This is a genomic window from Pseudomonas sp. JE3303 (genome assembly GCF_056312565.1).
Genome location: NZ_JBWGIF010000003.1, coordinates 197,223 through 311,527 on the forward strand (window position 1 = coordinate 197,223; position 114,305 = coordinate 311,527).

The window sequence follows — 114,305 nt, forward strand, 5'->3', positions numbered from 1 at the left end:
CGGTCATTCGAGCACTGTGGGCTGGCCAGGAGGTGTCCCATGACGGGTTGATCAAAGTCGATCAGGCGCGGCTATACACGCAGCCAGCCGTGTCGCCTTCCATCTACGCTGCAGCGCTGTCCCCGGAGACAGCCCGCTGGGCAGGCGGTTGGGCCGATGGGCTGATAACGGTCAGCGCCCAGCCCGAGGCCCAGCAGCGCATCATTGACGCTTTTCGAGAGGGTGGTGGCGAGGGTAAGCCGATGTTCCTGCAGGTCAAGCTGTCCTACGCCGAGAACGCCGAAGAAGCACTTCGCGGTGCGCACGAGCAATGGCGTGCCAACGTGCTCCCAAGCCCGTTGCCCCACACACTCCGGACCCCCGGGGACTTCGCGGCAGCTGCAAGCCTGGTGCGTCCCGAAGACCTGTACGACCAGGTGCGCATCGGCAACGACCTGGGCCGGCACACAGCAATGCTGCAGGCAGACCTTGAGCAAGGCTTCGACCGCCTCTACCTGCATAACGTCAATCGCCAGCAGGAAACGTTCATCAAAGCCTTCGGACGGTCAGTACTGCCTCAGCTGGGCTAGCCGCTCATGATCGATGAAGGTGGGACTAAGCAGTCTGTAAATTTCGGAAACCACATGATTCGTTGCGCCTTCGCAGACGACCTTCCTGGATCATGGTCTCCGAAGTACTCAGCCTGTTGAGCATTACGTCATGAGGTATAGACCTTCCCGACGAACCTGCTCATTGAGCTAGCTTCGTCTGAGCTTGCTCTCGAGAGCGCAGCCCCTGAATGATTGTTGCGGTAGAGAGCACCAGCCGCAATGGGTGCGATATACACATTGAGGGCTGGGTGCACTTCGCAATCGAATACAGCGCGATCAATCGACTTGTCGAAGTCGATGGTGATGAAATCCATCCAAAGCCCTTAACGTAGCGCGAGGAGGTTGCGGAGCGCTTCATTAGGCTCTGGAGGGTTGTCGAGCAGACGATAGGCGACATCAGCATCGAGCACCGTCATCCCCTCCATGTCGAATGAATGCGCCTGACGCTCCTGCGCGACCGAGCGCACGGCTAGCGCCTCAACAACCTTTCAACTCGCTCAGCTCGCGCTCGACCGTCGACAGGTGCGGTGCACGAGCTGTGCGCACCTTCACGGATGTCTGGCGCAAGGCATTACCGGAAAGAGCTTTGGTAGCCACGCGTTCAACAACATCATCAGCATGGGACAGGAACGCAGTAGCCTTGCCATCACCAGGGTGAATGACAATCCTGGTCTTCTTACCCTCGGGTGAGAATAGTTTCGGGTGGGCTTGCTATACGGTTTGCGTACGAACTGTCAAAGCAATCGACAGATCTCGGATACCACCTGCTTCGTCGCGTCTTCGATCGTTCCTTCATTGCGGCATAAAAACCATCCGTGATCCTCGAACGCCTGCTCGAACGCCCTGGTACAGGCGACCTGCTCCTCCAGGTCAAGGAGCAGCGTACTGCCTAGCCCACGTGGGCGGGCCGCTGCCCTTTCCCAGGAAATATCAGGAGCGGTGACGATCCCGACATGCAAGTCTGGCACTCGCACGTTTCGATCGATGTTCAACCGCAGGATCTCTGCAAACGGGACCATCCGGCGAAACGCGGCATCGGACGGGTACCAGCGATCGATCAGGATGATGCTGTCCGCTGGCTGTCTGGGGAGCACATGCTGGGAAATCCAGGTACGGCTATCGGCAAGGCGCTCACACACGCCCAGCTCCAGATCCCGGGTGGGGTTTCTGACGAATTTGTTGACCAGGGCCATGGTTTCACCCCGGGAGGGATCGCTTTTTTTCTCGCACAGCCGGATCACTTTCCTGCCGTCTGCCCTCAATGCTTTCGTAACGGCTTCCAGCAGTGTGGTCTTGCCGGTGCCCTTGGGCCCATCCAGAGAGACAAACAGCGGACGATTCATTTTCAAACAACGAGTGATAGGCGGTTGAACAGTCTACCCAGCTTTTCGCCGGCCTGCCGGTGTTGATCGGTGGATGCTGCCGTGGCCAAGGCAGCTCTGCCCCTTCTTCCATGCCCGGCACCCCCCTTGCTTGAGGCTTGTCAAAGAGTGCCAGTAATCCGCCAGCCGCAAAAAATCCCTTGCCGACGCCCACGGCCAGAGTTAGATTGGGTATGGCAATATTTTTGGACACCCCAATAACCTTGGAGGTTGCTATGTCGCTCACCGCCGATACCATCGAAATCATCCGAGAGCCTCGACGGGTACAAGCCAGCGAATCGAGCCATGGCTCCGATACCCATCCGCAGCGCTTGGTCATCACGGTTGACTTGAACTCCCAAGCCATTACCGATGCCTACGTCTGCTCCGTTGAGATGCTCACCCGCGCCTTTCAGGCGCAACTGGAGCCGGTGCGCGAGGAAACCATTTCCACAATCGTCGCTATGTGGGTACCGAAGAAGCCAGTGCCCTCTACCCTTCTGCGCGAAGCAAAGATGCTGGCGACAGCCAAAACGGAAATCCTCCAAAGTAATGATTGGGTAACTGCGAGCGAAATTTCAGACCTTGCTCAGTTCAAATCCAGCAATCCAAGCTCCCAGCCTAACAAGTGGAAGCTCGCCGGCAGGATTTTCGCTCTGCGTCATGAAGCGGTCGATTACTTCCCTATGTACGGGTTAGACCCTTCTCATGGCTACCGTCCATTTGCGGGGCTGGAGCCCGTAATCTCTACCTTGGCTTGCAAAAAAGACGGTTGGGGCATGGCATTCTGGTTTGCCTCTCCAAATAGCTACCTTGGAGGAAAGCGCCCCAAAGACATTCTTCAGTTGAGCCCTGACAGGGTGCTTGATGCTGCGCGGGATAGTGTCGCCGGGGTAATGCATGGCTGAGGTACTGCCCAAGTTGCCACCCGTACCTGGCGAGACAATTCATCTTCGGTTCAAGACACTCAGAGCAGGAAGCACACTACATCGATTTCACCTCAGCGACTTCCATGGCATTGCCTTCAATGGTACGCACCTGGGAAATGCCCGTTTCAGCCCTATAAGGAACCTTGCTGGCGCAATCATCCCGACGATCTATGGCGGCAGCACATTCGACTGCGCCGCCATGGAGACGATTTTTCGAGATGTGCCTTACACGCCCCCACCCAAGTACCTCTCCAAAGGTGATCTTGCGGGGAGCACCTACTCCCTGCTCACGGTCGATCAAGATCTCAAACTGATCGATCTGTCGTCCAAGTCTCTGCGCACCTTGAACATTCAGCGTAAGGAGCTGATCGATACAGAGCGGGATCAGTACCCGACGACACGCAAGTGGGCTGAAGCTTTTCATGCTTACGCGCCGGACGCCCAGGGTATCACTTGGGTGTCCAGGCAAGATGACACCGCCGAGGTGGTAGTTCTTTTTGGCGACCGGGTGCAAGAGTCAGCGCTCTCATTGGTAGGTCTGAGTCGGGACGCCTTTGAGGAAGAGACGGTATATAACGCGCTGCTGGACCTGGCCGATACGATCGGGGTGCGATTCGTGCCATGAGCCGCGCGAGCGATTACGCTGGATTGCCGCATGCAGTAGTTCCGCCAGTTCCTTGCGTATAGCACCTGACTCTGGGATCACAAGCGGTTTTCAGCGCCCTCCTGACCGCCCCTCCCGAGCGCCCCCCATATGCTCCTCAAGCCTGCCTCTCAGCCAGCGTTCAGCAGGGTCACTGTCCGTCGTGCTCAGCCACACCATGGCGAGCTCCAGGGGAACGGTCTCGAAAGGGAGCGGTTCAGCCTGCAGATTGCCCCAGCCAGCCATGGCGTGGGCGGCATAGTCCGGGCAGCAGGCAAGCAGGTCGGTATCCGCAAGGATCGCAGGCAGTGAACTGAATTGGGGTATCGACAAGACAACGTTCCGCGAACGCCCGATGTCCTTGAGCCAGTCATCGGCAATGCCGTGAATGTTCGCGGTGGGCGAGACCTGCACATGCGGCCGTTCGCAGAACTCGTCCAGGGTGAGTGGCCTGGAGGATTTATCCGCCCTGAGCACGCGTGCCTGCATGGTACGCAGTACCTTGCGCTTCGCGTTGGCCGGCAGGCCTTTCGTCTGGCTGATGCCTACGGTGACATCTCCCGATGCCAGCAGATCTGGAATCCGCCAGTAGTCGACATGCTGAACGACAACCACCACATGGGGCGCCTCGATGCGTAGCGCCCGAAGGAGCGGAGGCAATAGCCCCGACTCGACATCGTCAGACAAGCCGATCCTGAAGGTCATCTTGCTCGTGGGCGGATCGAAATCATGGGTCAGGCTAAGAGCGGTCGACATGGCATCCAGCGCGGGCGTGAGGTACTTGATGACCTCTTCGGCCCGGGCCGAGGGCTCCATGCGGTGGCCTACCCGAATCAACAGCGGGTCATTGAATATTGTCCTGAGTCTTGCGAGTGCAGCGCTCACGGTCGATTGCGTGATGAACAGCTTCTCGGCAGCGCGCGTCAGATTGCGTTCCTGCATCAAAGCCTCGAAGACGACCATGAGATTGATGTCGGCCTTGCGCAGTTCGTTTCGATTCATTCCCTTTCCTTACCCCTTGAATGTTCAAAGTCAGCGACCGCATCGGTGAAGCCTTGTGATCCCCGTTCACAGACGCTATGAAGTCCAGCGTCTTTTTCTCCCGGCAGGTGCACTTTAGCCTTGTACCCAGCGCCCGAGATCACACTCGGCCTGCGTACACTTACCGGAGCTACTGAACATGACCGTCGCCGCCAAGCCCGATGAACTGGCAATTCCTTATCAGCTACCCCAAGTCCCTTTCATGTCGCCAGACATGGTTCACCCGGGCGTCCTGAGCGAGTGGCTCAATGATGACAAACTGTGGGTGCCGGTGACCGCTACAGTGTCATTCAAACCGTTGCTGCTCAGCGTCACGGGCGGTTACTACATCAACCTGCTGCGCGTTCGCCAGGCAGGCGTGCTCTCTCGGCACCGTCACAGCGGCGGCGTGCACGCGATCGTGCTCAAAGGCCGCTGGTACTACCTGGAACATGACTGGGTCGCCAGTGAGGGTTCTTTTGCCTTCGAGCCGCCTGGCGAGACCCACACGCTGTATGTCCCGGAAGACGTCGAGGAGATGATTACCTGGTTCCACGTTCAGGGCGGTTACACCTACGTCGATCCGCAAGGCGTCGCCGTCGGTTACGAGGACGTATTCACCAAGCTGGAAGCGGCGCGCAAACATTATCAGGCACTGGGCTTGCCCGCTGACTATATCGAACAGTTCATCCGCTGACCCCTGATAACCCAATCGGCGCGCCTCGGGCGCGCTTGTTGTTTCGGCTTCACAAAGATGACACGCTGCATCGAACGTGGGGGCGCACAAGGTACCTAGATGGACAACTATTCGCAGATGCTCGCGTTCATGTGGGCAACGGAGCACGGCAACTTCTCCGCCGCAGCACGCGCCAACAGCATGACCCCTTCCGCTATCAGCAAGCTCATCACCCGCCTTGAAAATCGTCTGCAGGTCAGGCTTTTTCAGCGTGGTACGCGCACGCTGACGCTCACCGAAGAAGGCACCGCCTACCTGGTCAGCGCGCGGGAGGTGATCAATGCCATGGCCGAAGCCGACTCACTGGCCGAGGCATTCCCCAATCGGGTCAGCGGCACCCTGCGGATCCATACCATGGCGACCTTCGCCAAGCACCAGATCCTCCCGTGGCTGGCGGAGTTCCTGTCCCGCTACCCTGCCCTGAGCGTGGATATCCAGGTCGGCCCCCAATACGTCGACCACTTTGACCAAGGACTGGATATCGCCATTCATAGCGGCATGCTGCCGGATTCCTCACGTATTGCCAGGAAGATGGGCGAAAGTGCGTGGATCATCTGCGCCTCTCCCGACTACCTGGCGCGGCGCGGCGTACCCGCCACCCCCGGCGAGCTGGCGCATCACGACTGCTTCAACTTCAGCTTCAAGAGTGCCTGGAACAACTGGGAGTTCCTGCTCGACAACCAGCGCACGCGGGTACCGGTCAGCGCCAAGGCCTCGTTCGCCCAGGGTGACCTGCTGCGGCAGATGGCGCTGTCGGGCGCCGGTATCGTCAAGCTGGCCCGCTTTCACATAGGCCAGGACATCGAATGCGGGGATCTTGTACCGTTGCTGGAAGACTATGCACTGGATGAGAAAGAGCCCATCTACATGGTCTACCCCAACCGCAAGCACCTGAGCCCACGCATCCGGGTATTTCGCGATTTCCTTGAGCAAAAGCTTGCCGAGCGGCCTTGGTAGTGTCCGCTCAGCCGTTGATGATCACGCTGTAGCGGTACCGAGGATCAAGTCGGCAGCGCGTTCAGCTACCGCCATCACTGCGCCCTGGATGTTTCCTGACACCATCGATGGGATGACCGAAGCATCGACGATTCGCAGCCCCTGCAGCCCATGCACACGCAGGCTCGAGTCGACCACTGCCTCGTCGTCCTCACCCATGCGGCACGTGCCCAGCGGGTGATAGATGGTTTGCCCGGTTGCGCGGGCGAATGCCAGCCACTGCTCATCAGTCCGCGCATCCGCGCCGGGGCTCGTTTCGGCTTCGACGAAAGCCTGCATCGCCGGCTGCTGCATGATCCTGCGGGCAATTTTCATCCCCTCGATCAGGCTTTTGCAGTCCTGCTCCTCGGTCAGGAAGTTGGGCCGGATGGCGGGCATGACCTGCGGATCGCTTGACTGTATATGAATGCTGCCCTTGGATCTTGGGCGCAATTGGCTGACGCCGATGGTGAACCCGGGGTGCCGGTCCAGGATGCGATCGGCGGCGTTGGCGTAGCTGGCGTGCACCACGAAGTACTGCACATCCGGCGTGGCCATCTCGGGCTCGGTCTTGACGAAACCATGCACCAGGCCGGTACCCAGCGTGAGGATGCCGGTACGTCGAGTGAAGTATTCGGCTACGGCCAGTCCAAGGCGCCAACCACGCGCCATCTCGTTGAGGGTCAGGGTGTTCTTCAGCCGCCAGTTCATCCGCGTGGCGAAATGGTCGATGTAGTTTTCGCCGACACCCTCGAGGCGGTGCCTGACTTCAATGCCGACACGGCCCAGCACATCAGGCCGGCCGATCCCCGAGAGCTCGAGAATCTGTGGCGACTGGATGGCGCCTGCGCAGAGGATCACCTCTATGCGGGCGGTCACGCTCCGTTGTTGGTTGCCTACGCGGTACGTCAAGCCCGTGCAACGCTTGTCCTTCAGTTCAAGGCGCAGCACGTGGGCACCGGTCTGAATGTGCAGGTTGGCTCGGGCGCGCGCAGGCTTCAGGTAGCCATCGACTGCACTCCAGCGCCGTCCCTTGTGCTGGGCAACCTGGTAGTAACCAAAGCCGGTCTGGGTCTCACCGTTGTAGTCGGGGTTGTGCAGGTGGCCGTCCTCGACGCTGGCCTGGAGAAACGCATCGGCGATCGGGTATCGCTCGGTGACCTGGTGGATGTGCATCGGGCCTTGATCACCGCGGCTGCTGTCACCCTGGGTGTAAGTCTCGAGCTTCTTGAAGTACGGCTTGAGGGTGGCGAAGTTCCACTCCCTGGCCCCTGCGGCTTCCCAGGCATCGTAGTCGGCTGGCTGGCCGCGCACGTAGATCATGCCGTTGATCAATGTCGAGCCACCGAGCCCCTTGCCACGCGGCACGCTGATTTCACGGCCTTGGGTATTGTCTTCAGCCTGGGTCTTGAAGCGCCAGTTGTAGCGCTTGTCGACCATCAGCTTGCTGAAACCGGCCGGAATCGGAATCCAGAAGCCCTTGGGCTCTCCCCCCGCCTCAAGCACCAATACGCTGTGTTTGCCAGAGGCCGTGAGGCGATTGGCGAGGATGCAGCCAGCGGTGCCGCCGCCGACGATGACGTAATCAAATGTGCTCATGATTCGACTCATCCTCGTTCGCGGCCATGGCGGCGGCCATCAGTTCGATCTGGCCGAGCAGCATCGGCATGCCATCCTGGATCCGGCAGCCCTTTTCCAGCGCGGCCGTCAACAAAGGCGTCATCGCCGGCTGCATGATGATTTCTGCAACAATCTGCGAAGGGTTGAGCGCGCTGGCGTCGAATGGCAATTCATCACCCTCGCGCAGCCCCAGCGAAGTGCTGTTGACTACCAGATCATGGCCTGAAGGATCGTCGCTGCCGACACACAGCTCGACCCCGGCAAATTCCTCGGCCAGGCGCTTGATCAGCATCTGCGCCTTGTCTGCGGTGCGGTTGAAAATCGTCAGCTTCGCCACGCCCGCTTCGGCCAGCGCGAACGCGATCGCCTTGGCCGCGCCGCCTGCCCCTGCCAGGTAAACCGACATACACGCCGGATCGATCTGGCGCTGACGCAGGCCCGCGACAAAGCCCGCTCCATCCAGGATGTCGCCATGCAGCCTGCCATGCTGGTCACGCCGGATGACGTTGACGGCACCGACCATGCGCGCAGCTGCGGATAACGAATCGCACAGCTCGAGCATCGCAGTCTTGTGCGGTACCGTGACGATAAAGCCATCCAGGCTCTGGATACCGCGCAGCCCATCGACCACGCCTGGCAGGTCGGCGGCGCGGATATGAAACGGCACCATCACTCGATCGTCACCACGCTCGACGAACAGGCGATTGATGGCCTCGGGCGTCTGCACGTGGTGAATGGGGTCAGCAATGATGGCGTAGACCCGGGTGCTGCCACTGATCTGCTTAACCTTGTTCATTTCATCAGGCCACTGTGTAGGAGGTTTTGACAGAGGTGTAGAACTCTTTGGCGTAGGCACCCTGCTCACGCGAGCCGTAGCTCGAGTTCCTGCGGCCACCGAAGGGGGCGTGATAATCGACGCCCGCCGTCGCCACGTTGACCATCACCATGCCGGCAGTGGAACGTTGCTTGAAGTCACTGCTGTACTTGAGCGACGTGGTGCAGATGCCGGACGACAAGCCAAACTCGGTGTCGTTGGCCAGCGTCAGTGCCTCCTCGTAGTCGCCGACCCGTATGACGCTGGCCACCGGCCCGAAGACCTCCTCGCGGTTGATGCGCATCTGGTTGGAGGTTTCGCTGATCAGCGCAGGCGACAGGTAATAGCCGGGCGTAGCCCGCTGCAGCCGCTCACCGCCAAACACCAGTCGCCCGCCTTCCTGCTGTGCGGCCTGGATGTAGTCGCAATCCTGCTGCAGCTGGGCCTCGGAGACCACCGGGCCCATTTCGCAACCGTCGGCCAAGGCATGGTCGACCTTGAGCGAGCGCAGCCGCTGCGTAACCGCCTCGACAAAGCGGTCGTGAATGCCGGCCTGGACAATCAACCGGCTTGACGCCGTGCAACGCTGCCCGGTCGAGAAGAACGAGCCGCTCACCGCCACCTCGACCGCGTGTTGCAGGTCGGCATCGTCGAGAATGATCAGTGGGTTCTTGCCGCCCATTTCCAGCTGCACCTTGGCGCCGCGCGCCATGCAGGCCATGCCGATACTGCGGCCGGTCGCGGTCGAACCGGTGAAGCTCAGCGCACGTACCTTGGCGGATGTGGCCAGGACATCGCCGACCTTCGAGCCCGGACCCATGACCAGGTTGAACACACCGGCCGGCAGCGCGCCGGCACGGGCAATGATTTCGGCCAATGCCCAGGCGCTGCCCGGGACCAGATCAGCCGGCTTGAACACCACTGCGTTACCAAAGGCCAGCGCTGGGGCGATTTTCCAGGCCGGGATGGCAATCGGGAAGTTCCACGGGGTAATAATGCCCACCACCCCTTCAGGCTCGCGCCGCACATCGACTTCGACGCCCGGGCGGATCGACGCAAGCCGCTCGCCGGACAGGCGCAGTGCTTCGCCGGCAAAGAACTTGAACACACGCCCGGCACGCACTACCTCGCCGACCGCCTCAGGCAGGGTCTTGCCCTCCTCCCGGGCCAGCAGGCAGCCGAGTTCTTCCCGGCGGTTCAAGATCTCGCTGCCGATACGGTCCAGCGCGTCACTGCGCACTTCGGCACTTGCCCGGCCCCACGCGCCTGCCGCCGCCGACGCCGCCTCGACGGCCATCAGCGCGTGGGCTGCATCCGCCCGGGCATACTCGCCGACAATGTCATTGGTATCGGAAGGGTTGATATTCACATTGATATCGACACCTTCGATCCACTCTCCAGCGATAAAATTTTTCTTCATGTTCGCTCCCGAGATTCACTTTTTCTATTTCTTGAGCGCGAGCGTGTCCGCCCGGCATGACTACTTGGCCGATGACGTATTGCCAGCTACTTGTCCGCCATGACGGCCGGAAATGGGTTCCGAGCTAGCGCATCAGCCAGCCGCCCGCCACATCGAGCACTTGTCCGGTGACAAACTCGCTTTCATTCGAGGTCAGGAAGCAGGCCGCGCGTGCCACCTCCATGGGCGTGCCCAGCCGGCGCAAGGGCGTCTGCTCGACCACCGCCTGGTTTGCTTCAGCCGATACGCTCATCAGCAGCGGCGTTTCGATGCGGCCGGGCGCAAGCGCGTTGGCGGTTATGCCGTAAGGTCCCAGCTCACCGGCGAGGTGCCGGGTAAACCCGATCACCGCCGCCTTGGTCGCGCTGTAGTGCGCCGCCACGATCGGCAGGAACGCGCTGCCCGCTACCGAGGACATGTTGACGATGCGGCCAAAACGCCGCTGCACCATGGACGGGGTCAAGGCGCGTACCAGGTTGAACGGCCCGCTGAGGTTGATCCCGACCACGCGCTGCCACTCCTGCGGATCCATCTCCCAGATGGCGGCAGGTGCCCCGTCATGCTTGGGCGATACCCCGGCATTGTTGATCAGCGTGTCGATCGGGCCAAGTGCAGCGGTCAAGCGCTCACAGGCGTGCAGGCACTGGGCATGATCAGCGACGTCGGCAGTGGCCCAGGCGACGTCGTGGCCGGCGGCGCGCAGCCGCTCGCCCTGCTCCTGGAGCTTCTGTTGATCGAAATCGAGCAGTGCGACGCGCGCGCCTTCCTCGCAATACAGCTGTGCGATCGCCGCACCAATACCACCGCCCGCGCCCGTGATCAGGACAACGCGGTCAGCATGCCGAAGTGTGTTCATGGTTACCTCTGAGGTGAGCTGTCGAGCTGAAAGTCCGGGCACGGCTAGAGCCCCAGGTAGGCACGTTTGACGTGCGGATTGTCGAGCAGCTCCTGTCCGGTGCCACTGAGCACCACCTCTCCGTTCTCCAACACATAGCCACGGTTGGCGATACGCAAGGTATGGACAATGTTCTGTTCGACGATCAGCACCGTGGTGCCCAGCGCGAGGATCTTGTTGATGATCTCGAATACCTGGGACACCAGCAGCGGTGACAGGCCCAACGATGGCTCGTCGAACATCAGCAGCTTGGGCTCGGCCATCAGCCCGCGGGCGATGGCGACCATCTGCTGCTCACCCCCCGACAAGGTCCCGGCGTTCTGCTCCAGGCGCTCGCGCACCCGTGGAAACAGATCCAGAATGTCATCCAGGCGTTTCTTGTAGTGTCGGCGGGCGCTGCGCTTGTAGGCACCCATCAGCAAGTTGTCGCGCACACTCAGGAACGGGAACAGCTGGCGCCCCTCTGGAATCAGGGTCATGCCGGCGGCGACGATTTCGTCCGGCCGGCTGCCATCGATACGCCGGCCTTCGAACTCGATTGTCCCTTGGGACGGTTCGACGATGCCGCACAGGCTGCGCAGCGTCGTGGTCTTGCCGGCGCCATTGGCGCCGACGATGGTAATCACCTCGCCTGCATTCACTTCGAACGAGACGCCGCGCAGGATCTCCGTGCCGCCGTATCCGGCATGCACATTGTTCAGCTTAAGCATGGCTGTACTCCTTGCCCAGGTAGGCCTCGATGACTTGCGGATCGCTGATGACATCCTGCGGGGCCCCTTGCATCAGCAGCGAGCCCGAGCTGATGACGATGATCCGGTCCGACAGGCTCATGGTGGCTTGCATCAAGTGCTCGATCATCAGCACGCTGACGCCCGAGTCGCGCACCCGGCGGATTACCTCGATGGCCTTGACCACGTCGGTAGGGTTGAGTCCGGCCATGACCTCATCCAGCAACAGGATCCGCGGCCGGGTTGCCAACGCACGTGCCATCTCCAGGCGCTTCATGCCTCCCACCGTGAGGTTGCGCGCGCGGGTATCGAGCAGTGCCGTGAGCTCGGTCAGCTCTGCTACCTGAGCCGCAATCGCCCGTGCTTGCTGGGCATCGGCGGTGTGCATGAACGCCCCGAGCATGATGTTCTCGCTCACGCTGAGATCAGCAAACGGTTGAACGATCTGGAAGGTGCGGCCAATGCCAGCCTTGGCGAATTCGGCCGGGCTGCGCGGAGTGACCCACTCACCGTCAGGCAAGCGCACTTTCACCCGCCCCTTGGACGGCACCAGGAAACCGGAGAGCTGGTTGAACACGGTCGTCTTGCCCGCCCCGTTGGGACCAATGACGCCCACGATTTCGCCCTCGGCCAGGCTCAGCGAGACATCGTTGGTCGCGTGCAGGCCACCGAAGAACTTATGCAGGTTTTCGGCAACCAGAACAGGTTCGCCTCTGGTAGCCGAGACCACGGGTTGCACCTGGGCCGTGCTCGGCGGCGTGGGTTTGGCCAGTGGCTTGCTGCCGCCTGGCAAAGCATCGATCCAGCCGAACACGCGTCCGCCAAAGCGCCCCACCAGCCCCTGTGGGATGGTCAGCACCACGGCCACCAGTACGATGCCGTAGACCAGGCCATGCACGCCGCTGCCCATGTCACCGAGCCAGCCCCGGGCAAGCTCGGCCAGCGGCAGTACCAGAATGGTCCCGATCAATGGGCCCGATACCGTGCCCAAACCACCGATCAAGGCAAACATGGCGATCTGGATCGACAGGTCGAGCGAGAACACCGAGCCTGGCTCGATGAAGGTCAGGTACATCGCGTGGAAACTGCCCACCAGGCTGGTGAGGAACGCCGACAACACCACGGCGATCAGCTTCACTTTCACCGAATTGACGCCTACCGCATGCGCAGCATCTTCGCGCTCACGGACCGCGATCAGGTAGTAGCCCAGGCGGGAAGTCTTGATCTTCCAGGACACCGCCAGAGTGATGATCAGAAAACCGAAGGCGATCAGCAGGTAGGGCCAGCGTGGGCGGAACAGCATCCACTCGAAGCCCAGCTTCAACGGCACGCCAATGCCGGCCGCACCGCCCGTGATGTCGTGCTGGTTGATGGTGACCAGACGCACCACTTCCAGCACGGCGATGGTCGCCAGCGCAAAGAACGGCCCGCGCAGACGGAAGCACGGCCAGCTGATCACCACGGCCACCAGCGAAGACAGCGCCGCTCCGATGAACATGCCAAACCATGGGCTCAAGCCGAAATTGATCATCAGCAAGGTGGTGGTGTAGGCGCCTACGCCATAGAACACCGCGTGACCCAGCGACAACTGGCCGGCGAAACCGCCAACGATGTTCCAGGCGCTCGCCAGTGCGGCGTAGCTGCAGATCAGAATGAACAGGTGATACACAAAGGGTGAGCCGACGCTGATCGGGATCAGCAGCAGCGATGCGAGGATGACCAGGCTTACGTAAACGCGTGGATGCAAGATATTCATGACCATTTATCCTTATTCAGACCCGCGGCCGGCACCGAACAAGCCGGTCGGACGGAACACCAAGATGGCCAGGAAGATCACGAAGTAGACGACTTCCTTCAGGTCTGGAGCGATGTAGTAGCCCGCCAGGCTGTCGACGATGCCGATGACCATCGAGCCCAGCAGCGCACCGGATAAGCTGCCCAGCCCGCCGAGCACGACGATGACAAAGGCCGTCAGCACAAAGAACGTCCCCACGGTGGGGAATACCGGGTACTGCGGGGCGATCAGGCCTGACGCAACCCCAAGGCAGGCGCAGCCCAGGCCAAAGGCGAAGATGTAGATCTTCTTCACATCGACGCCCATCAGCTGCGCGGCATTGCGGTGCTGGGCGGTAGCGCGCACGGCGCGGCCGAGGAAAGTGCTCTGCAGGAACCAGTGCAAGCCTGCGACCATCGCCAATGACACGGCAAAGGTGATCAACTGCCCGCTGCTGGCACGAAACGGCCCCAGGGCCACCGACGTGGTGCCCAAGGTGATGCCCTGGACAGTCTTGACGTCAGCGCCGAACAGCAGCAACGCGCCGTTCATCAAGGCGATCGAGACACCGACGGTGGCGAAGATCTGGATGTGCCCTTCAGCGCTGAGCAGCGGCTGGATGATGAAACGCTGCATCACCGCTCCGGCGGCGAACAGCAGCAGCGTAGCGGGGATGATTGCGATGTAGGGGTGAATGCCGAACGAGCTGTTCATCAGGTAGACCGCATACAAGCCGATCATCAGGAACTCGCCATGGGCAAAGTTGACCACCCGCACAATGCCGAAGATCAGTGTCAGACCGATACTGATGATCGCCAATGTGCCGCCCAGCAGCAGGCCGTTCAGAACAAGCTGAATAAAAATTTCCACAATGCGCCCTCTTGACGAGCAAACGGGTTCGCGAGGCTGATGGGACAGCCCCGAACGAACCAACAGTTCAAGGGTGATCGGTAAAGCGCGCTTGGGTAACGGCCGCCGATTCGGGATAGATGGTTTTCAACACGCCGTCCTGCCATTGCATGACCGAGGTATGGGCACGCTCGTTCTGGCCATTGGCGGCAAACTTGGCACCGATGCCGGCAGCGGTCTGGCCAGACGGAATATCGATGCGGGCAACCGCTTCGCGCAGCGCATCCGCCTCCAGCGAGCTGGCGGTGTCCATGGCATCGAGGAAGATCTTCGCCCCGACGTAGTTGATCAGGCTGTGCCCGGAGCGCGGCTCGGTGCCGTAGCGCTGCTTGTAGGCCTTGGCAAAGTCACTGATGCCCGGGGCCCCTGCCTCGTTGGTCTGGAACTGCGGGAAATCAACGTCCAGGACGCCTTCCATGTGTTGCGCGCCTACCACCTTCAGCGTGTCCTGCATCGAATAGCCACCACCTGCGCCAATGAGGGCCTTGGGCTTGAAGCCCGCCTCGCGGATCTGGCGGAAGAACAGCGTCGTATCGTTCTGGTAGCTGGTCTGCAGCACCACGTCAGCCTGCGCGCCCTTGAGCCGCAGGATCAGCGAAGACAGGTCAACCGCCTTGGCGGAATACGGCAGGACTTCAACTACATTGAGGCCCTGCTCCTGGGCCAGCTTTTTCTGGAACCCGGCAATGGTGGTGCCGTAAAGCGCGTCCTCATGGATGATGGCAACTTTCAGCTGCTTGGGGTCGAGCTTGAGCGAGGGCGCGACGATCTTGGTAATCGCGGTGATGGTCCCTTCGGCAAAGTTTTTAGCGGTCGGGTTGCTGCGCATCACGTATTTCAGGTCACGCTCGGTGATTTCATCCGACACAGCCCCGAGCTCGAAGAAAGGCACCCCGGCCATTTCGGTCACTTGCGTCGCGGCGAACGATAACGCTGAGGAGTAACTGCCGAAGACGGCTGTGACATTCTGCACTGAAGTCAGTTTACGGGCAGCGCCTACGGCCTGGCCGGCGTCAACTGCGTCAGCCTTGAGCAGCTCGATTTTCTCGCCCTTCAAACCACCGGCAGCGTTGCGCTCGGCCACCGCGATTTCCAAACCGCGAAAACTTTCATCGCCCAACAGCGCCAGTGCACCGCTGAAAGGATACAGCGCACCCAGTTTCACATCTGCATGAGATGCCATGGATACGCTCAAGGTCAGGACGGCGCAGAAGGATGAAGCCCAGTGCTTCTTTATCATTGTTATCTCCTGGTTTGGCGCGCGGCGTAGAGTGCGCCATGAATCGATATCGAATCTGTCCGGATGAAATACATTCAACGGAACAAGCAGTTTTTCGACGATTCAATTATTGGATTTGTAATTAACCAGCGGTTCAAGCAAGCATGTGAACACGGTTAGAGACTACGGCTGCCGTGAGCGCATTCATACCGTTAACGTTTCACACCTGCTGTGACCTGTCGTCATAGGTGCGCGTGGCCAGATTTCAAACGGACACTGGAAGTCCATGCTCGCTGAAGTACCGGCTCAACACTGCCGTCGTCCCCTGGGGTTGTGCCAGGGCGACGTAGGTATCAGGGCGCAAAAGATAGACAGCATTCCTGGCCAGCCCGGCGTCATGGTGTTCCTGCTGCCAAGCGAAGATGTGCAGGGCCACGCCCTGTTGCATGCACCACGCTGCCAAGTCGGGTTGTGCTTCGCCATAGACGTGAACCTGCCAGCCAAGTGCAGTGAGCGGCTCATAGTTATCGACGCCGGACACCGACACCCATGGCAAGCGGTCACCCCCTCGCACCTCACCCGCCTTGCCTTCGCTCAACGGACTGTCGTGGTAATTGAGCGTGGTTTGGGAAACTATCCGGAACAGGTATTCGCGGACGCTTTCACTCTTGTAGGCAACGCTTGCAAAGACAGGGGCTATGCGCGTGCGCACAAAATTGGCAAAGCTGCCCTGAGCGGTCGCGAAGGTGAACAGCTTGTCGGTGGTTTCTACAAGTTTGTGGGCAAATGCCTGGCGTTCAGCCTGGTAACTGTCTAGCAAGGTGTCGGACGCCGCGCCTTTCACGACCGCCGCGAGCTTCCACGCCAGGTTGATGGCGTCCAGGATCCCAGTGTTCATACCCTGCCCACCCGCCGGGCTATGGACGTGGGCAGCGTCTCCTAGCAGGAACGCTCTGCCACGCCGGAAGTGATCCGTGACCCGGTGATGGACTCGATAGGTGGAAAACCAGTTCACGTTGCGGATCTTGATGTTCAAGCCATTGATCGCTTCATGGCCGACATCCGCGAACGTCAGCGTCTCTGGATGCTCCGAGCGCTCATCACGAACCGTGCCGATCAGGCGATATTGGTCAGCCTCACCGTAAGAGAGCATCAGCACGAAGTCGGACTCGTCAAAAGCGATATGCCCTTCTCCAGCCGGCTCGACGCCGCTGGCGCTGACATCCGCAACGTAGAAAAGCTGCTTGTAGGTTCCGCCCTCGAATCCGCCTCCAATCTGATGCCGGACAAGCGAGCGGGCACCATCGCATCCGGCAACGTAGGACGCTGTGAATGTCTCCTCGTGGCCGTCCGCATGTTTCAAGACGGCGGAAATCTGGGTGCCATCGTCCTTGAACGACAGGAGCTCGGTCTGGCGTTCAACCTCGACCCCAAGGGACTGTAGCTGCCGCTCCAACAGCCGTTCATGCCGATCCTGGGGATATATCAGCACGTAAGGATAGGGAGAGATCCCCCCGCCTGCGTCAATCAAGGGAATGCGCGCTTTACGCTTTCCAAGTGCCCACATGTTCATGGCCGGGGTTTTGTACCCTGCCTCGATCACCGCATCGGCCATGCCGAGCTGGCGATAAAGCTCCAAGGTGCGTGCCTGGAGAGCCATGGCGCGCGAGGTTTCCCCCGGGCCGCTACTCTTGTCCACGATCCGTGCCTTGATTCCTTGCCGGGTGAGCCAGAGAGCAAGGATCAGTCCGGTAGGACCAGCTCCTGCAACAAGAACGTCTGCTTGCGGCATCGTCGTGCCTCCTCACCAGGTCTGGAGCCATTTGCCAGCGTACGCCTGCTCCGCTAGGCTGACCCAACCAGCCTGCCCAAGACGCTTTATTCTCGATGCGGTAGGAGCTAAAGGATTACATGAGACTACACGACTTCATTCTTACCAACCTAGAGTCAATCCTGCAGGCGTGGGAGGACTTCGCGAGGTCGGTGGAAACCCCTTTGCCAGCGATGACTGCCAAGCAGCTGCGCAACCATGCCGAATTCATGTTAAGAGCAGTCGCGGCGGATATGGGCACCTTTCAGAGTGAGCAGCAGCAGATAACGAAGTCTCACGGCCATGGGCCTGTGAGCAATCACGATACCGCCGCGCAGACTCACGCAACCGGGCGCCTGGTGTCAGGCTTCACAATGGATCAGATGGTTTCGGAATATCGCGCGCTAAGGTCTAGCGTGCTCAGACTATGGCTCGCCGAAGAGTTCGATGGCGACCTTCATCAACTTCAGGACATGATCCGTTTCAATGAGGCGATAGATCAGGCCCTGGTAGAGTCCGTGGCGGCCTACGGCCAGGCCGTTCAGGAGACGCGGAAGACTGTTCTGGCGGTGCTGGGCCATGACCTGCGCTCTCCACTCGGTGCAGTGCTGATGGCCGGAGAGCTGCTCCAGAAGAACCACAGCCTTGGTCAGCGCGAAAGACATCTCGCCGATCAGATCTGCGCGAGCGCCAATCGTGCCAATCGTATGGTGCTCGATCTCCTTGACCTTGCGCGCTGTAACCTGGGGACAGGCATCCCGGTGCATCTGGAACCTACGGACTTGGGCGCGGTGTGCGACTCCACTCTTGAAGAACTTCGTACGGCACATCCGACAGTACAAATCATTGCCCAGGAAATCAGGGCTATCACCGGACAGTTCGACTCATCGCGCATGGCGCAGGTATTTTCGAACCTGATTGTGAACGCGATACGTCATGGGGGCTCCAGACAACCCATCATGGTTTCCCTGATTGCTGGCGCAGGCGAAGCTCAATTCATCGTGCAGAATCAAGGTGAACCTATTCCGGCCAGCGCCATGCCCTATCTCTTCAATCCTGAAGGTCGTTTTTCCACCTACGCCGCTGGGGAAAAGGGAGCATCTGCCGGACTGGGGCTGGGGTTGTTCATCGCCTCCCAGATCGTCGAGAGCCATGGTGGCAGGATCACAGTGGAGTCGGGGTTGGAAAAGGGCACGATTTTCCGTGTGTGTGTACCGCTTCGATAACAACACCGTTTTGCTGAGTGGGCCCTCCCAGGTCGCCGCTATCGTTGCGCAAGCATGAACGTGTCATATTCCAGGTCCTCCAGCGTTCTCGACAACCTCACCAAGCCCAGCATCACGCAAGCCAGCAACGAAAACGTAAACCCATAGCCAAAGAAACTCGGCCCCAGATACAGGCTCAGTACCGTGAGTGCCGCATTGAGCACCACGAACATCCCACACAATTCGAGCACGATCACGCGTTTATCGAGATAGAAAAATACGTTCAGAATGGCCATGAATACTACCTGGATACTCACGCCGATCAGGTCGATGTAGAACAAGGGCAAGTAGTAGCTGGAGATTCCCAGCCAACCTAAAAGACGCGGCGCAAAAAGAAACAACAGCACAACGGTGAGCCCCTGCACCTTGCAGATTTCCAGAAGGCCCTGGCGAATCGCGAGTGTCATCTCGCCCTTGAGCTGGGTGATGTGCTGCAGTGGTTCGCCTTCACGCACGGCACGGTACAACCGGTCGTACCACTCGGCGAAGTCGGTTTCGATCCTTACCAGGAACACCGCCATACCGGGAATGATCGCCAGGTAGGCCAGAAAGATCGGCAGGTCATACAGCACCGAGGCCCGCAGTGGGCCTATCACCTGGCTGGACGTCAGCGGGTTGAACCAGAAGATGAATTTGTCGACCCAGATACCCAGGTTGTAGCTCAGGCCGGTGAAGAGCAGGCTGATGAATACCTTGCGCCGGTCGAGAAAGTCGAACGCTACCATTTTCTCGGCGCGATACTCGCGCAGGATCTCGAACAGGAACATGAACAGCAGCGCGCTGTGGCCTAGCAGCAGAGCCAATAGCAACCCTTCCATCCGCAGGAAATGCAGGACAAAGGCGCTGCCCACCATGACTGAATAGCCCAGCACCATCACCAGCAGGATGCGGTTGTAGGCCTTCATGCCGGACAGGAAGATGAGTACCAGCCACAGATTGCACAGCACCACGAAGTTGGCCAATACCAATAGACGGTAGATCAGTGGCTGATCGAAAAGCGCTGCGAGCAGTACGATACCCAGCAACCCGGCGCCCAAGGTGACCAGAAGCAGGATGCCCACGAGGTTGGGCAACACTTCGTCGTGCTTGCCTTCAAACAGGCGGTCGGACACGAAGCGCGTGAAGAACAACTGCAAGCCACCCGTAAGAATCAGCGAACTGGCCATCAGGTAGGTTACGGTGATGAAAAACTGGCGGATCAACATCTCGGGTACGACCAGGCTCAGGCTGATCACCCCCACCAGCATCACGCTGAGGATCGAAAGCACCCACGGTCCGGAACTGATCAGGCCTGCGTAGACGTAGGCATGCAACGTCGCTGTGTAGGAGTCGCGGGAGAGGATCTTGCGCAGTTCGAAGCCGATGCCGGCCATTCAGGCAGCCCCCATGGCGTTGTGATAGAGGCGGCGATAACGCTCGATCATCAAGTCTTCGGTGTAGTACCGGTGAACGCGCGCCAGGCCGACGGCCTGCGCCGCTTGCCAGCGGTCGGGGTCGCGCATCAGGTCAACGATGGCCTGGGCGGTAGCCTGAGGATCGGCGATCGCGACCACTTCACCGGCATGACCGAGGTCGCGGTCGGCGGCATTGCCACCCTCGATCATCTCGCGGCACGAGCCGACATCACTGCTGACCACCGGTGTACCGGCAGCCCATGCCTCGAGGATGACCAGCGGCTGCGCTTCGCTGATCGAGGTAAGCACCATCAGCCCCATTTGCGGCAGGACGTCCTGAATGCGCTGGAAACCCTTGAATTGCACCTTCTCTTCCAGGCCCAGGCTGGCAACCAGGCTGCGGCACTCGGCAACATAGTCCGGGTCTTCTTCCTCCGGCCCGACAATCCAGCCCTGCACCTCGGGCATGGCCGTGACCACCCCGCGCATGGCCCGCAGGAAGGTCTTTACGTCCTTTATCGGCACCACCCGTCCGATCAACCCGACTACCGGAGCGATGCCTGCTGCGCGCGCGCCAAGCGCCTGGGTCCACTGCGCCGGGTCAATGCCATTGGGTATCACCTCGGTGCGCTCGGCGGGGGCTCCCTCCTTGATCTGGCGCTGACGGTTGTCGTCATAGAGCGCGATGATGCGGTTCGCACTCTCGTAGACGAGGTAGCCGATTCGCTCGAAAAAACGTACCCACAACTGACGGATGTGTCCGGTGCCGCGGTCCAGGCTGTCGTTCAGCGCATGTCGGCTGGACTCGTCGATCCAGCTGGCCTGGGCCAGGTCGATCTTGCGCTCCTTGGTGTAGATGCCGTGCTCGCTGAGCAGGAAGCTGCACTTCCAGCGCTGCTTGAGCAGACTGCCGAGCAAACCGGCATAGCCGGTGGAGATCGAATGCAGCAGGCGCGCCCGCGGCAGCCGGCGTGCCACGTCCGCGAGCATCAGCAAGGGTGACTGCGCGGTACGCAGTGTCCAGAAATAGTTGATGAACGAGGGGTCGGCGCAGTACTGGCGATAGCCATCGGTCAAGGCCGCCCAGCTGGCACGACTGTAGAGCACATCGTCCAGGCGGATTCGTCCGCTGGCCAAGGCATCGATCACCCGCTTGCCCGCGTCCCGCGTGGGGGTGTCTGGATGATGCAGGTAGCGGAACAACTCGCTCAGCTCGTCCAGCGAGGCCTTGTGCTCGGCGTACTTGAGCTGGGGCTGGTGCCAGGCATCCGCGAGAAAGACTTCCTCTATGTGCACGACATTGTCCGGGACCTCGTAGCGCCGCTGCTCGTAGGCCTCGCGCTGGCCACCGATGAACAGCACGGAGAACGTCACCCCGGGCAAGCCGAGGATCATCTGGTGAATCCAGCTGGAGACGCCCCCCCGCACATAGGGCCAGGTGCCCTCGAGCAACAGGCAGACATCGGCGATAGGCGATTCATTGTCGATAGCGTTCATGTCCAGCTCCTTACAAGCAAGGCAAAGGGAGGGCGTTGCTGCATGTCGCCAGGCAGCTGGCGCAGCAACCGCGGAATATCCTGGTACCGGCGGTCTTCGAAAGCGATCTCGGCATGGAAAGGCAGCAGCTTCTCGGCTGCGAGACCATCATGCTCTGCCGCCAGGAGATGCATGCGAGCGCGTTGTACATCGCCCTGGCTGAGGGCGATGCGCCCGGCGAGCAGCAGCAGCTCTCCCCGCTCGCCCGCCTGCAGGCCTCGCTCGGCGTGGTCCGCCGCCTGGCTCAGGATATGCACCAGGACGCTGCCTTGAGCGAGACCCAGGTACGCCAGTTCCCAGTACCAGCGCGCCAGGCTGGCGTGCAGCGGCCCAATGGCAGATTCGGTGGCTTGGCTCAACTGGACCAGCGCGGTTTCGATCCGCTGGTTGATATCGTTTTCCTGCTTGTCGAGCATCGAGTACGCCAGCAGGCGCACATCATCGACCGGGTCGCTCAACGCCAGCTTGAGGATACCCACCGCTTCCCGCCCCGACATGCGTCGGGTTGCCAGCAGCGCGGACAACCGCCGCTCGGGATCCACGGCATGGCGCAGGACATCCTGCAGACCAGCGTCGGCAAACGACGGAGAATGCAGCTGATCCTGGGGCCGGTAGGGCAAGTCGGGGATGCCCAGCGCCTGCCAGGTCTGCCGCTCGCGCTTGCGCGGCAGGCACAGGGCCGGGAACACCGCCGCGATGACACCGAGACTGCCCAACAGCGGCACGAAGAACGCCAGGCTGAAGATAAACAAGGGACTCCACGGCAGCGGCTGACGGTAACGCGCCGGCAGCAGGCGCCAGATTGCCCCAGACAGCAACAGACACCCCAGCAGGTGGCTGGCGCCATACATCAGCGCGTTCCGCAGGTCTGGGAGGTCCAGGGCCAGCGCCGCCCAACTGCCGGCCTCGAAGACCAGCGCACCGCTAAACAGCCACTTGCTGGTCATTGAGGCCACACTCGTTGTAGAGAAAGTCACGGAGTCCCAGGCGCTGCGGAGCCGATTCCAAGTCATAGGCCAGCACTCTGACTGCCAGGCTCTGCAGGTCTGTCTTGCTACCGAACTGTTCATGGATAAGCCGCCCCAGGCGCGTCAGGTAACCCTTGCCACCTTCGCTGGGGGTCAGTGGCAGCAGTACCAGCAGGCAATCGTGCTGACGCGCGTTGCGCAGCGGCAAGTGCAGATCGAGGCCGCGCTGGCTGTACTCGAACAGTCGGACAAGCTCGACGTTGGGCCGGGTGATTTCGAAGCTGTACAGGCAGGCAGGCAAGCCGTGCTGCTCGTTATCGACCAGCGAGCGCTTGAGCTGGCGAGAGAAGTCCCGGGCCTGCGCGCAGTGCAGTTGCAGTACCTCGGCGTCGTGCGTCAGCAGGTCAGCGATGTGGCCGGCCAGAAGCAGCAACAGGCTGAGCGTACGTTCATGGAAGGCGAAGAACGGCATCTGCCGTACGGCCACGATGGCCAGCACATGGCCTGCGGTGTCGACCAGCGGGATGCACGCCTGCAACGAAGACACAGCCGACTGCTCGCCCGCCTCGATCACCTCTTCCAGGACACTGACCAGCTCACGGCGCTCAAGGCACAGCGTCACGAGCAGGTCGTTGCCGTCCGGTTCATCCATCGTTCCCATGGCGGCCAGCAGGGTCAGTTGCGCCGGTGGCCTGGCCTGCGGAACAACCTGGTACAGGCCCGCGACCCGCAGCGAGCCATACTGGCCCAGCAAGGCAAGGATCGGCTCGGCGAGCAACGCCAGGTTGTCGTCGGCGTCCGGGCGAGCGCGCAAGCGCTCGTTCAAGCCCAGCAGCGCACTGCGCAAGCTCTGGTCGCTACCAGCAAGGCGCTGTTCCAGCCGGTCGTGGGAAACCCGCAGGATCTGGTGAGCGCGGGTAAAGTCGTCGAGCCGGTACTGGCGGTAGTTGTTGGCCATCTGCAGCCGCTGCAGGCGGCGCTCCCACAGGTCGCGCACCTCCCCCACCAGCATGCCGCAGACCAGCACGCCAACGATAAAGCCAGGGGAGATCGACGCGTAGGCCGGCAAACCGTCCCGTTGCAGCACAAAGAAGGTCGCCACCAGCAGGCTGGCGCTGAGCAGCCCGCGGACGAAGCCGTAGCGCACACCGATCAGGATCGGCGCGAGTACCGACCAGGGGAATTCCGTGTGCACCTGTAGCGGATCTTCAGGCGCTAGCCAGAGCCCGGCGCAGATGACCAGGGCGGTGACCAACAGGGTTTCCAGCCAGGAAATCCAGCCCTTCGCACGTGGCGCGAGGCTGTAGTCCATATAGGGAGATTTCATCGCGTTCACTCGAATTCAAGGTCACCAACAAGGGCGTCGAGCACCTTTTGCGCACTGCCGGCCAGGCTTTCCCGGGACCAGCCGGCACGGGCACCGCTGTTGCTCCATAGCACCTTGCCGCTGCTCGGCTGCACCACTCGCAAGCTGATGCCTACAGCCGGCTCGCCGTCCAAGCCATTCTTGTATTGCCATTCCTCGACGCTGCCGGTGATCACATAATCGAGTTTTTGCGCCCGTGCCCATTCCAGGCCAGCGGCCTGCCGCTCAACGTCTTCGATCAGGGCCAGCTCGCCTTGGCCTGGGACGATGTACAGGCGGGGCTGCAGGCCGCGGCTGCTCAAGACGCTGAGCAGTATCTGTTCGCTGCGCTCTGCGGCCTGGGGTGTTTGCGAATAGTTGACCAGGGGCACCACGGCCCATTGGGCGCCGCTGGACAACACTTCGCTGGTCTTGCCGGTAAAACTGCTGCAACCGCTGACGAGCAATGCCGTCAAGGCCAGGCTCAGGCTAGGGATGGCTCGCATGGTGGTTCTCCTGATGCTTTGCATGTGATCAGCGCCCGAACCGCAGCGCGTAACTAAGGCTCACGGTGCCGCCGGATTGACCGGCTCCGCCTTCCGGAGCCGACTGATAGCCAAGGGTCAGTGCCAGTTCGTCATCACCGATCACCTCCATGCCGATCCCGGTGCTGATGCCGTAATTGAAGGTGTTGTCGATCCATTGCCAGCCGGCGTTCAGATCCACCAGCCACGTGTACTGGCCGCGGGTACGGTTGAGTGCCCCGGGAAAACCGCGCCTCCAGGCGCTGCCAACGTAGAACTGCCCATAGCGTTCCGGCAGCAAGTCCGCAGCCGTGAGTTGCGCCGGGCTTTCCAAGCCCAGTCCGTCGAGTTCGATGGCACCACCCTGGCTGGTCGCCAGGTGATCAAGCGAAGAGTTCTCGAGGCGGTTGTGCTGATAATCGATGCCGCTGCGCAGCTCCCAGTTGGGCCCGGCGAACTGCAACGTATGCAGGTACTCCAGCTTGACCTGCTGGCCGCTACCCAGGTCGTCCCCGGCACGGGTGTCGAACCAGCGCTGGGCCAGCTTCCAGGACAGCTGGTCGCGTGGCGAGAAGCGGTGACGCCCTCCTAGCCACAGATCGCTCTGTTGACCCAGGGCGAGCATCAGCCCGGTGTCTTCATTCTTGCGCTGCCAGCCGGCGCCGGCTTCAAGCACATCGCCCGGGGTGACCCGCCAACTGCGGCTGAGGCCCAGCCCGGCGCGGTCGTCGTCATCGCGCGCGCTGGCGTCAAGCATCAGGTCGAGCGCGCCATCTGCAAGCTGCCGCTTCAGCGTGAGCCTGGCGTTTCGCTCGGTACCCAAGGCAGAACGGTCGAGCACGTCACCGCTGTACCTGCCCTGCTCCATGTCCAGGTGGGCATACCAATCCTCCCCCAGGTAATGGGCCAGGCTGGCACGCGGCCCCTCGAAGATCAGGCCGCCGTAGTCCTGGCGTCGCCAGCCGCCCCTGAGCCCTTGTGGCGTGGCCTCGGTCAGGTTGATAGCTTGCTGGCGCAGCTGGTTGCGCCGGACTTGGGGTTGTTCGTCCCCAAGCTCCCCGAGACTCCTGGCCAGCGCCTCGGACGGGCGGCCAAGAACAGTCAATGCCTCGATCTGCAACCCGGCATCCAGCTCGCCCCCGGCGACGAGGGTTTCCAAGGCCTTGCGGTCTCGACCTCGCAGGATTTCCTGAATCCGCTCGAACCGCTCGACGTGCAGACCGCGGCTGCGCGCCCAGGCTAGCCATGGGTCTTTCTGTTTCGACTGACCGAGGGTGTCCAGTCGAACAAGCATCTGCTGCAACCAGAGCTGCAGCATGGATTGCGAGCCGTCCTGCCACTGCATTGCCTGGGCTTGAGCCCTGCGCGAGGAATAGCTGCTGGCCAGCAGGCGCAACCATGTTGCGTATCCGTGAGGCGTGGCGTCGAGGCGCTGCGGGGTCATGTCGTGAATCAAACGCAGCCGCAAGCGCTGGGCGCGGTCTGCATAGCCGCCGGCGTCGAGGGCATCGGCATAGGCCGCCAGTACGAGCCAATCGGCGCTATTGCCTTTCAGGTAGCGGCCATACCAGGCCAAGGCCTCGCGACTCCTGCCCAACTGCTGGTTGGCAGCGGCAAACGGCAACCAGAGAGTGCTGGTGACACGTGCCTGGGCGCGCCATTGCTGCAACACTGGCTTGAAGTCATCGCGGCGGCCCAGATCGATGTAAAGCCACAGCAAGCGCTCTCGAAAAAGGGTGTTGTCGGGATAGCGCTGCAGACCCAAGCGATACAGACGCTCGGCCTCCTCGGGTTGCTTGCGCTGCAGTGCAAGTGCACCGCCAGCCGCAAGCACCGCTGCATGGTCGGCGACCTTGGGCGCGGCGTTGGCCTCCTGCAGCAAGATGGCCACTTGCTCCCAGTCCTGCATCTCCTGGGCCAGCTGCAAGGCGTAGACCAGGCGCTCCGGCTCACCCGTGCGGTGCCAACTGTCGGTGGCCAGTCGAAGGGCTTTTTCTGGATCGCTGCGGCGGTACAGATTGATCAGGGCGCTTTCATCACCGCTGTCGAGATTTCCCTGGAGGACCATCCGTTCCAGGCTGAGGCGCAGCTCATCATCCAGTCCGAGCTCCCAGGCCAGACTCGAGCGCGCACGCCAATAATCGAGGTCATCGACGGTCCGGCTATCGACTCCATTGATCACCTGCCAGGCCGCTTGATGGTCAGAGCGCCTGACGTGGCTGCTGGCCCAATCCAGCCGCTCGCGCATCGTCAGGGGGAACTTCCCGGCGAAGGCATTCCACACCTGCAGGCGCTTGTCGACTTGGCCGGAGTCTTCCAGGTTCTGCAGCAGCCGCACCCAGGCCAGCCGATGACCGGAGTATTGCCGTGCATAGTCCTGAAGCCACTGCTCGGTGTTCTGCGGCGTACCGCGGGCTTGTTCGGCATACACCAGGGCATCCAGCTCGGTGTCGGTCAATGCACGGGTTTCGCGGAGGTTCGTCAGTAGCGCGATTCCCTGGTCGTAGTGCAGGCTCTGCAGGGCCAGCCGCCAGACATGCTCGTACTGCGCCGGCTCATCATGCAGGTTGAGCGAGGCAACCCAGTAGGTCAGCGCCCCCGGGTAGTCGTGCTGCCACTCGGCGATCAGAGCCACTTGCTCGAGCAGTTCGATGTCGTGCGGAGCCAGCGCAAGCAGCTGTTCACCGGCGCTGCGTGCCCCGGCCAGGTCGCCAAAGGCGAGGCGCTGCTGCAGTTCCTTGCGCAAGACTTCAACGCTGTCTGGTTGCTGGCTGCGCCACAGGTCGAAAAACTGCTCGGCCAGTTCCGGCCGCCGGTGGCCGATCGCAGCGCCGACCGCCTGGTCCAGCATCGACGGCTCGAACCGCATCTGGGGCTGAGCCTCGATTTCAGCAGCCAGCAACTCGATGGCCAGCTCGCCCTGGTCCGCCGCGACCAGGCTGCTGAAGGCCCGGGCCAGGTAGTGCAGGCGCTGGGGGCGATCACTGCTCTGCTCGAGCAGATGGACATACAACTGCGCGGCTTGGGCTGGCTGCTGGCTCGCCAGGTACCAGCGCGCCGCCTCTTCCGACCATTGTTGCGCGCGTTGTGGCTCGCGGCGGGCCAGCTCCAGGTAACTGTCGGCGGCCACGCCCGGGACTTGGGCGCCCAGGGCCAAGGTCCCCAGCTGCTGCAATTGGAGCGTCGGCAAGCTCTTGTAGTCGAGCGCGCGAAAGCGCATGACCAAGTCCTGCGGGGTGACACTGCCGGCCGTCTCGCTCGTGCTGCTGAGCAGTCGCGCGTCGTGGGCCAGTTGATAGAAGGCCTGCAGGTTGCTGTCCGGGTCTGGCCAGTTGTCCAGGTGCTGCCGTACCCGGTCGAAGTCACCAAGCTGCAGCAGCAGGTCGAGCAACTGCATGCGCAGCGTCTGGTTGTTCGGGTACGCCCCCAGCAAGACCTCGGCGTAGCCGGCCGACACTTCGTCAGCGCCTTGGCCGTTGGGTGCAAAGACGTCTTCGTTTTGCAGGGTTGCCCAGAGGACTACACCGGCCACCACCGCTACCACAAGCAGTGCCCAGGGATTGAGCAGGCGCGGATTACCGGCTGAGGATGAGTCGCGCATCACTCACCTGCCTGCAGGGAAGTTGGGACTGTCTTGATTCCCGCGCAGCTTTCCCGCTGGCGCGGTTGCGCTGGCAGCTGCAAGGCCTTGCGCAGGAAGGCGAAGGGGTCGAGCACCCATCGACTGCGCCCGGCATCGGTATTCATTACGTAGGGGGCCAAGGCCATGCCGCCCCACTTCGCCGTGAGCACCGGCGTATAGCGGCCACCGTTGGCATCGGCTACCACGAGTGCCGGCCGCGCTCCGCCGGGCAGCGTCGAAACTCGGGCCAAGCCACGACTGCGCGGCTTCAGCGGCGCATCGAACCGCCCGATCAGCGAAGGCTCCTGGGTGAGAATCCGCACACGGCCCGTCTTGCCCGGGGCCGCCAGGCTCAAGCCGAGGCGCTGCAGCAGCTGCGCGTCCAGGATGGGCAGCCCACTCATGATCGCCAAAGGCACTTTTTCATCCAGGCGCTGATTCAGCCAGGCATTGAAGGCGTTGCTGTCGTCCGGCGCGCCACGGGTCATCCACAGGATCACCCCGCCATACAGGCCGGTGAAGCGGTGCCGCGGCAGGTCATCGGCGGGCAGATAATCAATGCGGTAGCCGAGGTCTTCCACTATGCCGCCTAGCACCTGATGGCTGGGTTGCCGGGCCGGGGTACCTTCACGCGGGTCATGCACCACGGCGATCCGGCATGGCTGGATTTCCACGGTACTGAGCCCGATCGCATCCAGCTCCGGGCTGGTGACCACCGGCACGAAACCTTCCGCGCTCAGTTGCCTGGCCAGCTTGCGGGCCTTGGCGCGTTGCTCCATGGGCAGGTAGTCAATGGCCACCAAGGGAATCTGGCGTTGGCGCAAGGGATCGAGCTGGGTCTGGAGCCACTTGCGGTCACCGGCGGAAACCGGCCGATAGCGCTTTTTCACGGCGTCCCAGCCGGCATGGACTGATTCGACCGCCACCGCTGCGGCAATCGTGTCCAGCTCACCCAGCACTTCAAATCCGCGGTTGAAAAACAGCTGCAGTTCCGGCTGACGGGCATGCAGTTCGCGCAGCAGGCTGACCAAGGCCTGACGCTGGCCGTCTTGGTCGGACTCCTGCAGCAACTTGAAGCTGTCGAGGGTATCCAGGAACAGGCCGGCATAGCCCTCGGCCTGCAACTGGGCGGCCCGCTTGAACAGATAGTTGCGCCAGACTTCCGTGGTCAGGTCCATTACCTGACTGTTCCAGGCATTGTTGCGGATATCGCTGCTCGCCTGGCTCACGGCGTGAACTTCGAGCAACTGGCGATCACCGTGGAATTCACCGATCGACAGATACGCGAAGGGCTTGGTGCCGAGTACACGCAAGGTCGAGACATCCCGCGTCGACAGGTGCCCCGGTTCAACCACTACCCAATCGAATTGGGCAAGCTCGGCCAAGGGCGGGTGGTCGGCATACCAGAACGCCACGCTGGCTGGTCCGTGTTCACGGGCCTGCGCGGCAAATCCTGCTGCGCACAGAGCCAGGGCTGACCACCCGAGCCGGGCTGCCGAGCAATCAGCTTTGCTTGCCATGTTTCACCCGAGCGATCGCACTGAGTGCGAGCCGATGAAACCGCCCCTCACAGGAAATAAGACTGCGTACAGCGAGCATGAAACCGCCTCCGATACAAATCAGACAAATATGATCAAGTCAGATTAGTTACAGGTAAGTGATATCATTGCTGACGCAGCATCCAGGACGCTGGAATCCAGGCGCGAAGGCCAGATAACGAGCAAACATCGAAGCACTTTCTAAACAGCAACGCTTGATTGATGATGACCACTGCAATAGTGGTTCGGCGCTGGCTGCGAGGAGAATATGGCACGATTAAAAAAAAGCTGTCAATGCGAAATCATAATATGAGGCAGGTCGGAGCTGGCATGTTATTTGACCGCATGTAAGATCTTCAATACGGTGCCACCTTATTGATATCAAATGGCAGGGAAAATTTCGGCAGGACTGTTCCAGTAGTGATACAGATGTAAGGTACATGAAACGTTTTTTGATTAATTGGGCTTGTCAGGCGTATCAGATAAGTTACACATACCGTTCAGCTATTTTACATATGTTGAGCTTATGGAATTGGCGCTGATTGGGGCTGCTGTGCAGCCCATCGCGAGGAAGCCCGTTCCCTACACAGACCGCACACCTGTAGGAGCGGGCTTGCCCGGGATTGGGCACAAAGCGTCAAATGGCTTGACTGGCTGCTCGCTGGTCAGTTTCGCGGAGCTTCTGGCTTGACCCCCTCGGGTTGAGGGCTGGTCGGTACGAATTGCTTGGCTTCATCGGCGGCTGCTTTCTTGGCCGCCTCGTTGTCCTTGGCTGCCTTGTCTCGCTCTTTCATGGCGGAGCCAGGTCTGCCTTCGCTGAATCGATCTTCTCCTGGGCTTGCTCGTTATGCGCTTGAGCGTCCTGGGCTTTGTCGACAGACTTCTTTTCACAGGCTGCCATGCCCAGTGCAGCGGCCAGAATCAGGGAAGTGGACAGCAGCTTTTTCATGGATCCTCCATTCGAATGAGTGGGCTTTAGGGCCCGCTCTCCAGTCGTTAGTTCCCTCTGATGCCGGTCATATCCAGGTCCTGCTACGGGAGGGTCCCGATCTTCGGTGTCACTATCAGCTGCTCGACCTACGGATTTTCATGACGGTTGATACGTCGCCCCACCTATACGATAAGTCGAGCAGACTTGTTTACCTGTCGACGGTTTCTCCTCATGTTGCTCATGTCCGGCCGCGGCAATGGGCAAGTACATATCACGCTGTGCCCATACCGCTTCACGCGGTTTGGTGTCACAGCGGCGCTCTCCCCTGGCTGATTTGTCGAAGGTCTTGAGCTCGCTCAATTTCATGGGCGTCTCCCCTGCCAATACAAAAACCGGCAAGTTCGCCTTCGGCTGTGCGTCCCAGCGCTCACCCGTAGGCCCAAACCAGATCGTGCAGCGCGGATGCGGCGCGATGTTCTTGTGCTTCACAAGGATGTCTGTGTCGTCCAGGTGCACAATCATCTTCAGGTCGAGATATTCGGGTGTCTGCTGAACCGGAATATGTTCGCTCTCGGATCGAGCCTGCGCTGCGGCAGTCAATTTTTCGCGGATCTTCGCGACGGCAATTCGCTCGTTACTTGTTGTATGTCCTGCCCAGGTGAAGGACATACGCCGTGGCGCTCCGTCAAATACATGCAGTGTCCGCTGCAGCTGCTTTGTGCTGAACGTGGCCGCCCCCAGAGCCCTGCGCATTACCCGGGGACGCATTTCGGGGGTGAGGTTCTGGGCGATACGCTCCGCTTCGATCGCTGCCATGAGTTGAAGCTTGGCGTTATTCATATCCAGGGCAAGTGGCAACACGGATGCGCTCAACTGGAAGTAGCCTGGCAAACGCATGACCGTGCCGGGGGCCTGTCCGACATCGCGCTCGAAGGTGCCGATCGCATCGACTGTTGCATCGATCGCCTGCTGGCCAGCCAAGGCTTTTACTTCGATCACATCGGGTGTGCGCTGTTCATGCAGCAAGGGTAGTTGCCAGACCTTGCCATCGATAACAAGTGAAGGCCATGTTGTATTGAACTCGCGCACTGCATCGATGAGTTGCTTGTAGGATCGCTTTATATCGTCATACATGTGAACCCCCTTTTGAATTAATTATACCACCCTTATATTTTTGGTCGAATAAAATGCTGTTGATTCTTTGGAAATCTGCTTTCTGGTCATCAACTTCCCCCTGCCCAGCAAGCTCAGTGGTTAAACCTATGCGTATTGATCAACTTTGATTTTAGTCTCGCCACGCAATTTGATTGAGCAGGCAATCAGTAGCACCGTATATTTTAGCGATACCGTGGATGGTGGAGATGTCGAGGGGAGCGCCCTATTTTAAACGCGCTGTACAGGGGTGGTATAAAGCAGCTACCGAGCTGCCTTGGCGCCCGATTGGTGGATGTGGCAGCATTGATCTCGCGCCGTGGGCGGGCTGAATTGATTTGCAACAACTGTCCTGCGCAGCGGTTTCGATTTGCCTGCATATTGGCCAATTTTCCTAAGGTGATGACTTGATGCGCTGGCTTAAACGCTCCATTGGTATCCTCAGTCTGGGCTTGATCGCCGCAGCCGCGATGTGCTTCCACTACTATCTTCCCCGCCACGACGTTGTCCTCGTCACCGGTGTCGAGGTGAAGCGTATGGATGCGGACGGAGTGATCAGCGCTGAAAACCCTGCAGACGGGCCTACACGGGATGTCTATTTCATCAACTCCGTTTCACCCGCAAGCAAGGAAGTAACGGTCTACCGAAACGAGGACACGGGTTGGGGCTTCCCTTGGTATTTCAAGTTCGACTCTGCAGACATCCAGGCCAAAGCACAGGACTACTCCAGGGATCCGAACCAACTGGCCGTGATTCGCTATTACGGGTGGCGCTTCCAGATGTTCTCGATGTTTCCCAACATCACTGACATCAAGGCGACCACCAGCCGCAGCGAGCCCTTCCCTGTCTTCAACACGATCTTCTTCAGTGTCCTGTTGATCATCCTGGTCGCCGCTGGCCTCGTTGTTCGCCGTACGGTACGTCGCAGGTCCCGGCCGATGGCGCCGAGCAACCCTCCTCGCTCCTGACACTGACCGCTAGCACAATCCGGCGGTAGCAGGTCATGCCAGGGCAAATGCCCTGGCAGCATGAAGCACGCCCTGTCTGGAACAGCACAAGGACGCACATCGATGGCGCAGGCGCGATGAAGGACATTGCTTCGAGCCGCTTTGTCATCAACGGCCCTGGTAATCGCCACGCGGCAACCTGTGCGTTCTCCGGGAGTACATTCCCACCCCCCGTCCAGGCAACCGTTTCTCTCGAGAAAAAGATAGCCGCTGCGGCTCCGGCGCTGATCAGCCTTGCCAAGAAAGCGCAAATCAGCCCCGAAAAGAACAACCTGGCGCAGGTCAGGGCGGGCGACTACAAAACTGATGACAGAAGCTGCCGGCCAGCCTTTCTTCTGGCAGTTCGTGGGCCTGGGTGGTTCCGGCTACGGGATCCTGGAAAAGCTGGACAACATGACCGGCCGGATTGTCTATAACTGCAGCTTTTTCGCAATGGATGACCTGCACGACTTCTCCGAGGAGGACCTGTACGACAGGCTTATGGAAGAGTTCCCCTCCTGGCTTGAAGAAGCCAAGGCCAAGGGCATCATCGCCTGAGTCGTGGGCACTGAACAAAAAAAGCCCCTGCTGAGCAGGGGCTTTTTCATCACAGCGCCATGGGTCAGCCGATGCTGACGCCATGCTCCTCGGCCAGCGGTTTCAAACCGCCGGCAAAGCCCTGGCCGATAGCCTTGAACTTGAACTCGTCGCCATGGCGATACAGCTCACCGAAGATCATCGCGGTCTCGGTCGAAGCGTCTTCGCTCAGGTCGTAGCGCGCCAGTTCTTTACCGTCGGCCTTGTTCTGGACGCGGATGTAGGCGTTGCTCACCTGGCCAAAACTCTGCTTGCGAGCATCGGCATCGTGAATGGTCACTGCGAAGACCAGCTTCTTCACGTCAGCAGCCAGGCCGTTCAGCTTGACGTTGACTTGCTCGTCATCGCCAGCACCTTGACCGGAACGGTTGTCGCCCAGGTGCTCGACGGACCCATCGGCCGACTTCTTGTTGTTGTAGAAGATGAAGCTGGCGTCGGTCAGCACCTTGCCGTTTTCACCGGTGATGAAAACCGAGGCATCGAGGTCGAACTCGGTGCCATCGGTGACGCGCGGATCCCAACCCAGGCCCACGATGACCTCGGTCAGGCCCGGCGCTTCCTTGGACAGACTTACGTTACCGCCTTTCGACAGACTTACAGCCATGAGTCAATTCCTTCTTCAGTGAATGAGTGGTTAGAAGTTCAAGCCGTAGCCGTTGGCTACCGCCTTCAGGCCACCGGCATAACCTTGGCCGATGGCGCGGAATTTCCATTCGCCGTTATTGCGGTACAGCTCCGCAAAGATCATGGCGGTTTCGGTCGACGCGTCTTCGGCCAGGTCGTAGCGAACGACCTCCGCACCGGTGACTTCGTTGAGAATGCGGATGAAGGCACCGCCGACTTGACCAAAGTTCTGGCGGCGGGTGTCTGCATCGTGAATGGTAACGGTGAACACTACCTTGTCGACGTCGGCCGGGACGCGGCTCAGGTCGACCTTGACGATTTCGTCGTCGCCATCGCCGGCGCCCGTACGGTTGTCGCCCATGTGCTCGACAGAACCGTCAGTGCTTTTTAGCTGGTTGTAGAAGATGAAGTCGGTGTCACCGCGGACCTTGCCGCTCGCGTTCAACAGAAACGCACTGGCGTCGAGGTCGAATTCAGTGCCGTCGGTGGCACGTGGATCCCAGCCCAGGCCTACGATGATCCTGGTCAGCGAAGGGTCGGTCTTGGTCAGGGAAAGATTGCCGCCCTTTTGCAGAGACAATGCCATTGTTCAAACTCCTTGTTAAGTTACTGATGTTTCAGTTGGATTCTGCCTGGGGCTCTTCCTTTGCGGGAAAGATCACGCTGGCAAGGATACCGATGACCAGTACCACCATCACGATTAGCAGGCTGGTGTTTGGGTCGATGTTGTATCCATGGTGGAACATGTGGTTCGTGGCGTTGAGGCCAAGTTTGATCGCGATGAAGAACAGCAATGCGATCACTGCCTTCTCCAGGTGCACCAGGTAGCGTTTCAGTGCTTCGAGAACAAAGTACATGGTGCGCAGGCCAAGAATCGCGAACAGCATCGCCGAGTAGACAATAAGAGGCTCACGGCTCACCGCGATGACTGCTGGAACCGAGTCGAAGGCGAACAGAACGTCGGAGACCTCCGCAACTACCAGGCACAGGAACAGAGGCGTGGCGAACAGGCCGCCCTTCGCCGCCAGGCTCATTCCTTTGTTCTCAGGTTTGAGCAGCTCGACTTCCAGCTCCTTGCGGCGGACAAAGAACTTGTTGCCGTGCAGCTTCGGCCACACCGGGAACAGTTTTTTCGCAAAACGATAGGCCATGTGTTTGGAATAGTCTTCCTCTTCCTCCTCATCGCCGCCGCTTCTGAGCATCATGACGGCGGTCCAGGCGACTATCACGGCGAACACGATCTCGACCCATGGACCGAAGGCCAGCAGGCCGGTACCGATCGCGACAAAGACGCCCCGGAAGACGATCGCGCCGATGATGCCCCAGTAAAGCACGCGGTGACGCAGGCCTTCCGGCACTTTGAACCAGGCAAAGATGGCCATGAACACAAACAGGTTGTCGACACTCAGCACCTTTTCGAGGGCATAGCCGGTCACGAACAGGCTGGCCACATGGGCACCGTGCTCAACGTACAGGAAGCCGGCGAAAGCAAGGGAAATCGCGATCCAGAATATCGACCAGATGGACGCTTTCATCAGCGAAACCGGCTTGTTGCCCCGGTGGGTTACCATGTCCAACAGCAGGGCGCCTACAGCGATGCCGACGAAAACCGCCATGGTCAGCGGGGGAAAACCAAGTTGGGTAACTTCCACAGTGCAATACCTTAGAGTTCGAAATCAGCCGGGGGCAGGCCCAGCTCCGTGCAGATCAGACGGCAGGCCGCCTTCTCCTTCTCGTCGAAATCACCATCCGACGCGCCAATCGCGCAGGCCACGCGCACCAGCAGGCGAGCCGCGCCGTCGTCGCCTTTGATCTTGCTGATCGTCTTCAGCGCTTCCGCCTGGCCGATGTGGAAATCGAACTCGAACTTGCTGACCGAATCGTTGAACGATGCAATGACATCGCCAAGATTGAAGACCTTCAGCTCCGGCGACTGGGAGATGAAACCTGTCATCTTCTGTTTTTCTTCCGACGTCACTCCACCGCTTGCAGCAGCGACCATCGCGCAGGATGCGGTCGTGGCATCCATGAACCTGCGATTCTTGTGCTTCGCCACTTCGGTGGTAAGCGTTTCACGCGCTTTCGCAGCGTTGGTTTTAAGCCATGCCAACATCGGTAATACCTCGAATGGCGGGGCCGGAGCCCCGCGGAAAAGTGGGTTACTTGGAGCCCGCGCCCCAGCGCATGCCCCAGCGATAGGCTTGGTCCATGGGGGCTTGAGACTTGTGGAAGTCCACTCTGCGAGTCACCTTGACGGCGCCGTTGTCGTTTTCGAGCAGCGCAATGGCGCAGCAGCCCAGACGGCCGCCCTCCTCGTTCAGACGAACCTCGATCTCCGGTTGCCCGGGCACGAAGATGGTCACCACACCGTCGGTTTCGGCCCAGTTGGGCGCGCCTTCGTAGATGAACGCGTACACCAGGATCCGGCGGATCTGGCTCCACTTGTTGCCATTGATGTGTAGCCACTCGCCACCGGACACCGCGCCAGTGCGGTCATCGCCCTTCAGCTGAACGAACGGCTCGTGCTCAAGGTCGCCAAAAGCATTGCCCAGGGCCTGCACAACGCCCTTGTGGCCATCCTGCAACTCAAAGAGGCAGCCGACATCCAGGTCGATGGATTTGCTACGGCCGAAGAAGCCAGCCTTGCCCCGGTTCCAGTTCAGGTTGACCCGAATTTCACCAAAGCCGGCGGCGGTTTTTTCAAGGCTGATTGATGACCGGGTCTTGTCCAGGGTCACCTTGCTCAGGCTGATGGACGGCCTGGGCGGTGGCGGCGGAACAGGAGCCGGCGTCGCAGCAGGGCTCGGAGCAGGCCCGGGGGCCGCGACCTCCACGCCAAAATGAGTGGCCAGGGGTGCCAGCCCGCCAGCGAAGCCCTGCCCGACACAGCGGAATTTCCACTCCCCTTGCCGACGATAGAACTCGCCGAGAATAAGCGCGGTTTCCTTCATGCCCGACGTCGGGATACGAGCCTCGATACCGCCGGTGAGGGTAACAGCCAGGCTGGATACACGATCAAAGCTGGCCTTGTTCTCATGGATCGTCGCCGTCAGGGCAATCTTCTCGACTGCAGCCTCCACACGGCCCAGATCCAGGGCAAATGCAGCGCGGCCGTTCGCTGAATCGACCATCTGCACCGCCCCGCCCAGTACGCTTGGCTGGCCATAGAAGCACATGTCGTCGTCGCCCCGTACCTTGCCACTGGCGGCCAGGGCAAAGGCAGAGACATCGATGTCGGCACCGGGGATGGGCGAGTAGCCCACCTCCACGCGAAGGCTGCTGGTCGCTACCGGCGCGTTGCCCCCAGGGGCCAAGGTTGTCATCCGCGCACCGCCTGGGCAGCCAGGTTGACCAGGTCGTCGGCGGTACGGCCATTGGTGGTCTGCCCGATGGCCTTGAAGTCCCAGCCTGAAGGTCCGCGCGTCAGATTGGCCATCACGACACCCGTGTGCTTGCCCTGCTCGGAGAGGTTGAAGCGCGCCAACTCGTCATTCCTTGACGGGTTGATGACTCGGCAATATGCGTTCTGGATGCGCTCGAAGGTTTGCCCGGTGAACGAGTTGACCGTGAAGACCAGGTGAACTACCGAGGACGGCAGCGCGGTCAGGTCCACCGAGATGGACTCATCATCGCCATCACCTTCGCCGGTACGATTGTCGCCAGAATGGCGTATGGAGCCATCACGCGATTCGAGCTGACGGAACCACACGACGTCCACAGCCTTGAGATTGGCATCGAACAGAATGCAGGAGGCGTCCAGGTCGATACTGCCGCCACTGCCAAACAACTTCCCCAACAGCCCGCTTTTCTCAGGGTCCCAGCCCAGGCCCAGTCTTACTTGAGTCAGACCCGCGCCAGCCGTTTTCTCCAATGAAATCGTCTGATTCTTCGACAGAGTAAGTGCCATCGTTACGCTCCTTGTTGATCATCATGGGTCCGGCGGTCGCCTGCGACCCCTGTTACTGAATTCTTGACCGCCTCGCCCTCACGGACACGCGCTCCAATCTTTTCGATGCTCATGCGCCCTCGCTGCCAGCGTGGGTGGAAATGCCGCCAATGAGGTTCATGGGCCGCCGCGAGCAGTTCGTGATCCCCTCGGGTATCGCCCCATGCACGAAGCCGGTACTGGTCGAGCGGGCCGTACACGGCTTCCAGGCGCAAGACTTTCGCCTCGCACCTGCAGTTGCTGCCGGTGATGTTTCCCGTCAGCTTTCCGTCGACCACCTCGAGTTCGGTGGCTATCAGCTTGATGCCCAACTGTTCTGCGAAGGGCTGGAGGACAAGGCGGGGCGAGGCCGAGCAGAGGGTTACCTGCGCGCCGCTCGCGATTTCGGCGGCGACAGAGCGCAGACCGGCCGGACGCATGAGCCGTTTCCAGAAAGCCTTGCGGAATTCAGCGGCTTTGCGCTCAACCCACTGCGCCTCCACGCCCGCCAGAAACGATGCGATCAGAACAGCCTTCAACTCGTCACGGCTCATGCCCTTGGCGGCATAGCGGATACAGGCAGGGAGCATGCGCGCGATGCGTAGCACGAATGCCCTCTTGCCGAACGCGAACATCAGAAACGGAACGAAGCTGTCGCGACGCGTCAGCGTGCCGTCGAAATCGAATACCGACAGCACGTCCCCGCCTGGCGGTCCCGCCTCGAGCATTTCTTGTGTCATCGGCACACCTCGGCCAGCCGGACGGGCTCTATCGTTCCGTTGTCGGCCGGCTTGACCCCATGCCACCGGGCTCGCTCGATGATGTTCACCGCCCAGTTGTAGTGAGTCGCCGGTTCAACCATCGCATCGTTGTGCTTGAACACCGCCGGGGCTGCGTCGTTCACGATCATCCTGGCGCAGTTCAGATCCTCGATCGAAACGCGGAAACCCTCGTGTATCTGGGCAATCTGGCTCGGGTGGATCGCGGTCTTGCCGACCAGGCCGTGTGCGATGTCGAGCTCCAGTTCCTGCGCCAGCACGCCTGGGGTCGCAAGTTGCTCGAAGACCGGCGCGGTAAGGGCAAAGCCTTGCGCCCCCAGGACCCCGGCGAGCATCGGAATCACATAGCCCATCGGCGTCTGGTACAGGGTGGTGGACGGATTGCGCCGCAATCCCAGGCAGCCCATCAGGTCATTACCCCCGATGCGTAAGGCGAGAATCCGCTCGCCCAATTCGCTGCGCAGTGCCGAACCGAGCTCCACCATTGCCCCCGGACTGAAGACATCACTGGTTTCAAGGGTGGGCATCAGGAGCAGTTCAGGCCTGGATATGGCCCGGCCCCACTGGCACAGTGTGGCAAGCGACAGCTTGGGTACGACGAATCCATCCACGCAGGCCATTTGCGGCCAGTCATTCAATGCCGCCGCCATCTCGGCGTCGCGGGGTCGCACGAAGACCAGCGGCCCAGCCCCAGGCCGGGCACCGGGCTGGCCGATGGCGGTAAGCACCGTACGTAACGAACGCAGCCCGTGTTCCACATCCGTGGCGGCAACAGCATCCTCCAGGCAGATCACCAGCGACCGCAGCCCAGGCAGCTTTTCACCGCGAATGACTTCAAGAATATCGGCCCGGGTGGCGGGCATGTAGAGCGTGGCACCCAGCGCGTATGGTGAAATCCTGCCCATCAGCTGACCTCCCGGATAATGGTCACCGCGCGGTAGGGGCCAAGTTCGCCGCCAGCTTCCTGGACCTCGATCCCGGCTCGATCAGTCAGGTGGATCAGCAACTGCACGTCGGCGTCGGTACGGTCACGCACCAGGACCTGGTCCGGAACGCGGCGCAGTACTGCGCGGGTAGCCTCGGCGATACCCGGCTTGACGCGATTGAGATTCGTCACCCCGAACCGTTCGGCCAAGCGGTGCACCACCTCGAGGGCGCTTCCTTGCAGAACGGCGGCTTGCTCAGCAGTCCATGGAACGGCCGGACTCACCTGGACCGCCGTCCGGGCGGCCTCGATACGGTCGATGAACGCGCGGGTCACGTCATGGGCTTGAAGGTGGTCATAGACGACACATCCATGCAGGCCACCGTCACTTGGCCAAATAGACCGGGAAACAAGGCCCGAAACCGTCGCGCCGAGAATCCCGGAGGGAATGATCCAGTCCTCGGCGGAGGCGGCCAGCCACGCTCGGCCACACGGGTCCGCGAGTACCACCAGGCGCGGCTCCTGCGGGAAGCGAGTGTCGCCAGCCAGACACCGCTGGACTTCGCCAGAGATAGCCCCCTTGCCGGTCCAGCCATCGACGAACACGATATTCTCGGCACCGTGCGCAGCAATGATGGCCTCCAGCGCCTGCCTATCGATGCCCCGGTCGCGGACGATGCTGATCCCGTAATGGTGCGCGTCCCGCCCAAGACCAATGAGTGCGCGCCGCAACAGGACGCCAAGCGGCAGCCCTGCGCGCACGAAGGACACCAGCGCGATGGTCGGGCCCTGGCAGCGGTCCTCGAGTGCGAGCGCCAGGGACTGGACGTCAGCGGCCATGCGCAAGCCGTTCTGGCGCATGGCCTGCTCGAACAGCGCCACATGGGTGCTGGTCGGGGCGTCTTCCTGGCTGATCATTTCCGAATAATGCTTCTGCTGCGTCTGGATCAGCCGTTCTTTTTCCAGAACATCCGTGAGCTCGATGCTGACCGGGCGCAAGAGGAAATGAACGTCCTCAGGCAAATAGCTCCCGCTGCCGACAGTAAGTGAAGCGAGAGTAGGATCAAGCATCCGGACCGCCCTTCACCAGCGCCGCGAGCTGGCTGCTGGCAGGCGTCGACCAGAAATGGCACAGGTTCATGAAGCCCAGGTCGGTGATGCTGTCCCCAAACCCAAGAACAGGGCGTTCGCCATGGAGCTCGCGGTCAAGTTTCAGATAATGCTCGACGGCCACACGCTTGGAGAGCCCGGCTGGCAGCAGCGCGAGATTGTTACCGTTGGAATGCGTGTGCATGCCTTCCAGCAAGCCCGCCTCACGCAGCTTGCCGAGGACAAAGGCCAGGTCGGCATCGGAGCCATTGTTGTGCTTGACCACGACATAGTGGCGCTGGTCGACTTCTTCAACGACCCACCCGCGCAGGGACATGCCGTGGTCAGCGCCGATCTGCAGCGCCGTGTCACACAGCGTCGGCAGGCGGTCATGGAAGCCGGCGAGGACGCTCGTCATTACCCCATGCCACTGCTCGTTCACACTGCGGTCGGGGTTCAGGATAAGTCCGCCATGGGAGCAGACGGCACCTCCGGTGAAGTCCAGTCGCACGCGACTGAAGGCTTCAGCGCTGCGGGCAGTGACCGGCACTACGTCCGTAGTGCGCAGCAGCCACTCGACAAATGTCTTCTGGACCTCGGTCTGGTAGCCACTCACCTCGCCGTTGACGTCGAATGAGGCGGGATAGCGCACGGCGCCTTCGGCCATCTTTCGAGCGGTCTGAAACAGCGTGTCGTCCAGGTCGACCAGCGCCAGGGGGCGATTACTTGCCATCGACGATGACCTCCGCATTCAAAGTTTCGATCAATGTCCGCGGCACTGCCCGCGCGTCGGTTTCACTGCAGATGAGCACGCGATCGAACTGCCCGGGGGCGACGTTGTAGAGGAAGTTGATGATTCCCAGCCCGTAGTTGTCCGAAAAGCTCAAGGCATGCTCGATCGAATGACCGATCGCGATCGGAGAACGAGTGGTGGAGCTGAAGTGCACCACGGCTCCCGCGCGTTCCAGACGCTCAGCCAGGAGAAACGGCTTCCAGACAAACTCGCCGGTGCCGAGAACGATGATACGTTCACCAGGTTTCACTTCGATGTCCCGGCCCAGGGTATCGGCAACCGCGCGGACGCCAAGGCGCCCCCAGTCGTTCGCAGGATCGACCGGCCACTCACCCACAGCGACGGCACCCGTGTCCGGCATCTCGGGCAGCGGTGCGTCGGGATTCTCGATGAACTGGTAGGCACCGCGCAGCAGCGATACCTGGTCTGCGGTGTGGCCGATGCAGGTCGATACAGCGCCAGCAGACCAATCCGTCAGGACACAGGTCACGACGCGCTCGATCTGGCTCAGCCCGGCGTCGATCAACGCGCGATGAAGATTGATGAACGTCTTGCCGGTGGAGGCCTCATCGTCAACCAGCACCAGGGACCTGGCGCTGCGCATCATCTCCGACAGCTGCGCGCTGGCGGGTTCGTGGATCAGGTGAGCGCTCGCGTGGCTATGTTCCTCCTCGAATCGGGCGAAGATGTCTTCCCCCACTGGATGACGGGTGCTGACGATGTAGAGCGTGTCCGCGCGGCTGGCACTGTAGGCGCGATGGACGCCGGCGCCGAGGCCTACAGCCGTCTCTGCCATGCCAACGACCAGAACCGGCCCGGGCAGGTCGGCCGGAATCTTCGCCGCCAGGGTTTCGTAGGCGGATTGCATCACTGAGGGTCTGACCGGGATATGCTTGCCGAGCACTCGTGAAACAAAAAGAAATGCCCGCTTGGGATTGCGCCGCTCGGCGAAGCCGAACAGAGACTCCGGCGGGACCGAGCTCCGATGGACGTCGACCTCAAGCACGCCCCTCATCAGGGATGCACTGAGTTTTGTCGAGCTTTGATCCACTACACTGTGTTCCATGTGTTCCGGTTCCTGTGGCCGTTGGTTGTCAACCTGACGTGCGCACGTAATGTTTCGATGATCAAAAGTGTTGCGGGCGATCGGGATATGGCACCGTTCGAGACTTGCATCTGGCACTAGCCGCGCGAAGACAGGACGCCTTCGAACGCAGTGCTCTGGACAGACACGGCAACCGTGATTGGCTTGACCCGTACACCGTCGACCCAGTCGTTCGGTGGCGCGGGGAGGCCAAGGCGCCGGGTCGCGAAGGTGCCGGCCAGGTTCACGCCCGTGGCTCGGGTGTACCCGATGCCGCCGGAGTAGCGCGGATTGATCTCGAGCAGGTGCGGTTTGCCTGCAGCGTCATCGCGCGTCTGCACGTTGACGATGCCGTCGCAGCCAAAATGCTCGGCTGCGGCGATCGCTAGGTGCGCTGCAGCCGTCCCACGCTCGAAGGTCTGGTGGATACCGGTTTTTCGACGGCCGACGTACTCCACCACCTTGCCTCCTTCGCAGACCATGTCCACGGAGCACTCCGGCCCGGGAAGGTAAGGCATCACCAGCATGGGCTCACGGGCAGCGCCTGCGGCGTAGAGCTGGTGATAGGTCCCGAAGTCGACCTCCCGGGCATCGGGGTTTGCAAGGCAGCGGAATGGGTCGACGCCTGCCTTGAACCGCCAGAAGCCTTGCCCATAGATCCCAACGACCGGCTTGATACACACCTCCCCCATGGACTTGAAGGTTTCGTACGCGCCTAGCAGCTCATCCTCGTCGACGACCGTGATGGCCGGAATACAAGCCAGCCCCGCCCGCTCGGCTTGCGCCGTGAACTTGCTTTTGTCGTCCACCAGTTCGAACGTCCTGGCGTTGACGCCGCCGGTCACGAGCGTGATCCCCACCGCCTCGAACTGCGCGCGATGCGCCTCGTATGCGCCGCCGGCGCGACCTGCCACGACCACGCGGATGGAGTGGTCCAGGGCAGTCCGGATCACCCAGTCGATTCTCTCGGCGTGCGCCTCGGGTTCCCTGAAACCAATGTGCGCGACACCCGTGATCTCTGGCCGGTCATGCCGGTGCGATGCAAACACGCGCAGACCCGGCGGCAGCGCATCCAGGGCACCCATGATGATGTCGCGCTGAGAGGCTTGCCCTTCTAGAAACCAGATCATGTGAAACACCTTGAAAGATGGGCGACTGAGGGATGAATCTTCGAACCTGGGGCCCTGCCAACGGCGTGAAGCACGGTTTCAAGGGGGGCCATTATGGGGCGTGGATACGGCTCAAAGCACTACGCTTGCCGGGGATGAGCGGACTATAAAGTGTTGCGGCATATGAAAATGACGGCCACCAGCCACGTCTGCATGTCGCCCTGGAAAGCGCGTTCCAGAAACCTGAATCGCCTGCTGACTGCCAGATTTGCACCGGAATACAGATGCGCTTCGAGGAGTGCATGTGCGTTCTGCTAGTCTGAGGTCGCACACATTGCCTGCCCTGAGGGATGAGCCATGTCTACCGCTTCCCGCCCCGCCGTCCTCGAACTTATCGGCAACACTCCCCTGGTCCGCGTCAGCCGCATCGACACCGGCCTGTGCACCCTCTTCCTCAAGCTCGAATCGCAAAACCCCGGCGGCTCGATCAAGGATCGCATTGGCCTGGCCATGATCGACGCCGCCGAACGCGACGGCCGCCTCTCCCCCGGTGGCACCATCGTGGAAGCCACCGCCGGCAACACCGGCCTGGGCCTGGCGCTGGTCGGCCGTGCCAAGGGATACCGGGTGGTCCTGGTGGTCCCCGACAAGATGTCCACCGAGAAAGTCCTGCACCTCAAGGCCATGGGCGCGGAGGTGCATATCACCCGCTCGGACGTCGGCAAGGGCCATCCCGACTATTACCAGGACGTGGCGGCGCGGCTGGCTGCAGAGATCCCGGATGCATTCTTCGCGGACCAGTTCAACAACCCCGCCAATCCCCTGGCCCATGAATGCAGCACTGCGCCGGAAATCTGGGCGCAGACGCAACATGACGTGGATGCCATCGTGGTCGGGGTAGGCTCGGCGGGTACGCTCACGGGCCTCACCCGCTTCTTCAAGCGTGTTCAGCCGGAGCTCGAGATGGTGCTCGCCGATCCGATCGGCTCGGTCGTCGCCGAGTACAGCCGAAGCGGCACGCTGCCCACGCCTGGCTCGTGGGCGGTCGAAGGGATCGGCGAGGATTTCATACCCTCCTTCGCCGACCTTTCGACCGTGCGCCACGCCTATTCGATCAGCGATGAAGAAAGCTTCGACCACGCTCGCATGCTGTTGAAGGCCGAGGGCATTCTCGGCGGCTCCTCTACCGGCACGCTGCTGGCAGCGGCGCTGCGTTTCTGCCGTGAGCAAACCGAGCCAAAGCGGGTGGTGAGCTTTGTCTGCGACACCGGTACCCGGTATTTGTCGAAGGTCTACAATGACCAGTGGATGACAGACCAGGGGCTGCTGCAACGCACCCACTACGGCGACCTGCGTGATTTGATCGCCCGGCGCTTCGAAGACGGCCGGGTAATCAGCGTGGCGCCCGATGACACCCTGCTCACGGCCTTCCAGCGCATGCGTCTTGCGGATGTGTCGCAGTTGCCCGTGCTGGTCGATGGTAACCGGCTGGTCGGCGTCGTCGACGAATCCGACATCCTGTTCGGCCTGCACCAGGACGCCTCGCACTTTCGTACCACCGTCGATACCGTGATGACCGTCAAACTGGAAACCCTGCCGCCTGACACCGGCCTGGCGGAGCTTCAGGCGGAACTCGACCGCGGGTTGGTGGCGATCATTGCCGATGCATCGGGTTTCCATGGCTTGATCACCCGGATGGACCTGCTCAATCACCTGCGGAGATCCCTTGCATGAGTCAGCACGACAAAACGAGCCATTCCCTCGCGTTTTCGACCCGCGTGATTCATGCCGGACAGGCGCCGGACCCATCCACCGGTGCGCTCATGCCACCCATCTACGCCAACTCCACGTACCTGCAGCAAAGCCCGGGCGTGCATAAAGGCCTGGATTACGGCCGCTCGCACAATCCGACCCGCTGGGCGCTTGAGCGTTGCGTCGCGGACCTGGAAGGTGGCACCCAGGCGTTCGCCTTCGCCTCCGGGCTGGCGGCCATTTCGTCAGTGCTCGAGCTCCTTGATGCAGGTTCGTACGTACTGTCCGGAGATGACCTGTACGGTGGTACGTACAGACTGTTCGAGCGTGTACGCCGGCGCAGTGCAGGCCTGCGCTTCAGCTACGTCGACATGACCGATATCTCGGCGTTCGAGTCCGCGCTGCAGGACGACACGCGAATGGTATGGGTCGAGACACCGAGCAATCCCCTCCTCCGCTTGACTGACCTGGCAGTGATCGCCCGCCTTTGTCGCGAACGCGGGATCATCAGCGTGGCGGACAACACCTTCGCCAGTCCGTGGATTCAGCACCCGCTCGCGCTGGGTTTCGACATCGTGGTGCATTCGTCGACCAAGTACCTCAATGGGCATTCCGATGTGATCGGCGGGATCGCGGTCGTCGGCCAGGACACCGAGCTGGCCGAGCGACTGGGCTTTCTGCAGAACTCCGTCGGCGCCATCGCCGGGCCGTTCGATGCCTTCCTCACCCTGCGCGGCGTGAAGACCCTGGCGCTACGCATGGAGCGGCACTGCAGCAACGCGCTTGAGCTTGCCCAATGGCTGGAGCGCCAGCCGCAAGTGGCGCGAGTGTACTACCCGGGGCTGCCCTCTCATCCCCAGCATGCGTTGGCGTGCAGGCAGATGCGTGGATTTGGCGGGATGATTTCGCTGGATCTCGCCACCGACCTGGATGGCGCGCGGCGCTTCCTCGAGCAGGTGCAGCTGTTTGCGCTCGCGGAAAGCCTGGGCGGGGTCGAGAGCCTGATCGAGCATCCCGCGATCATGACCCACGCGAGCATTCCGGCGGAAAACCGCGCGAGGCTGGGGATTGGGGATGGGTTGGTGCGGCTTTCGGTGGGAGTCGAGGATGTGGAAGACCTGCGGGCGGATCTAGCGCAGGCGTTGGCGGCGATCTGAATCGGACACTTTGTAGGAGCGGCCTCGTGCCGGGACGCCGGACCGCGCGAAAGGGGCGCGAAGCGGCCCTAAAATCGTATAACCGCTACAAACGCAACTTACTGGATGCGGTATTCCCTGCCACCACCGCGGAAGTCGCAAGCCCTGCGCCCCGGCGAAGGCTTCGCCCTCGTTTCGCGACACGAGGCCGCTCCTACAACCGCCCGCTGCGCTGGGCGGGACGGATAGCCAATAGCCGAGGCCCTGCGCCGACCGCAGGTTCGGCCCCACTCTCTTGCATTGAATGGGTGGCGACTACGTGCGGGTCTGCAAGACCGGGACAGAGGAATGAAAACCCGGCAGGCGGGCTTGCAAGTCCGGTCGTTGAAACCTCAACGACTGGTCGAGACTAGTACCCTCGCGAGCCAGCTGCAACGAGTTAGAGAGGGGATGGTATCTTGGGAAATGGACTACAAGGAAGAGGGGAAGTCTGAAGGTTCAAGGCTTTTCAGGGTTGTTTGTACGGCGCATGCTGGCAGCCTGATCGCCTGGGCTATACACAAAAATCAAGGAAGGGACATCATAGCCCTACTGCATATGCAGGGGTGGTATAGTTATCCAGGAGCACATCCATACTCCCATGATCAGATGCGGCTCCGGGTACCTCTACGCTCCCGCCCCCTCCTCTCCGACGCCCCTGGCGGTCGCCTCGCGCATCTCGGCGGAATCATGGCTGCAGAACACTTCGATCGCATTGCCTTGACCTGCTATCAGACTTCGCAACCTGTCCTGGTTATGCCGCCGTGCAGATCCGTCGGTGTCCATCATCCGCTGATACAAACGCATGCCTGGCGGGCATTTGCGCTCGGGCAGGTGTACTTCGCCGTGATAGAAATAAGCATCGCCCGCATGCAGCTTCCAGCCTTGGCCAGTGCGAACGGCGATGCCCGCATGGCCAGCGGTATGGCCGTGCAGCGGTACCAGCAGCAGGTCCTCGGAACCCGCGCCCAGCACCGCACGAACCGAATCGAAGCCAAACCAGCTTTCTCCTTCCGGGGTATAGAGCTGCCAATTGTCGACACCGCGCCACTGCGGCGCGCAGAACCTGCGGTTGCCGATCCAGCCGGAGGCGCCCTGGGCATGGTTCATCTCCGCCTCCATCAAGTGGACAGTGGCCTGAGGGAAATCCTGGAGACCACCGGCATGGTCGAAATCCAGGTGGGTCAGCAGGATATGGCGTACATCACTGGCGGCGAATCCCAGCCGCTTGATCTGATCCAGGGCCGTGAAGCGCTGCTCGAGCTTGATATTGTTGAACACCCGGAAAAACAGGCTCAGCCGCTCTGGATGCCGCACGTCCCCTTGGCCAAAGCCTGTATCCACCAGCACCAGGCCATCACGCTCGGTTTCGATCAGCAGGCAATGACAAGGAACCGAAGCGGTCAAGCCGTGGCTGTGGCCGTCGAACAAGGCCCCGCCCAAGGGACACATGCAGCCGCAGTTCAGGTGATGCACGCGCATGGCGATCTCCGGCGCGCAGAGCGCGCGTAAGAAAAGTCGATTGCTGCCTCTTGTGCCGCGGCTACCGACTCTGGGGCAAGGGCATGGCGTTGTCCTTGATGCAATCGCGCCGGTGCTCGCGCAGCGATGCTTCGGTCTGCTCGTATGCCGCATCGGCGGCGGCCTTGAGCAGTTGCCAGTCCTCCAGGCTCAGCTGGCCACCCGACCTGAGCTCATCGGCGCGTTCGATCAGGGTCTTGTAATAGTCCTCGAGGTGGTCCAGCCGATAGGCGTCGTCCTCGTAAAGCAGCCGCCAGGCCGTCAGCGCGGTCTTGAGATGCTCGTCGCTCATCGCTTTTCCTCGGTCTGATCGAGACATGCTGATTAGAGACGAGCATTTCGCATGTGTTGTGCCGAACATCCCACGGCACGACGACCGGCTGTAGGGATGCGCCGGGCGAGGAAGGCGTTCAGGGCCACAAGCCGATGGAAGCCATCCATGAAATCCCGCTGATGCTCTTGTGTTCCCTGAGTACATCGCATACACCGGCACTTCTGCGCCCCGGCGAGGGCTTCGCCATCGTTTCGCGCGGTCCGGCGTCCCGGCACGAGGCCGCTCCTACAGGCCTAAGGAATGCGTACCGTCACTCATCATCCGCCGTTACGCCCGCGCCGGGCCGACCAACACCTGAGGTCGTGTCCCGCCCCTCACCCGCTGACGTATGCTCGGCCTCCAGCTGTTCGCGTGCCTGGAGCCAGTGTTCCCGCTCGGTACCTTCGGGTCTGCCGGCCTGTTCCCACAAGGCATAGGCCCGTTCACGCGTCTTCGCTTCATCGATCATGGTGTTTCCTCTGGCTGATAGGAGGTTGATGAAGCGTAGCCGGGAGAACCGTAGTCCGGGCCCGGCTACTCAGCCGTTGGTCCAATGATGGGCATATCCAATCAAGGACATCAGCCCCGCGCAGGCATCGCCTTGATCGCATAACGCCGGGCCAGCCCATACAGCACTCCGCCCACCGCGAGCAACGCGCAGGCCCTGAGCCAGTTGCCGGCCGGCTGCTGGGCGAGCAGGATCAGGCAGGAAATGACAGCCAGTACGGGGACCACCGGATGAATCCGGAAATGCTCGGCCTCGACCCGTTCCCGTTTCAACACCAGGACAGCCACGTTGGTGCTCAGGAACACCAGCAGAAGGAGCAGCACCACGGTTTCAGCCAGCACCTCCAGGGTACCCGTGAACGTCAACAAGGCCGCGGCTGCGGTCGTGGCGAGGATGGCCAGGGCCGGCGTCCGGCGATTGGGCAGCACGCGTCCCAGTGCGCTGGGCAACAAACCTTCCCGTGCCATCCCCAGCGTAAGACGGCTGGCCATGATCATGGTCAGCAACGCGCCGTTGGCCACGGCGACCAGCGCGATGACCGCGAACCCAGTGGGCCCGATGCCCAGGCCCGAGGAGGAGACGATCTCCATGAGCGGCGCCTTCGCGGCGATGAGCTGGTCCACCGGCATCACCAGGGCAACACCGGCACCGACGGCCATGTAGACCAGGCCGGCGATCAACAACGCCAGGAACAGCGCCTTGGGATAGGTGCGCCGCACATCCTTCACCTCTTCGGCGAGATTGGCGGAGGTCTCGAAGCCCACATAGGAATAAAACGCCAGCAACGCCCCCGCCAGCACTGCGCTAGCCGGAGCATGCCCGCCGAAATCCAGTAGGCGGGCCGGCTCGCCCTGCCCTTGTCCGCACAAGACCGCCACGGCAACGACCACCAGCACCAGGCCGGTGAGCTCGACCAGCGTCATGATCAGGTTCGCGCTCAGGGATTCCTTGATACCGCGCAGGTTCAGCGCGGCAATCAGTACCAGGAACAGCGGTGCCAGCACCTGGGCGGGCCAATCAAGGAATACCCGCAGGTACTCGCCGCCAAACGCCAGCGCCAATCCCGCCGCGCTGGTGATGCCAGCGGCAAGCATGGCGAAGCCCACCAGAAACGACAGTACTGGCGAACCAAAGGCCCGCTGGGCGAAAACGGCAGCGCCACCGGCGCGGGGATACTTGCTCACCAATTCGGCATAGGAGGCCGCCGTGAGCATGGCGAAGACCAGGCCCAGGCACAGCGGCGCCCAGATAGCCCCGCCCGCACGGTCGGCAATGGCACCGGCCAACGCGTAGACGCCGGCACCGAGTACGTCACCCAGGATGAAGAAAACCAGCAACGGAGTGGTAATCACGCGCTTCAATGCGTGCGGGTCGGCGTTTGTCATGGGCGATTCCAAGGGGCAGGATAAAAAGAGCGCCGCGCACCCTGGGGGTGCCGACGCTTTCATGTACTGACCCACCCCTTGGCCCAGGGGTTCAAGCACTGTCACTAATCGGTGAAAGTGCCTGCTTTCACCACCGGTCGCGGTCAGCCCGCGGCGACGACGGTGATTTCTACCAGCAGGTCCGGCGCGGCCAGGCGTGACTCGACGGTTGCCCGTGCAGGCGCATGGCCTTCTGGCGCCCAGGCATCCCACACCTCGTTCATGCCGGCGAAGTTGGCTTCGATGTCAGACAGCCAGACTTGCGCGCTGAGGATACGGGTCTTGTCCAGGCCGGCCTTGGCCAGGAAGTTGTCGATCTTCTCCAGCACCTGGGCGGTCTGCCCCTTGATGTCCAGCGTGCGGTCGGTAGCGGTCTGGCCGCCGAGGAAGGTGAAGCCGTTGCATTGGACGACACGGCTCATGCGCTGATTGGTTTCGATACGGGTGATATCCAGCATGTGAAACTCCTTAATGTCGAGCGAGGGTTGTAGCGGTTTGAACGGATGACGGCCCTGGGGCCGTCGCGTTGAATCGATTGATGGCAAATGCGTCCAGGCAAATGTCCGAAGACTCGCCCAGTATGAGCTGCGCCAGGCGTTTGCCGGTGCCGGGTCCCATCTGGAAGCCGCTTCCGCAAAAACCGAATGAATAGCTCAGCTTGCTGGCCTTGCGGCTGGCGCCAATCACCGGCAGATCATCGGCCGTGAAGGCCTCGACGCCCGCCCAGACGCGGTTGACCGCCAAGTGCTTCAAGTGTGGAAACAGGTCGGTGACCGTGCGGGCGCTGGCGGCCAGCCGGTTCATCTCGACCTCGCCGTGGCGTGAGGGAAAATCCACCGACCCCACGAGCTTGCCGCCGATCACCAGGGTCCCGTTGGCAAATTGCTTGAACGACAGCGCCCTGCCGGTGGCGCCCAGTACCGGCACGCAGAACGGCGCGACGCGGTGGGTGACCATCAGCATCAGCCCTTCGGGATGCACCGGCACGGGTTCGCCGACTTGCGCCGCCAGCTCCGCGGCCCAGGCGCCTGCCGTGACCACCAGGTGGTCGGCGTAGTAGTGCCCCGCCGGGGTCGTTACTCGCCACTGGGTGCCTGTCTGCTCGATGCGCTGCGCGGGCGTCTGCTCATGGATGCATACCCCAAGCCGTTGCGCCGCCAGGCGGAACGCGGTGACCGTCTTGAACGGTTGCGCGTAGCCGTCGCCCTTGACCCAGATGCCGCCCACCACGTGGCGTGCCACGGACGGTACAAGCTCGAAGACCTGCTGCTGATCGATCAAGGTTTCATGGGTGAACCCCAAGGCCTGCAGCTGCCGTACCCGTTGCCGGCATTCCTCCAGCTCGGCCATGTTCTCGGCCAGCTTGAGCTGGCCGCTGGGGACGAAACTACCGTCTTCACCCAGGATTCCGGGGAGGTCATGCCACAGTGCGCTCGATGACAGCGCCAAGGGTATCTCCGCAGCGTGGCGGCCCAGGGTGCGCACGCCACCGGCATTCACGCCAGAGGCATGCCGGCCGCAGTACTCCGCCTCCAGCAGCGTGACCTTGACCCCGGCCCGCGCCAGGTGCAGGGCCGTACTGAGGCCATGGATACCCCCACCGATCACCAGCACGTCGGCGTGGCGTGCGCTTGACTCAATCACCGGCCAGTTCTCCCAGGGTGATGGGCTTGATCGGTGAGCGGATGCGGTAGTAACCCACTTCCTGCGCCGAAACGCCCCGGGCCTTGGCGATGACTTCGGTGACGGTCAGCCCGCACATGCGCCCCTGGCAAGGCCCCATGCCACATCTTCCGAAGGACTTGGCCTGGTTCGGCCCCGTGCAGCCGAGGGCAACGAACTGGCGCAACTCCCCCGCCGTCACTTCTTCGCAGCGACAGACCATCACCTCATCGGCGGGTATGCGGTTGGCTTCCTTGGGCTGATAGAGCGCGTCGAGAAACGGCCGGATCCGCAGGTTGGCTTCGAGCCTCGCGCGCAGAAGCGCGGCCTTCTCATCACGGGCAGCGGCGTTGATCGCTTTCAACCGCTCGGCGATCCCCAGCGCCGCCAGCTCCCCCTGCACCGCTGCCGCCTGGGCTCCGCCGATACCGGCGCCGTCGCCTGCGACGTAGACACCCGGCACATCGAGCTCGCCCCAGGCATCGGTGACTGGACGGAAACACAGCTGGTCAAGGTCCCATTCATGGCGTGCCCGCAGTGACTGGCTGAACTGGATATTCGGCACCACCCCTTGATGCAACAGGACACAGCGGGTAGCGATACGCTGCGCCTTGCCCGAGATGCTGAAGGTCAGGGCCTGAGCTGCTTCCTGCCCTTCGACCGCCAGCTGCTCGGCACCGCTGTAGTGGGCGATACCGGCGCTGCGCAGGCTGCGCATCAGCTCAAGTCCCTTGCGCAGGTAGGGCCAGGCACGCACTGCGGCAAACAGGTGACGGCGGGCACGCCAATAGTCCTCGGGCCGGGTGGTGTCGACCAGGGCCTTGATCTGCACGCCCGCGCGCAGGTACTGCCAACCCAGCAGATACAACAGCGGACCGCAGCCGGCCAGGACCACCGGCTCGCTCGGGGCGAGGCCCGAGCTCTTGAGCAGGATCTGCGCAGCCCCGGCGCTCATGACCCCAGGCAAGGTCCAGCCGGTTATCGGGAACGGTCGTTCCATGGCACCGGTCGCGAGCAGCACCGCCTTGGCCTCCAGCGTCTGCAGGCGGCCTTCGCGCAGGTAGCTGACCTGATGATCGCGAGTCACCTGCCACACCGAAGCGCCTTTTTCATAGCGCACGCTCGAGGTCGCCAGGGCCTGGGCGAGTTGCTGACCGTGGGCATAATCCGGTCCCAGCAGGTCCCGGCGCGACAGCGGTGCCAGGGTAATGCCCCGGTAGATCTGCCCGCCCGGGCTGCCCTGTTCGTCCAGCAGCACCACTTGCATGCCCAGGCCCGCCATCGCCGTCGCCGCGGCCATGCCCGCCGCGCCCGCGCCGATCACCACCACATCGACCCTTTCACGGTTCATGAGCGCACCTCCAGGGCCTGGACATCAGACGGTTGATAAACCAGGTCACGGGCGCCCTCTTGCGAGCGAATACACATGCCGTCCGCCACTTCAACCAGGCAGCTCTGGCGGTTGGGGACGCCATCGATGTCCACCAGGCATTCGAAGCACACGCCCATCATGCAGTAAGGGGCCCGGGGGGCCTCGCTGACAGGCGTCGCGCGAAAGCGCCGGATGCCGGACATCAGCAACGCCGCGGCGACGGACAACCCGGCAGGCACGGTGAACGGTTGATCGTTGAAGCTCAGGCGCACGGTCCGCGTTGCGCTGGCTTCACTCTTGACGGGTTGGAACAGCGAGTCAGTGCGCATCGGAATACACCTTGTCAGTGAGAAAACGCTCGCCGCTGAACGCCTGCAGCTCGGAGGGCCTGGCACCGCCCAGGATCCACGGGGCCAGGCGCAGGGCATGAGCGGCAGCCAGGGTCACGCCGCTGTGGCAGGTGACCACGAACGCACCGGGATGGGTCGCGGAGTGCTGGTAGATGGGAAAACCGTCCGGGCTCAACACCCGCAACGCCCCCCAGGCCCTGACCAGGCGCACATCGCGCAGCAATGGAAAGGTCGCGACACCGCGCCTGGCGATGGCCGCCAGCACGTCGGTGGAGGTGCTGTCGTCAAAGCCCACCTCCTCCATCGAGTCGCCCAGTTGCACCGTGCCTTCGTCGGTCTGCCGGACGTTGATGGTCGGGTACTCGAGAAACGGGCGGACCCGCTCGCTGATCAACACCTGTCCGCGATTGGGCGCCACCGGCGCATGCAGGCCGACCTGGCGCGCCAACGCAGGATTGCCAAGCCCGGCGGCCAGCACGATCCGGGGTGCAACGAAACGGCCCTGGGCAGTGGTGACGCTAAATTCCCCGGCCGCGCTGTCAATGCGCTGCACCTCCACGCCGCTGCGCACGACCGCGCCCTTGGCCTGCGCTGCGGCATGCAGCGCCCGCAACAGTTTCAGTGGATTCACATGGCCGTCCCGGGGGGTATAACTGGCGCCGACGACCGCAGGCCCGATCAACGGCAATCGCGCCTTCAGGTCAGCGGCGTCGAGCATCTGGAAGGGATAATCGCCCAACGCCGCCTGCAGGGTATGCAGTCGGGATTCGCGCTCCAGCAACTCCTGGTCGCTGAAGCACATATGGAAGCCACCCGGTTGCCTGAGTTGTACATCGACGCCGCTGTCGGCCAGCAGCGCCTGGGCGAACGCGGGCCAGCGCGTCGCCGACGAACCGGTCCAGCGCGCGTAGTCCGGCAGGCCGTGGCCCTTGCCCTGTACCCAGACGAGGCCGAAGTTGCCCCGCGAGGCACGGAACGCAACGTCGCCCTGATCCAGCACCAGGGTGCTAACGCCGCTGCGCGCCAGGCCGTAGGCCACCGCCATGCCCACCAGCCCGCCGCCGATCACGATGACATCCGATTGCCTGGTGTCCTGGCTCATTTGCCTTCTCCCACCAGCACGCGGTCAAGCCCCACCAGCCGGTCCAGAAGCAGCATCAACAGCACCGTGCCGACGATCAGCAGTGTCGAGACGGCGGTGATCAGGGGGTCGATGGTCTGGGAGATCTGGTTGTACATGGCCACCGGCAACGTCGTCGTGCCGGGCGTCGCCACGAACACGGTCATGGTCAGTTCGTCGAAGCTCTGGATGAACGCGAGCATCCAGCCGCCGACCACGCCGGTGCGGATACGCGGCAATATCACCCGATGAAACGCTGTCCAGCGTCGTGCGCCGAGCGACAACGCCGCCTGCTCGATATCGCGCTCCAGGCCGATGGCCGAGGCCAGCGTCAGGCGCAATGCATAGGGCAACACGACGATCACATGGGTGATGCTCAACGCCCAGAACGAGCCGCCGATCTGTGCCAGGGAGAAGAACCGCAAGAACGCGATGCCCAGCACCACGGACGGGATCATCAGCGGTGACAGCAGGAACCCCGTGAGCGCGCTCCGTCCAGGAAACTCGTAGCGGCTGATCGCCAGCGCCGCGGGAATCGCCAACAGCGTCGCCAGTGTGGCCGAGACCAGTCCGAGCTTGAGCGACAGGTAGAAGGCATCGAGCATCTCCTGGTTGTCCAGCAGCGCCCGGAACCAGCGTAGCGACAGGCCGTCAGTGGGCAGCGACAGGTAGCCCTTGTCGGTGAACGACATCACCATCACCACCAGCAGCGGCGCGACGATGAAGGTGACAAAGGAGATATGGAACAGCAGCGAGAAAAAACCGTTCTTGTGCATGGCCGGTTACTCGAAGACTTGCTTGAAGCGGCGCTCGGCCAGCTTGCTGCAACCCAGGATGATGACCAGGTTGGCAACCAGCAGGAGCATCGCGATGGCGGCGCCAAGGGGCCAGTTGAGGGTGCCGAGGAACTCGTCGTAGGCCGCCGTCGCCACTACTTTCAATCGGCGCCCGCCAATGATCGCCGGGGTGGCGAACGCAGACGCCGCCAGGGCGAAGACGATGATCGAGCCCGAGAGAACGCCGGGCATGATCTGCGGCAGGATGATCCGGCGAAACACAGTGAGCCGCGAGGCCCCCAGTGACAACGCGGCCCACTCCACTTGCAGGTCCAGGCGCTGCAGGGTCGCCCACACCGCGATCACCATGAACGGCACCAGCACGTGGGTCAGGGCAATGACCACGCCGAACTGGGTGAACAGCATCTTCACCGGCTGCTCTGTGATACCCAGCGCTTGCAACGCCTCGTTGATCAGCCCGTTGTTACCCAGCAGGATCGCCCAGCCGAGGGTGCGCACGACCACCGAAATCAGCAGCGGCCCCAGCACCACCAGCAGGAACAGCGAACGCCAGCGCGGGGCCATGCGCGCAATGATGATGGTTTCCGGCACCCCGATCAGCACGCACAGCAGCGTGACCGCCAGCGCCATGGCGCCGGTGCGCTGGAAGATCTCATGGAAGTAACCGTCCTTGAACACCTCCAGGTAATTGCCAACGCTGTAGACCGGCACCACGCCTTCGGTGTCGCTGTACAGGTTGAGCGACAAGACTGCGGTCAATAGCAACGGTGCCAGCAGCAGCGCCACGAATACCAGCAAGGCCGGCCCGCTGAGCAGCCACGGCGCGGCGCCGACGTGTTCGGCATCATACCTGGCCATGGGAGACCTCACGATCAAGCAGGCGCAGGTCATCGTCGGACCAGTCCAGCCCGATTTCGCTGCCCTCATCAGGTGGTGGCGTACCCAGGTTGGGCTGGGTCAGGTGGACCATCCCCAAGTGACTTTCCACCGCGATCAACCAGAGGTTGCCCAGGAACACACGCAAGCGGACACGCCCGTTCAGGCGCCCGCTGCCGACGGGTGTCAGGCGTATCTTTTCCGGGCGGATATAGACGTTGACGTCATTGCCCAGCGAGCGGTCTTCATGGGGCACATGCATCAGCGTGTCCGTGACCAGTACATGGCAGCAGCGTGCATTGCGGGTCTGCACAGCCCCGGCAAAGGCGTTGGTCTTTCCCAGGAACGCCGAGGCAAACGGGGAATGCGGGCGCTCGTAGGCTTCGAACGGTGTATCGATCTGGACGATGCGGCCCTTGTGCATCACGGCGATGCGGTCGCTCATGGTCATGGCTTCGACCTGGTCGTGGGTCACCAGGATCGTGGTGATGCCCAGGCTGCGCTGGATCGCCCGCAGCTCGATGTGCATTTCTTCGCGCAGCTTCGCGTCGAGGTTCGACATGGGCTCATCGAGCAGCAGCAGGTTGGGGCGGATGGCCAGGGCCCGGGCAATCGCCACGCGCTGGCGTTGCCCGCCGGACAATGCCTTGGGGTACCGCTCGCCCAGGCCGCCAAGGCGCACGAGATCCAGCGCCTCCAGGATCCGCTTGCTCCGTTCGGCCTTGGGCACGCCGCGCATCTCCAGGCCAAAACTGATGTTCTGCGCCACGGTCATGTGCGCAAACAAGGCGTAGCTTTGAAAGACGATCCCCAGGCCACGTTGCTCGGGGCGTACATGGGTGATATCGCGCCCATCCAGGACAATGCGCCCTTCGGTTGGCTGCACGAAGCCGGCAATCGACTGCAGGGTGGTGGTCTTGCCGCAGCCGGAGGGGCCGAGCAAGGCGACGAATTCGCCCTTGCGGACTTCCAGGTTCAGGCCATCGATCGCCTTGAAACTGCCATAGGTCTTGACGATACCTTCGAGCGTGAGAAATGCCATTGGCTTGCCACGCAGGCCGGGGCCTGCGTCTCCAGGAGGGATTCGGGAAGGATGAGGCTCGCTTGGCGGTCAGCGCTCGACCGTGCGATTCCAGCGGGTCGTCCACTCGCTGCGCTTCTGGTTGATCGTGTCCCAATCAACCTTGATCAACGCGCTGACTTTCTCTGGGCCGTAAGGCATGCGCGCCGCGATCTCGGGTTCGAGTTTCACCGTCTGGTTGACCGGCGCGAAGCCGTTTTCCCGGGCCTGGATGGCCTGCACTTCCGGCGAGAGCACGTGCTGGATGAATTGCTGCGACAACTCGGGCTGCGCGTTGGGGGTCACGCCGCAGGCCGCGACCTGCAGGGCGATGCCGCCCTCCTTGGGGTAGATGAACTTCAACGGGAAGCCAGTGCCCTGCAATGCCACCGCACGGCCACTGCCGTACACCGCCATCACCACGTCACCGTTCTGCATCATGCCGTCCATCTCGCCTGGAGCCGAGACCCAGGCAAGCACGTTGGGGCCGATTTCGTCCTTCAGCGCCTTGAAGCCGGGGTCGATATCCTTCTCGCCACCGCCACGCAGGCGGGCCATTTCCACCAGGGTGTGCAAGCCGTAGGTGTTGGTGACCGGAGGCATGCCGAGCAGTTGCCTGTAGCGCGGGTTGGTCAGGTCTTCCCAGGAGTCGGGCGGCGCCCAGCCACGTTGCTTGAATGCCTCTTCGTTATAGCCAATGCCCGTGGCGACCACCCCGACCCCCGTCGCTTCCGGGCTCATCCGCGCCAGCGGGTACAGATCCTTGTAGACCGGCGCATCGCTGAGCTTCCCGCACAGGCCCATCTGCAGGGCCTGGTACATCGGCCCGTCATCCATCATCGCCACGTTGATCTGCTGGCGTCCCTTCTGGGCCTGCAGCTTGGCCAGGGTCTCGGTGGAGTTGCCGGCGACATACACCACCTTGACGTCGTGCAGCTTCTCGAAGGCCGGGATGACGCGGGTCTTGTACATCTGCTCGGTCGAGCCGCCGACACCGGCGACATACAGCGTGGGCTGGGCGAATGCGGCAGTGCTCGCGAACCCGGCAAGGGTCAGGGCGACAGCGCTGGCAATACGGGTGAGGGAAGAAAGCGAGGGTGTGACTGAGGTCGAATGATGGCTATTCACAGACTATCTCCGAAGTGCATGGGGCAGATCGAACAATGCGTCAGTCGCTTCGTCGGTCCCGAAGCTCGCATGCACTGGGCATGCTCCCGCCGGATTTCGCGGGGTGGCGCATCTTCAAGTGCGCTATGGCTGTTGCTAGGTTCGAGTATTGCCATGCACTATCCATATGGCAAATACGTATCTCCGGGTTAGTCATTCATATTTGATATGGGGAATCGACGGTGAATCTGAGACAGATCGAAGCGTTCCGCAGTGTCATGCGCCTGGGTTCGATGACCGCAGCGGCGGAAGTGCTGTACACCTCGCAGCCCAATGTCTCCCGGTTGATCGCGCAACTGGAGCTGAGCACGGGCCTGGTATTGTTCAAACGAGCCGGGGTGCGGTTGATTCCTACCCAGCAAGGGCAGGCACTTTTCCAGGAAGTCGAGCGCGCGTATGTCGGCCTGGACAGCCTCAAGCATTCGGCGAAGAACATCCGCAACCTGGGCACCGGCCGCTTGCGGGTAGCGGCGGTGCCCTCCACTGGCATGAGCATATTGCCGCGCGTGCTCAAGGCGTTCACCGAGACAAGGCCTGAGCTCACGGTCTCGTTGCATGTGAACTCCTCGCCCACTGTCGAGCAATGGGTGAAGTCCCAGTACTGTGATATCGGCATCGTCGTGCATCCGGGAGATGTCTCCGGTCAACAGGTCGAATTGCTCGCCCAGACCGCTGCCGTGTGCGTCTTGCCCTGTGCCCACCCGCTTGCTGAACGCGCGCAGATCACCTTCGAAGACCTCGAGGGACAGCGGTTCGTATCGCTGTGCCACGGCGACGGCACCCGGTCCCTGGTGGACGAGCTGTTCGAGCAGGCGGGCGTTGAGCGCGTGATGGCGGTCGAAGCCCAATACAGCGCGATCAACTGCGAGATGGTGGCCCTCGGCATGGGCATCACCCTCGCCCATCCCCTGGTAGCCAGGGATTATGCTCACCGCGACATCGTGATCAAGCCGTTCAAGCCGGACATCCTTTTCCCCACCTACGTGATCTGGCCGACCGCGCAGGCGAGAACGCGGCTTACCGAGGAGTTCGTCGACACGCTCAAGGCGTATTACAACGATCTGTCCAACGCTTTATCGCCCTGAAGCGTCGACAGCGTGACCGGCCAACGTCGCAATCAGCGCCTAAGTCTTCGTGCTTGGACAAATCCCTGCTCGCCCCTTCCCCCATACTGCTCGCCTACCTTCCCTCTGGTGCGAGCTTTCCATGGGCCTGCTAAAAACCGCGCTTGATGAGCGCACCTTCGTCTGCGTCATGGAGTTCGTCCCCAAGCCCTCGGCTGAACGCTTCGCCGCGCTCGAGTCGATCATGGCCCGGACCCATCTGTGTGGCTGGCCGATGACCGTGTCGATCGGCGACCGGGTCGGCGGTCCGCTGGACATGTCGCCGCTGGACGCGTTCAGCAGCTTCGCCCAGAACCAGCCCAGCCTGCCGCATTTTTCCGGCAAGGCGCGCGAACGACAGGACCTGCTGGCCCAGCTGCCGCGCATGGATGCCGCCGGCCTCGACCAGTTGCTGGTCCTCACCGGTGACCGGCTGCCCGGGCATGAGCCGGGCCAGCGGCCCGTGCGCTACCTCGAGTCGGTCGCCGCCCTGCAGATTGTCCGTCAGGCCCGCCCCGACTGGCTGCTCGGCGCTGCACTCAATCCGTTCAAATACCATGAGGAAGACGGCGGCGCGCAATACTTCAAGGCCGAGAAAAAGCTCAACGCCGGTGCAGACTTCATGACCCTGCAACTCGGCTACGACGATCGCAAGCACCTCGAAGCCCTGCAGTGGATGCAACGCCAGCCTGCGCCAAAGCCTCTGATTGCCTGCCTCATGGCCCTGACGCATGGCCGCGCTGGCATGCTCCGGCACGTCGCAGGCGTGACCGTGACCCCATCAATGCACGATGTGCTGGCCGCCGAGCTGGCCGTATCGAAGGCGCATGCCCAGCAACGCAGCCTGCAACGCCTGGCGGTGCAGATCACAGGATTGAAGTTGATGGGGTATGCCGGCGTGCACCTGTCGGGGGTCCATGACCTCGGCCAGTTCGAGGCGCTGGGGCGGGAGATCGAAGCTGCCCAGGCCGAGATAAAGACGCTGGATCAATGGGCATCTGCCTGGGCCGCCAGTTGGCAGATGCCGGGCCTGCCCGCAGTGACGTTCAACCCGCCGGGTGCCAACTGGCGACTGGGGGAGTCACACGTCAGCGCCGGCACCCGGGAAAAGGCTCGCTATTACCTGATGTCCAGCATGCATTCCCTGGTGTTCGACCGCCGAGGCGTGCTGGGCGGCGCGTTTGGCTGGGCAGTGACCCGGCCTGTCTGGTCCACGGCCACCGGCGCGCGCCTGCTGCATGGCCTGGAACGCAGTATCAAGCGGCCGATGGTGGGCTGCGATACCTGCGGCCGCTGCCGGCTGGAGGACACGCTCTACATCTGTCCCGAGACCTGCCCCAAGGGGCTGGCGAACGGTCCCTGCGGCGGCACAGCGCTCAACCGGTGCGAGTTCGGCGACCGCGAGTGTGTGCACAGTGTGAAGTATCGCACTGCCAAAGCCGTGGGCCAAAGCGGTGTGCTGACAGAACGCCTGATCGCCAGCATCGATGTCCATGGCCGTCACCGCAGTTCCTGGCCTGGATGGTTCGACGCCGGCTAGAGTACATTTGTACTCCGAGAGGAAAGACCTGGCCCGCAGAGCAGAGGAGCATTTGACCGACGTTACAGGTAATGATTATCATTGCCCGCCATCAAGTACCGTCCTGCCGACCTCCCCCGCCCGGCATCAGGATTTCCAGACAAGGAAACCGCTGTAAATGTCCTCCAGAGCCAAGGTTCGGCTGCCAGCCCCTTTGATATGCCCTGCGCTTCTCGCCGCACTCGCCCTACCTGTCCCAACGCTGGCCGCAGAAATCGGCACCAGCATCAGCCCGCAGGCGATCACTCTCCCAACCAGTAACATCGACGGTGAGTACGAAGCCGTGCAGGACGGCGGCTTTACCAGCGATGAAGCTCCGCAGATCACCAAGTCAGCCCTGCCCCTGGCGGAAACGCCGCGCAGCGTCAGCGTTGTCAACCGCTCTGTGCTCGACAGCCAGCAGGCACTCAGCCTCGCCGACGCGCTCAACAACGTACCTGGCGTCACGGCCGGACAGTATGGCCGCCGCGGCTGGGACGACTTGATCATCCGTGGCCAGGTCGCGTCCGACTCGCTGTTCCTGGATGGCCTGCGCACGTCGACAAGCAGCCGGGTCGCCGAGCAACCCTCTGGCCTGGAGCGCCTGGAAGTATTGAAAGGGCCTGCCTCCATGGAGTACGGCCTGGTCTTGCCAGGCGGTGTCGTCAACATGGTCAGCAAGCGGCCGACCGCTACGCCCTTTGCCCAGGCCGGCGTGACCTACGGCAGCCATGACTTGCGCCAAGGGACGTTCGATGTCGGCACGCCACTGTCCGAGCAAGGCAAGGCCGCGATCCGGGTCAACGGGCTGCTGTCGGACAGCAATGACGCGACCGACCATGTCTGGTTCAAGAACAACTACATCGCCCCCTCCCTGACGCTCGACTTCGGCGACGATACCGACTTCACCCTGCTGGCCAGTCACCAGGACCGCCAGTACATTCGCCAGCAAGGCCTCCCCTTGAGCGGGTCCGTCAATTCGAACCCCAATGGCAGCGTGTCCCGGGACCTGTTCACCGGCGAGCCCGGCCAAGCCCCCTATCACGCGAGTGAAGACCGGCTTGGCTACACGCTCACTCATCGCTTCGGGGACGGTTGGGCCTTCAACCAGAACCTGCGCTGGCAGGAGTACACCGTAGACGGCCAACTGATAGCCAGCGGCCGGCTCGCCGCCGATAACCGAACCCTCAGCCGAACCGCGCAGCAGCAACACTTCGACGGTGACACGATCAGCTTCGACAACAATGTGCAGAAGTACTTCGAAACCAGTGTTGGCGCGCATGACGTGACGCTTGGCGCCGACTACATGCGCTCCAGGGAAAGTCTCGAGAGCTACACCTGCAGCGTGGGCACGCTGGATATCTACAACCCTGTCTATGGAAGCCCGGTCGTGTGCCCTGGCACCCCCCGCTCCAGGCAGGACACCACCGTTCGCATGCTGGGTGCTTATCTGCGCGACAACTATCAGGTCAATGACCGTCTGCTGGTCACCGCCGGCCTGCGTCGTGACTTCACCGACAGCGATTCCACCAACCTGTTGAACGGCGCACGCAGCAGCAACCCGGCCAATGCCACCACCGGCGCGGCCGCCATCATGTACGAACTTTTCCCGAACGTGCGCCCGTACCTGAGCTTTGCCACCTCGTTCTTCCCCAACACCGGCGTGGACTTTGACGGCCGCACGTTCGAGCCGGAGAAAGGCCGTCAGTGGGAAGCCGGCATCAAGTTCGACCTGGTGCCTGGCAGGACCTGGCTGTCCGTCGCCGCCTTCGATCTTCGACGGCAGAATGTGCTGGAGGATGACCCTGTCAACGATGGATACAGCATCGCCATCGGCGAGCAACGTACGCGCGGCGCCGAGATTGAGCTGCAGTCGGACGTCAATGACCGGTTGAGCCTCATGGCGGGCTACGCCTATACCCATGCGGTGATCACCGACGACGGCGACCAGCAAGCCTCGACGGTAGGAGACCGCCTGAACAACGTACCGCGCCACACCGCCAATGTGTTTGCCCGCTACCGTTTCAACGGATCACCCCTGGGTTGGGAACTCAACGGCGGCATCAACGCCGTCAGCGAGCGCTACACCAACGGCTACTACCTGCCCGGCTACGCGACCGCGAACGTGGGTGTCGCCTATGCCACCCCTCACTGGCGCGTAGCGGTCAACGTCAAGAACCTGTTCGACCAGCACTACTACGCGGGCGGCCTGGCCCAGGCCGTGGCGCTCGGCGATGACCGAACGGCGTTGATGTCGGTGAGTTACCAATATTGAGCCCGGCATGAGCCGACCGGAAAGCTGCATCGAGCAGTCTCAGGGCGTCACCTGATACCCCTTTCCTTGCAGGCAACTCGTATAGGCCGACGCATTCGCCGAGTCCCCTTCCCTGCGTTGCTCGCGACGGTCCTGCCGCTGCCGTGAGCCGCCGACCACAGCGCCGGCGGCCGCGGTTTCCCGGGCTTGGTTCTGGCGGTATTCCTGCTTGACATCATCGTCGACCTGGTCGTAGATCTCGCTGTGCTGGCGCCCTCGAACCTGCGCGCCGGCCGCGCCAGCCGCAGCCCCGGCCGCAGCGCCGCGCAATCGCCCGCCGCCTTTGGACGTATCAGCCTCCGCGCCCTGGCTTTGCGCCATCTGCTGACAGTTGGTGACATCCATCTGGACTTGCTCCGGGCTCTGGCCCTTCATCGGCACGACGGTCTGAGCCCAACCCTGTGCGCAGCACAGGGCCAGGGCAACCGCCAGGCCTGCATTGGACGATGGTTTCATGACGTTCTACCCGCCTGGACAGGAATCAGTAAGCCGCCACCAGGGCGTGCTCATCCGCATCGCATCGCAGAAAGTGTAGTGCATGGCAAGGGACCAACCCGCAGCACCCGACGGTGGGGCAACTCAGCCATACCCCTCTGCTATCCGATAATGATTGCGCCCCTTGCGCTTGGCCTCGTACATCGCATGATCCGCCCGCCCCAGCACGTCCTCTGGCGTCACCACGCCGCCTTGCTCGCGGTAGATGACAATGCCGATACTCGCGCCGATCTTCACGTCCTGCCCTGACAGCTGGAACGGGCTGGACAGGCTGTCGCAGAGTTTCAGGCCGATGGTCTGGGCCGTGGCTTCAGTAACTTCGGACAAGGTCAGCACGACGAACTCGTCGCCTGCAAGACGGATCACCAGGTCGCCTGCGCGCACGACACCCAGCATGCGCCGGGCCGCCGCTTGCAGCAGCATGTCGCCGGTCTCGTGGCCCCATTGATCGTTCACTGACTTGAAGCCATCCAGGTCGATGAAAAACAGCGCGAAGGGTTTCTGCTTGCCCAGCAGATGTACGAGTTCGCGCTGCAGGACCGTGCGGTTGGGCAGGCCGGTCAAGGCATCGATCGATGCCCTGTCGACCAGGGCCTTTTCTGTCTTCTTGCGCTCCGTGACATCCAGCGACATGACGAAGAACCCTTCCACCTTGCCGTGGCGCACGTCGGGTACGTAGCTGGCCCTCCAGATCCTGCTGTCGGTCGAGCTGTAGCGGACGTTATCCGCCTCGACCCGTTGCCCCTGCAGCGCCTGCTGGAAAAACGGCAGCAGTTGCTCATAGACCTCGCCCGGCAGCACATCGCAGACCCGCTTGCCCTGCAGGTAACTCGGGTCCACGCCGAAGATGTCCTTGTACACCGCATTGTTGAACCGGTACTTGAGATCAGGACCGATATGCGAGACCAGCACCGGCAGGTTGTCGGCGATCGCCTGCAGCGTTTCCTGGCTGCGCAGCAGCGCGTGGGTGCGTTCGGCCACCTGCTGCTCCAGCCGGGCCTGGTAGTCTTCGAGCAGAAGCTGGGTGCGCTTGCGCTCGGTGATGTCGCGTATCTGAGCGACCAGGTTCTGCGGAGCGCCGAGATCGTCACGGATCACGGCGATGCTGGTTTCGACCCAGGTCTGCGTGCCTTGCTTGGTAATCAGTCGTCCCTCGACGGTGTAGTGCTTGCGCCGCCCACCGATCAGCTCACGGCGCAGCGCCGATGCACCGTCCATATCCCCAGGATGGATGATCTGCTCAGCGCTCATCAGCACCAGTTCTTCAGGGTTATAGCCCGAGATATCGCAGAACTCGCGGTTGACCTCGAGAAAGCGGCCGTCCAGTTCGAGAATGGCTTCGCCCGACGGAGTCTCACGGAACACTGCGCGAAACTGCGCTTCACTCGAGGTCCGGGCACGGCGTTCGGCTTCTTCGACCACTCGCGCGTCGATCGCCAGGCTACGCTGCATCAGCTCGCGCTCGACGATACGGGCGAGGTCTCGCAGGGCGCGCAACTGTTCATCGCTCAGCATTCGTGGAGCGGTGTCCAATGCGCACAAGGTCCCCACCGTAAGGCCGTCAGCGAAGCGCAGTGGGACACCGGCATAAAACCGGATATGGGGTTTGTCGGTGACCAGGGGGTTGTCGGCAAAGCGCGGGTCGGACTTGGCGTCCGGGATGACCAAGGTTTCCTCGACATGCAGCGCATGCGCACAGAAAGCCATGTCGCGAGGCGTCTCGGCCACGTCCAGGCCCTGGCAGGACTTGAACCACTGGCGGTTCAGGTCCACCAGCGATACCAGCGCGATGGGCACGCCCAGCAGCGTGCGGGTGAGGCGGGTAATCCGGTCGAAGCTCTCTTCCGGGGGCGTATCGAGTATGTTCAGGCTCGCAAGGAAGCAAAGCCTTGCGGCTTCGTTCAGGGGTGGAGGAGCGATCTGCATGAAGGCCTCGTGCGGGTGAGCAGCAATATCCTGCGGGCACCATAGCCACAGTCCAGCAAGTCTGTCAGCCCTTGTTTGGCGCCCTGCTCCGAAAATGCCGTGCAGAGCCATCAAAACGGGCCACCCCTAGGCAGCCCGTCAGACAGCCTCAGTCCTGCAACTGGCTGGCCAGCTGCTTCACTCTCTTCAGATCACCACCGGCAACCTTGGCCACCCCCGCGCCGTACTCGGCATCGGCCTTGTACAAGAACGACAGGATGATGTGCTTGCTCTCGTCGTCGGTCGTGGCCAGGGACTGGCCGAAGCTGTTGATCAGGTCCTGGCGCTCTTTGCTGGAGTAGGAGCGATACAGGTCGCCAGCTTGCTTGAAGTTCTGCTCGCGCTGGATCTTCCTCTGTTGCGTCGTGCCGCTCAAGGGCAGTTCGCTGTAACGCGCCGACTCGGTCGATTCACGCGGATTCAGCCGGCTCGGCTCGTAGTTCACGCCTGTGGTGGTGTGGCCGGTGTTCATGGCACCGTCCTGGTTGCCATTGTTGACGGCCGCTACCGGACGGTTGACGGGCAAGCTCAGGCCATTGGCACCGATGCGGTACATCTGGGTATCGGCATAGGCGAACAGGCGCCCTTGCAGCAAGCGGTCTTCGGACGGCTCGATGCCCGGCACCACGTTGGACGGCGCCATGGCGACCTGCTCGGTTTCCTGGAAGAAGTTGTCGACGTTCTTGTTCAGGACCATCTGGCCGATCTTGCGCTCCGGTACGTCTGGCCAGATCTTGGTGGCGTCCAGCGGGTCGAAGTCGAACTGGGCCAGCTGCTCAGGCTTGAGTGTCTGGATGTAGAGGTCCCACTTCGGGAAATCGCCCTTCTTGATCGCCGTGACCAGGTCGGTGGTCATGTGCGCGTAGTCCTTGCCCTGCACGTTCTCGACCTGCTTGGGGTCAAGGTTCTTCACGCCTTGCAGGCTCTTCCAGTGGAACTTGACGTAGGTCACCTCGCCCTTGGCATTGACGAACTTGTAGGCGTGGACGCTGTTGCCGTCCATGAAGCGATAGCCAACCGGCGTGCCTTCGTTGGAATAGAGCTGGGTGAGCGTGCGGGTGGCTTCTGGCACATGGCTGAAGAAGTCGAAGCGGCGCGAGTCGTCATCCAGGTTGGTGCGCGGGTCGGGCTTGAAGGCATGGACCATGTCGGGGAACTTGATCGCATCGCGGATGAAGAACGTCGGGAAGTTGTTGCCGACCAGGTCCCAGTTGCCGTCGGCGGTGTAGAACTTGGTGGCGAAGCCGCGTGGGTCGCGCAGGGTCTCGGGCGAGTGGTTGCCATGGACCACCGCGCTGAAGCGCACGAACACCGGCGTGTGGCTGCCAGGGGTGAACACCTTGGCCTGGGTCAGCTCGGAGATATCGGTACTGGCGACGAACTCGCCATGCGCACCGGTACCGCGCGCATGCACAACCCGCTCCGGGATACGCTCACGGTCGAAACGTTGCAGCTTCTGCAGCAACTGCACGTCTTGCACAAGCGCCGGCCCGTTTGCGCCTGCGGTCTGGGAGTTCTGGTTATCACCCACCCGCGCGCCGTTGTCGCGGGTCAACGGATCGGCAAAGGCCACTGACGCGCTCAGCAGGCTGGCCGTCAACAGGCTGAGGGCATAGCCCGAAAAGGTCTTGGTTTTCATGGTCTTTCATTCCCAAATTGCTGTAGTCCAGCAGGATTGGAAATGCTAATGATTCCCTTGGCGACAACCCAATAGGGAATGCTTACTGCGCCAATGCGTTTTTCCTATTGTTTCATGGAGTTACAAGATATTCCTGACATCACGCATTGGAAATTCGACTGACACTGGTGATTTCTCCACTCCAGATCATCTCGAAATGCGCGTTCTGGATGACCGAGCTCACGTGCCGTGGCGTCAGCAGCGCCCAGCAGTGATTGCCGGGCGAGCGAACCGAGTTGTACCGCAACCCTTCGCACCCCTCTTGCCTGGCGGCGCGGCCCAGCACGTGCGACTGGCTGTAGTCGTCGGCCGCATAGACAGGATCGGAAAGCGGTACCCCGGTGGCGTCCCGGCTGCCGGTTTCGGAAAAGCGGCAGCTCAACCCCCGGAACACGAAACGGTCATAGCTCAGGCCGGCCACATTGGCCCAATACTGCTGCTGGTGATGACGCACCTCGGCGATCGCCGTTTCCAGGATGTCGGCAAGATAGAGCACACCGTAACTGCCGTCGCTGAAGCGCGAACCCGCCGGATTGATGTGGGTGAACGGCGCGGTGGCGTAAGAGCATCCGGGAATGCCAAACGGGATCTCGGCCAGCGGGATCAGCTCGAGGCGTCCGACCTCGTTCTGCAACCGTGGGTTGGTCAGCGCCTGGATCTGGTACAACGCCTGGAACTCGGACGCATCCGCCACATCATTGAACAGGTCGATCGGTGGAAACTTGGAGTTCACCAGGCGATAGCCGCGCCGCTCTTCTCCCTCCAGCGCAGGCAGCGTGCTCAGCGCTACCACTGCGCGCCCCGCAGCGAGTCGATCCGCCGAAAGGTTTCGTACAACGAGACCATGTCTCCCTGGGCCATGACGTCCAGCGGTTTGCGGCCGTTGAAGAAGGCATTGCGGTTTTCCATCGCCGGAAAGCCGTAGGCGTTTTCAGGATTGTCGAAGAGTGTGCGCAGCGCGGCATGGATGTTCAGCACGAAGCTGATGCGGTGCATCTGGTCCTGGTCGAGACTGACCGACCACTGGGCGTCGCTCTGCCTGGCCCGGGTACAGGTGCTGCGCGAGACCCGCAGGATCTTGCAGGCCTGTTCGGTGGTGGCTTTCCACTTGTCCAGTATCCGCAGCGCAGCGCGCAGGCCGGCTACACACTGGGCTCTGGTCAGTTGCTCTGGATGAAGAACGGCCGACATGATGCTACCTCGCTGAATCTACAGACTCAAATATTAGACTAAATGCATCTACTGACGCAAACGCGGTACATCGGGAGCGATTCCTGGGGCAAGCTTCCTTGAGTGTGGAATAATCCCGCCGCCGCGGCTTGATCGCGGTCCCTGCCCGTTCCCCTGGTTTCGCTGGTTGTGCAATGAAAGATTCAGCCGCCACCTTCATACGTGGCTCCGTCAACCATCACGTGCGCGTGATGGCAGTTACCAGTGCCCTCGGCCTGCTGGCCATCTTCCTCACGGACATCCTGACACTGACCTATGTGGCCATGCTGCGGGACGAGGTGCTGGTCGCTGCCGTCGGCATCGCCAAGACACTGGCCTTCTTCAACTCGAGCCTGGTAGCAGGGATCGTGGTCGCCGCCGGCACGATGATCTCTCGCAGGGTCGGCCAGGGTTCCCGTGGAACGTTGCCACCGCTGGCGACGCACATGCTGGTGCTGGCCACTCTCGTCTCGACTGCGGTGTCGCTCATCCAGTGGCGTTACCTGGATTTTTTCTCGGGCTGGATGGGGGCAAGCACGCCGTCCTCCCCGCTTGCCCGGCAGTTCATCGCCATGACCTTGGTGTCATCGGTACTGATGGCGGTCACCCAGGCCACCGCCCAGGCGCTGCGCGCCCACGGGCACAGCGGCCGTGCGCTTGCGGTCGTGCTGACGGCGGCGGCCTGCCTGGCCATCGTCGATCCGATCCTGATCTTCGGCCTGGACCTCAAGCTGTTCGGTGCGGGCGTGTCCTGCCTGCTGGCTGGCACGGCAGGCTGCTTCTACGGGCTGCAGCAGGTCGGGCGCCATATCGGGCTGTCGCAGCGTATTCGTCTGCGTCTGTTGCGGCTGTACGGGACCCGAATTGCAGGAACCGCCCTGCCCTTCACCCTGGCCAACCTGGCAACGCCGGTCGCCCTCACCTACACCATGTCCCACCTGGCGGCGTTCGGCGTCTCGGTGATGGCGGGCATGGCGGTCATGGACAGGGTCCTGCAGATCACCTACTGCCTGTACTTCGCACTGCCGAGCGCGCTGGTGCCGGTGCTTGCGCAGAATCTCGGGGCACACCGGGGCGCGCGCATGCAAGCGGCGTTGGCCACGGCGGCGCGACTGGTGGTGGGGTACGGCCTGGCCGCCTGGGCGGTGCTGTGGGCCGCATCGCCTGGGCTCAGCCATCTGTTTGCGATCAGCGGGCCCGGCCAACAGCTGATCCAGGACCTGTGCCGGTTCGGGCCAGGGCTGTGGCTGCTGATCGGGCTGGATTTCATCGCCATCTCGGTCTTCATCAGCCAAGGCCGCACCTGGTGGGTCGCCTTCTATGCGTGGCTGCGCGCCACCCTGGGCACCCTGCCCTTTGTCATGCTCGGGGCACAGCACTTTGGCGCCAGCGGCGTGATGCTCGGGATGTGGATCGGCAATGGGCTGGTCGCGCTGGCATCCATCGGCACCGCCCTCTGGATCAACCGCCGCCAGCGAACAGCGAGCGCACGGGACGGGAATCTTTTGTCATAATCACCCCTCGCCGTTTCGCAAGAAGCGTTGCTCCTCACCACAGCTTTGAAGTGGGTTATGTCAGATCAGGATCACGACACAGAATCGGCCACCGCGCCGGCCACCAAACGCCGCCGTGCACCCAAGGGCGAGATGCGCCGGGCCGCGCTGCTGGATGCGGCGACCGAAGTGTTCGCCAAGGATGGCTATGGCGCTGCATCGATGCGCGATGTAGCGCAAATCGCAGGCATCACTACCGTGGGGCTGCTGCATCATTTCCCCAACAAGGTGTCGCTGCTGCGGGCGCTGCTTGACCGGCGCGATCAGCGCATTACCGAGAAATTCGGCGAACTGCACACTGCACCGACGCTTGAAAGCTTCCTGGCCTTCGTGAAGATGAGCATGAGCTTCAGCGTGCAAAGCCTGCCCGAGTGCCAGGCATCGATGATGATCAGCGTCGAGAGCCTGTCGGACAAGCATCCGGCCTGGCCCTGGTACAAGGAAAAGTTCGAGATGACCCATGCGCACGCACAGGCGCACCTGGCCTCGCTGGTCGAACAGAAGCAGATACGCCCCGATGTCGATGTGAAGGCGCTGGCGACCGAGATCTTCGCCGTCATGGACGGACTACAGATCCAGTGGCTACGCGATCCCGGCCAGATCGACGTCGAAGCAACGTTCGACGCCTACCTGCGGCGCCTGGCCAACGGCATCCGCGTGTGACGGCAGGTTCGTCCCTGAACCCGCCCGTCAGGGTCAGTAAGCCTGCGACTCGCTGACCTGCACGGCTGCGCGAAGCGGGACCGGCAGCGGGTTGCTGTCGCGCGTGGTCAGGTGTTGTGGCATGAGCGTCACCAGCGTGCGGTGCAGTGACAGGTTCTCGGAGTCAGGACCGACCCAGACCTTGAACTTGCCCGCATCGACGTCCCAGCTATCGCTGTGCTCCACGAAATACGCCAGCGAGCGCGAGTCGATCGGCAGGCTCACCGTCTTGCTCTCGCCAGGCTGCAGGTACACCTTGGTGAAACCCTTCAGCTCTTTCTTCGGACGGTCGACCTGCGGTCTGACCGGTTCGACATACAGCTGCGCGACCTCGAAGCCGGCCTTGTCACCGGTATTGGTCAGCGTGAACTTGACGTCGACGGTGTTGCCCGGGGTCATCACGTTGCTTGAAAGCTTGAGGTCCGAATAGCCGAACGTGGTGTACGACAAGCCGAAGCCGAACGGATACAGCGGTTTGGCGTGTTTCTTGTCATAACCGCGATAGCCCATGTACAGCCCTTCGCTGTAGCTGAGTTCGGTCGACGGGTTGTCACCGCGATACGCCGACGGGTCGGGGTAGGACGCGTAGCTCGGGTTGTCCTCGATCCGCTTGTCGATGGTGACCGGCAGCTTGCCGGACGGGTTGACGGTGCCGTACAGGATCTCGGCCAGTGCCTGACCGCCCTGCTGGCCGGGGAACCAGGCATTCAGGGTTGCACCGACCTTCTTGGCCCAGGGCTGCATGTTGGCAACGCCGCCGCCGTGCATGACCACGATGGTGTTCGGGTTGGCCTTGGCGACAGCGCTGATCAGGTCGGCCTGTTGGTCTGGCAGGTCATAACCGTGGTCAGAACCTTCGCCTTCGTTTTCATGGTTGGTGCCTGCGGCAACCACCACGGCGTCGTACCGCGACAGATCCTTGGGCGGGGCCAGCGACGCCCAGCTCATCTGCACGCCAGCCAGGCCGCCCAGCGCAGGGGTGAAGTTGCCCTGCACGCGGCGGTATTCAAGCTTGACCGTATAGTTCCGGCCAGCCTTCAAGGCCGCGCTCTTGCCGGAGGTGGTCAGTGCATTGACCACGTCCGAGGAGTACGGCACGCCGTCGCTCTCCACCACCAGCTCATCGTTCACCCAGAGCTTGTAGGGACCGTCCGCGCGCACCTTGAACACATGGGCGCCAGACTCGGTCGGCTTGATCGTGGCGGTGAAACGGGCCGAAAACGCGCCCGCCGTGGGACTGAACCCGGACACCGCGGTGGTGCCGGCGTTGGTCTCGTTGGAGCTGGTGGTCCAGTTGAGGTTCACGCCTGGCTCGATGCGCGTCACAGCCGGATCGCCACTGAGACTGGTGTTGCTGAAGTACTCGGCCTTGACCCCGGAGTTGCTGATGCCGGACGTGTCGCTGGTTGGCTGATACCACACCGCCGATTTCGGGTTCAGGCTCAGCGCGGACAGGTAGGTGACATTCGCGCTGTTCGATGCCAACTGCTGCAGGCCGCTCAGCTCGGTCATGTAGCTGTTGGGTGGGGCGTTAGCGGTACCAAATGGCGAAGCTGGAGCCTGGTTGGCCCAGTCGCCGATGACCGCGATCCTGGCGTCACGCGTCAGTGGCAGCAGCGGCTTGCCCTTGGCGGTATTGGCGTTGCGCAGCAGAACGATGGATTCACGCGCCACGTTGAGCGCCGCGCGCTGGCCGTACTCGGTGTGGTCGAGCGTTTGCGCGGTGTTCAGGTTTTCCTGGAAGTCGTAGCTGACCACGGCCCGCAGGTTGCGCTTGACCTTGTCGTCGATGACGTTCTGGGTCAGCTGGCCGCTCCAGATATACGGCATCAGGTTGGCCTCGGTGAACTGCAGGCCCGACGGCATGTCGATGTCGGTCCCCGCCCACGCGCCTTTGAACGGATCGTGAATGGCGTTGAAATCACTGATGACGGTGCCTTGATAGCCCCACTCGCCCTTCAGCACCTCGGTGATCAGGTGATGGTTTTCGCAAGCGTAGTCGCCGTTGACCTTGTTGAAACCGCACATGATCGAGGCGACGTTGGCGTTCTTGACCATCGACTCAAAGCCCGGCAAGTAGAGCTCGCGCAGGGTGCGCTCATCGGCCGTGACGTTGACCTGCTGGCGGTTGGCTTCCTGCTCGTTGGCCAGGTAGTGCTTGCCGCTGGCCTGGATACCCTGCACCTGGATGCCGTTGACGACCGCCGGGGCCAGTACCGCGCCGAGGAACGGGTCCTCGCCACTCATGTACTCGGCTGAGCGGCCATTGTAGGGCGTGCGGTAGAGGTTCACGCCGGGCGACAGCATCTGCTGGCCACCGGAGATACGCGTCTCGTAGGCGATCGCCAGGCCGAACTCCTTGGCGCGGTTGATGCTCCAGGTCGCTGCAAGGGCCGACTGGGACGGGTACTGCGCACCGAAGGTGGCGTTGTTGACGTGCACGCCCATGGACGAATCGTAGGCGACGGTGCCCTTGATGCCCCACTTGAGCAGCGACGGGATCATGTGGCCGTCGTTGACCCGGGTGAAATTGATCTTTTCGGATTGGTTCATGTTGTCCAGGATCGAGCTGACGCGCGCTTCGACTTCGTTGCCGGTGGCCGGCGTGGCAGCGAGGGCGGTCGATGCCTGCATCACGCTGATCGCCAGCAGGCTCAAGCCCAAGGTCTGTTTGAGGTGTTTCACGGATCGGGTCCTTATACAGCGGTCTGGGTGGCGAGGGTCAAGATCACAGCGGTCGGTTTCACGGCTGGTCGACCTGCGCCGGGGCGTCGCTGGTGTCGACCGGCGTGTCCAGCAGCGTGTTGGCGCCAGCGGCGTTCTTGCCGACCTTGTCCACGCCGGTCAGGCGCTCGCGCTGGGCATCCAGCTGGGTACGGGCATCCGTGGCGGTCGTCTGTGAGGTGGCGGCCAGCGTGTCGGCAGAGGCACTGAAGTGCGTGGCCAGCAGCGCCGAGCAGGCGAGCGACAGCAATAGTCTATTCATCGAATAGTTCTCGGTGGGTGGGCTACAGTTAACGGTCGAACCTTGGGCAAGGTAAGGCCGGGGCGTAAGTCTGAGCACTTGCGAGAAAAGTTCAAGGAGGGGAGAAGATTTTGTTCAACGGTCTAATTAATTAAACCCTAGAACCACCTCTTAAGCCTGCAAATACAAATGCTGAACGCAAGTTCCAGTTTAAATAACACACATTTAACGGCGTTTTATTGCTTGAAAATCACATCAAATAGCAATTTTTCATCGTTTTTTTCATTATTCAAGCATTTATTAGCCATCAGCTAAACCTAGTTGCAATTAGGTTTAGCTGTCTGATATGCTCTCGCCGTGGATACAAAACCACCCTTGAAATCCCATGAAAATCCCTTGCCAAACACTCTGTTGCACCTGAAAGAACAACGAAGTATTCTTCGGCCCTCCTTTGGACCCAGCAACTAAAAGTGCGCCGCTATATAGCCACCAGTTGCATAAAGCCACCAATATGAATTTATCACTACCCTCTGCTGACGACATATGTGAGTGGCTGCTGGATGCTGGCGCACTCCAGCCTGCCGACATGAATCGCGCGATCCGGCTGGGGGTGGCCCAAGGCATCTGCGAGGACGACAAGCTGCGTACGCTGCTGCGCCTGGGCGCGGTGAACGATGAACAGATGGCCAATGCCTACGCGCAGTTGCTAGGTGTCCCGAGGCTCGGCGAAGAACCCATCGCAGCCGTCCCTTGTGCGCCGGAACGCTTTGCCCGCAACTTCGGGGTGCTGACCCTGCACGAAGGCCCTAGTCACCTGCGGGTGGCCGCCGGGGTGCCCCTTTCGGCCTATGCCATCGCGGCCCTCGGCTACCGTGCCGGAAAGCCAGTCGAGCTGGTCATCGCCACCGCCGATGAGATCACCCTCCTGATCGAGCAAGTCCATGGCGCCGGCCGCTCCGCGATGGGCGCACTGATCGAAGCCCTGGACGACGACTCGATCGCCGAAGGCGACATCGAGCATCTCAAGGACATGGCGTCCGAGGCGCCGGTCGTCCGCCTGGTGAACATGATGCTGCAGCAGGCGGTCGATCGGCGCGCGTCGGATATCCATGTCGAGCCGTTCGAAAGCCAGCTGAAGGTCCGCTACCGCGTCGATGGCGTGTTGATCGAAGGCGAGGCGCCGCCCTCGGGCTACGCCGCCGCCATCATCTCCCGGCTGAAGATCATGGCGCGCCTCGACATCGCCGAGCGCCGGCTGCCCCAGGACGGCCGGATCATGCTGCGCATCCAGGGCCGCGAGCTCGACCTGCGGGTCTCGACCGTACCCACCAGCTTTGGCGAGTCGGTGGTGATGCGCCTGCTCGACAGGCAAACGGTCAGCTTCGACTTCGCAAGCCTTGGCATCGAGGGCGCGACCCTGCGGACCATCGAACAGTTGCTCGCGCGCCCTCACGGCATCTTCCTGGTGACGGGCCCGACCGGCTCGGGCAAGACCACCACGCTCTATACCGCGCTGTCTGGCCTGAACACCGAGCAGCGCAAGATCATCACCGTCGAAGACCCGGTCGAATACCAGCTGACCGGGATCAATCAGATCCAGGTAAAACCCTCGATCGGCCTGGGCTTCGCCGCGGCGCTGCGCTCGATTGTCCGGCAGGACCCCGACGTGATCATGATCGGCGAAATGCGTGACCTCGAAACGTGCCGCATCGCGATCCAGTCGTCGCTGACCGGGCATCTTGTACTGTCGACGCTGCACACCAACAGTGCGGCAGCAAGCCTGACCCGCCTGCTGGACATGGGCGTCGAAGGCTACCTGCTCGCCTCGACCCTGCAGGGCATCCTGGCCCAGCGCCTGGTGCGGCGTCTCGACCCGACAACCCGCATCAGCTTCGAGGCGCCTGCCGAGCTGATCGAACGCCATCAGCTGGGGCGCTACACCGAGCAGCGGCCGATCATGCTGTATCGACCGGACGAGCAGCGCCCAGGCGGCGGCTACCATGGCCGCAGTGCGATCACCGAACTGCTGGTGATGGACGAGGACATGCGCGGCCTGCTCATGCGCCAGACCGATTCCGCCACCCTCGAAGCCACTGCCCGGCAAAAAGGCCTGGTGACGCTCTACGAGGATGGGCTGCGACAGGCCCTGGCCGGTATCACATCGCTCGAGGAAGTCTTGCGCGTCACGGGGGGTGATTGACATGCCGCTGTTCTCATACACCGCCCTCGACCCGGAAGGCCGCAAGCAGCAAGGCCAGCTGGACGTCGCTGACCAGGACACCGCTGCCCGGCAATTGCAGCAACGCGGCCTGCTGGTCGTGAGCCTCAAGCCGGGCAGCCGCCTGCTGCGCCCCGGCAGGCAGCGCAGCGTGTTCAAGGCCGTGGAGCTGATCACCATTACCCAGCAGCTCACCACACTGATCAGTGCCGGCCAGCCACTGGACAAAGCCTTGACGACCGTGCTGAAAAACCTGCGCAGGCCAGATGCCCGTGCATTGCTCGAGCGCGTGCGCGACCAGGTTAAGGCCGGGCAACCGCTGTCCCAGGCACTGGACGAGCACCCCGCGTCTTTCTCGCCCTTCTACACCAGCCTCATACGCGCCGGTGAAGCCAGTGGTGTACTGGCCGTGACCCTGGCGCAGCTCAGCACCTACCTCGAAAGAAGCCACAAGCTACGCGGCGAAGTCATCAATGCGCTGATCTACCCCGCGTTCCTGGTCATCGGCGTGATCGGCTCGCTGGCGCTGCTGCTGGCGTATGTAGTGCCGCAATTCGTGCCTATTTTCCAGGACCTGGGCGTGCCCATTCCTTTCGTGACCCAAGCGATCCTGGCGTTGGGGGAATTCGTCAACAACTGGGGACTGGTGAGCCTCGGCGCACTGGCCGGTGCCACGTGGCTCTTGCTGGCCGGAAGGCGCAACCCGCAACGGCGCATCGTCCAGGACCTGCGCATCTGGCGCAGCCGCCTGGTCGGCCCGCTGCTGCAGCGGCTCGAGACCGCCCGGCTGACACGGACCCTGGGCACACTGCTCAGCAACAGCGTGACACTGCTGTCCGCCCTGGCCATCGGCCGCGATGTCAGCGCCAACCAGGCCCTGCGCGCCCATGTCGAACGCACCACCGACGAGGTCAAGCAAGGCAGCGGCCTGGCAGATGCGTTGTCCGCCGACCCGCTGCTGCCCGAGCTTGCCCTGCAGATGATCGAAGTCGGCGAGCAATCCGGAACCCTCGGCGCGATGCTGCTGAAGGTCGCGGACGTCTACGACCTCGAGGCAAAACGCACCATCGACCGCCTGCTCGCGGCGCTGGTACCTGCATTGACCATCGTCATGGCAGTGATGGTGGCGGCAATCATGCTCGCCATCATGCTGCCGCTCATGAGCCTGACCAGCAATATCTAGGAAATCACCCATGCGCTCCCTGAAAAAAACCAATGCCCGGCAGGCGGGTTTCACCCTGCTCGAAATGCTCGCTGTCATCGTACTGCTGGGGATCGTCGCGACCATCGTCGTGCGCCAGGTCGGGGGCAACGTCGACAAGGGCAAGTACGGCGCCGGCAAGGCACAGCTGGCCAGTCTGGGCATGAAGGTCGAAAGCTATGCGCTCGATGTGGGCGCGCCGCCGGGCAATCTCGACCAGCTGCTCCACAAGCCTGCCAACGCCAGCCGTTGGGCGGGCCCTTACGCCAAGCCTTCAGACCTGCTCGACCCCTTCGGCCACGCCTTCGGCTATCGCTACCCCGGCAGCCACGGGTCGTTCGACCTGATCTTCCTCGGCCAGGACGGTACGCCTGGCGGTGAGGGCTACAAGGCCGACCTGGGCAACTGGGAGTAACAGGTGACTGCGCCCACGCTCCGCCAACGCGGCTTTACCCTGTTCGAATTGCTCATCGTCATCGTGCTGGTCGGCGTTGCCGCCTCGATCCTGGCGATCGGCATCGGCAAGGGCATCGCAAAGGCGAATGAGCGCAGCGCCCTGGCGCACATGGTGTCTGCGTTGCGCAGTGCGCGGGTGCAGGCCATCGCGACCGGGCAGCCGGTGCGGGCACGGTTCGACCTGGCCGGGCGGCGGGTCATGGCGCCGGGGCGCAAGCCCGAGGCCTGGCCCCAGGATTTCAACGTGCGCTTGCAGACCGCCCGTGGACTGGGCGCTGCCTTCGAGTTCTACCCCGATGGCGCAGCGAGCGGCGGCAATATCCTGGTGACCCGAGGTCAGGCGCGCTGGCGGATCGATATCAGCTGGCTCACCGGCAACGTGAAGCTGCGGGACCTGCCATGAACCGCCAGCGTGGTTTCACACTGCTGGAAATGCTCGCAGCGATCGCATTGCTGGTCGTGGCCTCGTCGATCCTGCTGGGCGCGTTCGCGCAAAGCAGCCGGTCGCTGGTGCAAGTCGAGCAGAGTGACCGGCACAGCGCTGCCGCCAGGTCGCTGATGGACGATCTCGACCTTGGTGACTTGACGCCAGGCCAGCAGCGCGGAACGTGGCACGGCCTTGCCTGGGTGCTGGACGTCGCGCTGGAGCAAGCGGCGCCGGGACGCATCGAGCTGTATCGGCTCGACCTGTCGATCAGCGAAGGCCGCCGGACGTCCCACTACAGCACGCTGCGCGCCCGCTCCGCCGTGGGCTTGAGATGAAGCGCCAGGCAGGCTTTACCCTGCTCGAAGTCCTGGTGGTACTCAGCCTGCTCGGGCTGCTGCTGGGGCTGGTCGGCGCCGCGCTCGTGGGGTCGAACCGCGCGGTGGCCAAGGCGGAGCGCTACAGCGCGGACCTAGATGAGCTGCGCGCCACGCAGCGCTTCTTGCGCCAGTCCCTGAGCCAGGTGTTGCCCCTGAGCGCACTCGGCGCCGATGGCAAGCATACCGCGACATTCGAAGGCGGCGCGGACAGCGTCATCTTCTATGCACCCTTGCCCAGTTCGGTAGGCGGCGGGCTGTACCGCCAGCGCCTGGTGCGGCGTGATCGTCGCCTGGAGATAGACCTCGCCAGGCTCGACGGTCGGCGGCTACAGGCATGGGGCGAGCCGCAGCGACTGCTCGATGGCATTACGTCGCTCGCACTGAGTTACCGGGGCTATTCCCCGCTCGGCAAGCCCACCGGCTGGTTGCGCGAATGGCCTTGGCCGGAGCGCGCGCCGCAGTCGGTACGGGTAGAGGTGCAACTGAGCAACGGCAAGACCTGGCCTACCTTGCAGGTCAACCTGCTGCTGGACCTGTCCGGCGACGGGGGCCGACCGTGAGCCGCCAGAAAGGCGCAGCCCTGCTGCTGGTGCTGTGGGTCATCGGACTGTTGAGCATCCTGCTCGGCGGGCTGGCGATCTCGGTTCAATTGCAGCAGCGGCAGGCGCGTTGGCAAGGCAACCAGACCCAGGCTGTCTTTGCCGCGCAGGCGGGCCTCAACCTGGCCGTGGCCGGCCTGTCCAGCAACGGGCCGACACGCTGGCTCGCCGATGGCCAGGACCACGACGTGCGATTTGGCGACAGTACGCTGCGCATCAGTGTGCGCAGCGAACGCGGCAAGCTCGACCTCAACGCCGCCTCCGCGGCCAGTTTCGAAAAACTGCTGCGCGCCAGTGGTGCCAACGGGCAGAGCGCGAAAACCATCACCCAGGCTCTAGTGACAAGGCGCAACAAGGTACCCCTGCGAATGCTTGAAGAATTTCGCGATATGCCCGGCATGACCTACGCGGTGTACGCCCGCGCCCTGCCCTGTATCACCGTCTGGTCCGGCACCTCGCAGCCCGACCCCGCGCTTGCGCCGCCGCAACTGGCCTCGGCCCTCGGCCTGCCGAAGAGCCGTGGGCTGGCGCTGGACGCTGGGCAGATCATGACCGTCACCAGCGATGCGGCCCTGTCCAGCGGCTTCACTGCCCGCTTGCAAGTCACGCTGGTGCTGCTGCCCGCCTACGCGGGCGGCAAGCCTTATCGCGTACTGAGGTGGCAGGAATGAACCGGTTGCTGGAGCGCCATCTGCCCGCCCTCGCCGCGCAGCTCAGCGAGTGGCAGGCACGCTGGGCCACCAGCGTCGGGCGCCGCTGGCTGAAGGCCTGGATCACGGAGTTGACTGCAATGCTGCCACCCACACTCGCCGCACGGCTGGGCAACGCCGCCACCGAGCAGTTGCTGCCATGGCCATTGCCCGAGCAGTGCGAGCCGGGGCGGCCTGCGATCCTGATGCTGTCCTCGCACCAGGTGATGCTGCAACGCATCAGCCTGCCCATTGCCGCCACCCGCAACCTCAGGGAAGTGCTGACCTATGAGGTGGACAAGTACACGCCCTACACTGCCGACCAGGTGCACTTCGTCGCACGGGTCCTGCGCAAGCAGCCACCCAATGCCGAAATCGAGCTCGTGGCGATCGCCCGTACTGCCCTGGAGCTGATGCTCGAAACCTGCCGTGGGCGTGGGGTGCAGGTGATGGCAATCGATGCCACGAACGCGTCGGGAGAGCGCCTCTGCATCGACCTCCTGCCGGCAGGCACAGGTCCTGTGCTGGCACGTCCGGCCAGGCTGAACCGGTGGTTGTGGGTTGGCTGCCTGGCCTGCACGGTGGTCCTGGCCGCGGCTTGCCTGGACCGGCGGCAGACCATGCTCGACGCCATGCAGCATGAGCTCGCCGCCCAACGCCTCGACGTACAGCGGGTCCAGAAACTGCGACAGACCCTGGATGACACGCTCGGTGCCTCTACCTACCTGGCGACGCTCAAGGCGCAGCGGCCTGCCCTCGCCTGGCTGCTGGCCGACCTGAGCAGTTGCCTCGGCGACGATACCTGGGTCGAGCATCTGGAAGTACGAGACGGCGCCCAGGTGACGTTCTCGGGTCAAAGCACCCGGGCCAGCGCGCTGCTGACCGAGGTCAAAGCCTGCCCGACACTGCACGATGCGCAATTCCAAGGGATCATCCAGACGGACAAGACCACAGGGCGCGAGCGTTTTTCCATCAGCGCGCAGCTCACCCAGGAGAGCGTCCATGCGTCCACTCACTAGCAGGGAGCGCAGGATTACCGCCCTTGGCGTTCTCGGCCTGCTGCTCTGGGCCCTCTGGCACGTGCTGATCGAGAGCCTGTTGCTCGCGCCCCTTCGAACACTCGACGAGCAGACCGACGCCGTGCGCGAACAGCAGCGCCGCTATGCGCGCCTGATCCTCCAGCAGCCGATGCTTGAAGCGCAGCTCAAGCGCACCGAGGATGATCCGGCCCAGCGCAACAGCCTGCTGCCTGGCGATGACCCGAATGCCGTCGCGGCAGACCTGATGCAGCATGTCGTGGAACGGGTGAAGGCGCAGTCCCGCCTTGGCCCCGGCTGCGAGGTCACTCAACGCATGCCGATTGCCTCTGCCGAGCAGGATCAGGTCGAGCCTTACCGCCCGGTGAAAGTGAGCCTCACGCTCGCCTGCGCCATCGAACCCCTCGCCGCCGTGCTGCATGACCTTGAATACGGCCAACCCAGCCTGTTTGTCGACCAGCTCAGCGTCCGGCGCACTTCCTCGGCCCCTGCCCAGGGCGGCGCGGGGCGACTGGAAGTACACCTGCTGGTTCGCGGTTATCTGCGCGGCGCGGGTCCGAAGGGAAGCGATTCATGAGACTGCGCACCTCGAGCCTGGCATTGCTGGCCGTCAACGCCAGCGCGCTGCTGGCGATCGCCTGGGTTTTCAGTGCGCCTGTCGAGCCCCAGTGGCTCGCGCCACAGCGTGAAGCGCACGCGCCTGACCTGCCGCCACCCTCGCCACCACCCGAGCTTGCGCAAGCCCTGCGCGCGGTAACCTGGACTCACCCGATCTTCAGCCCGGACCGGCAACCTGATCCGCAGGGCACAAGCACGGCGGCGCAACCGCTGTCCCGGTTCAGCCTGACCGGCGTGGTGCTGGACAGTACATCCCAGTGGGCCTACCTGCGTGAGGGCAGCCATCGCCCCATCAAGGTTTCCTTGGGTGCGGTGCTGACCAGCGGCTGGACCCTGAGCCACCTGGACGCACAGTCCGCGACCTTCATCCGTGATGGACAGACCCACACCTTGAGCATGCCCCTGCTGCGGCTACCGCCGCCGTCAAGAGCCCCCGTCCTTACTCTTCCGCGTACTACGACACCATGACCCTGCAGCTTCCTTCACGCTTTCCCCTACCGGCACTGCACGCGCCCTTGCTCGCCCTGAGCGTGGCTGTTTCCCTGGCCGCATGCTCGACGCCACAGCATCAACTGACCAGCGACCCCGCCCTGATGCAGGAGGCCTTCAAGGGCGCCGGGGAGCCAGCGCCCGCGTCCACACCACTGCCGCAGCCACCGATGGCGGCCCATCAAGCCCCCGCGCCAATCGCGGCGCCGCAGCGGCAGATCATCAAGGGCAACCAGCGTTTCATTCGTCCGCCGGCGAGCACAGCTTCCAAGGCCGCCAGCGAAGAAGGCGATATCGTCTTCAATTTCACCGACCAGCCCATCGAGGCAGTCATCAACAGCGTGATGGGCGACTTGCTGCACGAAAACTACAGCATCAGCCAAGGTGTGAAAGGCACGGTCAGCTTCTCGACCTCCAAGCCGGTCAACAAGCAGCAGGCGCTGTCGATCCTGGAGACGCTGCTGTCCTGGACCGATAACGCGATGATCCGCCAGGGCGACCGCTATGTGGTCCTGCCCGCGGACAAGGCAGTCGCCGGCAAGCTGGTACCCGAGGTCGCGGTGGCCGAACCTGCCACCGGCCTCGCCGCGAGGCTCTATCCGTTGCGCTACATCGGCGCGACCGAGATGCAGAAACTGCTGAAGCCGTTTGTGCGCGAAAACGCCTTCTTGCTGGTAGACCCGGCGCGCAACGTGCTCAGCCTGGCCGGCACGCCCGAGGAGCTGGCCAACTACCAGGACACCATCGATACCTTCGACGTCGACTGGCTCAAAGGCATGTCGATCGGCGTGTACGGCCTGCAGCACGCCTCGGTTGCAGAGCTGATGCCGCAATTGCAGAAGCTGTTCGGCCCGGACAGCGGCATGCCGTTGTCGGACATGGTCAAGTTCATGCCCAATGAGCGCACCAACTCGATCGTGGCCATTTCCGCGCAGCCTGAGTACCTGCAGGAAGTCGGCAACTGGATCAGGACCATTGACGAAGGCGGCGGCAATGAGCCACAGCTGTATGTCTATGATGTGCGCAACCTGAAAGCGGCGGACCTCGCACGGTATCTGCGGCAGATCTATGGCACGGGCCAGATCACCGAAGAGACGGCAGCGAAGGTGGCGCCCGGTCTCAAGACCACCAGCCTGACATCGCTCAACGGCACGGGCAGCCAGGGTTTCGGCGGCACTGGCAGCGCTGCCCAGTCGACTTCGACAAGCGAGGAATCCACTGAGGAGGACGATGGCCAGTCGGACCAGAGCACCGACGATGGCCTGGGTGCGCAGATGGGTGAACAGAGCGAGGGCACCGGCAAGAGCCTTGAGCAATCGGTGCGCATCACCGCGCAAAAGAGCAGCAACCAGCTGTTGGTACGTACCCGGCCTGCCCAATGGAAAGAGATCGAGTCCGCCATCAAGCGCCTCGACAGCCCACCCCTGCAGGTACAGATCGAGACCCGTATCCTCGAAGTGAAGCTCACCGGCGACCTCGACCTTGGCGTGCAATGGTACCTGGGGCGCCTGGCAGGCAACTCCTCCAGCACCACGGTCGCCAACGAAAGCGGCAGCCAGGCGGCCTTGGGCGCGGGTGGCGTCGCGCTGGGCAGCAGCTCGATGTTCTACTCGTTCGTCAGCAGCAACCTGCAAGTCGCCTTGCGCGCCCTCGAGACGCGCGGCCTGACCCAGGTGCTCTCGGCGCCTTCGCTGGTGGTCCTGAACAACCAGCAGGCGCAGATCCAGGTGGGCGACAACATTCCGATCAGCCAGACCACCGTCAATACCACCAACTCCGACACAACCCTCAGCAGCGTCGAATACGTGCAGACCGGCGTCATCCTCGACGTCTTGCCGCGGATCAATCCGGGTGGCCTGGTGTACATGGATATCCAGCAGCAAGTCAGTGACGCGGACGATAGCGCGGTCACCACGACCCAGCCCAACCCCCGCATCTCGAGCCGCGCGGTTTCGACCCAGGTCGCGGTACAGAGTGGCCAGACCGTCTTGCTGGGCGGCTTGATCAAGCAGGACAACGCCCGCTCCGACACCCGCGTGCCCGGTCTCTCGCGGGTTCCCGGCCTGGGCTGGTTGTTCGGCAGCACCTCCAGGAGCCGCGACCGCACCGAACTGATCGTACTGATCACCCCCAAGGTGGTGAACAACCCAGAGCAGGCGCGGCAGGTGACCGATGAGTACCGCCAGCAGATGCAGGTACTCAAGGCCCAGGCGTCGCGCGCGCTTTAGCCCGTCAGCCTGGCGTGTCGATCGCCTTGCTCCTGCAAGGCTCGTTGAACATCGAGCACAGGTTGCGCTCGATGTTGCGGCACAAGTCTTCCACCCGGATCCTGTGCTGGCTGCGGCCAAACGGTGCCTGCAGGTCAGTGCCGATGCGCTCCATCGCCAAGAGCATGCATCCCACCACGGTCGAGACCACCGGCGTGAACCATCCCAGGGTCGGCACCAGGCTCAGCGGCATGATCACGCAGAACAGCCCGCTGAACAGCCGTGGGAAATAGATATAGGGATAGGGCAGTGGCGTGTTGGCGATACGTTCCATGCCGCCCTGGTGATTCGAGATATCGACCAGTGTCGACTCGAGCCGGGAGAGCCGAATGCTGTCCAGCCGACCTGCCTTGAACTCCCTGGCCAGCAGTACGGCCGAGCCGTTGAGGATGTCGTTGGGCACGTTATTGCCCTGCCCGACCTGGTCGATCTCTGCGGCTGGCAGCAGCCCATGCAACTGCCCGGTATCAAACTGTCCCACCAGGTGGCCGCGCAACGCATGCAGATAGGCGACATGCCGGCGGAACAGAATGGCCTTCACCGGGTTCTGCACCGCCCCGCCCTGCTCGTCATCGATCAGCGTCAATGCCTGCCGGCCCAGGCTGCGCGAGCTGTTGACCATGGCGCCCCAGAGCGTGCGCGCCTCCCACCAGCGGTTATAGGCGCTGGTATTGCGGAAACTGATGAGCACGACCAGTGCAGAGCACAGCAGCGTCAACGGCATCAGCGGGATGTCCAGCACGTCGCGGGCGAGCAGCATGAAATCCAGGGTAACCGCCACATCCCAGAGCATCAGCCAGAAGAGCGCCCAGCCGACATAGGTCAGCGTCTTTTTGAAGCAGATCCATTTGCTGCCAAGGGCTTCCATCATGATGTCGCTCCATTGATATGACGCCCGCCAGTCCCGGTGAGCCGTAGAGACACCCTAATGCGCGATGCTTAAACGATTCTTAATTCCTTATCGAGCCCTTCCATAGCGGAAAAATACAAAGGAGCAGTGAATTTTTTCGTGTCTCTTTGTATCTCATGCGAAAGAGCCCTGGCCATTACAACGATGGCACCACTCCGGGCTTGGCCCGTTGTCCTCTCGCAGTGACCGGGGGCCAGCGGCCTGTAAAGACAAGTCAATTAGAGTACGCGCATGAAACTTCGTAAAAACCGAGTCAATCCGATCGGATTGAAAGACATCACCATTGTCGACGATGCCAAGATGCGCAAGGCGATCACCGCCGCCGCGCTTGGCAACGCCATGGAATGGTTCGACTTTGGCGTCTATGGCTTTGTCGCCTATGTGCTGGGGCAGGTGTTCTTTCCCAATGCCGACCCGAGCGTGCAGATGATTGCCGCGCTGGCCACCTTCTCGGTACCGTTCCTGATCCGCCCGCTTGGCGGGTTGTTCTTCGGGGCGCTGGGTGACAAGTATGGAAGGCAGAAGGTATTGGCCGCGACGATCGTGATCATGTCGCTCAGTACCTTTGCCATCGGCTTGATCCCGTCCTACGCCACGATCGGCATCTGGGCCCCCATCCTGCTGCTGCTGGCGAAGATGGCCCAAGGCTTCTCGGTGGGCGGGGAATACACCGGCGCCTCGATCTTCGTGGCCGAATACGCCCCGGATCGAAAGCGCGGCTTCCTGGGCAGCTGGCTGGATTTCGGCTCGATCGCGGGCTTCGTGCTCGGTGCCGGCGTGGTGGTGCTGATTTCCACCATCGTCGGCGAAGCCGCCTTCCTTGAATGGGGCTGGCGCCTGCCGTTCTTCCTTGCCCTACCCCTGGGCATCATCGGCCTGTACTTGCGCCACGCGCTCGAAGAGACCCCAGCATTCCAGCAGCACGTCGAGCAACTGGAACAGGGTGATCGCGAAGGCCTGGCGGCGGGTCCGCGCGTGTCCTTCAAGGAAGTGGCGACCAAGCACTGGCGTGGCCTGGTGACCTGTGTTGGCGTGGTGGTGGCAACCAACGTCACGTACTACATGCTGCTCACGTACATGCCGAGCTACCTGTCGCACAACCTGCATTACAGTGAAAACCATGGAGTGCTGATCATCATCGCGATCATGGTCGGCATGCTGTTCGTGCAGCCCCTGATCGGCTTCTTCAGCGACAAGATCGGGCGGCGGCCGTTCATCATCATCGGCAGCATCGGGCTGTTTGCGTTGTCAATCCCGGCGTTCATGCTGATCAACAGCGGCGAACTCGGGCTTATCTTCGCGGGTCTGCTGATGCTGGCGGTGCTACTCAACTTCTTCATCGGCGTGATGGCCTCGACCCTGCCGGCCATGTTCCCGACCCATATCCGCTACAGCGCCCTGGCCGGTGCGTTCAACATCTCGGTGCTGATCGCCGGCCTGACCCCGACCGCGGTGGCGTGGCTGGTGGAAAGCACCAATGACCTGTACATGCCGGCCTATTACCTGATGGTCGTTGCCGTGGTAGGCCTGGCAACCGGGCTCTCGATGAAGGAAACCGCGAACAAGCCACTGCGCGGCGCGGCGCCCGCGGCGTCGGATATCGAAGAAGCGCGTGAGTTGCTGCAGGAGCACCACGACAACATCGAGCAGAAGATCGAAGACATCGACACGCAGATCGCCGAGCTGGAAGCCAAGCGCAACCTGCTGGCACAGCAGCATCCGCGGATCAACTAGGGCAATGACTGTGGGCAGGCTCCATGCCTGCCCACGTCTGCCACGCAACGTGTTCGGGAAAGGTCTTTTGTCGGACAAGTCATCAATCCCGCACGCTGCGTCAGAACGCCGCACCGACACCCCTTGGCAAATCCCGCGCAATGCTTAAAATCTCGCCTCCTTTTCCCCCAGTCGCCCACAACGGCAACCCGCAGCCCTGCGGTTGAGTCATGCCCTGGTCGCATCTCCGCGTTGGCACTTTCGCTGTTCGATCACTTTGAGGTCTGTATGTCTCCGCGTTTGCTGGCGATGGCGCTTGCGCCTTTGCTTGGGCTGTTCATCGTTGCGTTGGGCAACGGTTTCATGTCGTCGCTCACGACCCTGCGCCTGGGCGCGATGGGCGAGTCGGCGACCATGATCGGTATCGTCTCGTCCGCCTATTTCATCGGCCTGAGCCTGGGCGCCCTGCTCAATGACCGGCTGATCCTGCGCATCGGCCACATCCGCGCCTACAGCAGCTTTGCCTCGCTGATCGCCGCGACCATCCTGCTGCAAGGCATGTTCTACGACACCTGGGGCTGGTTCGCGCTGCGCCTGATCAACGGCTGGGCCACGGTCGGAGTGTTCCTGGTGATCGAGAGTTGGCTGCTGACGGCCGGCGACGCGAAGATCCGCGGGCGCCTGCTGGCCTTGTACATGATCGCCCTGTATGGCGCTGGGGTGCTGGGCCAGGCAACGCTGGGCGTGATCACCGGCTGGGGCGAGACCGCACCGTTCATGGTGGCGGGCATGCTGGCGTCACTCTCGGTGCTGCCCATCGTGATCCTGCCGCGCGTATCGCCGCTGCTGGAACAGGTCGAGCCGCTCAAGCCACGGCAACTGCTGGGCGTGACGCCCACCGGCCTGGTGGGCTGCTTCGGCTCGGGCCTGGCCATTGCGGCGGTCTACACCCTGCTGCCGCTGTACCTGCAACGCATCGGCCTGAGTGTCGGCGAGGTCGGCAGCATGATGGCCTGGGCCATCCTCGGAGCGATGCTGCTGCAATACCCGGTCGGGCGCTGGTCTGACCGCAGGGACCGCCAGGAGGTGCTGATCGTGCTGGTCGCGGCGTGCACCGTGCTGTCGCTGGTGATAGTGCTGATGCCGCTGTCGTCGACGATGCTGGCGGCCATGCTGTTCTTGCTGGGTGGCGGGATCTTCGCGGTGTATCCGGTCGCGGTCAGCCATGCCGCCGACCGCGCGCCAGCCGAGGCGCTGGTGCCGATGATCCAGGGCCTGCTGCTGATCAACTCGCTCGGCTCGGCCATCAGCCCACTGATGATTTCGCCGGTGATGACCTCGTTTGGCGAAACCGGGTTGTTCTGGGCATTTGCGGTGATCAACCTGGGCCTGGTGATGTTCTTCGTGTGGCGCCGCGGCCAGCGCGCTGCGCCGGCCAACCCGGCTCCGTTCGCGGCGTCGGCGACCTTCTCCCCGACCGGCGCGGAGCTTCGCTTGACCGAGGACCTGATGCACGCCGCGCAGGAGCATCCGCCGATGGTGGATGCCGTGAGCGGCGAGATGGCCGACCCGCGCAGCGCCTGACTGCGACTTGCACGCTGCAAGCTGCAGGCTTGCAGCTTGCAGCTTGAATTCTCTTCCTATACTCCATCTGGCGTCATGCTGTGCCGACCGCCCTTTCAAGCAGAACCTCTAACAAGAATGCGAGGTGGCAGATGGTTTGGCAGCAAATATACGATCCCTTCGGGAGCCCATGGCTCTCCACCCTCATGGCCGCTGTCCCGGTAGTCGTAATGCTGGCGGCGCTGGCCTTCTTCCACATCAAGGCGCATATCGCCGCCTTGCTCGCCCTGGCTTCGGCCTTGCTGATCTCCATCTTCGCCTTCGACATGCCGGCCGACATGGCGGGATCGGCTGCGCTCTATGGGGCCGCCAACGGGTTGCTGCCCATTGGCTGGATCGTGCTGAACATCATCTTCCTGCATCGCCTGACCACCGAAAATGGCTCGTTCAAGGTGCTCCAGGACTCCCTGGCCCGCATCACCGACGACCGCCGCTTGCAGTTGCTGCTGATCGCCTTCTGCTTCGGCGCGTTCTTCGAGGGCGCGGCGGGGTTCGGCACCCCGGTGGCCGTCACCGGGGCCATCCTCATCGGCCTGGGTTTCTCGCCGCTGGCTGCTTCCGGCCTGGCGCTGATCGCCAACACCGCGCCAGTGGCCTTCGGTGCACTGGGTACGCCTATCATCACCCTGGCCAAGGTCACGGGGCTGGACGAGATGGAGCTGTCGGCGATGGTAGGACGGCAGCTGCCGTTCTTCTCGGTGATCGTGCCCTTCTGGCTGATCTGGGCCTTTGCCGGCTGGCGCAAGATGGTCGAAGTCTGGCCGGCGATCATGGTGGCCGGAGTCAGCTTTGCGATCCCGCAGTTCCTGGTCTCCAACTTCCACGGCCCGATGCTGGTGGACGTGATTGCCGCGCTGATCTCCATGGCCTGCCTGACAGGATTCCTGCGGGTCTGGAAACCGGCGACCGTGCACACCTCCGCCGCCCTCACCGGGCGGGTGGACGACTCCAAGGTAGATCCCGACCCTGACGAGCAAGCCGGCAACCTGGCCTTCTCGCAAAGTGACCGGCGCACTGTGCTGCGGGCCTGGATGCCGTGGATCATCCTCACGGTGTTCGTGTTCATCTGGGGCACGGCGAGCTTCAAGAACCAGTTCGACACGCGCCAGGCCGTCGACCCCGCCACCGGCGCCGCCCTGCTCGATCCGCAAGGCAAGCCGCTGCGCGAGGCCAACCCGGTGTTCGCGCCGACCCTGACCTTCGAGACCATCCACCAGCACATCGAAAAAGTCCCGCCCGTGGTCGCCGCGCCCAAGAAGGAAGATGCGTTGTACCGGTTTACCTGGCTGACCGCCACGGGCAGCGGGATCCTCCTGGCAGCGATCCTCGGCGGGCTGCTGATGGGTTATTCGGTAATGGGGCTGATCCGGCAGTACCTGCGCACGATCTGGGTGGTGCGCTATTCTCTGATCACCATCGTCGCGATGCTGGCGCTGGGCTTCCTCACGCGATACTCGGGGCTCGACGCCACCATGGGCCTGGCCTTCGCGGCCACGGGCATCTTCTACCCGATGTTCGGCACATTGCTCGGCTGGCTCGGGGTGGCGCTCACCGGCTCGGACACTGCCTCCAACGTGCTGTTCGGCGGGCTGCAGCGGGTGACCGCGGAACAATTGGGCCTGAGCCCTGTCTTGATGGCGGCGGCCAACAGTTCCGGGGGGGTGATGGGCAAGATGGTCGATGCGCAATCCATCGTGGTAGCCTCCACGGCCACCCGCTGGTACGGGCATGAAGGGGAGATCCTGCGGTATGTGTTCTTCCATTCGATCATTCTGGCGATCCTGGTCGGTTGCCTGGTGACCCTCCAGGCGTATGTAGCGCCGTTCACCTCCATGGTGGTCGGCGGCGGCTGAGCAGCAAAGGAGTCAACGATGGACCTGCAGTTTCTGGGCACCAGTGCCGGGGTGCCCACCAAGGCCCGCAACGTCAGCGCCACGGCGGTGATCGAGGCGTCCGGCAAGGGCTGGTACCTGGTCGATTGCGGTGAGGCCACCCAGCACCAGCTGTTGCGCACTTCTCTGTCGCTGCGGGACTTGCGCGGCGTTTTCATCACCCACGTGCACGGCGATCACTGCTTCGGGTTGCCAGGTCTGCTGGCCAGCGCCGGCGTCAGCGGGCGCACCGAACCGCTCGACCTTGTCCTGCCGGCCGCGCTGCATGATTGGGTACGCCTGGGTCTTGCGGTCAGTGATTGCTATCTGCCCTACGAACTGCGCCTGCATGCGGTCGAAACCCTGGAAGGCTGGAGCAGCCGGCATATCCAGGTCGAGACGGTGCGCCTGTCCCACCGTGTACCCTGCCATGGTTATGCCTTCACCGAGATCAATCCCGATCCCCGGCTGGATGTAGAACGCCTTGACGCCGAAGGCATCCCTCGTGGCCCGCTGTGGGGCGAGCTCGCTCGCGGGCGCGCCGTGGAGCACGCCGGCCGGGTGCTGGCAGCCCGGGACTACCTGCTCCCCACCCGCCCCGCCCGGCGGGTGATCGTCTGCGGGGACAACGACACCCCGCAACTGCTCGCCGATGCCATTCTCGGCACCGATGTGCTCGTGCACGAAGCGACCTTCACCGAACCGGTCATCGAGCGCACGCGGCAAAGCTACGGCCACAGCACTGCCGCAGCGATCGCCCGGTTCGCCGCAGCCTCGGGCGTGCCAAACCTGGTGCTGACCCATTTCAGCGCCCGCTACCAGGCCAATCCCCAGCGCAGCCCCTCCATCGAGGACATTCGCGAGGAGGCCCGGGCGCACTACAGCGGCCAGTTGATCCTGGCGCGGGACCTGCAGCGCTACCACCTGGGGCGCGATGGCCGCCTCGAACCGGTTGCTCACCAGGGTATGGTCGGGGTGAGTGTGTCCGACCATAACGACAGGTAATCATTTGCCTATATAAAATATCGATTCTTGAGTCGAAAGACTCGCCCCTAGACTGGCGTCCACGCAGCCGCATGAGTGCGATTCGAGACCATACGAAGTGTCGGGTCGAATGTACTGCTCAACGACAATAACAAGGACGCCCCAGACCATGACCTCGCCGTTCTCCATCCCGCCCCACGCTCGCCGGATCGACCCTGCAAGACAACGCGCCGCCGCGCTCAAGGCCGATGGCTCGGCCGATGACAACGACCGCGTCGAAATCGGCCCGACGCCCCTGGCTTTCGGTGAATGGCAGCGCCTGGGGTTGCAGCCGCCGCACCTGCCGACCCTGCGCGAGTACCGGCTCAAGCGTATTCAGGACCAGCTGGCCGCCCGTGACCTGGGCGGCATCCTGCTGTTCGACCCTCTGAATATCCGCTACGCCACCGACACCACCAACATGCAGTTGTGGACGACTCACAATCCGGCGCGGGCGTGCTTCGTGGCGGCCAGCGGGCATGTGGTGCTGTGGGACTTCCATGGTTGCGATCACCTCTCGGCGCACCTGCCGCTGGTGAGCGAGCTGCGCAGCGGAGCGTCTTTTTTCTATTTCGAGACGGGCGACCGCACCCAAGAGCATGCCGAGCGCTTCAGCGCCCAGGTGGACGATCTGCTGCGCACCCATGCGGGCAGCAACCGGAGGCTTGCGGTGGACCGTATCGAAGTGGCCGGCCTGCGCGCGCTCGATGCGCTGGGCGTGGAGATTCACAGCGGCCAGGAGGTGACCGAGTTCGCCCGGATGATCAAGGGCCCTGATGAAATCCTTGCCATGCGCTGCGCGGTGGCGTCTTGCGAGGCCGCGGTTGGCGAGATGCATGCGGCCCTGCGGGCGGGTGCGACCGAGAACGACGTGTGGTCGGTGTTGCATGCGGGCAATATCCGCCGGGGCGGCGAGTGGATCGAGACACGGATTCTCAGTTCAGGGCCGCGGACCAACCCCTGGTTCCAGGAGTCGGGGCCACGGGTGTTGAGCGACGGCGACCTGCTCTCCTTCGACACCGACCTTATCGGCGTGTATGGCATGTGCGTCGACATGTCCCGTAGCTGGATCTGCGGCGGCCTTGAGCCCACGGCCGAGCAAAAGCGCCTGTACCGCATCGCGCACGAGCACGTCACCACCAACGTCGAGCTGGTCCGGCCAGGGATACGATTCACCGAGCTGACCCAGCGTGCCCACCGGCTACCGGAGAGCTGCCGGGCGCAGCGGTATGGCGTGCTGTTCCACGGCGTCGGGTTGTGCGACGAGTATCCCAGCATCCGCTATCCCGAGGACCTGGAGTCGTATGGTTATGAGGGCGAGTTGCAGCCTGGGATGGCGTTGTGTGTCGAGGCCTATGTCGGCGAGGTAGGTGGGCGTGACGGGATCAAGCTGGAGAACCAGTTGCTGGTGACCGAAGATGGTTACGAGCTGCTGACCCGCTATCCCTTCGACGAAAGCTTCCTGCTTGACTGAACAGTGTAGGCGAACCACGGCGGGTCCTGATGATCTGTATCTTTTCAGCAACCCGTTGATCGGCACCGAGCATGAACAAGTACGCCCCCCGCGACTGGCTTCCCCACGAGAAACCGGCGATACCCGGCTCGCCGTCCACGCCCTTGCACGCCACGCCAAAACGCTTGGCGTTCGGCATCGTCGGCCTGCTGGTGGCGATCACCGGGGGCCTGGGCAACGCCTTGGTCATCGCCAACCTGCAGTTCCTGCAAGGTGCGCTGGGCGCGACTTCGGCGGAGATGGCCTGGCTGCCGGCCGCCTATGTGATGACCAATGTCTCGATGAACCTGCTGCTGGTGAAGTTTCGCCAGGAATTCGGCCTGCGCGCGTTCACCGAAATATTCCTGGTGCTGTACGTCGTGGTGACCTGCGCGCACCTGTTCGTCAATGACCTGAATTCGGCGGTGGCCGTGCGCGCCGCCCACGGCATGGTAGGTGCCGCACTGAGCTCGCTGGGGCTCTACTACATGATCCAGGCATTCCCGGCCAAGTGGCGGCTCAAGGCCATGGTGCTGGGGCTGGGCGCGTCGCAACTGGCGCTGCCGCTGGCACGGATCTTCTCCGAAGACCTGTTGCAGATCGCCGAATGGCGCGGCCTGTACCTGTTCGAGCTGGGGCTTGCGCTGGCAGCGCTGGGCTGCGTGCTGCTGCTCAAGCTGCCGCCGGGCGACCGCTTCAAGACCTTCGAGCCGCTGGACTTCCTGACCTTCGCAATCCTCGCCAGCGGCGTCGCCCTGTTGTGCGCCGTGCTGTCGCTGGGGCGCATCGACTGGTGGCTGGAAGCGTCGTGGATCGGCGTGGCGCTGGCCGCCTCCATCGCGTTGATCATGGCGGGGCTGGCGATCGAGCACAACCGCCGCAACCCGCTGCTGATGACCCGCTGGCTGGGGAGCGGGATCGCTATCCGCCTGGCGCTGTGCGTGATCCTGATCCGCATGGTCACCTCCGAGCAGTCCACCGGCGCCGTGGGTTTCCTGCAAGCCTTGAACCTGGGCAGCGAGCAGATGCGCAGCTTGTACCTGGTGATGCTGATCGGCGCAGTGGCGGGGCTTGCGGTCAGCGCGCTGACCATCAACCCGGAGCACCTGATACTGCCGCTGTTCATCTCCCTGGCGCTGATGGCCACCGGCTCGTTCATGGACAACACCTCCAGCAACCTGACCCGGCCTGCGCAGATGTACCTGAGCCAGTTCCTGCTGGCCTTTGGCGGCACCTTCTTCCTGGGCCCGACCATGGTGCTCGGGATTGGCCATGTACGCACCAATCCGCGCAACCTGGTGAGCTTTTCAGTGTTGTTCGGTATCTGCAACAACCTGGGTGGCCTGGTCGGCGCGGCACTGCTGGGCACCTACCAGACCGTGCGCGAGAAATTCCACTCCAGCCATATCGTCGAGCAACTGACCTTGCTCGACCCGCGGGTGCTGGGGCGCGTGCAGAGCGGCGCCGCGGCGTATTCGGGAACCATTGCCGACCCGTCGCTGCGCTTCGATGCCGGCGTCCGCGTGCTGGCAAACGCCGCGACGCGAGAAGCGAACATACTGGCCTACAACGATGTCTTCACCTTGATCGGCTGCATCGCCGTACTGACCATGGTCTGGATTGCCATTCGTGGCTCCTGGCTCTGGTACAACGCCCGCACGACCGCCTCCCCCGACCCTGACCGTGGCGCCTGAGCCCAATGACCGAACCGACTACCACGACCACCCATGCCATCGCTGAAACACCCGAGGGGGTCGAACCGCCCTCCTCGCCCGCCGCTGAACCGCGGTCGCTGCGCAAGCGCGTCCTGTCATCGCTGGTGTTCGCCGGCATCGCCCTGACCGGCGTGCTGGTGGTGCTCTATGCCTGGCAGCTGCCACCGTTCGGCAGCGCCATCGAATCTACCGAGAACGCGCTGGTGCGCGGCCAGGTGACCATCATTGGCCCGCAACTGAGCGGGTATGTCTTCGAAGTGCCGGTGCAGGATTTCCAGTTCGTCAAGGCGGGCGACTTGCTGGTGCGCCTGGACGACCGCATCTACAAGCAGCGGCTGCAGCAGTCGCTGGCCCAGCTCCAACAGCAGAAGGCCGCGCTGGCCAACAACCTGCAGCAGCGGCGCAGTGCCGAGGCGACCATCGCCCAGCGCCAGGCGGCGATCGCCGATAACGCGGCCCAGGTGCAGAAAAGCGAGGCCGATCTGCGCCGCAACCAGGAGCTGGTCCGGGACGGCTCGGTGTCGCGCAGTGAGTTCGACGTCACCCGTGCCGCCCATGCAACGGCCGTCGCCGCCAAGGCCCAGGCACAAGCTGCGCTGGAGATCGCCCGCGAAGACCTGCAGACCGTCATCGTCAACCGTGATTCGCTGGCAGCGGCCGTCGAGAACGCCAGGGCCACGGTGGAGCTGGCGCGGATCGACCTGGCCAACACCCGCGTCACCGCGCCGCGCGACGGCCAGCTCGGGCAGATCGGCGTGCGCCTGGGCGCCTTCGTCAACTCAGGGGCACAGCTGATGGCGCTGGTCCCGGACACCCTGTGGGTAATCGCCAACATGAAGGAAACCCAGATGAACGCCGTGCGCGTCGGCCAGCCGGTGACCTTCAGCGTCGATGCGCTGGATCACCTCAAGCTGCGCGGCCATGTGCAGCGTATCTCACCGGCCACCGGCTCGGAGTTCGCCCTGCTGCAGGCAGACAATGCCACCGGCAACTTCGTCAAGATCGCCCAGCGGATTCCGGTGCGCATCACCGTGGACGCCGACCAGCCAGAAGCGCGGAGGCTGCGTCCGGGTATGTCAGTGGTCGTGAGTATCGATACGGGATACGAGGTCGAGGGGGACCGGATGGGGCGTGAAACAGAAAGGGGCGAATAGCGCCGCTGTCCATTTTCAGGATTTTGCACGCAGCCGAATCTTGCCCAGACCACTGGTCAGGCCGGTACACTGCCCGACCCACTCGACTGTTAAAGGAGGCTCACAATGGCAAACCAGGACATCACCTACATTCCCGATCCGGATCCGGAGTCCATTTCGTCGGACGTCACCGGTTTCGGTGGCCTGCTGGTTTCCACCCAGATCCCCACCCGCGCCGATGGCAGCCTGGAGCTGGGCGATATCGCCGAGCAGTCGGAATGCACTCTTCAGGCGCTGAAGGTGGCGCTGGAAAAGGCCGGCAGTTCGATGGACCGGGTGTTGCACCTGACCATCTACCTGACCGACATGGCAGACCGGGCAGCCTTCAACGAGGTGTACCAGCGCTTCTTCAGCAGCCCCTGGCCGGTGCGCGCGGCGGTCGGCGTGGCCGCACTGGCGGTCGACGGCATGCGTGTCGAAGTGACGGCGATGGCGGCCAAGGGCTGATTCGACAGCTGCCTGGTCCTGGATCTGCAGTGCCCGTGCTTGCCAGCGAAGAGGCCCGCACGGGCACAACAAACCTATGAGCCTGCTACTCCTTGGGCTCTTGCGGCGGCTCAGGTGCCAGGTCCGCGTCCGTGTCTACATGCTCCTGCTTGATCGGATCGATGTTCTTCGGCTGGCCTGGCTCCACGGTCTTGTCGATCCCTGGCGGTGGTGTCAGCTGCAGGATCTGGCTGGTGTAGGTCCACTCCTGCATCACTTTCTTCGGATCATCATTGAGATGGGTGCCGTAGCTGGGCACGATCTCGCGCAACTTGCCCTGCCAGGCCGGCGTGGCAACCTTGTCCTTGAACACCTTGTTCAGCACTTCCAGCATGATTGGCGCGGCAGTTGAGGCCCCTGGCGAAGCACCCAGCAGGCCGGCGATGGTGCCGTCCTGGGAGGTCACGACCTCGGTGCCGAGCTTGAGCACACCGCCCTTGTCCTTGTCGCGCTTGATGATCTGCACTCGCTGCCCGGCCTGCCACAGGCGCCAGTCTTCCTTCTTGGCATGCGGGAAGTACTGCTGCAGCGCCTCGAAGCGGTCGTCGTCCGACTGCAGCACTTGCCCGACGAGGTACTGCACCAGGTCGAACTGGTCGAACCCGACCTTGGTCATCGGCCACAGGTTATGCGCCGTCATGCTGGCGAACAGGTCAAGGTACGAGCCTTGCTTGAGGAACTTGGACGAGAAGGTGGCGAACGGCCCAAACAGGATTACCCGCTTGCCATCGAGCACACGGGTATCCAGGTGCGGCACCGACATGGGCGGCGCACCCGTCGAGGCGATACCGTAGGCCTTGGCCATGTGCTGATGGGCAATGGTCGGGTTCTCGGTGACCAGGAACGAGCCACCCACCGGGAAGCCCGCGTATTCCTTGGCTTCGGGAATGCCAGACTTCTGCAGCAGCTTCAGCGCCGCGCCCCCGGCGCCGATGAACAGGAACTTGGCGTCGGTGGCAGACTGGGTGCCGTCCTTGAGGTTCTTGTACTCCACATGCCAGGAGCCATCTTCGTTGCGGGTGATGTCCTGGACCTCACTCGACAAGTGCAGCGAGAAGTTGGGCTGGGCTTTCAGGTGTCCGACGAACTGCCGGGTGATCTCGCCAAAGTTCACGTCCGTGCCGATGGGCGTCCAGGTGGCGGCGATCTTCTGGTTGGGATCGCGCCCTTCCATCATCAGCGGCACCCACTTGCGGATCTGCTCCTGATCCTCCGAATACTGCATGGGGCGGAACAGCGGGCTGGCCTGCAGCGCCTCGTAGCGCTTTTTCAGGAAGCGAATGTTGTCGTCACCCCACACAAAGCTCATGTGCGGTGTCGAGTTGATGAACGAGCGCGGGTTCTTCAGCACGCCGGTCTTGACCTGCCAGGCGAGGAACTGCCGGGTGATCTGGAACGACTCGTTGATCTCGACGGCCTTGGTGATGTTGATCTTGCCGTTTTCCTCGGGCGTGTAGTTGAGCTCCGCCAGCGCCGAGTGACCGGTACCGGCGTTGTTCCAGCCGTTGGAGCTTTCCTCGGCCACGCCATCGAGGCGCTCCACCATCTGCATCGACCAGCTCGGTTCCAGCTCGTTGAGCCATACTGCGAGGGTCGAGCTCATGATGCCGCCGCCCACGAGCATCACATCGACCTTTTTCGTCTCGGCGGCGTAGGCGCTGCCTACACCCAGCGAGACGGCAAGGCCAAGCACCGCCAATTTCATCTTCATATGCTTGTCTTCCGTGTGTAACCGTTGGTTTTTCAAGGACTCGACCCTAGGGCAAGACCTTGTCGAGCGTGACCGGAAACTCTCTGACTCGCCTGCCGGTTGCGTGGTACACCGCGTTGGCGACCGCAGCGGCCACCCCGACAATCCCGATCTCGCCTACCCCTTTGGAGCCTAGCTCGTTTACGATTTCGTCCTCTTCCTTGACGAACAGCACCTGGATATCACCAACGTCGGCGTTCACCGGGATGTGATATTCGGCCAGGCTGTGGTTCATGATCCGCCCAAGCGTGTGGTCAGTCTGGGTCTCCTCATGCAGTGCCATCCCCAGGCCCCAGACGACACCCCCGAGGATCTGGCTGCGCGCGGTCTTGGGGTTGATCACCCGACCGGCTGCCACGGCACTGACCACACGGTTGACGCGCACCGTGCCCAACTCCTCATCGACCAGCACTTCGACGAACACCGCCGAGTGGGTGGCCGTGGCGTAGCCTTCGCGCTGGGCACCGGGCTCGGTATCGATCTGCACCTCGAGCGCTCCATCATCCGACGCATCCAGAAACTCGGCCACCGGATAGCGACGTGCGTCGACCTCCAGCGATCCGCCCTCGAAGACGAAGGTCTCCTGCTCGGCATTGGCAAGCTCCGGGAAGCGCTCCCGTGCCGCCTGCACCAGCTTGGCCCGCAGTACCAGGCAGGCCTGGCGTACCGCCGAACCTACCGACGACACGGTGAACGAGCCGCCTTGCAACGGCGCGGTGGGCAGCGAGGAGTCGCCAAGCAGGAACGTTACGTCCTGCACCGCGACGCCCGCCGCGTCGGCGGCAATCTGAGTCATTACGGTGTAGGTGCCGGTGCCGATGTCCGTGGTGGCACTGCTGACGGTCAGCTTGCCCTGGCTATCGAAGCGCGCCTTGGCACTGGCCTTCATCTGCATCGCTTCCCAGACGCCACCCGCCATGCCCCAGCCCACAAGCCTGTGGCCCTGGCGCATGCTGCGCGGCACCGGATCGCGCTGCTCCCAGCCGAAGGCAGCGGAGCCTTCGTCATAGCATGCTTGCAACTCCTTGCTGGAATAAGGTTTGCCTTCGTTGCCGTTGCTGTCGGCGAAATTGATCCGGCGCAACTGCACCGGGTCGATACCGCTGGCAACGGCCAGCTCGTCCATCGCGCACTCAAGGCCGATCAGGCCCAGGGCCGCGCCAGGCGCGCGCATGTCCAGCGGGGTGTAGACGTCCAGCGGCGTGAGCCGGTAGTCCAGCGCAACGTTGTCGCACTGGTAGAGCATGCCGCTCCACTCCACCACGTGTTCGGTGAAGTCCTCGAAGCGCGACGTCTGCCCGGTCGCTTCATGGGACACCGCCAGCAGGCGCCCCTCTGCATCGGCGCCCAGGCGCAAGCGCTGCAGGGTGCGCGGACGATAGCCGAAGGTGAACATCTGCTGCCGGGTCAGCGTCACGCGCACCGAACGCTTGAGCTTGAGCGCGGCCATCACCGCCAAGGGCAACTGATACTGCGGGCGCAGGCCCGAGCCGAACGCACCGCCGACAAATGATGCCAGCACGCGGATCTTCTCCTTGGGCAGGTCGAAGACTTTGTGCAGGTAGTCCTGGCAGTTTTGCGTGCCTTGGGTCTTGTCGTGGATCTCAAGGCTTCCGTCGGGCTGGTAGATCACCGTGGAGGCATGGGGCTCCATGGGATTGTGGTGTTCGGACGGTGTGCTGTAGCTGGCCTCGATGCGCACCGGAGCGGCGGCGAACTGGCCCTGGAAGTCGCCGCGCGGCTTGGGCAGTTCGGCAGGTGCTGCATGGCTGTTGTCGAGCTGGGCGAGCAGGTCGGTCTGGTGGCTGTCCTGGGCGTACTCGATCTTGATCAGGGAGCCTGCATAACGCGCCAATTCAAGATTTTCGGCGACTACCAGTGCCAGCGGCTGGCCGCTGTAGAGCACGCGGTCATTGTAGAGCGGTCGAAATGGCGAGCCTTCGGCAGCGTCCTGGTCGCTGTAGCTGTCGTCATAGCTGGCCAGGTGGGGGCGGTTGCGGTGGGTGAGCACCAGCTGGACGCCGGGCACCTGCAGCGCCGCCTCGCAGTCGATGTTCAACACCTGGCCGCTGGCGATGGTGCTGGAGACCACGCTGCCGTACAGCAGGCCCTCCTGCGGGTATTCCGCGGCATAGCGCGCCTGGCCGGTGACCTTGGCGACGCCGTCGACTCGGTCCATGGGCTGGCCGCTGGCGGGTTGGGATCGGTTCATCAGGCATTCTCTCCGGCGGCGGCTTCGGTCAGGGCGCGGACGATGGCATTGCGTGCGAGCTGGACCTTGAAGGCGTTGTGGGCCAAGGGTTGCGCGCTGCCCAGCAGCGCATCGGCGGCGTGCTCGAAGGTTTCGCGGCTGGCAGGCTTGCCCTTGAGCTGCGCTTCGATGGCCAGGTCTCGCCAGGGCTTGTGCGCGACCCCGCCCAGTGCCAGGCGCGCTTCGGTGATGGTCTCGCCGTCAAGTTCCAGTGCAGCGGCCACCGAGACCAGGGCGAACGCATACGAGGCGCGGTCACGGACCTTCAGGTAGCGGCTGTGCCCGTCAAAGCGCGGGCTGGGCAGCTCGACCGCGGTGACCAGCTCATCATCGGCGAGCTGGTTGTCACGCTGCGGGGTATCGCCCGGCAAGCGGTGGAAGTCGGCAAAGGCGATCTGCCGTGCGCCCGCCTTGCCCTGAACGTGGACCACCGCCTCCAGGGCCGCCAGCGCCACGCACATGTCGGATGGGTGCACGGCCACGCAGGCCTCGCTGGCGCCGAGAATCGCGTGGATTCGGTTCAGGCCCTCGCGCGCCGGGCAGCCGGTGCCAGGCTCGCGCTTGTTGCAGGGGGTGGCAGCGTCATAGAAGTAGTAGCAGCGTGTGCGCTGCAGCAGGTTGCCTCCGGTGCTGGCCATGTTGCGCAGCTGCGGCGAGGCGCCGGCAAGAATGGCCTCGGACAGCAGTGGGTAGCGCTTTTCGATCAGCGGGTGCCAGGCAAGGTCGGCGTTGCTCACCAATGCGCCGATCATCAGGCCGCCACTGGCGGTTTCCTTCACCTCGCGCAGGGGCAGCCCGTTGATGTCGATCAGCCGCTCGGGACGGGCAACGTTCTCCTTCATCAGGTCGACCAGGTTGGTACCGCCTGCGATAAAGCGCGTGGCGGGCCCGGCGAGCTTGACCGCTTCATTGACATCGGAAGGCTTGCTGTAGGCAAAGGGCGTCATGATGGCTGACCTCCCCGGTGAATCAGCTCTTCCTGCATCTGCGGCAGGGCCTCTTCGACGGCGGCGATGATATTGCTGTAGGCACCGCAGCGGCACAGGTTGCCGCTCATCAGCTCCTGGATCTGCTCGCGGGTCTGCGCTCGTCCTTCGCGGGCCAGTCCGACCGCCGAGCAGATCTGGCCGGGCGTGCAATAGCCACACTGGAAGGCGTCCTGGGTAATGAAGGCGCGTTGCATGGGGTGCAACTGGTCGCCGTCGGCCAAGCCTTCGATGGTGGTCAGTTCGTCGCCATCGCACATGATGGCCAGGGTCAGGCAGGCGTTCACGCGCACGCCGTTGCGCAGCACGGTGCAGGCCCCGCACTGGCCGTGGTCGCAGCCTTTCTTGCTGCCGACCAGGTCGAGCTGGTCACGCAGCAGGTCGAGCAGCGTGAGCCACGGTTGCACCTGCAGCTGTCGGGGCTGGCCGTTAAGGGTCAGGCTGATCGCCTGTGCCTCCCGGGCCGTTGTCATCTCGCTCATAAAGACCTCACGGTTCGTGCTTTTTTTGCGCAGCAGGCTGCGTTATCAAGGTACGACCGGGGTCTGGCGGCAAGCGTTCAGCACAATTGAGCCAGCGGCCACGGGCCACCTGGCAGTGCGCGGGTGCTGCGCGGGCAATTCGCGGCTACAATGCGCGCCTTACCGTGACAAGCCAGACCAGAAAAACATGTCCTTGCCCAAACATCAGTTGGAACTGCTCAGCCCTGCACGCGATGTCAGCATCGCCCGCGAGGCCATCCTGCACGGCGCCGACGCCGTCTACATCGGCGGCCCGAGCTTCGGCGCGCGGCACAATGCCTGCAACGAGGTGGGCGAGATCGCCCAGTTGGTGGAGTTCGCCCGGCGCTATCACGCCCGCGTCTTCACCACCATCAACACGATCCTCCATGACAATGAGCTGGAGCCGGCGCGCAAGCTGATCCACCAGCTGTACGACGCGGGTGTCGATGCGCTGATCGTCCAGGACCTGGGCGTGATGGAACTCGACATCCCGCCGATCGAGCTGCACGCCAGCACGCAGACGGATATCCGCACACTGGCCCGGGCAAAATTCCTCGACCAGGCCGGGTTCTCGCAACTGGTGCTCGCTCGGGAGCTGAATCTCCAGGAGATTCGCGCGATCGCTGATGAGACCGACGCGGCGATCGAGTTCTTCATCCACGGGGCGTTGTGCGTGGCGTTTTCCGGGCAGTGCAACATCTCCCACGCGCAGAATGGCCGCAGCGCCAACCGCGGCGACTGCTCCCAGGCCTGCCGCCTGCCCTACACCCTCAAGGATGACCAGGGCCGCGTGGTGGCCTTCGAGAAGCACCTGCTGTCTATGAAGGACAACAACCAGAGCGCCAACCTGCGCGCGTTGGTCGATGCCGGTGTGCGCTCGTTCAAGATCGAAGGCCGCTACAAGGACGTGGGCTATGTGAAGAACATCACCGCCTACTACCGCCAGCGCCTGGACGAGATTCTCGAAGGCCGCCCGGAACTTGCCCGCGCCTCCAGCGGGCGTACCGCGCACTTCTTCGTCCCCGACCCGGACAAGACCTTCCACCGGGGCAGCACCGACTACTTCGTCACCGACCGCAAGATCGACATCGGCGCTTTCGACACGCCGACCTTCACCGGCCTGCCGGTCGGCGTGGTCGAGAAGACCGGCAAGCGCGACCTCATGGTGGTGACCCACGCGCCACTGTCCAACGGCGATGGCCTGAATGTGCAGATCAAGCGTGAGGTGGTAGGTTTCCGCGCCAACATCGCCGAGCTCAAGGGCGAGTTCGAGGAAGACGGTGCCAAGCGCTACCGCTACCGGGTCGAACCCAACGAGATGCCCGAGGGCATGCACCGCCTGCGTCCAAGCCATCCGCTGAGCCGCAACCTGGACCATGATTGGCAACAGGCCCTGCAGCGCACCTCGGCCGAGCGCCGGGTGGGCCTGGCCTGGGTCGCGCGGTTGCGTGAAGAGCAACTGGAACTCACCGCCACCAGTGAGGAAGGCATCCGTGCCAGCGTCACGCTTGACGGCCCGTTTGGTGTCGCCAACAAGCCGGAACAGGCGCTGGAGCAGCTGCACGACTTGCTTGGCCAGCTGGGCACCACCCAGTATCACGCCAGCGGCATCGAGCTGGATGCGCCCCAGGCATTCTTCATCCCCAACTCGCAACTCAAGGCCTTGCGCCGGGAAGTCATCGAAGCGCTCACCGTCGCACGCATCGCGGCTCACCCTCGCGGCAGCCGCAAGGCCGAGACGGTGCCGGCTCCGGTGTACCCCGAGTCGCACCTGTCCTTCCTGGCCAACGTCTATAACGAGAAGGCCCGGGAGTTCTACCATCGTCACGGCGTGAAGCTGATCGACGCGGCCTATGAGGCCCATGAAGAAACCGGCGAAGTGCCGGTGATGATCACCAAGCACTGCCTGCGTTTCTCCTTCAACCTGTGCCCCAAGCAGGCCAAGGGCGTCACCGGCGTGCGCACCAAGGTCGCGCCGATGCAACTGATCCAGGGTGACGAAGTGCTGACCCTGAAGTTCGACTGCAAGCCGTGCGAGATGCACGTCATCGGCAAGATGAAGGGCCACATCCTCGACCTGCCATTGCCTGGCAGCGGCGTGCAGCAGCAGGTGGTCGGGCACATCAGCCCTGAAGACCTGCTCAAGACGATTCCTCGCGCGCCACACTGATTGACGGGTGAGCGCGGCGCCTGGGCGTCGCGCTTGCCTGCATCGGCCAGGCGCCGGAAATCGGACGGGCACGGGAAATCGTCAGCGCGATGTGGCTGAAATCTGTTTCGGATGATGCGTTAGGGATTTGTATCGACTGAATAAACGCTTGCCTGGAGGTGGAAGCGTGTGTCGAAGGATATTGCGAGGATAAAAATGGCAGGGGCGGCTGGATTCGAACCAACGCATGGCAGGATCAAAACCTGCTGCCTTACCGCTTGGCGACGCCCCTGTGTGGAACGGGCGGAAATTTACCAACAATTTGCGGCAATGGGAAGCCCGAATTGAAAAAATATCCAAAAAAACAGCCGCTTAGTAGCAACGAGCTTGGTGGAACGCCGAACCGCCGCGGCTGGAACACCGCCGATCCATGCACCCTCCCCTATAACCAGCTAAGGTAGCACTCGACCCCGGCATTCGAACCGGCACCGACAATTATCGCCCCCGTGGAGCGCCCATGACCGCGCACACCCCAGAATCCTCCCCCGGCGAGCTGGCCGCCTTCATCGACAGCCATTTCGCCGAGCGCGGCATCCGCCCCGAGGGCGTCATTGCCCAGTCCTGGTACCGCAGCGTCACCCAGCACCGTCTCGACCCGGGCCACCGGTGCGTGGACAACGTGCTCAGCGCAGCCGAGATCCGTCATCACCAGGCCCAGCACCAGGCTTACCTGGCGATCGCCAGCCAGGGTGTCAGCGGATTGGCCAAACGCGTGGTGGACGCAGGTTTCGCCGTGCTGCTGAGCGATGAGCACGGCATCACCCTCGACGCCCGCCTGCCCAGCCAGCAAAGCCCCTACACCCGCTCCGGCCTGATTGTCGGCGCGCGCTGGGACGAGTCCATCGCCGGCACCAACGGCATCGGCACCGCACTGGCCTCCGCCCAGGCGCTGGTGATCCACCGCCAGGAGCATTTCCTGGCGGCCAACGGCCGGCTCAGTTGCTCGGTATCGCCGATCTTCGACGCCCAGGGCCAGCTCCAGGGCTGCCTGAACGCCACTTGCCTGAACAGCGAAGGCCCCAAGCAGGCGCAGTTCCTGACCTTGCAGCTGGTGATCATGTACGCGCGATTGATCGAGAACACGCATTTCCGCCAGCGCTACCGCAACCGCCTCACCCTGGCGCTCAAGCCCCGCGACGACATCACCGATCTTGCCAACGAGCAGTTGCTGGCTCTGGATGAAAGCGGCCGGGTAATCGGCGCCAACCGCGCGGCCTTCGTGGCTCATCAGGAGCGCCAGTCGCCGCCCTTGATCGGTCGCCCCATCGAACAGCTGCTGCCGGCAAACATCGACCAACTGCTCGGTCATACCCGCGGCGGCGCCTGCGGTACGCAATTGCGGGCACTGGCGGACGAAAGCCTTCTCGAAGTGGGCCTGCGCGTGCCGGCCGGCTATCGCCACGCACCGGCCCTGCAGGCGCCCCGCCTGCCCTCGTCGCATCCGGACCTGGAGCAACTGACGGGCAACGACCCAGGCCTGCAGCAAGACGTGGGACGTTTGCGCAAGGTGCTGGACAAGGACATCGCGATCCTGCTGACCGGCGAGACCGGCACCGGCAAGGAAGCCTTCGCCCGCGCCGTGCACCAGGCCAGCCTGCGCCGCCACGGGCCGTTCGTGGCACTCAATTGTGCTGCCATTCCCGAGTCGCTGATCGAAAGCGAACTATTCGGGTACCACAGCGGCAGTTTTACCGGCGCAAACCGCAAGGGCATGAAAGGCAAGCTGGAGCAGGCCAACGGCGGCACTCTGTTTCTTGACGAAATCGGCGACATGCCGGCCCACCTGCAGACCCGGCTGCTGCGGGTGCTGGCGGAGCGGGAACTGGTGCCGATCGGGGCGTCGGCGCCAGTGTCGCTGGATATCCAGGTGGTGTCCGCTACCCATCAGGACCTGGCGGGGATGATCCGGGAAAAGCGCTTCCGCGAAGACCTGTATTACCGGTTGAGCGGCATGCACCTGCCGCTGCCACCGTTGCGCGCGCGCAGTGACCGGGCCGAATTGATCGAACGGGTGCTGGCGACTCAGCCAGGAGGGCGATCGCTGCGGCTGAGCCCAGAGGCCCATCGCTGCCTGTTGGCCCAGCGCTGGCCGGGTAATGTGCGGCAGTTGATCAACTGCCTGCGTTACGCGTCAGCGTTGGCGGAGGATGGGCTTGTGGAGATGGATTGCCTGCCGGTGGAATTGACGGCGATGGCCAAGACCGTGGCGCCTGTGACCCAGGTGCCTGTGGAAAGACTGGAGCAGGAACTGGAGGATGTCGAAGCACGGCACCTGCTGAGGGTCTTGCGCGAACAGCGCTGGAACATCAGTGCCGCCGCCGAAGCCGCAGGAATCTCGCGCTCTACCCTCTACCGGAAGATGAAGCGCCACGGCATCGTGGCGCCGAACCTGCTGGCCTCCATGAATCCCCCGGCGCCCACAGATATCCCGTAGGAGCGGCCTCGTGCCGGGACGCCGGACCGCGCGAAGTGAGGGCAAAGCCCTCACCGAAGCGCAAAATGACCAGGCAATGCGATATCAGCAGGGTACACAGAATGCGTCGTGCTGCATCCAGCTGCATCCAGCTGAGTCTTCCTGCGTCTGGGCGATTTTGGGGCCGCTGCGCGACCCTTTCGCGCGGTCCGGCGTCCCGGCACAAGGCCGCTCCTACGGGTCCAGCGCGGCGCCGGGCCAGCGCCATGCCTGTCGACGCCCCGAACCGCAGCGATAGGGCCAGCACAGGCGGCCGATCAGGCCTGGATGTACACCACATGCGTATGCATGTACTCATACAACCCATGCTTGCCATCCGCGCCGCCAATCCCCGACTTGCGCGTCCCGGCGTGATAGCCCTGCATCGCCTCGAAGTTCTCGCGGTTGATGTAGGTCTCGCCAAAATCGATCTCGCGGCTGGCCTTGAGCGCGGCGTTCAGGTCGCGGGTATAGATCGATGACGTAAGCCCATATTCGCTGTCGTTGGCCAGCGCGATCGCCTGGTCGATGTCATCGACCACCTGGATCGGCAGCACCGGGCCGAAGATTTCCTTGCGCATGATTTCCATGTCCGCCGAACATCCCGCCAGCACCGTCGGCTGGTAATGAAAACCCGCCCCCAGGTCCGCGACCTGCCCGCCGGTCACCACCTGGGCGCCCTGCTCGCGCGCCGTGCGCACCATCTGCGCGACCTTGTCCAGCCCGGCCTGGTTGATCAGCGGGCCCATGTCCAGGTCTGCCTGCTTGAGCGGATCGCCATAGCGGGTCGCTGCCATGGCCTGGGCCACCTTGTCGATGAACGCATCCGCCACCTTGCGCTCCACATACACCCGTTCGGCGCAGTTGCACACCTGCCCGGTGTTGATCACCCGGGAAGCGGTGATGGCCCGGACCGCGAGGTCGAGGTCGGCATCGGCCAGGACGATGGCCGGGGCCTTGCCGCCCAGTTCCAGGTTGAGCTTGGTGATGTTGGGCGCAGCCGCAGCCATGATGCGCGCGCCCGTGGCCACGCTGCCGGTGAAGCTCACCAGGTCGATCCCGGCGCTGCTGCTCAGACCATGGCCGACAGTGCTGCCCTGGCCGCCGACCACGTTGAATACGCCTTTGGGCAGATCGGTCTCGGCCACCAGCCTTGCGAACTCGAAGCAGTTGATCGGGGTTTCTTCGCTGGGCTTGATGACAATGGTGTTGCCGGTAAGCAGGGCTGGCGCCATCTTGCGGGCGATGAGAAAGAACGGGAAGTTCCACGGCAGGATGCCCGCCACCACGCCCAGCGGCTTGCGCAGCAGGAAGATGTGTTCGTTGGCGCGGTCGCTGGTCAGTACTTCACCCTCGAGGCGCCGCGCCCACTCGGCCATGTAGTCCAGGTAATCCGCAGTGAAATTGACCTCGACCTCGGCCAGCGCCGGGACCTTGCCCTGCTCGGCCGTAATGATGTGCGCAAGCCGCGCGGCGTTGCTGCGCACCTTGGCGGCGATCTGGCGCAGGTAGCCCGCGCGCTCGATGGCGGGCTTGCCGGCCCAGCCTTTCTGCGCCCGGCGGGCCGCGGCGATGGCTTGCTCGACCTGGTCTGGCGTCGATTCGGGCACATGGCCGAGCAGTTCGCCACTGGCGGGGTTGAACACCTCCAGATGCGCGTCGGTGGCGAGAAAGACGTTGTCGATATAGTTCTGGTAGGGGGCGTCTTGCATGCTGTGTCACTCCTTGGAGTCGTTGTCGGCCAATGGCTGGGAAACCTTGCTTGCAACCGGCTTGGCGCTGAACTGCTGCCAGGCATCGCCTTCGCGCTTGAGGTCATGGGCACGCTTGATCAGGTACTGGTGCACCTGTTCCACCTGCTCGGGCTTGAGCGCATCGGCGAAGGACGGCATGCCGTCCGGCACCCGGCCACCGTAGAGGATGCCGAGGAACATGCCGTGCTTCTCGCTGGTGAGCTTGCGCAGGTCAGGCAGCACACCACCGCTGACGGCATGAATGCCGTGGCATTGCGAGCAGTTGCCGTCGTACAGCGCCGCGCCCGCGGCCACGGTGGCCGCATCGCCGCTCAGCGCCGGAGGCTCGGGGGCATCGGCCGGTGGTGGAGGCTCGCGCAGGGGCGCCGTGCCGCCCAGCTTGTAGGTCAGCACCTGGGAAAACGGCTGGACCCCGGCGCGCAGCGACAAGGCGCCGGCAAAGGTCGAGAACGCCCCGCCCCAGCCTGCCATGAACGTCACGTATTGCTCACCGTCCACCGAATAGGTCACCGGTGCCGCCATCACGCCACTGGCGGCAGGTGACTCCCAGAGCTTTTTGCCGGTGTCGGCGGCGTAGGCGATCACCCGGCCGTCGGCGCTGCCTTCGAACACCAGGTTGCCTGCGGTGCTGAGCGTACCGCCGTTGAAGATGGTGATGTAGGGCACCTCCCACGCCGGCGCCTGCTTGACCGGGTCCCAGGCGATCAGCTTGCCGGACCAGGTCTTGGCCATCTCCAGCAGTCCGTCCGCGCCCTCGGGCATCATGCCGGTCTTCATGCCGAGCTGGTAGACGCTCTTGAAGGGGTTGCGCTTGGGCGCATCGGGAATGTGCTCGTAATAGGCCGACATGATGTGCGCGGGGATATACACCAGCCCGGACTTCGGGTTGTAGGACATGGGGTGCCAGTCATGGGCGCCCCAGAAGGCCGGGGTCACCAGCTTGCGCTTGCCGTCTTTCCAGTAGGCGGCGGCTTCGTCGTCGACGATAGGCCGGCCGGTCTTCATGTCGATGCCCTTGGCCCAGTTCACCGGGACGATGTTCTTGGCCGAGAGCAGCTCGCCCGTGGCACGGTCGAGCACATAGAAGAAGCCGTTTTTCGGGGCCTGCATCAGTACCTTGCGCTGCTTGCCGTTGATCGGCAGCTCGGCGAGGATCATGTGCTGGGTGGCGGTGAAGTCCCAGGCATCGCCGGGGGTGGTCTGGTAGTGCCAGGCGTATTCGCCGGTGTCGGCATGGACGGCGACGATGCTGGACAGGAACAGGTTGTCGCCCTTGGCCTGGCTGCGCCACTTCGGGTCCCAGGTGGAACCGTTGCCCACGCCGATGTACAGCAGGTTCAGCTCTGGGTCGTAGGCGAACGAGTCCCATGCCGTGCCGCCACCACCCTGTTCGACGAAGGCGTCGCCATGCCAGGTCTTGCTGGCGATCTGCATGGCCTTGTCCTCGGGCGGCAGCTTGGGGTCACCGGGCACTGTGAAGAAGCGCCATGCCTGTTTGCCGGTCTCGGCCTCGTAGGCGGTCACGTAGCCGCGAACGCCGAACTCGGCACCGCCGTTGCCGATGATGACCTTGCCGTTGACCACCCGCGGGGCGCCGGTGATGGTGTAGCTGCGCGCCTTGTCGTTGCGGGTATCGACCGACCACACCCGTTTCCCGGTCTTGGCGTCGATGGCCTCGAGGCGCCCGTCGAGCACGCCGACGTAGACCTTGCCCTGCCAGACGGCCACGCCGCGGTTGACCGCATCGCAGCAGGCTTCGCCGGCGCGCTGGCGGTCGGATTGCGGATCGTACTTCCAGAGCAGCTTGCCGTTGCGGGCATCGAGCGCATAGACCACCGAGAAGGGACCTGTGGTGTACATCACCCCGTCGACCACGATCGGCGTGGCTTCGACGCCGCGGTCCAGGTCCAGCTTGTAGCTCCAGGCCAGGCCCAGTTGGCTGACGTTGCCGTCGTTGATGTGCGTGAGGGGGCTGAAACGCTGCTCGTCGTAAGTGCGCCCGTGGCTCATCCAGTTACCCGGCTCGTTGTCGGCGGCGGCGATGCGCTTGCCGTCGACTTCGGCGGCCATCGCCAGCGGCGAACAGGTCAACACCAGCGCCAGCATCGCCATGCGCAGGATCGTTACCGGGGCAGTCGGTGGTTGCTCCACCCTGGCGTTCGAGCGCCAGCACAGCAGGCCAGTCCGATTCATCGTGCTCTCTCCGATTCTTATTAGAGGCCGCAACCTGGTGTTGGGCCTTTCCATAAGAGCAACGCCTGTGCCAAAGCCTGGGCGTTGGGCCGAAAGCATCGTGCCAGAGCGGTTGGAGCCGTCACCAAGGTATGTTGATGGCTGCTTGCCTCATGCGACAGCCGTCCCACTGGAGACCCAGCTGACCCAGCGGTGACACACCTGTGTCAGCCCGGAAAAATCGGGTGAACATCGATTGGCCCGCTCGGTCACACACTGAACGCGAACTGCTGTGTGTACAGGGGCTCGATGTATCCGGGAGATCAGCGATGTCGAAATACCCAACCACCCCCGACGGCCGCTACTTCGTGGTCCGCGGCCGCCTTTGGCGCTGCAGCAATCCGGCGCTTGCAGAGGAGGTGCGCCAGCAGCTGGTCGATCAGCTGATGGCGGCACGGCGCGAGGTAAAACAGGCCAGGGCCGCCGATGACACCCTGCGCCTGCAGGCCGCGCGCAGGTCGGTCGATGCGGCCAAGATTGCGCTGGGCGAGCGCGGCCCGGTGTGGTGGAGCGATGGCGCGGCGGATCTCAACCGGCGCATGGTCGCCAATACGCCCTATGCGCCCTGGTACTTGCAGGTCTGCTCAGGGCTCGACCGCCCAGGACACCACTAAACCGCCGGACCTAAGCGAGTTGCTGCCATAGGTCTGATCACCGGTCCAGCCAATCCCGGCAGCCCAGACCCGTCCATTGGCAATGGTAAGCCCCCACAGCTCTGCCTGAGTGAGTGTCTGGCCCTGCAGCCGGCTCAGGTGGGTCACGTACTGCCAATGCTGCCCGCCATCGGCAGTGCGCATGACCAGGCCGCCCTTGCCCACCAGCCAGCCGCGGCGGGCATCCTGGAACCTGACCCGGGTGAAGCCGATGCTGTCGGAGAGGTCCATGCCGACCGGCGTATCGAGCGCGCTTTCCATCCATTGCGTGCCACCGTCGGCCGTGCACCAGACCTTGTAGCCGCCAGTCACGCAGCCGTGCCGCGGATCACTGAAGTCCAGGCCCATCAAGTGCGCGGTGGCGAGCGGCGCCTGGACTTTCTGCCAGGTCCTGCCCTGGTCGCCCGAGCGCAGCAAGGTGCCCCCGGAGCCGACCGCCCAGCCGGTCTGGGCGTCGACGAACTGCACATCCTGCAAGGCGATGTCCTTGAGCGGATAGGGCACCCGCTTCCAGTGCAGGCCTCCGTCCTGGGTGCGCAGGATGCGCTCTTCCCCGACCACCACCGCATGCTGCGCATCGGCGATCGCCACGCCATAGGCATCCCCATCGAATTCCAGCGCCTTGCGGGCCGGGTCGTCGAGGCGGGAGAAGACCTGGTTGTGGCGCTCCCAGCCTTCATGCCCAGGCGCGCGAGCCAGGATCACGCCATGGCTGCCCACGGCGAAAGCCGTGCCGTCGCGCGCCCACGTGGCGGCGCGCAAAACGTCGCCGTACTCGCTGAAACGCTCGGTCTGCCAGGGCGCAGCGCCCTCCCCCGACACTTCGCTCAGCTGCAGGCGCGGGCCGCCCACCGCCACAACCCGGTCCTGGGCGTCATGGGTGATGCTGTTGAAGAAATCCGACCCCCATACCAGTTGCACCGCCATCGGCAGGCCATCGGCATCGATCGAGAATCGCTCGGGGTCCTGCTGCAGGGTCGAGTACTGCACGTCACTGGCATTGTTGAGTTCGAAGCAGGAGTCATGGCGCGCCTGCTCGGTGCAATGCGGGAAGCGCCCAGTGGTTTCCACCGACGGCGTCGAGGTGTCATCGCACGCGCCCAGCACCAGGCTGGCGAGTGCGATGAGCACGAGTTTCTTGCAGCAAGCCATGTATCGCTCCACGTTTCCAGCGGGGTCCAGGACGCTTTTCAGGAACGAGAGACGATAGCATCTATACGCAGAAGTAGACAAAAACAAGCGGGTCATCCAGCCCGCTTCCTCAATGATGCTTGCGCAGGGCCTCGACCAGCTGCGCCTTGGTCATGCGCGAGCGTCCGGCGATGTCCTTGCTGCGCGCCTCCTTGAGCAGGCTCTCCTTGGTCTGGCTTTCCAGCGATTCACTGGAACCACGTGCATGCCCTTCCCGGGTCTTGACCGCGCGCGTGGCCGAATCGGACCTGGCGGTGTGCTTGCTGGCCGCAGGCGTGCGCTTGCCCGAGCCACCCGCCTTCTCGCCGCCTCCAGACTGCTTGTTAACCGTGGCCCAGGCGCGCGCCTCGGCTTCATCCTTGGGCACCCCTTTATCCTCGTACTCCTCCTCGATGTGCTGCGCCTTGCGCTTCTGCTCGGCGGTGTATTTGTCCTTGCTGCCTTGTGGCATGGCGATTACCTCGATTGAAGGTGTGTGGACTGCCAGGTGGTCACCAGCGTGCCTCCGGCGCCCGTTGCAGGGTCGGCCTCGGGCATGGGCACCTGGGCGATGCGCACCTTGGACGCCGCATGATTGGCACTGCCTGGGCGCTGCAGGTCGTACTCTTCCTGGCCTGCCGGATACGCCCCGACCACCAGGAAGTCGTCGCTGGCGTGCTCGCAGCGGTGCCCGGTGCCCGCCGGCAGGATCAATACATCTCCAGCCGCCAGCACCAGGGCCTTACCGGCCTCGCCCCCCAGCCTGACCCGTGCGCTGCCACTGGCGATGCCCAGTGCCTCATGGGCCGTGGAATGATAATGGTGGTAGTCGAAGATGCCGGAGCGCCACCGCGGGCGCCAGTGGTGGCGGGCAAACAGCGCTTCGAAGGCGCTGGCTGCATCGGACATGTCCGTGAGGCAGCGGTGATAGAGCACCACCGGCAAGGCGCTGTTAGGCGTCTCGCCGTCATCTTCGAAGTACAGCAGTTGCGCTTTCATGGTCGGTTACCTTTGCCAGGACACTCTTATTGAGAGCCACGGCGCTGGCGGGTCGTTCCCCCGGGCACAAGGGCACCGGTGGTCGGCCGGGCGCAGCCCTGGCGTCGCGAAGCGTACGCTTGGGGCCTTGGAGTGCCCGTGAGATCGAGCGCCGTGCGCTTGGGGCCTTGTGGCGCCGCACAGATCGAGCGCCGTGCGCTTGGGCCTTGTGGCGCCACAAAACCCCAAGCGCACGCTTCGCGCGGGCAGCAAGCCGTTCCCGGTCGAAGAGGCCTTGCCGCTGATCAGCGCTTGAGCAGGCGTTCGTTCTCGGCCAGGCGTTCCTTGATCAACCGCGCTTCTTCTTCCTTTTCCTTGATCGAGGTCGGAGTGACCACCTTGTCGATCGTCTCGGTATCCGGATCGGGCCGCTCGAGCACCGGCTCATCAGGATGACGGGGCTGGCCCTTCTGAGCCTCTTCGGACGACACAGGCCGAGGTGTCTTGTCGCCTGGGTTGCGGATTTCTGGGGCCTTGTCTCTATTCATGGTGGTCTCCTGGGGTGCAAGGGATAGCTTCAGGGCTGCTTCGAGGTCGAAGACGAGCGGGCATTGGTGTCCTCGGGGGTCGCCGGGCGCGAATGCAGATGGGTATGG

At 63.0% G+C, this 114,305-nt stretch carries 102 protein-coding genes, 1 tRNA gene and 1 pseudogene (2 of these 104 cut by a window edge); 37 read left to right on the forward strand and 67 right to left on the reverse strand.

What is annotated here, in order from left to right:
* Positions 1-569, forward strand: partial view of a TIGR03885 family FMN-dependent LLM class oxidoreductase gene (locus tag AC0ZZU_RS06400; RefSeq protein ID WP_476339677.1) — the 3' portion only. 391 nt of this gene lie to the left of the window's left edge; 569 of the gene's 960 nt are visible here — the last part of the coding sequence; its start codon lies beyond the left edge, outside the window; the stop codon is at positions 567-569.
* 344 nt (positions 570-913) lie between these two features.
* On the opposite strand, the gene AC0ZZU_RS06405 is transcribed toward AC0ZZU_RS06400, so the two are convergent.
* Positions 914-1,057, reverse strand: a complete 144-nt coding sequence (locus tag AC0ZZU_RS06405; RefSeq protein ID WP_476339678.1) for a hypothetical protein — start codon at positions 1,055-1,057, stop codon at positions 914-916.
* Between the two features lie 267 nt (positions 1,058-1,324).
* Positions 1,325-1,933: a dTMP kinase gene (locus AC0ZZU_RS06410; protein ID WP_476339679.1), complete on the reverse strand. Its 609-nt coding sequence runs from the start codon at positions 1,931-1,933 to the stop codon at positions 1,325-1,327.
* A 254-nt stretch (positions 1,934-2,187) separates the two neighbouring features.
* On the opposite strand from AC0ZZU_RS06410, the gene AC0ZZU_RS06415 reads away from it, so the two are divergent.
* Both AC0ZZU_RS06415 and AC0ZZU_RS06420 read left to right on the forward strand, forming a co-directional pair.
* Positions 2,188-2,859 (forward strand): hypothetical protein, encoded by a 672-nt coding sequence (locus tag AC0ZZU_RS06415; RefSeq protein ID WP_476339680.1) that lies wholly within the window; start codon positions 2,188-2,190, stop codon positions 2,857-2,859.
* A complete protein-coding gene (locus AC0ZZU_RS06420) occupies positions 2,852-3,505 on the forward strand; it encodes an RES family NAD+ phosphorylase (protein WP_476339681.1) in 654 nt (217 codons plus the stop codon). Before AC0ZZU_RS06415 ends, AC0ZZU_RS06420 begins: the two co-directional genes overlap by 8 nt.
* A 90-nt stretch (positions 3,506-3,595) precedes the next feature.
* Here AC0ZZU_RS06420 and AC0ZZU_RS06425 read toward each other — a convergent pair whose 3' ends face one another.
* Complete coding sequence (locus AC0ZZU_RS06425; protein WP_476339682.1) at positions 3,596-4,525, reverse strand: LysR substrate-binding domain-containing protein; 930 nt, start codon at positions 4,523-4,525, stop codon at positions 3,596-3,598.
* Positions 4,526-4,703: 178 nt separating this feature from the next.
* Here AC0ZZU_RS06425 and AC0ZZU_RS06430 point away from each other — a divergent pair, with 178 nt between their 5' ends.
* On the forward strand, positions 4,704-5,240 hold the full coding sequence (locus AC0ZZU_RS06430) for a 2,4'-dihydroxyacetophenone dioxygenase family protein (RefSeq protein WP_476339683.1): 537 nt from the start codon (positions 4,704-4,706) through the stop codon (positions 5,238-5,240).
* Positions 5,241-5,339: 99 nt separating this feature from the next.
* Positions 5,340-6,236 (forward strand): LysR family transcriptional regulator, encoded by an 897-nt coding sequence (locus AC0ZZU_RS06435; protein WP_476339684.1) that lies wholly within the window; start codon positions 5,340-5,342, stop codon positions 6,234-6,236.
* 21 nt (positions 6,237-6,257) lie between these two features.
* Here the strand turns inward: AC0ZZU_RS06435 and AC0ZZU_RS06440 are convergent, their stop codons facing one another.
* The 9 genes from AC0ZZU_RS06440 to AC0ZZU_RS06480 form a co-directional block, all read right to left on the reverse strand.
* A complete protein-coding gene (locus AC0ZZU_RS06440) occupies positions 6,258-7,853 on the reverse strand; it encodes a GMC family oxidoreductase (RefSeq protein WP_476339685.1) in 1,596 nt (531 codons plus the stop codon).
* Positions 7,840-8,670: a shikimate dehydrogenase family protein gene (locus tag AC0ZZU_RS06445; protein WP_476339686.1), complete on the reverse strand. Its 831-nt coding sequence runs from the start codon at positions 8,668-8,670 to the stop codon at positions 7,840-7,842. The genes AC0ZZU_RS06440 and AC0ZZU_RS06445 overlap by 14 nt, the downstream gene beginning before the upstream one ends.
* 4 nt (positions 8,671-8,674) lie before the next feature.
* Entirely contained in the window at positions 8,675-10,108 is a 1,434-nt protein-coding gene (locus tag AC0ZZU_RS06450) for an aldehyde dehydrogenase family protein (RefSeq protein ID WP_476339687.1), read from the reverse strand.
* Between the two features lie 124 nt (positions 10,109-10,232).
* Positions 10,233-11,003, reverse strand: coding sequence for an SDR family oxidoreductase (locus AC0ZZU_RS06455; RefSeq protein WP_476339688.1), 771 nt, complete (start codon positions 11,001-11,003; stop codon positions 10,233-10,235).
* 44 nt (positions 11,004-11,047) lie between these two features.
* Positions 11,048-11,752: an ABC transporter ATP-binding protein gene (locus tag AC0ZZU_RS06460; protein WP_476339689.1), complete on the reverse strand. Its 705-nt coding sequence runs from the start codon at positions 11,750-11,752 to the stop codon at positions 11,048-11,050.
* Positions 11,745-13,526 carry a branched-chain amino acid ABC transporter ATP-binding protein/permease gene (locus AC0ZZU_RS06465; protein WP_476339690.1) on the reverse strand — a complete coding sequence of 594 codons (1,782 nt, stop codon included), beginning with the start codon at positions 13,524-13,526 and terminating at the stop codon, positions 11,745-11,747. Before AC0ZZU_RS06465 ends, AC0ZZU_RS06460 begins: the two co-directional genes overlap by 8 nt.
* Positions 13,527-13,538: 12 nt before the next feature.
* Positions 13,539-14,414, reverse strand: a complete 876-nt coding sequence (locus AC0ZZU_RS06470) for a branched-chain amino acid ABC transporter permease (RefSeq protein ID WP_476339691.1) — start codon at positions 14,412-14,414, stop codon at positions 13,539-13,541.
* A gap of 67 nt (positions 14,415-14,481) precedes the next feature.
* Positions 14,482-15,636, reverse strand: coding sequence for an ABC transporter substrate-binding protein (locus AC0ZZU_RS06475; protein WP_476339692.1), 1,155 nt, complete (start codon positions 15,634-15,636; stop codon positions 14,482-14,484).
* 301 nt (positions 15,637-15,937) lie between these two features.
* Positions 15,938-17,464 (reverse strand): FAD-dependent monooxygenase, encoded by a 1,527-nt coding sequence (locus AC0ZZU_RS06480; protein ID WP_476339693.1) that lies wholly within the window; start codon positions 17,462-17,464, stop codon positions 15,938-15,940.
* A gap of 119 nt (positions 17,465-17,583) precedes the next feature.
* On the opposite strand from AC0ZZU_RS06480, the gene AC0ZZU_RS06485 reads away from it, so the two are divergent.
* On the forward strand, positions 17,584-18,708 hold the full coding sequence (locus AC0ZZU_RS06485) for a sensor histidine kinase (protein ID WP_476339694.1): 1,125 nt from the start codon (positions 17,584-17,586) through the stop codon (positions 18,706-18,708).
* Between the two features lie 38 nt (positions 18,709-18,746).
* Here AC0ZZU_RS06485 and pelG read toward each other — a convergent pair whose 3' ends face one another.
* The 10 genes from pelG to AC0ZZU_RS06535 all read right to left on the reverse strand — a co-directional run bounded on the left by pelG (position 18,747) and on the right by AC0ZZU_RS06535 (position 31,739).
* Positions 18,747-20,120, reverse strand: coding sequence for an exopolysaccharide Pel transporter PelG (gene pelG, locus AC0ZZU_RS06490; RefSeq protein WP_476339695.1), 1,374 nt, complete (start codon positions 20,118-20,120; stop codon positions 18,747-18,749).
* Entirely contained in the window at positions 20,121-21,638 is a 1,518-nt protein-coding gene (pelF, locus tag AC0ZZU_RS06495; protein WP_476339696.1) for a GT4 family glycosyltransferase PelF, read from the reverse strand.
* The gene (locus AC0ZZU_RS06500; RefSeq protein WP_476339697.1) at positions 21,635-22,624 is read right to left on the reverse strand and encodes a HEAT repeat domain-containing protein; all 990 of its coding nucleotides are present in this window, start codon (positions 22,622-22,624) and stop codon (positions 21,635-21,637) included. The genes pelF and AC0ZZU_RS06500 overlap by 4 nt, the downstream gene beginning before the upstream one ends.
* The gene (locus tag AC0ZZU_RS06505; RefSeq protein ID WP_476339698.1) at positions 22,602-23,972 is read right to left on the reverse strand and encodes a PelD GGDEF domain-containing protein; all 1,371 of its coding nucleotides are present in this window, start codon (positions 23,970-23,972) and stop codon (positions 22,602-22,604) included. Before AC0ZZU_RS06505 ends, AC0ZZU_RS06500 begins: the two co-directional genes overlap by 23 nt.
* Positions 23,973-23,977: 5 nt before the next feature.
* On the reverse strand, positions 23,978-24,496 hold the full coding sequence (locus AC0ZZU_RS06510) for a penicillin-binding protein activator LpoB (protein WP_476339699.1): 519 nt from the start codon (positions 24,494-24,496) through the stop codon (positions 23,978-23,980).
* Positions 24,497-24,524: 28 nt separating this feature from the next.
* Positions 24,525-28,115, reverse strand: a complete 3,591-nt coding sequence (locus AC0ZZU_RS06515; protein ID WP_476339700.1) for a tetratricopeptide repeat protein — start codon at positions 28,113-28,115, stop codon at positions 24,525-24,527.
* Entirely contained in the window at positions 28,115-29,656 is a 1,542-nt protein-coding gene (locus tag AC0ZZU_RS06520) for an endo alpha-1,4 polygalactosaminidase (RefSeq protein WP_476339701.1), read from the reverse strand. Before AC0ZZU_RS06520 ends, AC0ZZU_RS06515 begins: the two co-directional genes overlap by 1 nt.
* A gap of 683 nt (positions 29,657-30,339) precedes the next feature.
* Positions 30,340-30,468, reverse strand: a complete 129-nt coding sequence (locus AC0ZZU_RS06525) for a hypothetical protein (RefSeq protein WP_476339702.1) — start codon at positions 30,466-30,468, stop codon at positions 30,340-30,342.
* Positions 30,465-30,623 (reverse strand): hypothetical protein, encoded by a 159-nt coding sequence (locus AC0ZZU_RS06530; protein ID WP_476339703.1) that lies wholly within the window; start codon positions 30,621-30,623, stop codon positions 30,465-30,467. The genes AC0ZZU_RS06525 and AC0ZZU_RS06530 overlap by 4 nt, the downstream gene beginning before the upstream one ends.
* A gap of 138 nt (positions 30,624-30,761) precedes the next feature.
* On the reverse strand, positions 30,762-31,739 hold the full coding sequence (locus tag AC0ZZU_RS06535; RefSeq protein ID WP_476339704.1) for a DNA replication terminus site-binding protein: 978 nt from the start codon (positions 31,737-31,739) through the stop codon (positions 30,762-30,764).
* 428 nt (positions 31,740-32,167) lie between these two features.
* Here AC0ZZU_RS06535 and AC0ZZU_RS06540 point away from each other — a divergent pair, with 428 nt between their 5' ends.
* Positions 32,168-32,725, forward strand: a complete 558-nt coding sequence (locus tag AC0ZZU_RS06540; protein WP_476339705.1) for a DUF1523 family protein — start codon at positions 32,168-32,170, stop codon at positions 32,723-32,725.
* A 327-nt stretch (positions 32,726-33,052) separates the two neighbouring features.
* Positions 33,053-33,301 (forward strand): annotated as a pseudogene (locus AC0ZZU_RS06545) (VWA domain-containing protein); the annotation flags it as partial.
* 64 nt (positions 33,302-33,365) lie between these two features.
* Here the strand turns inward: AC0ZZU_RS06545 and AC0ZZU_RS06550 are convergent.
* The 12 genes from AC0ZZU_RS06550 to AC0ZZU_RS06605 form a co-directional block, all read right to left on the reverse strand.
* Entirely contained in the window at positions 33,366-33,944 is a 579-nt protein-coding gene (locus tag AC0ZZU_RS06550; RefSeq protein WP_476339706.1) for a TerD family protein, read from the reverse strand.
* 30 nt (positions 33,945-33,974) lie between these two features.
* Complete coding sequence (locus AC0ZZU_RS06555) at positions 33,975-34,550, reverse strand: TerD family protein (RefSeq protein WP_158464991.1); 576 nt, start codon at positions 34,548-34,550, stop codon at positions 33,975-33,977.
* Positions 34,551-34,581: 31 nt separating this feature from the next.
* Positions 34,582-35,616 carry a TerC/Alx family metal homeostasis membrane protein gene (locus tag AC0ZZU_RS06560; RefSeq protein ID WP_476339707.1) on the reverse strand — a complete coding sequence of 345 codons (1,035 nt, stop codon included), beginning with the start codon at positions 35,614-35,616 and terminating at the stop codon, positions 34,582-34,584.
* 11 nt (positions 35,617-35,627) lie between these two features.
* Positions 35,628-36,077, reverse strand: coding sequence for a tellurite resistance TerB family protein (locus tag AC0ZZU_RS06565; RefSeq protein WP_476339708.1), 450 nt, complete (start codon positions 36,075-36,077; stop codon positions 35,628-35,630).
* Between the two features lie 46 nt (positions 36,078-36,123).
* A complete protein-coding gene (locus AC0ZZU_RS06570) occupies positions 36,124-37,287 on the reverse strand; it encodes a TerD family protein (protein ID WP_476339709.1) in 1,164 nt (387 codons plus the stop codon).
* Entirely contained in the window at positions 37,284-37,871 is a 588-nt protein-coding gene (locus AC0ZZU_RS06575) for a TerD family protein (protein ID WP_476339710.1), read from the reverse strand. The genes AC0ZZU_RS06570 and AC0ZZU_RS06575 overlap by 4 nt, the downstream gene beginning before the upstream one ends.
* A gap of 2 nt (positions 37,872-37,873) precedes the next feature.
* Positions 37,874-38,629: an HAD family hydrolase gene (locus AC0ZZU_RS06580; protein WP_476339711.1), complete on the reverse strand. Its 756-nt coding sequence runs from the start codon at positions 38,627-38,629 to the stop codon at positions 37,874-37,876.
* A complete protein-coding gene (locus tag AC0ZZU_RS06585; RefSeq protein WP_476339712.1) occupies positions 38,626-39,573 on the reverse strand; it encodes an HpcH/HpaI aldolase/citrate lyase family protein in 948 nt (315 codons plus the stop codon). The genes AC0ZZU_RS06580 and AC0ZZU_RS06585 overlap by 4 nt, the downstream gene beginning before the upstream one ends.
* Entirely contained in the window at positions 39,573-40,664 is a 1,092-nt protein-coding gene (locus AC0ZZU_RS06590; protein ID WP_476339713.1) for a cysteine protease StiP family protein, read from the reverse strand. The genes AC0ZZU_RS06585 and AC0ZZU_RS06590 overlap by 1 nt, the downstream gene beginning before the upstream one ends.
* The gene (locus AC0ZZU_RS06595) at positions 40,657-41,415 is read right to left on the reverse strand and encodes an HAD family hydrolase (RefSeq protein WP_158464983.1); all 759 of its coding nucleotides are present in this window, start codon (positions 41,413-41,415) and stop codon (positions 40,657-40,659) included. Before AC0ZZU_RS06595 ends, AC0ZZU_RS06590 begins: the two co-directional genes overlap by 8 nt.
* The gene (locus AC0ZZU_RS06600) at positions 41,405-42,541 is read right to left on the reverse strand and encodes a phosphoribosyltransferase domain-containing protein (protein WP_476339714.1); all 1,137 of its coding nucleotides are present in this window, start codon (positions 42,539-42,541) and stop codon (positions 41,405-41,407) included. Before AC0ZZU_RS06600 ends, AC0ZZU_RS06595 begins: the two co-directional genes overlap by 11 nt.
* 116 nt (positions 42,542-42,657) lie before the next feature.
* Positions 42,658-43,689, reverse strand: a complete 1,032-nt coding sequence (locus tag AC0ZZU_RS06605) for an ATP-grasp domain-containing protein (protein ID WP_476339715.1) — start codon at positions 43,687-43,689, stop codon at positions 42,658-42,660.
* 336 nt (positions 43,690-44,025) lie between these two features.
* Between AC0ZZU_RS06605 and AC0ZZU_RS06610 the strand changes: the two genes are divergently transcribed.
* Positions 44,026-45,402, forward strand: coding sequence for a pyridoxal-phosphate dependent enzyme (locus tag AC0ZZU_RS06610; RefSeq protein WP_476339716.1), 1,377 nt, complete (start codon positions 44,026-44,028; stop codon positions 45,400-45,402).
* Positions 45,399-46,577, forward strand: a complete 1,179-nt coding sequence (locus tag AC0ZZU_RS06615; RefSeq protein ID WP_476339717.1) for a trans-sulfuration enzyme family protein — start codon at positions 45,399-45,401, stop codon at positions 46,575-46,577. The genes AC0ZZU_RS06610 and AC0ZZU_RS06615 overlap by 4 nt, the downstream gene beginning before the upstream one ends.
* A gap of 645 nt (positions 46,578-47,222) precedes the next feature.
* Here the strand turns inward: AC0ZZU_RS06615 and AC0ZZU_RS06620 are convergent.
* The 13 genes from AC0ZZU_RS06620 to AC0ZZU_RS06680 all read right to left on the reverse strand — a co-directional run bounded on the left by AC0ZZU_RS06620 (position 47,223) and on the right by AC0ZZU_RS06680 (position 58,726).
* Positions 47,223-48,077, reverse strand: coding sequence for an MBL fold metallo-hydrolase (locus tag AC0ZZU_RS06620; RefSeq protein ID WP_476339718.1), 855 nt, complete (start codon positions 48,075-48,077; stop codon positions 47,223-47,225).
* 61 nt (positions 48,078-48,138) lie between these two features.
* Positions 48,139-48,408 (reverse strand): hypothetical protein, encoded by a 270-nt coding sequence (locus AC0ZZU_RS06625; protein ID WP_476339719.1) that lies wholly within the window; start codon positions 48,406-48,408, stop codon positions 48,139-48,141.
* 292 nt (positions 48,409-48,700) lie between these two features.
* A complete protein-coding gene (locus AC0ZZU_RS06630; RefSeq protein ID WP_476339720.1) occupies positions 48,701-48,898 on the reverse strand; it encodes a DUF2934 domain-containing protein in 198 nt (65 codons plus the stop codon).
* 110 nt (positions 48,899-49,008) lie between these two features.
* The gene (locus AC0ZZU_RS06635; RefSeq protein ID WP_476339721.1) at positions 49,009-50,322 is read right to left on the reverse strand and encodes an APC family permease; all 1,314 of its coding nucleotides are present in this window, start codon (positions 50,320-50,322) and stop codon (positions 49,009-49,011) included.
* A gap of 143 nt (positions 50,323-50,465) precedes the next feature.
* Positions 50,466-50,819, reverse strand: a complete 354-nt coding sequence (locus AC0ZZU_RS06640) for a RidA family protein (protein WP_158458028.1) — start codon at positions 50,817-50,819, stop codon at positions 50,466-50,468.
* 10 nt (positions 50,820-50,829) lie between these two features.
* Entirely contained in the window at positions 50,830-52,005 is a 1,176-nt protein-coding gene (locus tag AC0ZZU_RS06645; protein ID WP_476339722.1) for an NAD(P)/FAD-dependent oxidoreductase, read from the reverse strand.
* Positions 51,998-53,374, reverse strand: a complete 1,377-nt coding sequence (locus AC0ZZU_RS06650) for an FAD-dependent oxidoreductase (RefSeq protein ID WP_476339723.1) — start codon at positions 53,372-53,374, stop codon at positions 51,998-52,000. The genes AC0ZZU_RS06645 and AC0ZZU_RS06650 overlap by 8 nt, the downstream gene beginning before the upstream one ends.
* Positions 53,371-53,724 (reverse strand): (2Fe-2S)-binding protein, encoded by a 354-nt coding sequence (locus AC0ZZU_RS06655; protein ID WP_476339724.1) that lies wholly within the window; start codon positions 53,722-53,724, stop codon positions 53,371-53,373. Before AC0ZZU_RS06655 ends, AC0ZZU_RS06650 begins: the two co-directional genes overlap by 4 nt.
* Positions 53,714-54,847 (reverse strand): NAD(P)/FAD-dependent oxidoreductase, encoded by a 1,134-nt coding sequence (locus AC0ZZU_RS06660; protein ID WP_476339725.1) that lies wholly within the window; start codon positions 54,845-54,847, stop codon positions 53,714-53,716. The genes AC0ZZU_RS06655 and AC0ZZU_RS06660 overlap by 11 nt, the downstream gene beginning before the upstream one ends.
* Positions 54,844-55,641, reverse strand: coding sequence for an ABC transporter permease (locus AC0ZZU_RS06665; protein WP_476339726.1), 798 nt, complete (start codon positions 55,639-55,641; stop codon positions 54,844-54,846). The genes AC0ZZU_RS06660 and AC0ZZU_RS06665 overlap by 4 nt, the downstream gene beginning before the upstream one ends.
* 6 nt (positions 55,642-55,647) lie before the next feature.
* A complete protein-coding gene (locus tag AC0ZZU_RS06670; protein WP_476339727.1) occupies positions 55,648-56,520 on the reverse strand; it encodes an ABC transporter permease in 873 nt (290 codons plus the stop codon).
* Complete coding sequence (locus tag AC0ZZU_RS06675; protein WP_476339728.1) at positions 56,507-57,580, reverse strand: ABC transporter ATP-binding protein; 1,074 nt, start codon at positions 57,578-57,580, stop codon at positions 56,507-56,509. The genes AC0ZZU_RS06670 and AC0ZZU_RS06675 overlap by 14 nt, the downstream gene beginning before the upstream one ends.
* Positions 57,581-57,649: 69 nt before the next feature.
* Positions 57,650-58,726, reverse strand: a complete 1,077-nt coding sequence (locus tag AC0ZZU_RS06680) for an ABC transporter substrate-binding protein (protein WP_476339729.1) — start codon at positions 58,724-58,726, stop codon at positions 57,650-57,652.
* A 221-nt stretch (positions 58,727-58,947) separates the two neighbouring features.
* Between AC0ZZU_RS06680 and AC0ZZU_RS06685 the strand changes: the two genes are divergently transcribed.
* The 3 genes from AC0ZZU_RS06685 to AC0ZZU_RS06695 all read left to right on the forward strand — a co-directional run bounded on the left by AC0ZZU_RS06685 (position 58,948) and on the right by AC0ZZU_RS06695 (position 63,701).
* A complete protein-coding gene (locus tag AC0ZZU_RS06685) occupies positions 58,948-59,850 on the forward strand; it encodes a LysR substrate-binding domain-containing protein (RefSeq protein ID WP_476339730.1) in 903 nt (300 codons plus the stop codon).
* Between the two features lie 121 nt (positions 59,851-59,971).
* Positions 59,972-61,408: a methylenetetrahydrofolate reductase C-terminal domain-containing protein gene (locus AC0ZZU_RS06690; RefSeq protein WP_476339731.1), complete on the forward strand. Its 1,437-nt coding sequence runs from the start codon at positions 59,972-59,974 to the stop codon at positions 61,406-61,408.
* Between the two features lie 157 nt (positions 61,409-61,565).
* Complete coding sequence (locus AC0ZZU_RS06695) at positions 61,566-63,701, forward strand: TonB-dependent siderophore receptor (RefSeq protein WP_476339732.1); 2,136 nt, start codon at positions 61,566-61,568, stop codon at positions 63,699-63,701.
* Positions 63,702-63,740: 39 nt separating this feature from the next.
* Here the strand turns inward: AC0ZZU_RS06695 and AC0ZZU_RS06700 are convergent, their stop codons facing one another.
* The 5 genes from AC0ZZU_RS06700 to AC0ZZU_RS06720 all read right to left on the reverse strand — a co-directional run bounded on the left by AC0ZZU_RS06700 (position 63,741) and on the right by AC0ZZU_RS06720 (position 69,069).
* Positions 63,741-64,196 (reverse strand): hypothetical protein, encoded by a 456-nt coding sequence (locus AC0ZZU_RS06700; RefSeq protein ID WP_476339733.1) that lies wholly within the window; start codon positions 64,194-64,196, stop codon positions 63,741-63,743.
* Positions 64,197-64,319: 123 nt separating this feature from the next.
* Positions 64,320-66,161, reverse strand: coding sequence for a bifunctional diguanylate cyclase/phosphodiesterase (locus AC0ZZU_RS06705; RefSeq protein ID WP_476339734.1), 1,842 nt, complete (start codon positions 66,159-66,161; stop codon positions 64,320-64,322).
* A 148-nt stretch (positions 66,162-66,309) separates the two neighbouring features.
* Positions 66,310-67,839 (reverse strand): catalase KatB, encoded by a 1,530-nt coding sequence (gene katB, locus AC0ZZU_RS06710; RefSeq protein ID WP_476339735.1) that lies wholly within the window; start codon positions 67,837-67,839, stop codon positions 66,310-66,312.
* A gap of 139 nt (positions 67,840-67,978) precedes the next feature.
* Positions 67,979-68,671, reverse strand: a complete 693-nt coding sequence (locus tag AC0ZZU_RS06715) for an RES family NAD+ phosphorylase (protein ID WP_476339736.1) — start codon at positions 68,669-68,671, stop codon at positions 67,979-67,981.
* Positions 68,665-69,069 (reverse strand): antitoxin Xre-like helix-turn-helix domain-containing protein, encoded by a 405-nt coding sequence (locus tag AC0ZZU_RS06720; RefSeq protein WP_476339737.1) that lies wholly within the window; start codon positions 69,067-69,069, stop codon positions 68,665-68,667. Before AC0ZZU_RS06720 ends, AC0ZZU_RS06715 begins: the two co-directional genes overlap by 7 nt.
* A 173-nt stretch (positions 69,070-69,242) precedes the next feature.
* On the opposite strand from AC0ZZU_RS06720, the gene AC0ZZU_RS06725 reads away from it, so the two are divergent.
* A complete protein-coding gene (locus AC0ZZU_RS06725; protein ID WP_476339738.1) occupies positions 69,243-70,601 on the forward strand; it encodes an MATE family efflux transporter in 1,359 nt (452 codons plus the stop codon).
* A 57-nt stretch (positions 70,602-70,658) separates the two neighbouring features.
* A complete protein-coding gene (locus AC0ZZU_RS06730; RefSeq protein WP_476339739.1) occupies positions 70,659-71,303 on the forward strand; it encodes a TetR/AcrR family transcriptional regulator in 645 nt (214 codons plus the stop codon).
* Positions 71,304-71,336: 33 nt separating this feature from the next.
* Here AC0ZZU_RS06730 and AC0ZZU_RS06735 read toward each other — a convergent pair whose 3' ends face one another.
* The gene (locus AC0ZZU_RS06735) at positions 71,337-73,976 is read right to left on the reverse strand and encodes a glycoside hydrolase family 3 protein (RefSeq protein ID WP_476339799.1); all 2,640 of its coding nucleotides are present in this window, start codon (positions 73,974-73,976) and stop codon (positions 71,337-71,339) included.
* Positions 73,977-74,085: 109 nt separating this feature from the next.
* A complete protein-coding gene (locus tag AC0ZZU_RS06740) occupies positions 74,086-74,328 on the reverse strand; it encodes a hypothetical protein (RefSeq protein ID WP_476339740.1) in 243 nt (80 codons plus the stop codon).
* Between the two features lie 490 nt (positions 74,329-74,818).
* On the opposite strand from AC0ZZU_RS06740, the gene gspE reads away from it, so the two are divergent.
* Genes gspE through gspD form a run of 11 tightly spaced genes read left to right on the forward strand, consistent with a single transcriptional unit; the run spans position 74,819 to position 84,646 of the window.
* A complete protein-coding gene (gspE, locus tag AC0ZZU_RS06745; RefSeq protein WP_476339741.1) occupies positions 74,819-76,507 on the forward strand; it encodes a type II secretion system ATPase GspE in 1,689 nt (562 codons plus the stop codon).
* Position 76,508: 1 nt separating this feature from the next.
* Complete coding sequence (locus AC0ZZU_RS06750; protein ID WP_476339742.1) at positions 76,509-77,708, forward strand: type II secretion system F family protein; 1,200 nt, start codon at positions 76,509-76,511, stop codon at positions 77,706-77,708.
* 10 nt (positions 77,709-77,718) lie between these two features.
* Positions 77,719-78,141, forward strand: coding sequence for a type II secretion system major pseudopilin GspG (gene gspG, locus AC0ZZU_RS06755; RefSeq protein WP_476339743.1), 423 nt, complete (start codon positions 77,719-77,721; stop codon positions 78,139-78,141).
* Positions 78,142-78,144: 3 nt separating this feature from the next.
* Positions 78,145-78,585: a GspH/FimT family pseudopilin gene (locus AC0ZZU_RS06760; RefSeq protein ID WP_476339744.1), complete on the forward strand. Its 441-nt coding sequence runs from the start codon at positions 78,145-78,147 to the stop codon at positions 78,583-78,585.
* The gene (locus tag AC0ZZU_RS06765; RefSeq protein WP_476339745.1) at positions 78,582-78,944 is read left to right on the forward strand and encodes a type II secretion system protein; all 363 of its coding nucleotides are present in this window, start codon (positions 78,582-78,584) and stop codon (positions 78,942-78,944) included. The genes AC0ZZU_RS06760 and AC0ZZU_RS06765 overlap by 4 nt, the downstream gene beginning before the upstream one ends.
* Complete coding sequence (locus tag AC0ZZU_RS06770; RefSeq protein ID WP_476339746.1) at positions 78,941-79,546, forward strand: prepilin-type N-terminal cleavage/methylation domain-containing protein; 606 nt, start codon at positions 78,941-78,943, stop codon at positions 79,544-79,546. Before AC0ZZU_RS06765 ends, AC0ZZU_RS06770 begins: the two co-directional genes overlap by 4 nt.
* Positions 79,543-80,256, forward strand: a complete 714-nt coding sequence (locus AC0ZZU_RS06775; protein ID WP_476339747.1) for a type II secretion system minor pseudopilin — start codon at positions 79,543-79,545, stop codon at positions 80,254-80,256. The genes AC0ZZU_RS06770 and AC0ZZU_RS06775 overlap by 4 nt, the downstream gene beginning before the upstream one ends.
* Complete coding sequence (locus AC0ZZU_RS06780; RefSeq protein WP_476339748.1) at positions 80,253-81,293, forward strand: PilN domain-containing protein; 1,041 nt, start codon at positions 80,253-80,255, stop codon at positions 81,291-81,293. Before AC0ZZU_RS06775 ends, AC0ZZU_RS06780 begins: the two co-directional genes overlap by 4 nt.
* Entirely contained in the window at positions 81,277-81,888 is a 612-nt protein-coding gene (gene gspM / locus AC0ZZU_RS06785) for a type II secretion system protein GspM (RefSeq protein WP_476339749.1), read from the forward strand. Before AC0ZZU_RS06780 ends, gspM begins: the two co-directional genes overlap by 17 nt.
* Positions 81,885-82,397 (forward strand): hypothetical protein, encoded by a 513-nt coding sequence (locus AC0ZZU_RS06790; protein ID WP_476339750.1) that lies wholly within the window; start codon positions 81,885-81,887, stop codon positions 82,395-82,397. The genes gspM and AC0ZZU_RS06790 overlap by 4 nt, the downstream gene beginning before the upstream one ends.
* Positions 82,394-84,646, forward strand: a complete 2,253-nt coding sequence (gene gspD / locus AC0ZZU_RS06795; RefSeq protein WP_476339751.1) for a type II secretion system secretin GspD — start codon at positions 82,394-82,396, stop codon at positions 84,644-84,646. Before AC0ZZU_RS06790 ends, gspD begins: the two co-directional genes overlap by 4 nt.
* Before the next feature lie 4 nt (positions 84,647-84,650).
* On the opposite strand, the gene AC0ZZU_RS06800 is transcribed toward gspD, so the two are convergent.
* Entirely contained in the window at positions 84,651-85,556 is a 906-nt protein-coding gene (locus AC0ZZU_RS06800) for a bestrophin family protein (RefSeq protein WP_476339752.1), read from the reverse strand.
* A gap of 270 nt (positions 85,557-85,826) precedes the next feature.
* On the opposite strand from AC0ZZU_RS06800, the gene proP reads away from it, so the two are divergent.
* The 8 genes from proP to AC0ZZU_RS06840 all read left to right on the forward strand — a co-directional run bounded on the left by proP (position 85,827) and on the right by AC0ZZU_RS06840 (position 96,672).
* Positions 85,827-87,329, forward strand: coding sequence for a glycine betaine/L-proline transporter ProP (gene proP, locus AC0ZZU_RS06805; RefSeq protein WP_476339753.1), 1,503 nt, complete (start codon positions 85,827-85,829; stop codon positions 87,327-87,329).
* 267 nt (positions 87,330-87,596) lie between these two features.
* Positions 87,597-88,892 carry an MFS transporter gene (locus AC0ZZU_RS06810; protein WP_476339754.1) on the forward strand — a complete coding sequence of 432 codons (1,296 nt, stop codon included), beginning with the start codon at positions 87,597-87,599 and terminating at the stop codon, positions 88,890-88,892.
* A 131-nt stretch (positions 88,893-89,023) separates the two neighbouring features.
* Positions 89,024-90,784, forward strand: coding sequence for an L-lactate permease (locus tag AC0ZZU_RS06815; RefSeq protein WP_476339755.1), 1,761 nt, complete (start codon positions 89,024-89,026; stop codon positions 90,782-90,784).
* A gap of 18 nt (positions 90,785-90,802) precedes the next feature.
* Entirely contained in the window at positions 90,803-91,807 is a 1,005-nt protein-coding gene (locus AC0ZZU_RS06820; RefSeq protein WP_476339756.1) for an MBL fold metallo-hydrolase, read from the forward strand.
* 148 nt (positions 91,808-91,955) lie between these two features.
* Entirely contained in the window at positions 91,956-93,299 is a 1,344-nt protein-coding gene (gene dddP / locus AC0ZZU_RS06825) for a dimethylsulfonioproprionate lyase DddP (protein WP_476339757.1), read from the forward strand.
* Between the two features lie 71 nt (positions 93,300-93,370).
* On the forward strand, positions 93,371-95,011 hold the full coding sequence (locus AC0ZZU_RS06830) for an MFS transporter (protein WP_476339758.1): 1,641 nt from the start codon (positions 93,371-93,373) through the stop codon (positions 95,009-95,011).
* Between the two features lie 5 nt (positions 95,012-95,016).
* Positions 95,017-96,186 carry an HlyD family secretion protein gene (locus AC0ZZU_RS06835; RefSeq protein ID WP_476339759.1) on the forward strand — a complete coding sequence of 390 codons (1,170 nt, stop codon included), beginning with the start codon at positions 95,017-95,019 and terminating at the stop codon, positions 96,184-96,186.
* Between the two features lie 105 nt (positions 96,187-96,291).
* A complete protein-coding gene (locus AC0ZZU_RS06840) occupies positions 96,292-96,672 on the forward strand; it encodes a RidA family protein (RefSeq protein WP_476339760.1) in 381 nt (126 codons plus the stop codon).
* Positions 96,673-96,757: 85 nt separating this feature from the next.
* On the opposite strand, the gene mqo is transcribed toward AC0ZZU_RS06840, so the two are convergent.
* From mqo to AC0ZZU_RS06860, 4 genes are read right to left on the reverse strand one after another with little or no spacing between them, the layout of a single operon-like run.
* Positions 96,758-98,422 (reverse strand): malate dehydrogenase (quinone), encoded by a 1,665-nt coding sequence (mqo, locus tag AC0ZZU_RS06845; RefSeq protein WP_476339761.1) that lies wholly within the window; start codon positions 98,420-98,422, stop codon positions 96,758-96,760.
* Positions 98,423-98,468: 46 nt separating this feature from the next.
* The gene (locus tag AC0ZZU_RS06850) at positions 98,469-100,673 is read right to left on the reverse strand and encodes a xanthine dehydrogenase family protein molybdopterin-binding subunit (protein ID WP_476339762.1); all 2,205 of its coding nucleotides are present in this window, start codon (positions 100,671-100,673) and stop codon (positions 98,469-98,471) included.
* Complete coding sequence (locus tag AC0ZZU_RS06855; protein WP_476339763.1) at positions 100,673-101,659, reverse strand: FAD binding domain-containing protein; 987 nt, start codon at positions 101,657-101,659, stop codon at positions 100,673-100,675. The genes AC0ZZU_RS06850 and AC0ZZU_RS06855 overlap by 1 nt, the downstream gene beginning before the upstream one ends.
* A complete protein-coding gene (locus AC0ZZU_RS06860) occupies positions 101,656-102,171 on the reverse strand; it encodes a (2Fe-2S)-binding protein (RefSeq protein ID WP_476339800.1) in 516 nt (171 codons plus the stop codon). Before AC0ZZU_RS06860 ends, AC0ZZU_RS06855 begins: the two co-directional genes overlap by 4 nt.
* Before the next feature lie 196 nt (positions 102,172-102,367).
* Between AC0ZZU_RS06860 and AC0ZZU_RS06865 the strand changes: the two genes are divergently transcribed.
* Positions 102,368-104,371: a peptidase U32 family protein gene (locus AC0ZZU_RS06865; protein ID WP_476339764.1), complete on the forward strand. Its 2,004-nt coding sequence runs from the start codon at positions 102,368-102,370 to the stop codon at positions 104,369-104,371.
* A 196-nt stretch (positions 104,372-104,567) separates the two neighbouring features.
* Here the strand turns inward: AC0ZZU_RS06865 and AC0ZZU_RS06870 are convergent.
* Positions 104,568-104,642 (reverse strand) — tRNA-Gln (locus tag AC0ZZU_RS06870).
* A 225-nt stretch (positions 104,643-104,867) separates the two neighbouring features.
* On the opposite strand from AC0ZZU_RS06870, the gene AC0ZZU_RS06875 reads away from it, so the two are divergent.
* A complete protein-coding gene (locus AC0ZZU_RS06875) occupies positions 104,868-106,844 on the forward strand; it encodes a sigma-54-dependent Fis family transcriptional regulator (protein WP_476339765.1) in 1,977 nt (658 codons plus the stop codon).
* A 296-nt stretch (positions 106,845-107,140) separates the two neighbouring features.
* Here AC0ZZU_RS06875 and aldA read toward each other — a convergent pair whose 3' ends face one another.
* Positions 107,141-108,574 carry an aldehyde dehydrogenase gene (gene aldA, locus AC0ZZU_RS06880; protein ID WP_476339766.1) on the reverse strand — a complete coding sequence of 478 codons (1,434 nt, stop codon included), beginning with the start codon at positions 108,572-108,574 and terminating at the stop codon, positions 107,141-107,143.
* Positions 108,575-108,580: 6 nt separating this feature from the next.
* A complete protein-coding gene (locus AC0ZZU_RS06885) occupies positions 108,581-110,728 on the reverse strand; it encodes a PQQ-dependent dehydrogenase, methanol/ethanol family (RefSeq protein ID WP_476339801.1) in 2,148 nt (715 codons plus the stop codon).
* A 389-nt stretch (positions 110,729-111,117) separates the two neighbouring features.
* Between AC0ZZU_RS06885 and AC0ZZU_RS06890 the strand changes: the two genes are divergently transcribed.
* Entirely contained in the window at positions 111,118-111,462 is a 345-nt protein-coding gene (locus tag AC0ZZU_RS06890) for a hypothetical protein (protein WP_476339767.1), read from the forward strand.
* Here the strand turns inward: AC0ZZU_RS06890 and AC0ZZU_RS06895 are convergent.
* The 5 genes from AC0ZZU_RS06895 to AC0ZZU_RS06915 all read right to left on the reverse strand — a co-directional run.
* Positions 111,433-112,653 carry a YCF48-related protein gene (locus AC0ZZU_RS06895; protein WP_476339768.1) on the reverse strand — a complete coding sequence of 407 codons (1,221 nt, stop codon included), beginning with the start codon at positions 112,651-112,653 and terminating at the stop codon, positions 111,433-111,435. The genes AC0ZZU_RS06890 and AC0ZZU_RS06895 overlap by 30 nt on opposite strands.
* 109 nt (positions 112,654-112,762) lie before the next feature.
* Positions 112,763-113,143 carry a termination factor Rho gene (locus AC0ZZU_RS06900; protein ID WP_476339769.1) on the reverse strand — a complete coding sequence of 127 codons (381 nt, stop codon included), beginning with the start codon at positions 113,141-113,143 and terminating at the stop codon, positions 112,763-112,765.
* A gap of 5 nt (positions 113,144-113,148) precedes the next feature.
* Positions 113,149-113,670 (reverse strand): cupin domain-containing protein, encoded by a 522-nt coding sequence (locus AC0ZZU_RS06905; RefSeq protein ID WP_476339770.1) that lies wholly within the window; start codon positions 113,668-113,670, stop codon positions 113,149-113,151.
* 284 nt (positions 113,671-113,954) lie between these two features.
* Complete coding sequence (locus AC0ZZU_RS06910) at positions 113,955-114,197, reverse strand: hypothetical protein (protein ID WP_476339771.1); 243 nt, start codon at positions 114,195-114,197, stop codon at positions 113,955-113,957.
* A gap of 29 nt (positions 114,198-114,226) precedes the next feature.
* Positions 114,227-114,305 carry the 3' end of an OBAP family protein gene (locus AC0ZZU_RS06915; RefSeq protein WP_476339772.1) on the reverse strand. It continues 722 nt past the right edge of the window, so the window shows 79 of its 801 coding nt (coding positions 723-801); its start codon lies off the right edge, out of view — the gene reads right to left on this strand; its stop codon occupies positions 114,227-114,229.

Coding starts and splice junctions, on each gene's coding strand:
- AC0ZZU_RS06410 (WP_476339679.1), bottom strand. CDS start 1,933: ATGAATCGTCCGCTGTTTGTCTCTCTGGATGGGCCCAAGGGCACCGGC.
- AC0ZZU_RS06415 (WP_476339680.1), top strand. CDS start 2,188: ATGTCGCTCACCGCCGATACCATCGAAATCATCCGAGAGCCTCGACGG.
- AC0ZZU_RS06420 (WP_476339681.1), top strand. CDS start 2,852: ATGGCTGAGGTACTGCCCAAGTTGCCACCCGTACCTGGCGAGACAATT.
- AC0ZZU_RS06425 (WP_476339682.1), bottom strand. CDS start 4,525: ATGAATCGAAACGAACTGCGCAAGGCCGACATCAATCTCATGGTCGTC.
- AC0ZZU_RS06430 (WP_476339683.1), top strand. CDS start 4,704: ATGACCGTCGCCGCCAAGCCCGATGAACTGGCAATTCCTTATCAGCTA.
- AC0ZZU_RS06435 (WP_476339684.1), top strand. CDS start 5,340: ATGGACAACTATTCGCAGATGCTCGCGTTCATGTGGGCAACGGAGCAC.
- AC0ZZU_RS06440 (WP_476339685.1), bottom strand. CDS start 7,853: ATGAGCACATTTGATTACGTCATCGTCGGCGGCGGCACCGCTGGCTGC.
- AC0ZZU_RS06445 (WP_476339686.1), bottom strand. CDS start 8,670: ATGAACAAGGTTAAGCAGATCAGTGGCAGCACCCGGGTCTACGCCATC.
- AC0ZZU_RS06450 (WP_476339687.1), bottom strand. CDS start 10,108: ATGAAGAAAAATTTTATCGCTGGAGAGTGGATCGAAGGTGTCGATATC.
- AC0ZZU_RS06455 (WP_476339688.1), bottom strand. CDS start 11,003: ATGAACACACTTCGGCATGCTGACCGCGTTGTCCTGATCACGGGCGCG.
- AC0ZZU_RS06460 (WP_476339689.1), bottom strand. CDS start 11,752: ATGCTTAAGCTGAACAATGTGCATGCCGGATACGGCGGCACGGAGATC.
- AC0ZZU_RS06465 (WP_476339690.1), bottom strand. CDS start 13,526: ATGAATATCTTGCATCCACGCGTTTACGTAAGCCTGGTCATCCTCGCA.
- AC0ZZU_RS06475 (WP_476339692.1), bottom strand. CDS start 15,636: ATGGCATCTCATGCAGATGTGAAACTGGGTGCGCTGTATCCTTTCAGC.
- AC0ZZU_RS06480 (WP_476339693.1), bottom strand. CDS start 17,464: ATGCCGCAAGCAGACGTTCTTGTTGCAGGAGCTGGTCCTACCGGACTG.
- AC0ZZU_RS06485 (WP_476339694.1), top strand. CDS start 17,584: ATGAGACTACACGACTTCATTCTTACCAACCTAGAGTCAATCCTGCAG.
- pelG (WP_476339695.1), bottom strand. CDS start 20,120: ATGGCCGGCATCGGCTTCGAACTGCGCAAGATCCTCTCCCGCGACTCC.
- pelF (WP_476339696.1), bottom strand. CDS start 21,638: ATGAACGCTATCGACAATGAATCGCCTATCGCCGATGTCTGCCTGTTG.
- AC0ZZU_RS06500 (WP_476339697.1), bottom strand. CDS start 22,624: ATGACCAGCAAGTGGCTGTTTAGCGGTGCGCTGGTCTTCGAGGCCGGC.
- AC0ZZU_RS06505 (WP_476339698.1), bottom strand. CDS start 23,972: ATGAAATCTCCCTATATGGACTACAGCCTCGCGCCACGTGCGAAGGGC.
- AC0ZZU_RS06510 (WP_476339699.1), bottom strand. CDS start 24,496: ATGCGAGCCATCCCTAGCCTGAGCCTGGCCTTGACGGCATTGCTCGTC.
- AC0ZZU_RS06515 (WP_476339700.1), bottom strand. CDS start 28,115: ATGCGCGACTCATCCTCAGCCGGTAATCCGCGCCTGCTCAATCCCTGG.
- AC0ZZU_RS06520 (WP_476339701.1), bottom strand. CDS start 29,656: ATGGCAAGCAAAGCTGATTGCTCGGCAGCCCGGCTCGGGTGGTCAGCC.
- AC0ZZU_RS06525 (WP_476339702.1), bottom strand. CDS start 30,468: ATGAAAGAGCGAGACAAGGCAGCCAAGGACAACGAGGCGGCCAAGAAA.
- AC0ZZU_RS06530 (WP_476339703.1), bottom strand. CDS start 30,623: ATGAAAAAGCTGCTGTCCACTTCCCTGATTCTGGCCGCTGCACTGGGC.
- AC0ZZU_RS06535 (WP_476339704.1), bottom strand. CDS start 31,739: ATGTATGACGATATAAAGCGATCCTACAAGCAACTCATCGATGCAGTG.
- AC0ZZU_RS06540 (WP_476339705.1), top strand. CDS start 32,168: ATGCGCTGGCTTAAACGCTCCATTGGTATCCTCAGTCTGGGCTTGATC.
- AC0ZZU_RS06550 (WP_476339706.1), bottom strand. CDS start 33,944: ATGGCTGTAAGTCTGTCGAAAGGCGGTAACGTAAGTCTGTCCAAGGAA.
- AC0ZZU_RS06555 (WP_158464991.1), bottom strand. CDS start 34,550: ATGGCATTGTCTCTGCAAAAGGGCGGCAATCTTTCCCTGACCAAGACC.
- AC0ZZU_RS06565 (WP_476339708.1), bottom strand. CDS start 36,077: ATGTTGGCATGGCTTAAAACCAACGCTGCGAAAGCGCGTGAAACGCTT.
- AC0ZZU_RS06570 (WP_476339709.1), bottom strand. CDS start 37,287: ATGACAACCTTGGCCCCTGGGGGCAACGCGCCGGTAGCGACCAGCAGC.
- AC0ZZU_RS06575 (WP_476339710.1), bottom strand. CDS start 37,871: ATGGCACTTACTCTGTCGAAGAATCAGACGATTTCATTGGAGAAAACG.
- AC0ZZU_RS06580 (WP_476339711.1), bottom strand. CDS start 38,629: ATGACACAAGAAATGCTCGAGGCGGGACCGCCAGGCGGGGACGTGCTG.
- AC0ZZU_RS06585 (WP_476339712.1), bottom strand. CDS start 39,573: ATGGGCAGGATTTCACCATACGCGCTGGGTGCCACGCTCTACATGCCC.
- AC0ZZU_RS06590 (WP_476339713.1), bottom strand. CDS start 40,664: ATGCTTGATCCTACTCTCGCTTCACTTACTGTCGGCAGCGGGAGCTAT.
- AC0ZZU_RS06595 (WP_158464983.1), bottom strand. CDS start 41,415: ATGGCAAGTAATCGCCCCCTGGCGCTGGTCGACCTGGACGACACGCTG.
- AC0ZZU_RS06600 (WP_476339714.1), bottom strand. CDS start 42,541: ATGGAACACAGTGTAGTGGATCAAAGCTCGACAAAACTCAGTGCATCC.
- AC0ZZU_RS06605 (WP_476339715.1), bottom strand. CDS start 43,689: ATGATCTGGTTTCTAGAAGGGCAAGCCTCTCAGCGCGACATCATCATG.
- AC0ZZU_RS06610 (WP_476339716.1), top strand. CDS start 44,026: ATGTCTACCGCTTCCCGCCCCGCCGTCCTCGAACTTATCGGCAACACT.
- AC0ZZU_RS06615 (WP_476339717.1), top strand. CDS start 45,399: ATGAGTCAGCACGACAAAACGAGCCATTCCCTCGCGTTTTCGACCCGC.
- AC0ZZU_RS06620 (WP_476339718.1), bottom strand. CDS start 48,077: ATGCGCGTGCATCACCTGAACTGCGGCTGCATGTGTCCCTTGGGCGGG.
- AC0ZZU_RS06625 (WP_476339719.1), bottom strand. CDS start 48,408: ATGAGCGACGAGCATCTCAAGACCGCGCTGACGGCCTGGCGGCTGCTT.
- AC0ZZU_RS06630 (WP_476339720.1), bottom strand. CDS start 48,898: ATGATCGATGAAGCGAAGACGCGTGAACGGGCCTATGCCTTGTGGGAA.
- AC0ZZU_RS06635 (WP_476339721.1), bottom strand. CDS start 50,322: ATGACAAACGCCGACCCGCACGCATTGAAGCGCGTGATTACCACTCCG.
- AC0ZZU_RS06640 (WP_158458028.1), bottom strand. CDS start 50,819: ATGCTGGATATCACCCGTATCGAAACCAATCAGCGCATGAGCCGTGTC.
- AC0ZZU_RS06650 (WP_476339723.1), bottom strand. CDS start 53,374: ATGAACCGTGAAAGGGTCGATGTGGTGGTGATCGGCGCGGGCGCGGCG.
- AC0ZZU_RS06655 (WP_476339724.1), bottom strand. CDS start 53,724: ATGCGCACTGACTCGCTGTTCCAACCCGTCAAGAGTGAAGCCAGCGCA.
- AC0ZZU_RS06660 (WP_476339725.1), bottom strand. CDS start 54,847: ATGAGCCAGGACACCAGGCAATCGGATGTCATCGTGATCGGCGGCGGG.
- AC0ZZU_RS06665 (WP_476339726.1), bottom strand. CDS start 55,641: ATGCACAAGAACGGTTTTTTCTCGCTGCTGTTCCATATCTCCTTTGTC.
- AC0ZZU_RS06670 (WP_476339727.1), bottom strand. CDS start 56,520: ATGGCCAGGTATGATGCCGAACACGTCGGCGCCGCGCCGTGGCTGCTC.
- AC0ZZU_RS06675 (WP_476339728.1), bottom strand. CDS start 57,580: ATGGCATTTCTCACGCTCGAAGGTATCGTCAAGACCTATGGCAGTTTC.
- AC0ZZU_RS06690 (WP_476339731.1), top strand. CDS start 59,972: ATGGGCCTGCTAAAAACCGCGCTTGATGAGCGCACCTTCGTCTGCGTC.
- AC0ZZU_RS06695 (WP_476339732.1), top strand. CDS start 61,566: ATGTCCTCCAGAGCCAAGGTTCGGCTGCCAGCCCCTTTGATATGCCCT.
- AC0ZZU_RS06700 (WP_476339733.1), bottom strand. CDS start 64,196: ATGAAACCATCGTCCAATGCAGGCCTGGCGGTTGCCCTGGCCCTGTGC.
- AC0ZZU_RS06705 (WP_476339734.1), bottom strand. CDS start 66,161: ATGCAGATCGCTCCTCCACCCCTGAACGAAGCCGCAAGGCTTTGCTTC.
- katB (WP_476339735.1), bottom strand. CDS start 67,839: ATGAAAACCAAGACCTTTTCGGGCTATGCCCTCAGCCTGTTGACGGCC.
- AC0ZZU_RS06720 (WP_476339737.1), bottom strand. CDS start 69,069: ATGTCGGCCGTTCTTCATCCAGAGCAACTGACCAGAGCCCAGTGTGTA.
- AC0ZZU_RS06725 (WP_476339738.1), top strand. CDS start 69,243: ATGAAAGATTCAGCCGCCACCTTCATACGTGGCTCCGTCAACCATCAC.
- AC0ZZU_RS06730 (WP_476339739.1), top strand. CDS start 70,659: ATGTCAGATCAGGATCACGACACAGAATCGGCCACCGCGCCGGCCACC.
- AC0ZZU_RS06735 (WP_476339799.1), bottom strand. CDS start 73,976: ATGCAGGCATCGACCGCCCTCGCTGCCACGCCGGCCACCGGCAACGAA.
- AC0ZZU_RS06740 (WP_476339740.1), bottom strand. CDS start 74,328: ATGAATAGACTATTGCTGTCGCTCGCCTGCTCGGCGCTGCTGGCCACG.
- gspE (WP_476339741.1), top strand. CDS start 74,819: ATGAATTTATCACTACCCTCTGCTGACGACATATGTGAGTGGCTGCTG.
- AC0ZZU_RS06750 (WP_476339742.1), top strand. CDS start 76,509: ATGCCGCTGTTCTCATACACCGCCCTCGACCCGGAAGGCCGCAAGCAG.
- gspG (WP_476339743.1), top strand. CDS start 77,719: ATGCGCTCCCTGAAAAAAACCAATGCCCGGCAGGCGGGTTTCACCCTG.
- AC0ZZU_RS06765 (WP_476339745.1), top strand. CDS start 78,582: ATGAACCGCCAGCGTGGTTTCACACTGCTGGAAATGCTCGCAGCGATC.
- AC0ZZU_RS06770 (WP_476339746.1), top strand. CDS start 78,941: ATGAAGCGCCAGGCAGGCTTTACCCTGCTCGAAGTCCTGGTGGTACTC.
- AC0ZZU_RS06780 (WP_476339748.1), top strand. CDS start 80,253: ATGAACCGGTTGCTGGAGCGCCATCTGCCCGCCCTCGCCGCGCAGCTC.
- gspM (WP_476339749.1), top strand. CDS start 81,277: ATGCGTCCACTCACTAGCAGGGAGCGCAGGATTACCGCCCTTGGCGTT.
- AC0ZZU_RS06790 (WP_476339750.1), top strand. CDS start 81,885: ATGAGACTGCGCACCTCGAGCCTGGCATTGCTGGCCGTCAACGCCAGC.
- gspD (WP_476339751.1), top strand. CDS start 82,394: ATGACCCTGCAGCTTCCTTCACGCTTTCCCCTACCGGCACTGCACGCG.
- AC0ZZU_RS06800 (WP_476339752.1), bottom strand. CDS start 85,556: ATGATGGAAGCCCTTGGCAGCAAATGGATCTGCTTCAAAAAGACGCTG.
- proP (WP_476339753.1), top strand. CDS start 85,827: ATGAAACTTCGTAAAAACCGAGTCAATCCGATCGGATTGAAAGACATC.
- AC0ZZU_RS06810 (WP_476339754.1), top strand. CDS start 87,597: ATGTCTCCGCGTTTGCTGGCGATGGCGCTTGCGCCTTTGCTTGGGCTG.
- AC0ZZU_RS06815 (WP_476339755.1), top strand. CDS start 89,024: ATGGTTTGGCAGCAAATATACGATCCCTTCGGGAGCCCATGGCTCTCC.
- AC0ZZU_RS06820 (WP_476339756.1), top strand. CDS start 90,803: ATGGACCTGCAGTTTCTGGGCACCAGTGCCGGGGTGCCCACCAAGGCC.
- dddP (WP_476339757.1), top strand. CDS start 91,956: ATGACCTCGCCGTTCTCCATCCCGCCCCACGCTCGCCGGATCGACCCT.
- AC0ZZU_RS06830 (WP_476339758.1), top strand. CDS start 93,371: ATGAACAAGTACGCCCCCCGCGACTGGCTTCCCCACGAGAAACCGGCG.
- AC0ZZU_RS06835 (WP_476339759.1), top strand. CDS start 95,017: ATGACCGAACCGACTACCACGACCACCCATGCCATCGCTGAAACACCC.
- AC0ZZU_RS06840 (WP_476339760.1), top strand. CDS start 96,292: ATGGCAAACCAGGACATCACCTACATTCCCGATCCGGATCCGGAGTCC.
- mqo (WP_476339761.1), bottom strand. CDS start 98,422: ATGAAGATGAAATTGGCGGTGCTTGGCCTTGCCGTCTCGCTGGGTGTA.
- AC0ZZU_RS06850 (WP_476339762.1), bottom strand. CDS start 100,673: ATGAACCGATCCCAACCCGCCAGCGGCCAGCCCATGGACCGAGTCGAC.
- AC0ZZU_RS06855 (WP_476339763.1), bottom strand. CDS start 101,659: ATGACGCCCTTTGCCTACAGCAAGCCTTCCGATGTCAATGAAGCGGTC.
- AC0ZZU_RS06860 (WP_476339800.1), bottom strand. CDS start 102,171: ATGACAACGGCCCGGGAGGCACAGGCGATCAGCCTGACCCTTAACGGC.
- AC0ZZU_RS06865 (WP_476339764.1), top strand. CDS start 102,368: ATGTCCTTGCCCAAACATCAGTTGGAACTGCTCAGCCCTGCACGCGAT.
- AC0ZZU_RS06875 (WP_476339765.1), top strand. CDS start 104,868: ATGACCGCGCACACCCCAGAATCCTCCCCCGGCGAGCTGGCCGCCTTC.
- aldA (WP_476339766.1), bottom strand. CDS start 108,574: ATGCAAGACGCCCCCTACCAGAACTATATCGACAACGTCTTTCTCGCC.
- AC0ZZU_RS06885 (WP_476339801.1), bottom strand. CDS start 110,728: ATGGCGATGCTGGCGCTGGTGTTGACCTGTTCGCCGCTGGCGATGGCC.
- AC0ZZU_RS06890 (WP_476339767.1), top strand. CDS start 111,118: ATGTCGAAATACCCAACCACCCCCGACGGCCGCTACTTCGTGGTCCGC.
- AC0ZZU_RS06895 (WP_476339768.1), bottom strand. CDS start 112,653: ATGGCTTGCTGCAAGAAACTCGTGCTCATCGCACTCGCCAGCCTGGTG.
- AC0ZZU_RS06900 (WP_476339769.1), bottom strand. CDS start 113,143: ATGCCACAAGGCAGCAAGGACAAATACACCGCCGAGCAGAAGCGCAAG.
- AC0ZZU_RS06905 (WP_476339770.1), bottom strand. CDS start 113,670: ATGAAAGCGCAACTGCTGTACTTCGAAGATGACGGCGAGACGCCTAAC.
- AC0ZZU_RS06910 (WP_476339771.1), bottom strand. CDS start 114,197: ATGAATAGAGACAAGGCCCCAGAAATCCGCAACCCAGGCGACAAGACA.